Source organism: Streptomyces sp. NPDC023527 (genome assembly GCF_055560115.1).
In genome coordinates, this window is record NZ_JBVHJJ010000001.1 from 113,627 (window position 1) to 228,969 (window position 115,343).

At 72.2% G+C, this 115,343-nt stretch carries 107 protein-coding genes and 1 riboswitch (2 of these 108 running past the window's edge); of the genes, 70 read left to right on the top strand and 37 right to left on the bottom strand.

Going from position 1 to position 115,343, the window contains the following annotated elements:
- The 3 genes in view from macS to ACZ303_RS00525 are tightly spaced (at most 55 nt apart) and all read left to right on the top strand, a layout consistent with a single transcriptional unit that may run on beyond the window.
- Window positions 1–368 carry the 3' end of a MacS family sensor histidine kinase gene (gene macS, locus ACZ303_RS00515; RefSeq protein WP_467333524.1) on the top strand. It extends 871 nt beyond the left edge of the window, so only the last 368 of its 1,239 coding nucleotides appear in the window; the start codon falls outside the window, past its left edge; it ends in the stop codon at window positions 366–368.
- Complete coding sequence (locus ACZ303_RS00520; RefSeq protein WP_467333526.1) at window positions 365–1,036, top strand: response regulator; 672 nt, start codon at window positions 365–367, stop codon at window positions 1,034–1,036. Before macS ends, ACZ303_RS00520 begins: the two co-directional genes overlap by 4 nt.
- Window positions 1,037–1,091: 55 nt before the next feature.
- The gene (locus ACZ303_RS00525; RefSeq protein ID WP_467333528.1) at window positions 1,092–2,123 is read left to right on the top strand and encodes a 6-phosphofructokinase; all 1,032 of its coding nucleotides are present in this window, start codon (window positions 1,092–1,094) and stop codon (window positions 2,121–2,123) included.
- 124 nt (window positions 2,124–2,247) lie between these two features.
- Here ACZ303_RS00525 and ACZ303_RS00530 read toward each other — a convergent pair whose 3' ends face one another.
- Both ACZ303_RS00530 and ACZ303_RS00535 read right to left on the bottom strand, forming a co-directional pair.
- Window positions 2,248–4,161, bottom strand: a complete 1,914-nt coding sequence (locus tag ACZ303_RS00530) for an anthranilate synthase family protein (protein WP_467333530.1) — start codon at window positions 4,159–4,161, stop codon at window positions 2,248–2,250.
- Window positions 4,162–4,258: 97 nt separating this feature from the next.
- The gene (locus ACZ303_RS00535) at window positions 4,259–4,315 is read right to left on the bottom strand and encodes a trp operon leader peptide (RefSeq protein ID WP_467334580.1); all 57 of its coding nucleotides are present in this window, start codon (window positions 4,313–4,315) and stop codon (window positions 4,259–4,261) included.
- A 177-nt stretch (window positions 4,316–4,492) separates the two neighbouring features.
- Between ACZ303_RS00535 and ACZ303_RS00540 the strand changes: the two genes are divergently transcribed.
- Together ACZ303_RS00540 and ACZ303_RS00545 are read left to right on the top strand one after the other, a co-directional pair.
- A complete protein-coding gene (locus ACZ303_RS00540) occupies window positions 4,493–5,842 on the top strand; it encodes a class II 3-deoxy-7-phosphoheptulonate synthase (protein ID WP_467333532.1) in 1,350 nt (449 codons plus the stop codon).
- A gap of 122 nt (window positions 5,843–5,964) precedes the next feature.
- Window positions 5,965–6,219 (top strand): (2Fe-2S)-binding protein, encoded by a 255-nt coding sequence (locus ACZ303_RS00545; RefSeq protein WP_467333534.1) that lies wholly within the window; start codon window positions 5,965–5,967, stop codon window positions 6,217–6,219.
- Window positions 6,220–6,251: 32 nt separating this feature from the next.
- On the opposite strand, the gene bfr is transcribed toward ACZ303_RS00545, so the two are convergent.
- Window positions 6,252–6,740 (bottom strand): bacterioferritin, encoded by a 489-nt coding sequence (gene bfr, locus ACZ303_RS00550; RefSeq protein ID WP_467333536.1) that lies wholly within the window; start codon window positions 6,738–6,740, stop codon window positions 6,252–6,254.
- Between the two features lie 188 nt (window positions 6,741–6,928).
- Here bfr and ACZ303_RS00555 point away from each other — a divergent pair, with 188 nt between their 5' ends.
- On the top strand, window positions 6,929–7,552 hold the full coding sequence (locus ACZ303_RS00555) for a sulfite oxidase-like oxidoreductase (RefSeq protein ID WP_467333538.1): 624 nt from the start codon (window positions 6,929–6,931) through the stop codon (window positions 7,550–7,552).
- An 18-nt stretch (window positions 7,553–7,570) separates the two neighbouring features.
- Here ACZ303_RS00555 and ACZ303_RS00560 read toward each other — a convergent pair whose 3' ends face one another.
- The 5 genes from ACZ303_RS00560 to thiO form a co-directional block, all read right to left on the bottom strand.
- The gene (locus tag ACZ303_RS00560) at window positions 7,571–8,458 is read right to left on the bottom strand and encodes a deoxyribonuclease IV (protein ID WP_467333540.1); all 888 of its coding nucleotides are present in this window, start codon (window positions 8,456–8,458) and stop codon (window positions 7,571–7,573) included.
- 3 nt (window positions 8,459–8,461) lie between these two features.
- A complete protein-coding gene (gene pknB / locus ACZ303_RS00565) occupies window positions 8,462–10,417 on the bottom strand; it encodes a Stk1 family PASTA domain-containing Ser/Thr kinase (protein WP_467333542.1) in 1,956 nt (651 codons plus the stop codon).
- Window positions 10,418–10,537: 120 nt separating this feature from the next.
- Window positions 10,538–11,338, bottom strand: coding sequence for a thiazole synthase (locus ACZ303_RS00570; protein ID WP_467333545.1), 801 nt, complete (start codon window positions 11,336–11,338; stop codon window positions 10,538–10,540).
- A gap of 9 nt (window positions 11,339–11,347) precedes the next feature.
- A complete protein-coding gene (gene thiS / locus ACZ303_RS00575; RefSeq protein ID WP_467333546.1) occupies window positions 11,348–11,587 on the bottom strand; it encodes a sulfur carrier protein ThiS in 240 nt (79 codons plus the stop codon).
- On the bottom strand, window positions 11,584–12,774 hold the full coding sequence (thiO, locus tag ACZ303_RS00580) for a glycine oxidase ThiO (RefSeq protein WP_467333548.1): 1,191 nt from the start codon (window positions 12,772–12,774) through the stop codon (window positions 11,584–11,586). The genes thiS and thiO overlap by 4 nt, the downstream gene beginning before the upstream one ends.
- Window positions 12,772–12,884, bottom strand: a riboswitch (TPP riboswitch). It overlaps the preceding gene by 3 nt.
- A gap of 252 nt (window positions 12,885–13,136) precedes the next feature.
- Here thiO and ACZ303_RS00585 point away from each other — a divergent pair.
- From ACZ303_RS00585 to ACZ303_RS00605, 5 genes are all read left to right on the top strand, one after another.
- A complete protein-coding gene (locus ACZ303_RS00585; RefSeq protein WP_467334582.1) occupies window positions 13,137–14,306 on the top strand; it encodes an NAD(P)/FAD-dependent oxidoreductase in 1,170 nt (389 codons plus the stop codon).
- A 90-nt stretch (window positions 14,307–14,396) separates the two neighbouring features.
- The gene (locus ACZ303_RS00590; RefSeq protein WP_467333550.1) at window positions 14,397–14,762 is read left to right on the top strand and encodes an Rv2175c family DNA-binding protein; all 366 of its coding nucleotides are present in this window, start codon (window positions 14,397–14,399) and stop codon (window positions 14,760–14,762) included.
- A 138-nt stretch (window positions 14,763–14,900) separates the two neighbouring features.
- Window positions 14,901–15,554 carry a thiamine phosphate synthase gene (gene thiE / locus ACZ303_RS00595; protein WP_467333552.1) on the top strand — a complete coding sequence of 218 codons (654 nt, stop codon included), beginning with the start codon at window positions 14,901–14,903 and terminating at the stop codon, window positions 15,552–15,554.
- Between the two features lie 187 nt (window positions 15,555–15,741).
- Complete coding sequence (metF, locus tag ACZ303_RS00600) at window positions 15,742–16,659, top strand: methylenetetrahydrofolate reductase [NAD(P)H] (RefSeq protein WP_467333554.1); 918 nt, start codon at window positions 15,742–15,744, stop codon at window positions 16,657–16,659.
- 40 nt (window positions 16,660–16,699) lie between these two features.
- Window positions 16,700–17,620 (top strand): hypothetical protein, encoded by a 921-nt coding sequence (locus ACZ303_RS00605; protein ID WP_467333556.1) that lies wholly within the window; start codon window positions 16,700–16,702, stop codon window positions 17,618–17,620.
- Between the two features lie 30 nt (window positions 17,621–17,650).
- Here the strand turns inward: ACZ303_RS00605 and ACZ303_RS00610 are convergent, their stop codons facing one another.
- Together ACZ303_RS00610 and ACZ303_RS00615 are read right to left on the bottom strand one after the other, a co-directional pair.
- On the bottom strand, window positions 17,651–19,159 hold the full coding sequence (locus ACZ303_RS00610) for a phytoene desaturase family protein (RefSeq protein ID WP_467333558.1): 1,509 nt from the start codon (window positions 19,157–19,159) through the stop codon (window positions 17,651–17,653).
- Between the two features lie 359 nt (window positions 19,160–19,518).
- Window positions 19,519–20,154 (bottom strand): TetR/AcrR family transcriptional regulator, encoded by a 636-nt coding sequence (locus ACZ303_RS00615; protein WP_467333560.1) that lies wholly within the window; start codon window positions 20,152–20,154, stop codon window positions 19,519–19,521.
- A gap of 169 nt (window positions 20,155–20,323) precedes the next feature.
- Between ACZ303_RS00615 and ACZ303_RS00620 the strand changes: the two genes are divergently transcribed.
- From ACZ303_RS00620 to ACZ303_RS00630, 3 genes are all read left to right on the top strand, one after another.
- Window positions 20,324–20,800 (top strand): SAV_6107 family HEPN domain-containing protein, encoded by a 477-nt coding sequence (locus ACZ303_RS00620; RefSeq protein ID WP_467333562.1) that lies wholly within the window; start codon window positions 20,324–20,326, stop codon window positions 20,798–20,800.
- A gap of 471 nt (window positions 20,801–21,271) precedes the next feature.
- Window positions 21,272–22,036 carry a methyltransferase gene (locus ACZ303_RS00625; protein ID WP_467333564.1) on the top strand — a complete coding sequence of 255 codons (765 nt, stop codon included), beginning with the start codon at window positions 21,272–21,274 and terminating at the stop codon, window positions 22,034–22,036.
- 237 nt (window positions 22,037–22,273) lie between these two features.
- Window positions 22,274–22,678, top strand: a complete 405-nt coding sequence (locus ACZ303_RS00630) for a DUF3040 domain-containing protein (RefSeq protein ID WP_467333566.1) — start codon at window positions 22,274–22,276, stop codon at window positions 22,676–22,678.
- Between the two features lie 80 nt (window positions 22,679–22,758).
- Here the strand turns inward: ACZ303_RS00630 and ACZ303_RS00635 are convergent, their stop codons facing one another.
- The 4 genes from ACZ303_RS00635 to ACZ303_RS00650 form a co-directional block, all read right to left on the bottom strand.
- Window positions 22,759–25,230: a transglutaminase TgpA family protein gene (locus ACZ303_RS00635; protein ID WP_467334584.1), complete on the bottom strand. Its 2,472-nt coding sequence runs from the start codon at window positions 25,228–25,230 to the stop codon at window positions 22,759–22,761.
- 160 nt (window positions 25,231–25,390) lie between these two features.
- Window positions 25,391–26,776 (bottom strand): DUF58 domain-containing protein, encoded by a 1,386-nt coding sequence (locus ACZ303_RS00640; RefSeq protein ID WP_467333569.1) that lies wholly within the window; start codon window positions 26,774–26,776, stop codon window positions 25,391–25,393.
- Entirely contained in the window at window positions 26,776–27,801 is a 1,026-nt protein-coding gene (locus ACZ303_RS00645) for an AAA family ATPase (protein WP_467333571.1), read from the bottom strand. Before ACZ303_RS00645 ends, ACZ303_RS00640 begins: the two co-directional genes overlap by 1 nt.
- A gap of 160 nt (window positions 27,802–27,961) precedes the next feature.
- Window positions 27,962–28,522 (bottom strand): beta-class carbonic anhydrase, encoded by a 561-nt coding sequence (locus ACZ303_RS00650; RefSeq protein WP_467333572.1) that lies wholly within the window; start codon window positions 28,520–28,522, stop codon window positions 27,962–27,964.
- A gap of 464 nt (window positions 28,523–28,986) precedes the next feature.
- On the opposite strand from ACZ303_RS00650, the gene rsmH reads away from it, so the two are divergent.
- From rsmH to ACZ303_RS00730, 16 genes are all read left to right on the top strand, one after another.
- A complete protein-coding gene (gene rsmH / locus ACZ303_RS00655; protein WP_467333573.1) occupies window positions 28,987–29,946 on the top strand; it encodes a 16S rRNA (cytosine(1402)-N(4))-methyltransferase RsmH in 960 nt (319 codons plus the stop codon).
- Window positions 29,943–30,452 carry a cell division protein FtsL gene (gene ftsL / locus ACZ303_RS00660; RefSeq protein ID WP_467333574.1) on the top strand — a complete coding sequence of 170 codons (510 nt, stop codon included), beginning with the start codon at window positions 29,943–29,945 and terminating at the stop codon, window positions 30,450–30,452. The genes rsmH and ftsL overlap by 4 nt, the downstream gene beginning before the upstream one ends.
- Before the next feature lie 4 nt (window positions 30,453–30,456).
- On the top strand, window positions 30,457–32,421 hold the full coding sequence (locus ACZ303_RS00665; protein WP_467333576.1) for a peptidoglycan D,D-transpeptidase FtsI family protein: 1,965 nt from the start codon (window positions 30,457–30,459) through the stop codon (window positions 32,419–32,421).
- 13 nt (window positions 32,422–32,434) lie between these two features.
- A complete protein-coding gene (locus ACZ303_RS00670; protein ID WP_467333578.1) occupies window positions 32,435–34,129 on the top strand; it encodes a UDP-N-acetylmuramoyl-L-alanyl-D-glutamate--2,6-diaminopimelate ligase in 1,695 nt (564 codons plus the stop codon).
- Window positions 34,130–34,194: 65 nt separating this feature from the next.
- Entirely contained in the window at window positions 34,195–35,616 is a 1,422-nt protein-coding gene (locus ACZ303_RS00675; protein ID WP_467333580.1) for a UDP-N-acetylmuramoyl-tripeptide--D-alanyl-D-alanine ligase, read from the top strand.
- Complete coding sequence (gene mraY / locus ACZ303_RS00680; protein ID WP_467333582.1) at window positions 35,616–36,680, top strand: phospho-N-acetylmuramoyl-pentapeptide-transferase; 1,065 nt, start codon at window positions 35,616–35,618, stop codon at window positions 36,678–36,680. The genes ACZ303_RS00675 and mraY overlap by 1 nt, the downstream gene beginning before the upstream one ends.
- The gene (gene murD / locus ACZ303_RS00685; RefSeq protein ID WP_467333584.1) at window positions 36,662–38,083 is read left to right on the top strand and encodes a UDP-N-acetylmuramoyl-L-alanine--D-glutamate ligase; all 1,422 of its coding nucleotides are present in this window, start codon (window positions 36,662–36,664) and stop codon (window positions 38,081–38,083) included. Before mraY ends, murD begins: the two co-directional genes overlap by 19 nt.
- A gap of 58 nt (window positions 38,084–38,141) precedes the next feature.
- A complete protein-coding gene (ftsW, locus tag ACZ303_RS00690) occupies window positions 38,142–39,533 on the top strand; it encodes a putative lipid II flippase FtsW (protein WP_467333586.1) in 1,392 nt (463 codons plus the stop codon).
- 6 nt (window positions 39,534–39,539) lie between these two features.
- Window positions 39,540–40,634, top strand: a complete 1,095-nt coding sequence (gene murG, locus ACZ303_RS00695) for an undecaprenyldiphospho-muramoylpentapeptide beta-N-acetylglucosaminyltransferase (RefSeq protein WP_467333588.1) — start codon at window positions 39,540–39,542, stop codon at window positions 40,632–40,634.
- Window positions 40,635–40,665: 31 nt separating this feature from the next.
- Complete coding sequence (locus ACZ303_RS00700) at window positions 40,666–41,502, top strand: cell division protein FtsQ/DivIB (protein ID WP_467333590.1); 837 nt, start codon at window positions 40,666–40,668, stop codon at window positions 41,500–41,502.
- A gap of 239 nt (window positions 41,503–41,741) precedes the next feature.
- Window positions 41,742–42,980: a cell division protein FtsZ gene (gene ftsZ, locus ACZ303_RS00705; RefSeq protein ID WP_467333592.1), complete on the top strand. Its 1,239-nt coding sequence runs from the start codon at window positions 41,742–41,744 to the stop codon at window positions 42,978–42,980.
- Between the two features lie 27 nt (window positions 42,981–43,007).
- On the top strand, window positions 43,008–43,778 hold the full coding sequence (pgeF, locus tag ACZ303_RS00710) for a peptidoglycan editing factor PgeF (RefSeq protein WP_467333594.1): 771 nt from the start codon (window positions 43,008–43,010) through the stop codon (window positions 43,776–43,778).
- Window positions 43,775–44,494, top strand: coding sequence for a YggS family pyridoxal phosphate-dependent enzyme (locus ACZ303_RS00715; RefSeq protein ID WP_467333596.1), 720 nt, complete (start codon window positions 43,775–43,777; stop codon window positions 44,492–44,494). The genes pgeF and ACZ303_RS00715 overlap by 4 nt, the downstream gene beginning before the upstream one ends.
- A 122-nt stretch (window positions 44,495–44,616) precedes the next feature.
- Window positions 44,617–45,219 carry a cell division protein SepF gene (locus ACZ303_RS00720; RefSeq protein ID WP_087928499.1) on the top strand — a complete coding sequence of 201 codons (603 nt, stop codon included), beginning with the start codon at window positions 44,617–44,619 and terminating at the stop codon, window positions 45,217–45,219.
- Window positions 45,220–45,295: 76 nt separating this feature from the next.
- The gene (locus ACZ303_RS00725) at window positions 45,296–45,580 is read left to right on the top strand and encodes a YggT family protein (protein ID WP_087928500.1); all 285 of its coding nucleotides are present in this window, start codon (window positions 45,296–45,298) and stop codon (window positions 45,578–45,580) included.
- A gap of 61 nt (window positions 45,581–45,641) precedes the next feature.
- Window positions 45,642–46,829 (top strand): DivIVA domain-containing protein, encoded by a 1,188-nt coding sequence (locus tag ACZ303_RS00730; RefSeq protein ID WP_467333600.1) that lies wholly within the window; start codon window positions 45,642–45,644, stop codon window positions 46,827–46,829.
- Between the two features lie 170 nt (window positions 46,830–46,999).
- Here ACZ303_RS00730 and ileS read toward each other — a convergent pair whose 3' ends face one another.
- Both ileS and ACZ303_RS00740 read right to left on the bottom strand, forming a co-directional pair.
- Window positions 47,000–50,143 carry an isoleucine--tRNA ligase gene (gene ileS / locus ACZ303_RS00735; protein ID WP_467333602.1) on the bottom strand — a complete coding sequence of 1,048 codons (3,144 nt, stop codon included), beginning with the start codon at window positions 50,141–50,143 and terminating at the stop codon, window positions 47,000–47,002.
- A 284-nt stretch (window positions 50,144–50,427) separates the two neighbouring features.
- Window positions 50,428–51,174, bottom strand: coding sequence for a hypothetical protein (locus ACZ303_RS00740; RefSeq protein ID WP_467333604.1), 747 nt, complete (start codon window positions 51,172–51,174; stop codon window positions 50,428–50,430).
- Window positions 51,175–51,220: 46 nt separating this feature from the next.
- On the opposite strand from ACZ303_RS00740, the gene ACZ303_RS00745 reads away from it, so the two are divergent.
- The 4 genes from ACZ303_RS00745 (at window position 51,221) to ACZ303_RS00760 (ending at window position 55,810) form a co-directional block, all read left to right on the top strand.
- Entirely contained in the window at window positions 51,221–52,507 is a 1,287-nt protein-coding gene (locus ACZ303_RS00745; protein ID WP_467333606.1) for a TraR/DksA family transcriptional regulator, read from the top strand.
- A gap of 64 nt (window positions 52,508–52,571) precedes the next feature.
- Window positions 52,572–53,144, top strand: coding sequence for a signal peptidase II (gene lspA / locus ACZ303_RS00750; protein WP_467333608.1), 573 nt, complete (start codon window positions 52,572–52,574; stop codon window positions 53,142–53,144).
- A gap of 38 nt (window positions 53,145–53,182) precedes the next feature.
- On the top strand, window positions 53,183–54,124 hold the full coding sequence (locus ACZ303_RS00755; protein WP_467333610.1) for an RluA family pseudouridine synthase: 942 nt from the start codon (window positions 53,183–53,185) through the stop codon (window positions 54,122–54,124).
- 93 nt (window positions 54,125–54,217) lie between these two features.
- Window positions 54,218–55,810 carry a Na+/H+ antiporter gene (locus ACZ303_RS00760; RefSeq protein WP_467333612.1) on the top strand — a complete coding sequence of 531 codons (1,593 nt, stop codon included), beginning with the start codon at window positions 54,218–54,220 and terminating at the stop codon, window positions 55,808–55,810.
- Window positions 55,811–55,838: 28 nt separating this feature from the next.
- Here the strand turns inward: ACZ303_RS00760 and ACZ303_RS00765 are convergent, their stop codons facing one another.
- Entirely contained in the window at window positions 55,839–56,942 is a 1,104-nt protein-coding gene (locus ACZ303_RS00765; RefSeq protein WP_467333614.1) for a mechanosensitive ion channel family protein, read from the bottom strand.
- Window positions 56,943–57,055: 113 nt separating this feature from the next.
- On the opposite strand from ACZ303_RS00765, the gene ACZ303_RS00770 reads away from it, so the two are divergent.
- The gene (locus ACZ303_RS00770) at window positions 57,056–57,646 is read left to right on the top strand and encodes a dienelactone hydrolase family protein (protein WP_467333616.1); all 591 of its coding nucleotides are present in this window, start codon (window positions 57,056–57,058) and stop codon (window positions 57,644–57,646) included.
- A 9-nt stretch (window positions 57,647–57,655) separates the two neighbouring features.
- Here the strand turns inward: ACZ303_RS00770 and ACZ303_RS00775 are convergent, their stop codons facing one another.
- The 6 genes from ACZ303_RS00775 to ACZ303_RS00800 all read right to left on the bottom strand — a co-directional run bounded on the left by ACZ303_RS00775 (window position 57,656) and on the right by ACZ303_RS00800 (window position 63,924).
- The gene (locus tag ACZ303_RS00775) at window positions 57,656–59,287 is read right to left on the bottom strand and encodes an alkaline phosphatase D family protein (protein ID WP_467333618.1); all 1,632 of its coding nucleotides are present in this window, start codon (window positions 59,285–59,287) and stop codon (window positions 57,656–57,658) included.
- Between the two features lie 88 nt (window positions 59,288–59,375).
- Window positions 59,376–60,221 carry a thioredoxin domain-containing protein gene (locus ACZ303_RS00780; RefSeq protein WP_467333620.1) on the bottom strand — a complete coding sequence of 282 codons (846 nt, stop codon included), beginning with the start codon at window positions 60,219–60,221 and terminating at the stop codon, window positions 59,376–59,378.
- A 38-nt stretch (window positions 60,222–60,259) separates the two neighbouring features.
- Window positions 60,260–60,934: a hypothetical protein gene (locus ACZ303_RS00785; RefSeq protein WP_467334586.1), complete on the bottom strand. Its 675-nt coding sequence runs from the start codon at window positions 60,932–60,934 to the stop codon at window positions 60,260–60,262.
- Between the two features lie 86 nt (window positions 60,935–61,020).
- Window positions 61,021–61,842: a thioredoxin domain-containing protein gene (locus ACZ303_RS00790; RefSeq protein WP_467333622.1), complete on the bottom strand. Its 822-nt coding sequence runs from the start codon at window positions 61,840–61,842 to the stop codon at window positions 61,021–61,023.
- A 56-nt stretch (window positions 61,843–61,898) separates the two neighbouring features.
- Complete coding sequence (locus ACZ303_RS00795) at window positions 61,899–62,531, bottom strand: hypothetical protein (protein ID WP_467333624.1); 633 nt, start codon at window positions 62,529–62,531, stop codon at window positions 61,899–61,901.
- 67 nt (window positions 62,532–62,598) lie between these two features.
- The gene (locus tag ACZ303_RS00800) at window positions 62,599–63,924 is read right to left on the bottom strand and encodes a DUF2252 domain-containing protein (protein ID WP_467333626.1); all 1,326 of its coding nucleotides are present in this window, start codon (window positions 63,922–63,924) and stop codon (window positions 62,599–62,601) included.
- A gap of 169 nt (window positions 63,925–64,093) precedes the next feature.
- Here ACZ303_RS00800 and dnaE point away from each other — a divergent pair, with 169 nt between their 5' ends.
- Window positions 64,094–67,645, top strand: a complete 3,552-nt coding sequence (dnaE, locus tag ACZ303_RS00805; RefSeq protein WP_467333628.1) for a DNA polymerase III subunit alpha — start codon at window positions 64,094–64,096, stop codon at window positions 67,643–67,645.
- Window positions 67,646–67,768: 123 nt separating this feature from the next.
- On the opposite strand, the gene ACZ303_RS00810 is transcribed toward dnaE, so the two are convergent.
- The gene (locus ACZ303_RS00810) at window positions 67,769–67,939 is read right to left on the bottom strand and encodes a hypothetical protein (RefSeq protein ID WP_467333630.1); all 171 of its coding nucleotides are present in this window, start codon (window positions 67,937–67,939) and stop codon (window positions 67,769–67,771) included.
- Window positions 67,940–68,193: 254 nt separating this feature from the next.
- On the opposite strand from ACZ303_RS00810, the gene ACZ303_RS00815 reads away from it, so the two are divergent.
- The 4 genes from ACZ303_RS00815 to ACZ303_RS00830 all read left to right on the top strand — a co-directional run bounded on the left by ACZ303_RS00815 (window position 68,194) and on the right by ACZ303_RS00830 (window position 72,226).
- Complete coding sequence (locus ACZ303_RS00815; RefSeq protein WP_467333632.1) at window positions 68,194–69,516, top strand: NYN domain-containing protein; 1,323 nt, start codon at window positions 68,194–68,196, stop codon at window positions 69,514–69,516.
- Window positions 69,517–69,688: 172 nt separating this feature from the next.
- Window positions 69,689–70,660, top strand: a complete 972-nt coding sequence (locus tag ACZ303_RS00820; RefSeq protein WP_467334588.1) for an ABC transporter ATP-binding protein — start codon at window positions 69,689–69,691, stop codon at window positions 70,658–70,660.
- 58 nt (window positions 70,661–70,718) lie between these two features.
- Window positions 70,719–71,549 carry an ABC transporter permease gene (locus ACZ303_RS00825; protein WP_467333634.1) on the top strand — a complete coding sequence of 277 codons (831 nt, stop codon included), beginning with the start codon at window positions 70,719–70,721 and terminating at the stop codon, window positions 71,547–71,549.
- Window positions 71,550–71,608: 59 nt separating this feature from the next.
- Complete coding sequence (locus tag ACZ303_RS00830) at window positions 71,609–72,226, top strand: ABC transporter permease (RefSeq protein WP_467333636.1); 618 nt, start codon at window positions 71,609–71,611, stop codon at window positions 72,224–72,226.
- Between the two features lie 3 nt (window positions 72,227–72,229).
- Here ACZ303_RS00830 and ACZ303_RS00835 read toward each other — a convergent pair whose 3' ends face one another.
- The 4 genes from ACZ303_RS00835 to ACZ303_RS00850 form a co-directional block, all read right to left on the bottom strand.
- On the bottom strand, window positions 72,230–72,304 hold the full coding sequence (locus ACZ303_RS00835; RefSeq protein WP_374223834.1) for a 50S ribosomal protein bL37: 75 nt from the start codon (window positions 72,302–72,304) through the stop codon (window positions 72,230–72,232).
- 90 nt (window positions 72,305–72,394) lie between these two features.
- Window positions 72,395–72,892: a Cys-tRNA(Pro) deacylase gene (gene ybaK, locus ACZ303_RS00840; protein ID WP_467333638.1), complete on the bottom strand. Its 498-nt coding sequence runs from the start codon at window positions 72,890–72,892 to the stop codon at window positions 72,395–72,397.
- 22 nt (window positions 72,893–72,914) lie between these two features.
- The gene (locus tag ACZ303_RS00845) at window positions 72,915–73,652 is read right to left on the bottom strand and encodes an LON peptidase substrate-binding domain-containing protein (RefSeq protein ID WP_467333640.1); all 738 of its coding nucleotides are present in this window, start codon (window positions 73,650–73,652) and stop codon (window positions 72,915–72,917) included.
- A gap of 192 nt (window positions 73,653–73,844) precedes the next feature.
- Entirely contained in the window at window positions 73,845–75,446 is a 1,602-nt protein-coding gene (locus ACZ303_RS00850; protein WP_467333642.1) for an oxidoreductase, read from the bottom strand.
- A 163-nt stretch (window positions 75,447–75,609) separates the two neighbouring features.
- On the opposite strand from ACZ303_RS00850, the gene hisD reads away from it, so the two are divergent.
- The 8 genes from hisD (at window position 75,610) to hisF (ending at window position 81,389) form a co-directional block, all read left to right on the top strand.
- A complete protein-coding gene (gene hisD, locus ACZ303_RS00855) occupies window positions 75,610–76,920 on the top strand; it encodes a histidinol dehydrogenase (protein WP_467333643.1) in 1,311 nt (436 codons plus the stop codon).
- On the top strand, window positions 76,921–78,039 hold the full coding sequence (locus ACZ303_RS00860) for a histidinol-phosphate transaminase (protein WP_467333645.1): 1,119 nt from the start codon (window positions 76,921–76,923) through the stop codon (window positions 78,037–78,039). It begins immediately after the preceding gene.
- Window positions 78,036–78,632: an imidazoleglycerol-phosphate dehydratase HisB gene (hisB, locus tag ACZ303_RS00865; RefSeq protein WP_467333647.1), complete on the top strand. Its 597-nt coding sequence runs from the start codon at window positions 78,036–78,038 to the stop codon at window positions 78,630–78,632. Before ACZ303_RS00860 ends, hisB begins: the two co-directional genes overlap by 4 nt.
- Window positions 78,629–78,796 (top strand): hypothetical protein, encoded by a 168-nt coding sequence (locus tag ACZ303_RS00870; RefSeq protein ID WP_467333649.1) that lies wholly within the window; start codon window positions 78,629–78,631, stop codon window positions 78,794–78,796. The genes hisB and ACZ303_RS00870 overlap by 4 nt, the downstream gene beginning before the upstream one ends.
- Entirely contained in the window at window positions 78,793–79,434 is a 642-nt protein-coding gene (gene hisH, locus ACZ303_RS00875; protein ID WP_467333651.1) for an imidazole glycerol phosphate synthase subunit HisH, read from the top strand. The genes ACZ303_RS00870 and hisH overlap by 4 nt, the downstream gene beginning before the upstream one ends.
- A gap of 76 nt (window positions 79,435–79,510) precedes the next feature.
- Complete coding sequence (priA, locus tag ACZ303_RS00880) at window positions 79,511–80,239, top strand: bifunctional 1-(5-phosphoribosyl)-5-((5-phosphoribosylamino)methylideneamino)imidazole-4-carboxamide isomerase/phosphoribosylanthranilate isomerase PriA (RefSeq protein WP_467333653.1); 729 nt, start codon at window positions 79,511–79,513, stop codon at window positions 80,237–80,239.
- Entirely contained in the window at window positions 80,236–80,637 is a 402-nt protein-coding gene (locus ACZ303_RS00885) for a Rid family hydrolase (protein WP_467333655.1), read from the top strand. The genes priA and ACZ303_RS00885 overlap by 4 nt, the downstream gene beginning before the upstream one ends.
- On the top strand, window positions 80,634–81,389 hold the full coding sequence (hisF, locus tag ACZ303_RS00890; RefSeq protein ID WP_467333657.1) for an imidazole glycerol phosphate synthase subunit HisF: 756 nt from the start codon (window positions 80,634–80,636) through the stop codon (window positions 81,387–81,389). The genes ACZ303_RS00885 and hisF overlap by 4 nt, the downstream gene beginning before the upstream one ends.
- Before the next feature lie 98 nt (window positions 81,390–81,487).
- Here the strand turns inward: hisF and ACZ303_RS00895 are convergent, their stop codons facing one another.
- From ACZ303_RS00895 to ACZ303_RS00905, 3 genes are all read right to left on the bottom strand, one after another.
- Window positions 81,488–82,036 (bottom strand): DoxX family protein, encoded by a 549-nt coding sequence (locus tag ACZ303_RS00895; protein WP_467333659.1) that lies wholly within the window; start codon window positions 82,034–82,036, stop codon window positions 81,488–81,490.
- A gap of 56 nt (window positions 82,037–82,092) precedes the next feature.
- Complete coding sequence (locus ACZ303_RS00900) at window positions 82,093–82,725, bottom strand: TIGR03085 family metal-binding protein (protein WP_467333661.1); 633 nt, start codon at window positions 82,723–82,725, stop codon at window positions 82,093–82,095.
- A gap of 61 nt (window positions 82,726–82,786) precedes the next feature.
- The gene (locus ACZ303_RS00905; RefSeq protein WP_467333663.1) at window positions 82,787–83,665 is read right to left on the bottom strand and encodes a hypothetical protein; all 879 of its coding nucleotides are present in this window, start codon (window positions 83,663–83,665) and stop codon (window positions 82,787–82,789) included.
- 98 nt (window positions 83,666–83,763) lie between these two features.
- Between ACZ303_RS00905 and hisI the strand changes: the two genes are divergently transcribed.
- From hisI to ACZ303_RS00975, 14 genes are all read left to right on the top strand, one after another.
- Entirely contained in the window at window positions 83,764–84,147 is a 384-nt protein-coding gene (gene hisI / locus ACZ303_RS00910) for a phosphoribosyl-AMP cyclohydrolase (RefSeq protein ID WP_467333665.1), read from the top strand.
- Window positions 84,148–84,158: 11 nt separating this feature from the next.
- Window positions 84,159–85,685 carry an anthranilate synthase component I gene (locus ACZ303_RS00915; protein WP_467333666.1) on the top strand — a complete coding sequence of 509 codons (1,527 nt, stop codon included), beginning with the start codon at window positions 84,159–84,161 and terminating at the stop codon, window positions 85,683–85,685.
- Window positions 85,686–85,761: 76 nt separating this feature from the next.
- Window positions 85,762–86,415, top strand: coding sequence for a TIGR02234 family membrane protein (locus ACZ303_RS00920; protein WP_467333669.1), 654 nt, complete (start codon window positions 85,762–85,764; stop codon window positions 86,413–86,415).
- 112 nt (window positions 86,416–86,527) lie between these two features.
- Window positions 86,528–86,770: an HGxxPAAW family protein gene (locus ACZ303_RS00925; protein ID WP_467333671.1), complete on the top strand. Its 243-nt coding sequence runs from the start codon at window positions 86,528–86,530 to the stop codon at window positions 86,768–86,770.
- A 102-nt stretch (window positions 86,771–86,872) separates the two neighbouring features.
- On the top strand, window positions 86,873–87,349 hold the full coding sequence (locus ACZ303_RS00930) for a DUF2752 domain-containing protein (RefSeq protein WP_467333673.1): 477 nt from the start codon (window positions 86,873–86,875) through the stop codon (window positions 87,347–87,349).
- Window positions 87,350–87,549: 200 nt separating this feature from the next.
- Window positions 87,550–88,359 (top strand): indole-3-glycerol phosphate synthase TrpC, encoded by an 810-nt coding sequence (gene trpC / locus ACZ303_RS00935; RefSeq protein WP_467333675.1) that lies wholly within the window; start codon window positions 87,550–87,552, stop codon window positions 88,357–88,359.
- A gap of 6 nt (window positions 88,360–88,365) precedes the next feature.
- Window positions 88,366–88,518: a tryptophan biosynthesis modulator TrpM gene (gene trpM, locus ACZ303_RS00940; protein ID WP_467333677.1), complete on the top strand. Its 153-nt coding sequence runs from the start codon at window positions 88,366–88,368 to the stop codon at window positions 88,516–88,518.
- 101 nt (window positions 88,519–88,619) lie between these two features.
- Window positions 88,620–89,861: a tryptophan synthase subunit beta gene (gene trpB / locus ACZ303_RS00945; protein ID WP_467333679.1), complete on the top strand. Its 1,242-nt coding sequence runs from the start codon at window positions 88,620–88,622 to the stop codon at window positions 89,859–89,861.
- A complete protein-coding gene (gene trpA, locus ACZ303_RS00950; protein WP_467333681.1) occupies window positions 89,858–90,673 on the top strand; it encodes a tryptophan synthase subunit alpha in 816 nt (271 codons plus the stop codon). Before trpB ends, trpA begins: the two co-directional genes overlap by 4 nt.
- A gap of 64 nt (window positions 90,674–90,737) precedes the next feature.
- On the top strand, window positions 90,738–91,592 hold the full coding sequence (locus tag ACZ303_RS00955) for a DsbA family protein (protein ID WP_467333683.1): 855 nt from the start codon (window positions 90,738–90,740) through the stop codon (window positions 91,590–91,592).
- Window positions 91,593–91,663: 71 nt separating this feature from the next.
- Window positions 91,664–92,581, top strand: a complete 918-nt coding sequence (lgt, locus tag ACZ303_RS00960) for a prolipoprotein diacylglyceryl transferase (protein WP_467333686.1) — start codon at window positions 91,664–91,666, stop codon at window positions 92,579–92,581.
- 325 nt (window positions 92,582–92,906) lie between these two features.
- Window positions 92,907–93,638 carry a VIT1/CCC1 transporter family protein gene (locus ACZ303_RS00965; protein ID WP_467333688.1) on the top strand — a complete coding sequence of 244 codons (732 nt, stop codon included), beginning with the start codon at window positions 92,907–92,909 and terminating at the stop codon, window positions 93,636–93,638.
- 318 nt (window positions 93,639–93,956) lie between these two features.
- The gene (gene gltB, locus ACZ303_RS00970; protein ID WP_467333690.1) at window positions 93,957–98,507 is read left to right on the top strand and encodes a glutamate synthase large subunit; all 4,551 of its coding nucleotides are present in this window, start codon (window positions 93,957–93,959) and stop codon (window positions 98,505–98,507) included.
- A complete protein-coding gene (locus tag ACZ303_RS00975; RefSeq protein WP_467333692.1) occupies window positions 98,500–99,960 on the top strand; it encodes a glutamate synthase subunit beta in 1,461 nt (486 codons plus the stop codon). The genes gltB and ACZ303_RS00975 overlap by 8 nt, the downstream gene beginning before the upstream one ends.
- Window positions 99,961–100,146: 186 nt before the next feature.
- Here the strand turns inward: ACZ303_RS00975 and ACZ303_RS00980 are convergent, their stop codons facing one another.
- From ACZ303_RS00980 to ACZ303_RS00995, 4 genes are read right to left on the bottom strand one after another with little or no spacing between them, the layout of a single operon-like run.
- Window positions 100,147–100,815, bottom strand: coding sequence for a 3-keto-alpha-glucoside-1,2-lyase-like domain-containing protein (locus tag ACZ303_RS00980; RefSeq protein WP_467333694.1), 669 nt, complete (start codon window positions 100,813–100,815; stop codon window positions 100,147–100,149).
- A complete protein-coding gene (gene wecB, locus ACZ303_RS00985; RefSeq protein ID WP_467333696.1) occupies window positions 100,812–102,005 on the bottom strand; it encodes a non-hydrolyzing UDP-N-acetylglucosamine 2-epimerase in 1,194 nt (397 codons plus the stop codon). The genes ACZ303_RS00980 and wecB overlap by 4 nt, the downstream gene beginning before the upstream one ends.
- 46 nt (window positions 102,006–102,051) lie before the next feature.
- Entirely contained in the window at window positions 102,052–103,314 is a 1,263-nt protein-coding gene (locus ACZ303_RS00990) for a glycosyltransferase (RefSeq protein WP_467333698.1), read from the bottom strand.
- On the bottom strand, window positions 103,311–103,475 hold the full coding sequence (locus ACZ303_RS00995; protein WP_467333699.1) for a hypothetical protein: 165 nt from the start codon (window positions 103,473–103,475) through the stop codon (window positions 103,311–103,313). Before ACZ303_RS00995 ends, ACZ303_RS00990 begins: the two co-directional genes overlap by 4 nt.
- Window positions 103,476–103,880: 405 nt before the next feature.
- Here ACZ303_RS00995 and ACZ303_RS01000 point away from each other — a divergent pair, with 405 nt between their 5' ends.
- Complete coding sequence (locus ACZ303_RS01000) at window positions 103,881–105,653, top strand: DUF2334 domain-containing protein (protein ID WP_467333700.1); 1,773 nt, start codon at window positions 103,881–103,883, stop codon at window positions 105,651–105,653.
- On the top strand, window positions 105,653–106,696 hold the full coding sequence (locus ACZ303_RS01005; RefSeq protein WP_467333702.1) for a glycoside hydrolase family 113: 1,044 nt from the start codon (window positions 105,653–105,655) through the stop codon (window positions 106,694–106,696). The genes ACZ303_RS01000 and ACZ303_RS01005 overlap by 1 nt, the downstream gene beginning before the upstream one ends.
- Window positions 106,697–106,724: 28 nt before the next feature.
- Here ACZ303_RS01005 and ACZ303_RS01010 read toward each other — a convergent pair whose 3' ends face one another.
- Window positions 106,725–107,606, bottom strand: a complete 882-nt coding sequence (locus ACZ303_RS01010; RefSeq protein ID WP_467333704.1) for a hypothetical protein — start codon at window positions 107,604–107,606, stop codon at window positions 106,725–106,727.
- A gap of 251 nt (window positions 107,607–107,857) precedes the next feature.
- Between ACZ303_RS01010 and ACZ303_RS01015 the strand changes: the two genes are divergently transcribed.
- From ACZ303_RS01015 to ACZ303_RS01035, 5 genes are all read left to right on the top strand, one after another.
- Entirely contained in the window at window positions 107,858–108,658 is an 801-nt protein-coding gene (locus tag ACZ303_RS01015) for a S1 family peptidase (RefSeq protein WP_467333706.1), read from the top strand.
- A 297-nt stretch (window positions 108,659–108,955) separates the two neighbouring features.
- The gene (locus tag ACZ303_RS01020) at window positions 108,956–109,657 is read left to right on the top strand and encodes a hypothetical protein (RefSeq protein ID WP_467333708.1); all 702 of its coding nucleotides are present in this window, start codon (window positions 108,956–108,958) and stop codon (window positions 109,655–109,657) included.
- Between the two features lie 166 nt (window positions 109,658–109,823).
- Complete coding sequence (locus ACZ303_RS01025; RefSeq protein ID WP_467333710.1) at window positions 109,824–110,504, top strand: response regulator; 681 nt, start codon at window positions 109,824–109,826, stop codon at window positions 110,502–110,504.
- Window positions 110,505–110,509: 5 nt separating this feature from the next.
- Complete coding sequence (locus ACZ303_RS01030) at window positions 110,510–111,664, top strand: sensor histidine kinase (RefSeq protein WP_467333712.1); 1,155 nt, start codon at window positions 110,510–110,512, stop codon at window positions 111,662–111,664.
- Between the two features lie 103 nt (window positions 111,665–111,767).
- A complete protein-coding gene (locus ACZ303_RS01035) occupies window positions 111,768–112,469 on the top strand; it encodes an MBL fold metallo-hydrolase (RefSeq protein WP_467333714.1) in 702 nt (233 codons plus the stop codon).
- A gap of 19 nt (window positions 112,470–112,488) precedes the next feature.
- Here ACZ303_RS01035 and ACZ303_RS01040 read toward each other — a convergent pair whose 3' ends face one another.
- Window positions 112,489–112,875 (bottom strand): VOC family protein, encoded by a 387-nt coding sequence (locus ACZ303_RS01040; protein WP_467333716.1) that lies wholly within the window; start codon window positions 112,873–112,875, stop codon window positions 112,489–112,491.
- Window positions 112,876–113,103: 228 nt separating this feature from the next.
- Between ACZ303_RS01040 and ACZ303_RS01045 the strand changes: the two genes are divergently transcribed.
- A protein-coding gene (locus ACZ303_RS01045) for an endo-alpha-N-acetylgalactosaminidase family protein (protein WP_467333718.1) crosses the window boundary here: on the top strand, window positions 113,104–115,343 show its 5' portion. Its footprint extends 865 nt past the window's final position; only the first 2,240 of its 3,105 coding nucleotides appear in the window; the start codon lies at window positions 113,104–113,106; its stop codon lies off the right edge, out of view.

Below are 115,343 nucleotides of genomic sequence, written 5' to 3' on the forward strand. Positions count from 1 at the left end.
ACGTCTCCTTCGCCGGGCCGGGCACGCCGGTCCTGCTGGAGGCGGCCGCGGCGGCGGAGCTGGCGGCCGCTGTCGGTGCCGCGCTGGACAATGTCCACCAGCACGCCGGCGACGGCGCGCGGGCCTGGATCCTGCTGGAGGACGAACCGGACGAGGTGATCGTCACCGTGCGGGACGACGGCCCGGGCATCCCGGACGGGCGGCTGGCCGACGCGGAGCGGGAGGGGCGCATGGGCGTCGCCCTGTCGATCCGCGGCCGGCTGCGGGACCTGGGCGGCAGCGCGGAGCTGCTGTCCGTCCCGGGGCAGGGCACAGAAGTCGAATTGAGGGTTCCGAAGGTTTGCCGGGGGAGTGGGGTCGAGCGATGAGTGACGAGCGGACCGTGAAGGTCATGGTGGTCGACGACCACCCCATGTGGCGCGACGCCGTCGCCCGCGACCTGGCGGCGGCCGGGTTCGACGTGGTGGCGACCGCCGGCGACGGCCCCCAGGCGGTGCGCCGCGCCCGGGCCGCCGGGCCCGACGTGCTGGTCCTCGACCTCAACCTGCCGGGCCTGCCCGGCGTCGCCGTCTGCAAGGAGCTGGTGGGCGAGAACCCCGCCCTGCGCGTCCTGGTGCTCTCCGCCAGCGGTGAGCACGCCGACGTCCTGGAGGCGGTGAAGTCCGGCGCGACCGGCTATCTGCTGAAGTCGGCCAGTACGGACGAGCTCGTCGACGCCGTGCGCCGGACCGCCGCCGGCGACCCGGTCTTCACCCCCGGCCTCGCCGGGCTCGTCCTCGGTGAGTACCGCCGACTGGCCGCCGACCCCGCCCCGGCCGCCCCCGACGAGCCGAAGGCGCCGCAGCTGACCGACCGCGAGACGGAGGTCCTGCGGCTCGTCGCCAAGGGTTTGTCGTACAAGCAGATCGCCGAACGGCTGGTTATTTCCCACCGCACGGTGCAGAACCATGTTCAGAACACCTTGGGCAAGCTCCAGTTGCACAACCGCGTGGAGCTCGTGCGCTACGCGATAGAGCGAGGTCTCGACGACGCCTGACCCTTCGCCGGCCGGGCGCCGTTCCCGGCTGTTTCCCGGCTGAAGGGAGAAGGTCATGCGGGTCGGAGTACTGACCGGCGGTGGTGACTGCCCCGGGCTCAACGCGGTCATCCGCGCCGTCGTCCGCAAGGGCGTCCAGGACTACCGCTACGAATTCGTCGGCTACCGCGACGGCTGGCGCGGACTGCTCGACGGCACGACCGTACGGCTCGGCATTCCCGCCGTACGGGGCATCCTGCCGCGCGGCGGCACGGTGCTCGGCTCCTCGCGCACCAACCCGTTCAAGGAGCGCGACGGCGTCCACCGGATCAGGGAACACCTCGCCAAGGACGAGGTCGACGCCCTGATCGCCATCGGCGGCGAGGACACGCTCGGCGTCGCCGCCCGGCTCCACGCCGAGTACGGCATCCGCTGCGTCGGCGTCCCCAAGACCATCGACAACGACCTGTCCGCCACGGACTACACCTTCGGCTTCGACACCGCGGTCAACATCGCCACCGAGGCCATCGACCGCCTGCACACCACGGCCGAGTCCCACATGCGGGTCCTCGTCGTGGAGGTCATGGGCCGCCACGCGGGCTGGATCGCCCTGCACTCGGGCCTCGCCGGCGGCGCCAACGTCATCCTCATCCCCGAGCAGCGCTTCGACCTCGACGAGGTCTGCGGCTGGGTCACGTCCCGCTTCCGCGCCAGCTACGCGCCGATCGTGGTGGTCGCCGAGGGCGCCATGCCGAAGGACGGCGACCTCGTGCTCAAGGACGCCTCCGCGCAGGACTCCTTCGGACACGTACGGCTGTCCGGGGTGGGGGAGTGGCTGGCGAACGAGATCGAACGCCGTACGGGCGAGGAGGCGCGCACGACGGTGCTGGGGCATGTGCAGCGGGGCGGGACGCCGAGCGCGTTCGACCGGTGGCTGGCCACGCGATTCGGGTTGCACGCGATTTCCGCTGTGCGGGACGGGGATTTCGGGCGGATGGTGGCGTTGCGGGGGACGGAGATCGTGCGGGTGCCTCTGGCAGATGCGACGGCTCGTTTGAAGACGGTGCCGGCTGAGCGGTATGAGGAGGTCAAGGTCTTCTTCGGCTGACGGTCGTTCCGGCTGCGGGCCGGCGAGCCCCGGCTACCGCCGGGGTGTCCTCAATCGCCGGACGGGCTCAACTGAGCCCGTCCGGCGATTGAGGACAAAGGGCGGGCGGGCGGGAGTGACCCCCTCAGACCAGCACCGACGCCAGCAGCTCAGCCACAAGCCGCGCCCCGTCCAGCGTCAGCACCGACTCCGGGTGGAACTGCACGCCCGCGAACCCGGGCCCCCGCACCGCATGCACCTCGCCGGAGGCGCCCCGGCTCAGTTCGACGCGGTGCATCGCCAGCTCCGCCTCCGTCACGTCACCGCACACAGCGGTGAACGTGTTGTAGAAGCCCACCGTCTCCTGGCGCCCGAAGAAGGCGATCCGCTCCTGCGCGCCCTGGAACGGCACCCGCTTGCGGACGATCTCCAGGCCCAGTTCCGCCGCGATCAGCTCATGGCCCAGGCAGACGCCCAGCAGCCCGTGCCGGTGCCCCTTCAGCAGGTCCGCCGCCAGGCCGCGCAGCAGCCGCATCTTCGGGTCGGCGGTGTCGGAGGGGTTGCCCGGGCCGGGGCCCAGCACCACCGGGCCCTCGTGGGCCAGCGCCGCGTCCCGCAGGCCCGGCTCGTCGTAGCGGCGCACCGTGACCGCCAGGCCCGACGTGCGCAGCAGGTGCGCCAGCATCGCCGTGAACGTGTCCTCGCCGTCGACGACCAGCGCGTGGCCGCTCAGCCGCGCCGTCGACGTCGTCGACTGCATCCGCAGCCAGAAGGGGGCCAGGTCGGCGCGGCGGGCGTCGAGCGCGGCCCGTACGTCGGGGTCGTCCGCGAACCGCGTCACCGGGGCGGCGGCCGCGTCCCGCCGCGCCGTGCGGGGGACACCGAGCGCCGCGAGGACGCCCGCCGCCTTGGCGTGGGTCTCGGCGACCTCGCCGTACGGGTCGGAGTGGCGCACCAGCGTCGCGCCGACCGGCAGCCGCAGCCGGCCGCGCCGGTCGATGTCGGCGGTGCGGATCAGGATCGGCGAGTCGAGGGTCCGGTCGCCGCCGGCGTCCCGGCCGATGAGGGCCAGCGCCCCGGCGTAGTAGCCGCGCCCACCCGGTTCGTGCCGCTCGATGACCCGGCAGGCGTTCTGCACCGGGGAGCCGGTCACCGTCGCCGCGAACATCGTCTCCCGCAGCACGTCCCGTACGTCCAGCGAGGAGCGGCCCCGCAGCTCGTACTCCGTGTGGGCCAGGTGCGCCATCTCCTTGAGCCGCGGCCCGACGACCACGCCGCCCATGTCGCCGACGGTGCACATCATCTTCAGCTCCTCGTCCACGACCATGGACAGCTCCTCCACCTCCTTGCGGTCGTGCAGGAAGGCCAGCAGCCCGTCCTTGGTGGGGCCCTCGGCGGGGTAGCGGTAGGTGCCGCTGATCGGGTTCATCACGACCGTGCCGCCGGACATCCGCACGTGCGCCTCCGGGCTGGCGCCCACGAGGGTCCGGTCGCCGGTGTGCACGACGTACGTCCAGTACGCGCCGCGCTCGCCGGCCAGCAGCCGGCGGAACAGCGCCAGGGCGTCGGCCGCGCCGAAGCCGTGGATCTCGCCCTCGAAGGTGCGCCGGATGACGAAATTGGCGCCCTCGCCCGAGCCGATCTCGTCCTCGATGACGCGCTCGACGATCCGCGCGTACTCCTCGTCGCCCACGTCGAAGGCGCCGCCCTCCACCCGGACCTCGTGCGCGGGAAGGGCGGCGAGGACGTCGGCGAGCGGCAGCTCGTGGCACTCCCGCGGGCGCAGCACCGCCAGCGGCGTGCCGTCGTCGCGGGCGTCGAAGCCGCGCTCGCGGATCTGCCGGAACGGGATGAGGGCGAGGGCGTCGACCACCGGCCGGCCGTCGGTGGGACCGCAGGCGGGGAGGGGGATGTCGGTGAGCCGCGCGCACTCCTCCACGGGGCCCAGGAGCAGCTCGACGCCGTCACCGTCCCGGCCGGGGGTGCGGCGGTGGAGCAGGGCGAAGGGCGGGCAGGCGGCGTCGGTCAGCCGTGCCAAAAGGGCGATGGTGTCGGGCATGCGGGGAGTTCCTTCCGGTGAGGGAGGAACGGCCCGGGAAACACCGAAGGCCGCCCCTCGGGCGGCCTTCGCGGTGCGTCAGTCGATGTACGCGCGATCAGTGGGCCGCCGGATGAGCGGTCCACCACCAGTTCTGAATCGTCGGCGCGAACATGCTCCGCACCCTACCGGACGTCCGATGGAGGCGAGCCGGTCCTGGGAGGGAGCGCCGGGGGCGTAAGGGGCGTGCGCCGCGCCTCAGGGGGGCGTGCGCCGTCTCACTGTGCGCCCGATGTGTCTCACAGTGCGGTCCGGGCGATGGACAGCCGCCCCGACCCCGTAGGGTTGGAGCGTGACCGTGAACGCTGAACTCCCCGCCGGTGGCAACACCTGGCGCTCCCTTCCCGCGGCGCAGCAGCCCGACTGGCCGGACCAAGAGGCTCTGCGCGATGTGATCGCCGAGCTCGAGTCCTATCCGCCTCTCGTCTTCGCGGGCGAGTGCGACCAGCTGCGCCAGCGCCTGGGAGCCGTCGCCCGCGGTGAGGCGTTCCTGCTCCAGGGCGGCGACTGCGCCGAGGCGTTCGACGCCGTCGGTGCCGACCAGATCCGCAACAAGCTCAAGACGCTCCTGCAGATGGGCGCCGTCCTGACCTACGCGGGCTCCGTGCCCGTGGTGAAGGTCGGCCGGATCGCCGGTCAGTACAGCAAGCCGCGCTCGAAGCCGACCGAGACCCGCGACGGCGTGACCCTGCCGACCTACCGCGGTGACTCCGTCAACGGCTTCGCCTTCACGCCCGAGGCCCGTACGCCGGACCCGCAGCGCCTGAAGCGGATGTACCACGCCTCCGCCGCGACGCTGAACCTGGTGCGCGCGTTCACCACCGGTGGCTACGCGGACCTGCGCCAGGTGCACGCCTGGAACCAGGACTTCGTGAAGTCCTCGCCCTCCGGTCAGCGCTACGAGGCGCTCGCCCGCGAGATCGACCGGGCGATGAACTTCATGAACGCCTGCGGGGTCGACCCGGAGGAGTTCAAGACCGTCGAGTTCTACGCATCCCACGAGGCGCTCGTCCTCGACTACGAGTCCTCGCTGACCCGCGTCGACTCGCGCACCGGCGACCTCTACGACGTCTCGGGCCACATGGTCTGGATCGGTGAGCGCACCCGGCAGCTGGACGGGGCGCACATCGAGTTCGCGTCGAAGATCCGTAACCCGATCGGCGTGAAGCTGGGCCCGACCACGACGCCCGAGGACGCGCTGACCCTCATCGAGCGGCTCGACCCCGAGCGCGAGCCCGGCCGGCTGACCTTCATCAGCCGCATGGGCGCCGACAAGGTCCGGGACAAGCTCCCGACGCTGGTCGAGAAGGTCACCGCCTCCGGCGCGCAGGTCGCCTGGATCTGCGACCCGATGCACGGCAACACCTTCGAGGCGGCCTCCGGTCACAAGACCCGGCGCTTCGACGACGTGCTGGACGAGGTCAAGGGCTTCTTCGAGGTCCACAAGGGCCTCGGCACCCACCCGGGCGGCATCCACGTCGAGCTGACCGGCGACGACGTCACGGAGTGCGTGGGCGGCGGCGACGAGATCTTCGTCGACGACCTGCACCAGCGCTACGAGACGGCCTGCGACCCGCGGCTCAACCGCAGCCAGTCGCTGGACCTGGCGTTCCTGGTGGCGGAGATGTACCGCGACCAGTAGGAGAACGGGCTGATCAAATGGCGTGGGGCGCGGATCCGGGTGATCCGCGCCCCACGCCGTTGTTATTCGGCCACCCGTCCGGGTAAGGTAAGGGTAACCTTATTGATCAACCCGGTAGGGCGGTGAACCGCGTGTACGTCTGCTCGTGCTTCGGCATCACGGAGCAGCAGGTGCGTGAGCACGCGGACAAGGGGGCGTGCACGCCCCGCCAGATAGCCTCCGCCAGCAAGGCCGGCACCGACTGCGGCAGCTGCGTGCGCCGCATCCAGTCCCTGCTCGGCCGTGGCGCGTGCCCGCGCCGCGAGCTGGCCGACCAGGGGGGCTCCGGGGTGCTCGAGGCCGACATACCCGCGGTGGAGCGGGCGCGGGCGGCCTAGCGTCCGCCGGAGCCGTCGATCCGCTCCGCCGTTCAGTCCGATCCGCCGTTCGACTGCTCGATGAACTGTGCGAGGTAGAGCGGTTCGCCGAGCTTCTCGATCAGGTCCAGCTGGGTGTCGAGATAGTCGATGTGGTCCTCCTCGTCCGCGAGGATCGACTCGAAGATGTTCGCCGAGGTGATGTCGCCCTTGGCCCGCATGACCTCCACCCCGCGCTTGAGCCGGTCGATGGCCTCGACCTCCACCTGCCGGTCGGCCTGGAACATCTCCACGATCGACTGCCCGATCCGCACATGGAAGAGCCGCTGGTAGTTCGGCAGCCCTTCCAGGAACAGGATCCGGTCGGTCAGCACCTCCGCGTGCCGCATCTCGTCGAACGACTCGGCGCGGGTGTGTGCGGCGATCTTCGTCCAGCCGAGGTGCTCCTGCATTTTCGCGTGCAGGAAGTACTGATTGATCGCGGTGAGCTCGGCAGTCAGCTGTTCATTGAGGAATTCGATGACCTCGGGGTCGCCCTGCATTGCAGAGTGCTCCTTCCTGGGGGCACCTCCCACGGCCGTTCAGGGCTGTGGGGGCGGGTGACTGGCAGGTTGCGGGAATCCTCGCACCGCCCCTCGAAACCGTCCAGTAAGTGCACACTTAGTGGGAGTTGCCCCAATAGCGGAACCCCTGGTCATCAGCACCGTCAAAGGTCTGACACCATGGAGTCATGGGTCAGTCGGAAAGCCGCAAAGGGGAACATCTTCAGCTTCCCCCGGGGCAGCGCCTCCAGCGCGGATGGCCGGTGACGCACTACGGACCGGTCCCGAAGTTCAAACCGGAGCGCTGGGAGTTCCGGGTCTTCGGTTCGACCGCCGACGGCGACAAGCACTGCTGGACGCACGACGAATTCTCCGCCCTCCCGTATTCGACGGTGGTCGCGGATCTGCACTGCGTCACGAAGTACAGCATGCTCGACGCCGAGTGGGGAGGTGTCTCGGCCCGTACGATCCTCGAACTCGCCCCGCCCGCGCCCGAGGTCACCCATGTCATGGTGTGGGCGGAATACGGCTTCAGCTCGAATCTGCGGCTGGCGGACTTCACCGCCGAGAAGACCATCTTCGCCACGCACAAGGACGGCGAGCTCCTGACCGCCGAGCACGGCTTCCCGGTCCGGCTGGTCGTCCCGCACCTGTACGCCTGGAAGGGCCCCAAGTGGGTGCGCGGCGTGGAGTACATGACCGCCGACCGCCGCGGCTTCTGGGAGGAGCGCGGCTACCACAACGTGGGCGACCCCTGGCGCGAGCAGCGCTACACCTACCAGGAACAGCCGGGCGACGGCCCCGAGGTCTGAGGACCCGCGGCGGATCCGCTAGAGGGCGACGCCCCCGCGCAGCGCCTTCAACCGCGCCACGTCCGCGGCGTGCCCCTCCTTGCCGCCCGGCGTCTCGATCGTCAGCGGCACGCCCTCCGTCGCGGGGTGCGTGAACAGCTCCGCGAACGGGTCGGCGCCGATGTGGCCGGAGCCGATGTTCTCGTGCCGGTCCCGGTGCGCGCCCACGCCCTCCTTGGAGTCATTGGCGTGGATCAGCTTCAGCCGCCCCTCGCCCACGACCGAGACCAGGTCGTCCAGGGTCTGCTTCATCCCGCCGATCCCCGCCAGGTCGTGACCCGCCGCGAAGACATGGCAGGTGTCCAGGCAGACCCCGAGCCGCGGGTGGCTCTCCAGCGCCTCGAAGTACGGGCCCAGGTCCCACACCTGTGAGCACAGCGAGGCGCCCTGACCGGCCGTCGGCTCCAGCAGCACCCAGGGATCGTCCTCGGTCAGCTCGTCCAGCAGCGGCAGCAGCCGCTCGTGGACCTGCGCCAGCGCCTCGCGGCGGTGCCGACCGCCGGTCGCCGAGCCCGTGTGCACGACGACACCGCGCGCGCCGATCGCCCGGCCCCGGCGCAGCGAGTGCCGCATCGACTCCACGGACAGCTCCGCGGTCGCCTCGGTGTGCGAGCCGAAATTGATCAGATACGGGGCATGGACGTACACCGGCAGCGACTCGTCCGCGCAGGCGGCGCGGAACTCCTCGTCCTGCCGGGGGTTGCCCGCCGGGGTCGCCCAGCCGCGCGGGTTGGCGACGAAGACCTGCACGGCCTCGGAGCCCATCTCCCGGGCGTAGGGCAGGCCGACCTTGGCGAGGCCGCCGGCGACGGGGATGTGCCCGCCGATGGGGTTGCGCGCGCGTGCGCGGTCGATGGCCGGGCCCATGGTCTACAGACCGCCCTTGAGCTTGATGGTGATCTCGCCGCCCTTGGGCGCCTGGTCGCCGCCCTTGACCGACTGGCTCTCGACCGAGTCGCGGGGGAAGAAGAACGGCCGCTCCACCTTGACCTTGAAGCCCACCGCCGTGAGGGCCGCCTTGGCCTCGGCCTCGCTCTTGCCGGTGACGTCGGGGACGGTGACCATCTCCTGGCCCTTGGAGACCGTGAGGGTCACGGTGTCGCCCTTGGCCGCCTGCGCGCCCTTGCCGGGGGACTGCTCCGCCACCGTGTCCTTGGGCTTGTCGGAGAAGACCCGGTTCTGCGAGACCTCCGCCCGCAGGCCCTTCTGGCCCAGGGCGGCGGTGGCGTCCGCGACGGACAGGCCGCTCACGTCCGGCACGTCCAGCACCTGGCCCTTGCTGACGGTCAGCGCCACGGGGGTGTCCGGCCGGCGCTCCACGCCGGGCGCCGGATCGGTGGCCAGTACCGAGCCCTGCGGGGTCTCGCCGCTGAACTGCTGACCGATCTCACCGACTGCCAGACCCGCGCCCTTGATCTTCTCCTTCGCCTTGTCGAGCGGCATGCCGACGACATTGGGCACCTCGGAACGCGCCGGTCCGCGCGAGACGGTGATGGTCACCTTGCCGGTGTTGCGGATGCGCTCACCGGTGCCGGGGTCCGTCGTCATCACCCGGCCGCGCTCGACGGTGTCGCTGAAGTCCTGCTTGACCTTCACCCCGAGCCCGGCCTTGCCCAGCTCCTTCTCGGCCTTCTCCTGCGGCATGTCCAGGACGGCCGGGACGGTGGTGAACTGGCCGGAGTTGATGTACCAGATGCCGGAGCCCACCAGCACCACCAGCACCGCGGCGAGCACCGCGAGCAGGCCGCGCCGGGGCAGCGGACGGCCCCGCGCGGGCCGCGGGGCGTCGGGGGCCGGCGGGGCGGGGGGAATCGGCTCCAGACGCGTGGTGCGGTTCAGCTCGTCCTCGGCCGCCTGCGGTGGCAGGGGCCGGGCCACGGCCGGCCGGGGCAGCACGCTCGTACGCTCCTCGGCACCGGCCGGCGCGGCGGACCGGCCGCCGGCCGTCGCCTGCGGCGGCACCGCGTCCAGCTCCTCGTCGGTCAGCCCCTCGCGCGCCGCGCGCACCAGCGCGAGCAGTCCCGCCGCGTCGGCGGGGCGCAGCCCCGGCTCGCGGGCGGTGGCGCCGGCCACCAGCTCGTCCAGCGCGGGCGCGAGACCCGGCACGGCGGCCGACGGCGGCGGAACGTCCTCGTGCAGGTGCTGGTAGAGCACCTGGGCGGCGGTGCTGCCGCCGTGCGGCTTGGCGCCGGTGAGCATCTCGTAGAGCACGACACCACAGGCGTAGACGTCCACGCGGGTGTCGGCCGTGCCGTGCTCGATCTGCTCGGGGGCCAGATACGACACCGTCCCGAGGACCGAGCCGGTGGAGGCGGTGGTGTTGGTGTCCACCGCCCGTACGAGCCCGAAGTCGGCGACCTTCACCCGGCCGTCGTCGCCGATCAGCACGTTCTCCGGCTTCATGTCGCGGTGCACCAGCCCCGCGAGGTGGGCCGCGCCCAGCGCCGCCAGGACCGGCTCCGCGATGTCGAGGGCGGCGCGCGGCTGCAGGGCGCCGCGCTCGCGCAGTACGTCGCGCAGGGTGCAGCCGGCCACGTACTCCATCGCGAGATAGACGTACGTGCCGTCCGTGCCCTGGTCGAAGACGCTCACCACATTGGGGTGGTCGAGCCGCGCCACGGACTTCGCCTCACGGATGAACCGCTCCACGAAGGCGTCGTCGGCGGCGAGGCCGGGATGCATCACCTTCAGCGCGAGCACCCGGTCGAGCCGGGTGTCGAGGGCGCGGTAGACCGTGGCCATGCCACCGACGGCGATGCGCGCCTCGACTCGGTAGCGGCCGTCGAGCGTATGCCCGACGAGCGGGTCCCCTAGCGTCGTATCCACGGGACGAGTCTAAGAGGCGCCGAGCCGGCCGGGCCCCCGCCCTTGTCGACCCCGCCCGGCCGGCTCATCCAGCCCGTCCGGCGTTTGATGACAAAGGGGGGCCCGGGGGCTCGCCCCCGGTTACGGGCCGAACGCCGGTCGCTCAGGATCCAACCGGGCCAAGCCCTCCGCAGGAGAAGACGCCTCGGCGAAGTGGCGGCGCGGAATCCGGCCCGCCCGGTGCGCCAGGCGGCCCGCCTCCACCGCGTGCCGCATCGCCTCCGCCATGAGGGCCGGCTCCTGGGCACGGGTGACCGCCGAGGCGAGCATCACCGCGGCGCAGCCCAGCTCCATGGCCAGAGCCACGTCGGAGGCCGTGCCCGCGCCCGCGTCGAGGATCACCGGCACCCCCGCGCGCTCGGTGATCAGCTGGAAGTTGTGCGGGTTGCGGATGCCGAGCCCGGAGCCGATGGGCGAGCCCAGCGGCATGATCGCCGCACAGCCCACGTCCTCCAGCTTGCGGGCGAGGACGGGGTCGTCGTTGGTGTACGGCAGCACCGTGAAGCCGTCGTCCACCAGGATCTCCGCGGCGTCCAGCAGCTCGATCGGGTCCGGCAGCAGGGTGCGCTCGTCGGCGATCACTTCGAGCTTGACCCAGTCCGTGCCGAGCGCCTCCCGGGCCAGCCGGGCGGTGAGGACGGCCTCGCCGGCGGTGAAGCAGCCCGCGGTGTTCGGCAGCACCCGGATGCCGTGCCGGGTGAGGACCGACAGGACCGAGCCCCGCACGCTCGCGTCGAGCCGGCGCATCGCGACGGTGGTCAGCTCGGTGCCGGAGGCCAGCAGCGCGCGCTCCAGGACGTCGAGGCTGGGCGCGCCGCCCGTACCCATGATCAGGCGCGAGGTGAACGTGGTGTCGGCGATGGTGAGCAGGTCGTCTGCCATCGGAGCTGATCAGCCTCCCTGTACCGCGGTGAGGACCTCGACGCGGTCGCCGTCGCCGAGTGTGGTGGCGGGCCACTGGCCGCGCGGTACGACCGCCTCGTTGACGGCGGCCGCGACACCGGTGGGGGCCGTGGTGAGCGAGGCCACCAGGGTGTCGAGCGTCAGGCCCGTGGGAATCGCGCGGCTCTCGCCGTTGACGCTGATGCCGACGTGGGCCTCGGGGCTGTCGGTGGGGTCGGTGGGGTTCATACGGGCAGCTCCTGGCTGGCGTTCGAGAAGCGTCGGGGGGAGAAGGGACGGGCCTCCTCGGGCAGCCGTCCGGTGGTCAGCACCTCGGCCATGACGTCACCCGTCACCGGCGTGAGCAGCACGCCGTTGCGGTGGTGGCCGGTGGCGGTGTGCAGCCCCGGCAGGTCCGTCGGGCCGAGCAGGGGCGCGTTGTCGGGGGAGCCGGGGCGCAGCCCGGCGCGGGTCTCCACCAGGGGCAGCTCGGTGATGCCGGGCACCAGCTCGTGGGCGTCGCGCAGCAGCTCGTAGACGCCGCCCGCGGTGACGGTGGTGTCCCAGCCGAGCTCCTCGGTGGTCGCGCCGACGACCAGCTCACCGTTCTCGCGCGGCACCAGGTACACATGGCCGCCGCGCACCACCGCCCGTACGGTCCGGGAGAGGAAGGGCCGGTGCGCGGAGGCGTACACGGGGGGCACGCGCAGCCGCAGGACCTGGCCCTTGACCGGGCGGACCGGCGGCAGGACCGCGTCGGGCACGCCCGCGAGGGTGCCGCTGCGGCTGCCCGCGGCGAGCACCGTCTGGCCGGCGGACAGGCGGGTGCCGTCGGAGAGCTCGGCGCCCACGGCGCGGTCCCGGGCGACGAGGAGCCGTACCGCCGGCGCGCGGTGGAAGGCCACCCCGGCCCGCTCGCACGCGGTGAGCAGGGCCGCGGCGAGCCGCCGCGGATCGGTCTGGTGGTCGCCGTCCACCCGCACACCCCCGCGCACGCCCGGCGCGAGCATCGGCTCCAGGCGGCGGCACTCGCGCCCCGAGAGCCACTGCGACTCCAGACCGGACCGCAGCTGGAGTTCGTGCAGCTCCCGCAGGTGCTCCCGGTCGTCGGCGTCCAGGGCCACGGCGAGCGTGCCGCACGCGCGGTAGCCGGTGTCCTGGCCGCTCGCCTCCTCCAGCTCGGCCGTGAACCGCGGATAGCGCCGCGCGGAGGCGAGGTTGAGCGCGAGCAGCCGCTCCTCGCCGTAGTGCAGTTCGGTCACCGCGGCCAGCATCCCGGCCGCGACCTGTGCCGCCCCGCCGCCGGGCGACGGGTCCGCGACGGCGGTGCGCAGGCCGCGCTGGGCCGCCCGCCACGCCGTGACCAGGCCGATGACACCGCCGCCGATGACGAGGACGTCGCACGTCCCCGGTGACGCGGTGGACAACGCGTACATGAGTGTCCAGCCCCTCCCTTCGCCGGCATGACCCGGATCAGGTTCGTACGGTCGGAGGCCGTCCAGCCTCCCTCTCAGCCCGGTGCGTCCGGGCTCCCGCGAGTGCTTTGCAGCGGCCACCCTAGTACGGGCCCCGAAGCGACCGGAAGGCCGGATGGGGGCGCCCGGAGGCGCCCGGGAGCCCGTCCCGCGCGCCGCGCCGGGCGCCGGAGCACGCCAAACACCGTGACGCTGTGTCAGAGGTCTCGTCACACGGTGCTCCGGTCCGGCCCGGCCCCCGCCCTACAGTTGATCGGGTGAGCGAGCACCGGGAAGAAACCCATACCTCCAGTGACCGTCGCGTCGTCATCGTGGGCGCCGGGATGGCCGGCGTGCAGACCGCCGTGGCCCTGCGCGAACAGGGCTGGTCCGGCACCGTCACGCTGCTGGGCGCCGAGCCCCACCCGCCGTACGACAGGCCGCCGCTCTCCAAGGCCGTGCTGCTGGGCAAGGCGGAGGGGTCCGCGTTCGAGGTGGACTTCGCGTCCCTCGGCATAGACCTGCGCCTCGGCGTCGACGTCACCGGCCTGCGCGCCGATGAGCGGCTGCTGGACACCACCGCCGGCCCGGTCCCATACGACGTGCTGGTCATCGCCACCGGCGCGCGGCCCCTGGAGCTCCCCGGCAGCGAGGACGTCCCCGGCGTGCACCTGCTGCGCACCCTGGACGACGCGCAGCGGCTGCGGCCGGTGCTGGCCGAGCAGCACGACGTGGTGGCCGTCGGCGCGGGCTGGATCGGCGCGGAGTTCGCGACCGCCGCCCGCGAGGCCGGCTGCCGGGTGACCGTCGTGGAGGCCGCCGACCGGCCGCTGGCGGGCGCCCTGCCCGCCGAGGTCGCCGCCCACATGGCCACCTGGTACGCCGACAGCGGCGCCCGGCTGCTCACCGGCGCCCGCGTGGCCGCGGTGGAGCCGGGCGCGGTGGTGCTGGCCGACGGCACCCGGCTGGCGGCCGGCGCGGTGGTCGTGGGCATCGGGGCGCGGCCGGCGACCGACTGGCTGGCCGGCTCGGGCGTCGAGCTCGCGGCGGACGGTTCGGTGGCCGCCGACGAGCGGCTGCGCACGACCCTGCCCGACGTCCACGCGGTCGGCGACTGCGCCTCCTTCCCCTCCGCCCGCTACGGCGAGCGGCTGCTGGTCCACCACTGGGACAACGCCCTCCAGGGCCCGCGGACCGTCGCCCAGAACATCGTGCTCGCCCCGGCCCCGGGCCCGGTCTACGACCCGGTGCCCTACTTCTGGTCCGAGCAGTTCGGCCGTTTCGTGCAGTACGCCGGCCACCACCTCGACAGCGACGAATTGGTGTGGCGCGGCGATCCCACGAGCGCCGCCTGGAGCGTGTGCTGGCTGCGTGACGACGTCCTCGTCGCGCTGCTGGCCGTCGGCCGGCCCCGGGACCTGGCCCAGGGGCGCAAGCTCATCGAGCGCGGCGCGACCCTGGACCGTACGAGGACCGCGAACGCGTCGCTGCCGCTCAAGGCGGCCGCCGTGTGACGGCCGGGCGGGGGTTCGTGGGCGACTCGCTGGGCCCGTGTCGGGTCAACCCGGCTACCGACTGTCAGTCCCAGATGGCAGGCTTGTCCCGTGACCGAGATTGACGCAAAGATCGATGCTCTCGTCCCCGCCTGGCTCAACCTCCCCGACGTAGCCGAAAACCTCGGCGTCGAGGTGACGCGCGTCCGGCAGCTGGTCAAGGAAGGCCAGCTGATCGCGGTGCGCCGTGGCGAGAACCGAGTGCTCATGGTGCCCGCCGACTTCATCGGCGACGGCAAGGTGATCAAGGGCCTGGCCGGCACCTTGACCCTGCTGCGGGACGACGGCTTCAGCGACGAGGAGATGCTGGAGTGGCTGTTCACGGCCGACCCGACCCTGCCGGGCACCCCTGCGCAGGCCCTGCGCGAGAATCGCGGCACGGAGGTGAAGCGCCGCGCCCAGGCGCTGGCCGTCTGAGCCGCCCGACCCGCGCACAGGCGCGGTAGCCGCGCGGGTAAGCGCGCGGGACGCGGAGAACCGCGTGGAGAACACCGTCCGGCGTACGGGCAGGGGCGCGCCCCTGCCCGTACGCCGCCGACCCGGGGGGAGACACCCATGTCCGTCACCGCACGCGAGCGGCTCGCCGATGCCCGGCTGTATCTGTGCACCGACGCCCGCAAGCGCCAGGGCGACCTGCCCGAGTTCCTGGACGCGGTGCTCGCCGCCGGCGTGGACATCGTCCAGCTGCGCGACAAGGGCATGGAGGCGGGCGAGGAGCTGGAGCACCTCGCCGTCCTCGCCGACGCCGCCCGCCGCCACGGCCGGCTCGTCGCGGTCAACGACCGCGCGGACGTCGCGCACGCCATCGGCTCCGACGTGCTGCACCTGGGCCAGGGCGACCTGCCCGTGCCGGCCGCCCGCGCGATCCTCGGCGAGGACGTGCTCATCGGCCGCTCCACCCACGCCGAGACCGAGGTCGACGCCGCCGTCGCCGAGCCCGGCGTGGACTATTTCTGCACCGGCCCCTGCTGGCCCACCCCCACCAAGCCCGGGCGGTACGCCCCGGGGCTGTCCCTGGTCCGCTACGCCGCCGCGCTGGAGCCCGTACGCCCCTGGTTCGCGATCGGCGGGATCGACGCGGGCAATCTGGACGAGGTGCTGGACGCCGGTGCCCGGCGGGTCGTCGTGGTCCGCGCGATCACCGAGGCCGACGACCCGGGCGACGCCGCGGCGACGCTCGCCAAGCGTGTCCGCGCCTACGGAGCGTAGCCACCGGAACGCCGGCCCGCCGCGGCCGTCCGCAGGGCTCCGACGGTCGGCGGACCGCAGGGAGACCGCCAAGGGAACGTCAACGGAACATGAACAGACCGTCCGGAACGCGGACGGAAGCCCGGCGTATCGGGCATATCGAAGTGAAGGGTTGGGGCTCCGGTCGAGCGCTGGTTAACTTGCCGGTATGGCCCTTGGTACAGCCTCCACCAGGACAGACCACGCGCGCACAGTGCGTGACCTGCTCGCTTCCGGCGAGCGCTCGTATTCGTTCGAGTTCGCGGCACCGAGGTCCGAGAAGGGCGAACGGACCCTGTGGAACGCCATCCGCCGCATCGAGGCGGTCGGCCCCACCTTCGTCTCCGTGACCTACGGCGCCGGAGGCTCCTCCCGTGAGGGCACCGTGCGGGTGACGGAGCGGATGGCGACCGACACCACCCTCACACCCGTCGCCCACCTCACGGCGGTCAACCACTCGACGGCCGAACTGCGCAACATCATCGGCCAGTACGCCGATGTCGGCATCCGCAACATGCTCGCGCTGCGCGGCGATCCGCCCGGCGACCCCATGGGCGAGTGGGTGCACCACCCCGACGGCGTCCGCTACGCCGCCGACCTCGTCAGGCTCATCAAGGAATCGGGCGACTTCTGCGTCGGCGTCGCCGCGTTCCCCGAGATGCACCCGCGCTCGGACAACTGGGAAACCGACATCCGGCACTTCGTGGACAAGTGCCGGGCCGGTGCCGACTTCGCCATCACCCAGATGTTCTTCTACCCGGAGGACTATCTGCGGCTGCGCGACCGGGTCGCGGCGGCCGGCTGCGACACCCCGATCATTCCCGAGATCATGCCGGTCACCAACGTCCGCCAGATCGAACGATTCGCACAGCTCAGCAACGCCGCCTTCCCGCCCGAGCTGGCCGAGCGGATCCTCGCGGTCAAGAACGATCCGGCCGCTGTACGCTCGATCGGGATCGAGTACGCCACGCAGCTGTGCGCTCGGTTGATGGCCGAGGAAATTCCCGGGTTGCACTTCATTACCCTGAACCACTCCACGGCGACGCTGGAAATCTACGAGAATCTGGGACTGCACCAGCGGTCCTGACGGCCGTCCCGTGGGAGACGGCCGCATGAGAGGGGCGTAAATGGGCTGGACGGTCCTCTATATCGCGTTCGGCGTCGTCGCGCTCTGGCTGCTGGGCGAGGTCCTGCTCCAGTACAAGGCGCGACTGCGCTGGCGGCTCCTCGCCTTCGTGGGCTTCCTCGGTGTGGTCGTGGGCGTCGTCATCCCGTCCGTCGTGGTCATCGCGGTGGGCGCCATCGCCTTCGCGATCGGCCAGACCTACGTGACGCTCTCCTTCCGGCGGGGCTTCTCCACCGGCTGGGCGCTCCGCCGCGACAAGGGCGGCGCGCCCTCCGCCGACGCGGCAAAGCCCCGGTCCGGGCGGCGCCGCAAGGGCGGCGACCGGCCCTCCGCCCCGCTCCCCGAGCCCACCCGGCAGCACGACGACACCGCCGTCTTCGAACCGATCCCCGAGCCGGGCGACGAGCCGGAGCTGGTGCCCGACGCCCCGCTGCGCACCGCCGCGCAGCCGATGCCGGACGTCACCCAGGCCAACCCCGCGGGCCCGTACGGGAACTACGCCGACGACACCGGCTACGGCACCACCGCGACCGGCCAGGACGCCAACGGCTTCGGCCCCTACGACACCTACGGCGGCCAGGCGCCCGACCCCGCCACTGCGCCCGGACCCGCCCCCGGCGGCCAATTCGACTACGGTCAGGGGCAGTACGCCGCGTACTCCGACCCGTACATCGGCAGCCGCCAGCAGCAGACCTACGAGCAGTACGACGCGTTCGGCCAGCCGGTGTCCTACCCGCAGCAGCAGTACGGCCAGGGCGCCTACCCCGCCGACGCCTACGGGCAGCAGCCCTACGACACCCCGCCCGGCGGCGTCTGGGTCCCCCAGCAGCGCGACGGCGAGAACCCGCCCCCGCCCAACCCCCAGCAGCAGCCCTACCCCCAGCAACTGCCGGGCTACGACGAGCAGCAGTACCGCTACTGACCCGCCCCCGGGACGGGGTTCACCGCGGGCTCACTGCGAGCCGCGCCAGTCGGCCCCGTCCACGATCAGGCCGGCGACCATCGCCCCGGACATCCCGGCGTGGGCGAGCCCGCCGCCGGGGTGGGCGAAACCACCCGCGAGGTACAGACCGGACACGTCCGTGGCGTTCCCCGGTCGCAGGAACGCGCCGCCGGCACCGGCCAGTACGGGCGCGGGCACACCCCCGCCCTCGGCGCCGGTCGTCACCTCCGTGTCGGCCGGAGTGCGGAACTCCCGCCACAGCAGCCGCTCCCGCAGCCCCGGAATCGCCTTCGCGGCGGCGTCGGTCATCCGCTCCGCGAAGGCGGCGGCGGCCGTCTCGTCGGCCCAGTCGGCCTTTCCGTGCGGCGCGACCGTCGCGGTGAGCGTGACGGCCTCATGGCCGTCGTCCGGGCGGGTGGCCGGGTCGTCGGGGCGCAGCACCGTCACCGTCGGCCGGTAGGCGAGCCCACCGGACGCTTCGCCGAAGACCGCCGCCAACTCCGCCGCGCGGTCCGGGGCGTGGACCACCGTGCGGTGCGCGATGTCCTCGGGGCGGGCCCCGCGCAGGGCCAGGAAGACGGTGAACCTGCCGGGCGGCACCGCGGCGGCGGGACCGCCGGCCGCGCCCGGCGCGATCGCGGCCAGCCGCCCGGGTGACACCCCGGCGACCACCATGTCCGCCTCGGCCACCTCCCCGCCGGCCAGCTCGACACCGGCGGCACGGCCGTCCTTCTCCACCAGGCCCACCACCTCCACGCCGAAGCGGAACTCCACCCGGCGTGCCACGCACCGCGCGTGCAGCGCGTCCGCCAGCCCCCGCATCCCACCGCGCACGTACCAACTGCCGAAGGTCTGCTCCATGTACGGCAGCACCGTCGCGCTCGCTGGCACCTGCCGCGGATCGAGCCCGTACGCCAGGGCGTGGCTCTCCAGGAGCGCGATCAGCCGGGGATCCCGCAACTCCCGCTCGGCGACGGACGCGAGCGTGGGCGCGGCGCTCCGCCGGAACAGGCCGCGTCGGCGCACCGCCGGATACGGGTCGCGCCCCAGCGCCTCGCGGACGGCCGGTTCGCCGTGCAGCGGCTCCTCCAGCAGCGGCCGCCGGGTCGCGTCCCAGACCTCGCGCGCCCGGTTGACCAGCTCGCTCCAGCGCTCCCCGGCACCCGGGCCGATCGCGCCGTCCAGCGCCTCGACGACACCGGCCCGGGAGGCGTTGGGCAGGGACACCGCGGTGCCGTCCGCGAAGAGATGGCCGCTCGCGGGGTCGACCTGGACGAGCTCGACGCTCCGCTCCAGCGACTCCTTGCCGGTCTTGACGAACAGATCGCGGTAGACCGCCGGCAGGTGCAACAGCCCCGGCCCCGTGTCGAAGACGAAACCGTCCCGGGCCAGCCGCCCGACGCCACCGCCGTGCGTCGCCGCCCGCTCGTACACCGCCACCCGGTGGCCCGCGACGGCCAGCCTGGCGGCGGCTGCCATCGCGCCCATCCCGGCGCCGATCACCGCAATTCGTGCCATGGGAGCGACTGTATCCGCACGTGCGCACTGAGGCTGAACGCTCAGGCGTGAGTACGCGTACTCAGAGGACGAGATGAGTAGTCGCGCGGATGGGCCGCGCGCCGGAGCAGGGAAGAGTAGTGCTCACGGAAGGGGCGCGGGCCCGGCACCGCCGACACGGGGCGGCGGAACGGCCCGCGGCCCCGACCGTGACCGGGGGAGCACGGGAGCTCCGAGGGAACGGGGGCTCGGGGGAGCACGGGGGAACGCCGTTCCGGCGTCGGCCGAGGGGGATCGGTCGGCGCCGGAACAGCGCGTGCGAGGCAGCGGTACGGACCGGCGAGCGCTATGGACCGGCGAGCGCTACGAACCTGAGAGTGCTACGGACCCGTGGGGCCCCGCTGGTGGATGCCGCCGCCGAACCGCCCCCGGAGCAGTCGTGAGAGGGCCGCGTGCACCTCGTCGACCGACCGTTCCGGCTGGAACGACTGCCAGTCCAGGGCCGCCACCAGCACCATCCCGCACAGCGCGGACGCCGTCAGCGGGACGTCGACGTCCTCGCTCAGCTCACCCGCCGCGACCGCCTCCCGCAGGACGGACTCGATCGCCTCGATGGCCTTTTGCCGCACCTGCGTCAGCGTCGGCTGCCAGGCCCGGCCGGTCCGCCACAACTCCGCCACGTAGAGCCGGGTCAGCGACGGGTGGTGCGCGACGAAGTCCAGCCCGGCGCGGATCATGGCGTCCAGGGCGTCGATCCGGCCGCCGCCGTGCTCGGCCGTCTCGTCGGCGGCCCGTCGCAGGGAGTCGGTCAGCCGCTCTATGCCGTGCCGCAGCAGCTCCTCGAAGAGAACGGTCTTGCTCGCGAAGTTGTAGTAGACCGTGCCCTTGGCGACTCCGGCCCGTTCGGCGATCTCGTCCACGGTGGTGGAGGAGAAGCCCTGTTCGGCGATGAGGGTGACCGCGGCTTCGAAGAGCTTCCGCCGGGTGTTGAGGCGGCGCGTACTGCAGCTGTCCATGAGGTGATTCTCCCTGCCGCAGCCCGCCTGTCGGCGGCTACGCCGAACTCCCCGCCGGGCTGGGGCATTCGCGCAGGTCGGAGCCGATTGTCAGTGGTGTGCCCCACGATGGGTGCAGACGGCGGCCATGCCCGCACGCGGCAGGCCGCCCCGACGAAGGAGGTTCGTCATGGCCGCCAGCGCGAGCGACGTTCACCCTGTTCACCCTGTGCCGCGCCGGGCCGCGGCCCCGCCCGCGGCTCTCGATCTGCTGACCCAGGCCGAGCGGGGCCTGGCGGAAGCGGCCGCCCTCGAAGCCCCCCACGAGCGGTACGCCACCGCGCATCTCGCCGCCCTGCGCACCGCGGCGGCCGTCCTCGCCGTCCACGGCCGCCCGGAGACCACGGAGCGGCGCCGCCGCCGGATCCGCAGCGCCTGGGAGGTGCTCCCGGAGGTCGCACCCGAACTGACCGAGTGGAGCGCGCTCTTCGCCTCCGGCGCGGCCCGGCGCGCCCGCGCGGAAGCGGGCATCCCCACCGCCGCGAACCCCCGCGAAGCGGACGACCTCCTCCGCGACGCGGCCATGTTCCTCCGCCTCGTCGAACACATGCTGACCCTCCAGCCCCGCCTGCCCCGACAGTCGATGGGGGAGCGGGAGGCGGGCTGAGGGGGGTGGGCGCGGGCCGGGGGTGCCCGGCGAGCGTCCGGGGCCCGCCCCCTTGTTCCCGCCGCGACGGCGAACGCCCCCCCCCCGCGGCGCGGCCCGGCGGTGCCCGCTGAGCGGATGGGGGTCCGGCCGCTGGGGGGCGCGGGAGCTTCCCTGCGGCTAGGTGTGCCCGGTGGCCCCGCCGGACACAGTTCCCGCCGCCGCGGCGAACGCACCCGCGGCGCGGCCCGGCGGTGCCCGCCGAGCGGACGTGGTTCGGCCCCCGCCGGTCGCGTGGAGGCTTCCGCCTCCGCGATGCGGTCGACCGCAGCCGACGTCCCGCGTGCCGCCGCCCACGTGGCACCGTCGTCCGGCCGTGGGCTCGTCGGAAGCGCGGGCGCAGCCCATTAGGCTGGGGCAGCTCAGGGCAGTCGGTCCGCGTCGACTGTCCGGTCGTCCGTCATCGTCGCCACCGCCGAGGAGCCACCCGCCGTGTCAGACCCGCTGCGCCCCCGGGCGTCCCTCCGTACCGCCGTGGTCTGGGAGGTCCTGCGGGACGCCCTGGATCGCCGGGTCAAGGCCGCCGGGAGCGAGACCGGAGGCGCGCTGGAGGTCCTCGACACCGGTGGCGGCTCCGGCTACTTCGCGGTGCCGGTCGCCCGCCTCGGGCACCGCGTCACCGTCGTCGACCCCAGCCCCAACGCCCTGTTCGCGCTGGAGCGCCGGGCCGCCGAGGCCGGTGTCGCCGACCGGGTGCGCGGTGTCCAGGGCGACGCCCACGGCCTGTTCGACGTCGTCGAGCGCGGTTCCTACGACGCGGTCCTGTGCCACGGCGTGCTGGAGTACGTGGACGACCCCGCCGAGGGCGTCCGCAACGTCGTCGAGGCGCTCCGCCCCGCCGGCACCCTCAGCCTGCTCGCCGCCGGCCAGGGCGGCGCCGTCCTCGCCCGCGCCCTCGCCGGTCACTTCTCCGAGGCCCGCCAGGCGCTCACCGACCCCGCCGGTCACTGGGGCGCCGGCGACCCGGTCCCGCGCCGGTTCACGGCCGACCAGCTCTCCGAGCTGGTCGGCGCCGCCGGCCTGGAGGTCGGAGCCGTGCACGGGGTGCGCGTCTTCGCCGATCTGGTGCCCGGCGTGCTGCTGGACGCCGAGCCCGGAGCCATGGAGGCGCTGCTCCAGCTGGAGGCCGCCGCGGCCGAGCTGCCCGCCTTCCACTCGGTGGCCACTCAACTGCACGTACTGGCCGAGCGTGGCTGAGCGCGCGCAGTAGGTCACAGGCCACCCGATCAGCCGCTTCGCCCCGTATGATCGGGGGACACCGTCCGGCATGGCGTATCGACGGAGCGGGAATGTACGTCTCGACACCACGATCGCCACGTTGACATCGGTGGGTGGATTGGCGCAGAGGGGCGGGTTTCACGGGGGCGATTCCCTGCCTATCCTGAAAGGGTCGCACCCCGGTCGCCCCCCGCGACCGACGAGTAGGAGGACTCCGTGCCGCTCTCGGAGCACGAGCAGCGCATGCTCGAGCAGATGGAGCGAGCGCTGTACGCCGAAGATCCCAAGTTCGCGACAGCGCTCGAGGGCAGCGGCCTGCGCACGTACACCCGGCGACGGGTCTACCAGGCGGTCGCCGGATTTCTGGTGGGCATCGCGCTCCTCATGACCGGCGTGATGATTCCGGGACAGTACTGGATCAGCGTCGTGGGCTTCCTGATCATGCTGGGCTGCGCGGCTCTCGCCGTCACCGGCTGGCGCAAGGCCCCCAGGGCCGGGGCGCAGCCCGGAGCGGTCGGCCCGGCGGGGGCGATGGGCCGGGGCCAGATCCGGCAGCGCCGCAGCGTGATGAACCGCATCGAGCAGCGGTGGCAGCGCCGCCGTGACGAGCAGGGCCACTGAGTCCGCACCGCATTCTTTGATGATGCCTTCGGCGTGGGCCGGGACGGATGTCCCGGCCCACGCCGTTTCCTGACGATGCCTCAGCCGCGCTGCCGGGCGGTGGGCCGCAGCGCGGCGCTCGCCCGGCGCCAGGCCGCCGCCGGCCGCCCGGCCCGCAGCCGCCGGGCCGCCGCCGACCGGCGCCGCGAGAACTCCCACAGCACCCGCACCGCCGAGCGCGGCGCCAGCACCGCCCGTAGCCGTGCGCCCCGCCCCACGCCGGCCCGCAACCCGGCGCGTACGCGCTCGACATCGCCCACCAGTCCGTCGGCCGGCCGGGGCCGGGGCGCGTACAGCACCTGCTCCACGGCCGTGGCCACCCGGTGGGCGGACTCCGCGGCAGCCGCGTCCAGCCGTCCCAGCGCCACGATCCGCGCCGCCGCGTTGCGCGGGGTGCGGGACTCGTCGGGCGGAATGCCGTAATCCCAGGCGGAGTCGGTCAGCTCGCGCCAGACCGCCAGGGTGCGTTCGGTCACTTCGCCGTCCGGGGCCGCGTCCTGCGGTGGCTCGCCGGGCGGAGCCGGATCCGCCGCCGGGGCCGGGTCCGCGTGCCGCCGCGAGGGGCCGAGCCGCCGGGCCCGTACCCGCCGGCGCCACAGCATCGGCGACAAGGGAAGCGCCAGGGCGGCCAGCGCGGCCACCGCCACGCCCGCCACCGTGCCCACCGGAGTGCCGCCGTGCCCCGTGGAGCCGTCGTCGGCTCGCGGGGCGGCCGGCGAGCACCCCTCCAGCTTCTTCATCCGCGGGGTGCAACGGTCCCCCGCCGAGGGGGGCGCCGCCCGCTCCGCGGACCGGTCGGGCAGCGGGGTCGGCGCCCCGGGGTCCTCCGCGGACGGCTCCTGCGCGACCGTGTACTCCGGCGCGGCGCCCCGGCTCGGCGTCGGCTCGAAGCGGGTCCAGCCGGCGCCCTCGAAATACAGCTCCGGCCAGGCGTGCGCGTCCTTGGATCCGACCGACACCGAACCGTCCGACTGCGGCGTCCCCGGCATGAAGCCGACCGCCACCCGGGCGGGGATGCCCAGCGTCCGTGCCATCGCGGCCATCGAGAACGAGAAGTGGACGCAGAAGCCCCGCTTGGCTTCGAGGAACTTCGCCACGGCGCCGCTGCCGCTGCCCGAGTCGACCTCGGTGTCGTAGTGGAAGCCGCCGCTGACCGCGAACCAGTCCTGGAGCTTGACCGCTTGCTCGTACGCGTTCGCCGACCCGGCGGTCACCGTCCGGGCCGTGCGCGCCACCGACTTCGGCAGCGCGGCGGGCACCTTGGTGTACTCGCGCAGCATCTGCTCCGGGGGCGCCGGCGCCGCCGCGAGCTGCGCGGCCGTGGGCTCCACCAGCAGGCTCGACACCTGATAGCGCATGCCCCGGGTGGTCTGCCCCCGGTCGCCGACCAGGGTGCGGCCCTCCGGTTCGTACCGCCACTGCCCGCTGACGCGCACCCGCTCGGCGGGATAGGGGAGGGGCAGGTAGTTCTGCGCGTACGTACCGGCGGCCGCGATCGAGGTGTTGACCGGATCCGCGCGGACCCCCGGGGCGAGGCCGGCGGGGGTGGGCAGCGCGTCCGGCACATCGGTGAGCCGGCGCTCGGCGGACCGCCACGACGCGCCGTCGAACTCATCGAGGGCGACAATGCGCAGATACAGCTCGCGGGCGCTCTCCGTCGAGGTGCGGTAGCGCATGACCTCGCGGTTCTCCGGCTGGTTGAGGCTGTCCTGGAGGGAGACCAGCGGCTTGACCGCGTCGAGCGCGCCGCCGGGTCCGCCGCCGGGGCCGCTGCCCTGGCCGCGCGCCTCCAGCAGTCCGCTCTCCATCGTCGGCAGGACGGCCGGCACCGCCAGCGCGATGCCCAGCGCGAGCGCGCCGATCCGCCGGCCCGTGCGCACCGGGGCGGCGGCGGACGTGGCGGCGGCCGGGTCGGCGCCGCCGCCGAAGACCCGGCCCCACTGGGCGAGCCGGTCCCGGCCCTCGGCGAGGAGCAGCAGCAGATAGCCGGCCGCCGCCGCCAGGAACCACAGCCAGTCCGAGTCGCCCTGGGCCAGGCCCGCCGCCACGGAATACAGCGCGAGCAGGGGCAGCCCGGCGGGGGCGGCGGCGCGGTAGGTCACCGCCAGCGCGTCCACGACCAGGCCGACCACCAGCACGCCGCCGACCAGCATCAGCTTGATGCCCACGGTGGCGGGCGCGGGGATGGCGTACCGGCTGACGTCCTCCGCGCCCTCCTGCAACAGCTGACCGAACTCCCGGAAGACCTCGGGCCCCGGCAGCACCCCGCCGACCGCCTGGGCGCCGGCGAAGACCACGGTGAGCAGGACGAGCGCGACCAGCGCCTGCACGGCCACCGTCAGGGGCCTGGCCAACGCCACCCGGCGGCCGATCGCGCCCACGGCCGTCTGGACGGCCAGCAACAGCGCCGCCTGGAGCATCCACCCGGTGGCCTCGACCAGCGGCAGCATCGCGCACGCCGCCGCCAACGTCGCCACCGCCCCGCACACCGCGATCCGCGCCCGCCCGCTCACAGTGCCCTCTCGCCCGCGCCGGCCGCGCCCACGGGTGTACTGGCCGGGCGACAGGCCGTCGCCGCGCCCACCGCGTTCGAGGTCCACGCGCTCACCGCGACCCCGCCGCCCCCGGCCGTACCCGCCGTCACCGCGCACATCCCGATCGATACCAGCCCGCTCACAGCAACCCCCCGCCGTCCCCGGCCGCGCTCGGCGCGCCCGCGGGCGTGCCCGCCAGGCGCCACAGGTCGGGCAGTGCCGCGCCCGGTGCCACGGGCAGGGCCGTCCAGCCCGCCTCGCCCAGCACTCGCAGTCGTCGCTCGCCGTCCTGGCGGGCCCGTGGGTCCTGGGCGCGGGCGTCCTGGGCCCAGGCGGCCGGGTCCAGGACGAAGGCGACCGCCGTGCCGCTGCGCCGGCGCATCCGCGCGACCAGCGCCGTCTGCCGCTCGTCCAGCGCGCCGAGGAACGCCACCAGCAACCCCTCGCCGCCGCTCCGCAGCACGTCATAGGCGGCCGAGAGCCCCTCGCCGTCGGAGTGGTCCACCACCGCCAGGGTGTCCAGCAGCAGGCCCGCCGCGTCGGCGGAGTCATGGGAGGAGCCGGCATACCCACCCAGGCCGTCCGGGCCCGGCACCGAACTGCCCGTGTCGGTCAGCAGCCGCACCGAGAAGCCCCGCTCCAGCAGATGGACCGCGGCCGAGGCGGCACCGGAGACCGCCCACTCGAAGGGCGCGTCGGGTCCGGCGCCCTCATAGGCGATGCCCCGGGTGTCGAGCAGCACCGTGCAGTGGGCCCGCTGCGGCTGCTCCTCGCGGCGCACCATCAGCTCGCCGTACCGCGCCGTGGAGCGCCAGTGCACCCGGCGCAGGTCGTCGCCGTGGCGGTAGCCGCGGGGGATGACGTCGTCGTCGCCGGCCAGGGCGAGCGACCGCTGCCGCCCGTCGCCGTAACCGGCGGCCTCGCCGCCCAGGCGCGCCGCCGGCAGCGGGTCGACGCGCGGGACGACGGTCAGCGTGTCGTACGCACTGAAGCCACGCGTCAGCTCGCACATCCCGAAGGGGTCCGTCAGCCGCAGCTGCAACGGCCCCAGCGGATAGCGGCCGCGCAGCTCGGCGCGGACCCGGTAGGCCACCTCGCGCCGGCCGCCGGGCTCCACCCGGTCCAGGACGAAGCGGGGCCGGGGCCCCAGGACGTACGGCACCCGGTCCTGGAGCATCAGCAGGCCGGTGGGCAGCCGCGAGACATTGTCGATGCGCAGGTGCACCCGCGCCTCGGCCGCGGCGGACACCCGCGCGGGCGTCAGCCGCCTGCTGCCCGTGACGCGATGGCGCGTGCCGTGCAGCACGATCACGCACACCAGGGGCAGCACGGCCAGTAACAGCCCGACCCGCAGCAGGTCGGACTGGCCCAGGACGTACGAACAGGCGGCCGCGGCGATGCCCGCGGCGAGGAACGAGCGGCCACGGGTGGTCAGCCCGCCGAGCGCGGCCCACAGGCCGCTCCTGGCCTCCCGCTCCCGGCCGCCGCGCGCGGCGGCCGGCGGAGCGCTCTCCCCCTGAACCATCACAGCCTCCGCGGACCCGGTGGCGGCTGGTGGCCCGGCGGCTGCCGCCACTGCTGGGCGGACGGGTCGGGCACGGGGGTGCGCTGGAGGATCTCCAGGACGACCTGCTCGGCCGTGCGCCGGTTCAGCTGGGCCTGGGCGGTCGGCAGCAGTCGGTGCGCCAGCACCGCCACGGCCAGCGCCTGGATGTCGTCGGGGAGGGCGTACTCCCGGCCGGCCAGCGCCGCCGCTGCCTTCGCGGCCCGCACCAGGTGGAGCGTCGCGCGCGGCGACGCGCCGAGTCTGAGCTCGGGGTGGTGGCGGGTCGCGGAGACCAGGTCGACCGCGTACCGCCGGACGGCCTCGGCGACGTGCACCGTGCGGACCGCGTCGACGAGCTTGAGGATGTCGTGGGCGTGCGCGACCGGCTGGAGGTCGTCGAGCGGGGGGACGACGCCGTGCGCGTCGAGCATCCGCAGCTCGGCCTCCGGGCTGGGATAGCCCATCGAGACCCGGGCCATGAAGCGGTCCCGCTGCGCCTCCGGCAGGGGGTACGTGCCCTCCATCTCGACCGGGTTCTGCGTGGCCACCACCATGAACGGGCTGGGCAGCTCATAGGTGTGCCCGTCGACGGTGACCTGCCGCTCCTCCATCGACTCCAGCAGCGCCGACTGGGTCTTGGGCGAGGCGCGGTTGATCTCGTCGCCGATCACGATCTGCGCGAAGATCGCGCCCGGCTTGAACTCGAAGTCGCGCCGCTGCTGGTCGAAGACGCTCACCCCCGTGATGTCGGAGGGGAGCAGGTCCGGCGTGAACTGGATGCGCCGCACCGAGCAGTCGATCGACCGGGCCAGCGCCTTGGCGAGCATGGTCTTGCCCACCCCCGGCACGTCCTCGATCAAGAGGTGTCCCTCGGCGAGCAGCACGGTCAGCGAGAGCCGGACGACCTCGGGCTTGCCCTCGATCACGCCCTCCACCGCCCTGTGGACCCGCTCGGCCGTGGTGGTCAGATCGCTGAGGCTCGCTCGTTCGTCATAGGTCGTCACACGGCCCTCCTCGGCCCGTCCGTCCTGCGGGCCGGCGCCCGGAACCCGGACCGGCCCACCCCGAAATGCGGACACCGCGCCCCCTGAGGGAAAGGCGGCCGCTGCACCCACTCCCGCATTCTGGCCGCCTGCGCGGTGTTCCGTCACCGCCTGTGGACAATCAGTGGCGCGGGTCGATCTCGCGCAGCAGACCCGTCGTCACGTCGAAGACGAATCCGCGCACGTCGTCGGTGTGCGGCAGGAACGGCGAGGTCCGCACGCGCTGCATGGACTGGCGCACATCCTGGTCCAGGTCCTTGAACGCCTCCACCGCCCACGCCGGTCGCTGCCCGACCTCGGCCTCGATCTCGTGCCGGAAGTCCTCGGTCAGGGTCAGCAGACCGCAGCCGGTGTGGTGGATCAGCACCACGGAGCGGGTGCCCAGGGCCCGCTGGCTGATCGTCAGCGAGCGGATGATGTCGTCGGTGACGACCCCGCCGGCGTTGCGGATGGTGTGGCAGTCGCCGAGCTGCAGCCCGAGCGCGGCGTGCAGATCGAGGCGGGCGTCCATACAGGCGACGACGGCGACCTTGAGGACCGGACGAGCGTCCATCCCCGGGTCGGTGAACGCGGAAGCGTACTCGGCGTTGGCCTGAACAAGACGGTCGGTGACTGTGCCTTGTGCCTGGTCATGGGAGTGGCCGGGGCTCTGGGGCGCCGGCTGCGACGCGGATATCGACATAAGAACGAAGGTAGTCGGCCAACGCCGCCCCGGCCCGCCCCCCAGCCGAGAAATCACCCCTGACATGCGCGTCTGTGAGGTAAGCCACAAGGTCACCGACCATGCGGCCGTACGGGTGAGAGGGGTGCGCCCCATGATCACCACGCTCGCCCACCACGCGCTCGTGACCCATTCGCGGCTCGCTCCCCACCCGCCCCACACCCGGGCGGGGACGCGCTGGCCGGTTGGTTGACCGAGGGGACGAGTGGACTAAAGTGGCGCGAAGTGGGAGGCCTCACGCTCCCCTTGGAACCGAAAAACCGCACGTGCGCGACGCGAACGTACTCCTCGGCCTCCTCCCGCTCCCCGGTCGCCCGGCGCCACTTCCCCGGTGCCGGACCGGCCGCTTCCCCTTGGGGCGGGTGGGGACCCGGTGGTACGTACGCCCGCGCCCGATACGGACTCGCCGAATCTCAGAAGGGCGCATGAGCAGCAACGCGCGTCACGTCCCCGTCATGCTCCAGCGCTGTCTGGACATGCTCGCTCCCGCTCTCACCGAGCCCGGCGCCGTCGTCGTCGACTGCACCCTCGGCGCCGGCGGCCACAGCGAGGCGCTGCTCCAGAGGTTCCCGGAGGCCCGGCTCGTCGCGCTCGACCGCGACCCCACCGCCCTGAAGCTCGCCGGCGAGCGCCTCGCCCCCTTCGGCGACCGCGCCACCCTGGTGCGCGCCGTCTACCACGAGCTGCCCGACGTCCTGGAGCGGCTCGGCATCCCCAAGGTCCAGGGCATCCTCTTCGACCTCGGTGTCTCCTCCATGCAGCTGGACGAGGCCGACCGCGGCTTCGCCTACGCCCAGGACGCGCCGCTGGACATGCGCATGGACCAGACGGCGGGCATCAGCGCCGCCGACGTCCTCAACACCTACGCCCCCGGCGACCTGGTGCGCATCCTGCGCAGCTACGGCGAGGAGAAGCAGGCCAAGCGGATCGTCGAGGCCGTCGTCAAGGAACGCGCCAAGGAGCCGTTCACCAACAGCGCCCGCCTGGTGGAGCTCATCCGCGACGCGCTGCCGCAGGCCGCCAAGCGGCACGGCGGCAACCCCGCCAAGCGCACCTTCCAGGCCCTGCGCATCGAGGTCAACGCCGAGCTGGCCAGCGTCGAGGCGGCCATCCCCGCCGCCGTCGCCGCCCTCGCCGTCGGCGGCCGGATCGCCGTGCTGTCCTACCAGTCGCTGGAGGACCGCATCGTCAAGCAGGTCTTCGCCGCCGGCGCCACCAGCACCGCGCCCCCCGGGCTGCCGGTCGTCCCCGAGCAGTACCAGCCCCGCCTGAAGCTGCTCACCCGCGGCGCGGAGCTGCCCACCGAGGAAGAGGTCGCCGAGAACCGGCGGGCCGCCCCCGCCCGGCTGCGAGGTGCCGAACGCATCCGGGAGGACGCCCCATGACGGCCGCGGTCCGCGGCCGGGCCACCCGGCTCGGCCGACTACGGGCCGCGGGGGCCGGGGCGAAACGCACGCCCTTCGTCCTGCTGGTGGTGGTGCTGCTCGGCTCCGGGCTGATCTCACTGCTCCTCCTCAACTCCGCGCTCAACCAGGGCTCCTTCGAGCTCAGCAGGCTCCAGCGCAAGACCACCGAGCTCACCGACGAGCAGCAGGCACTCCAGCAGGAGGTCGACCGGCTCGCCGCCCCCGACGCCCTGGAGCGCCGCGCCCGTGAGCTGGGCATGATCCCCGGCGGCAACCCCGCCTTCCTCGGCCCCGACGGCACCGTCCGCGGCGCCCCCTCCCCGGCCGGCGTCGCCGAGAACGCCGCCTACGCACCCCCGGCCGCACCGCCGCCGCCCCCTCCGCCCCCGCCGCGCGCCCCCGCGCCCGTACCGGCCCCCGCCGCCGCGCCCGCCGCGCCCGTTCCGCCCGCCATGCCGCCGACCGCCCCGAACACCGGCAGGTGACGCTGTGCCGCAAACCCCCGGGGGCCGGCCCCCCAGGCAGTCCGGGCCCCGCCGGAACGTCCCCGGCTCCGGCCGCCCCGCGGGCCGCCCCGCCTCACGCCCGCCCGCCCGCCCGGTCCGCCCCAACCGCCCCCGCGCCGGATCCCGGCCGCTGCGCCTCGGCAGCCCCCGGCCCCGGCTGCGCATGGTCGGCCTCGCGCTCACGCTCGTCCTGCTGGTGTTCACCGTGCGGCTGCTCCAGGTGCAGGCCGTCGACGCCGAGGCGTACGCCGCCCGCGCCAACGTCAACCGCTACATCCCGGTCACCCTGGCCGCCGAGCGCGGCGCCATCACCGACCGGGCCGGCGTCGACCTGGCCACCACCGTGGACGCCTACGACGTCACGGCCGCGCCCGACCTGCTGACGCCCGAGCGGATCAAGACCCAGGGCGCCGCCCGGCAGGCCGCCGCGCTCCTCGCGCCCGTCCTCGCCGAGCGCCCGGAGGTCCTGGAGCGCAAGCTCACCGCCAACCCCAGGTCCCAGTACGTCGTGCTCGCCCGCCGCCAGACCCCCAAGGTCTGGAACCGCATCAAGGAGCTGAAGAAGCAGTCCGCCGAGAAGGCGGCGCACAAGCGGGGCGCCGACGTCCTCGCGGGCATCAACCGCGAACCCCACAGCAAGCGCGTCTACCCCAACGGCGGCCTCGCCGCCGGGATACTGGGCTTCGTGAACGCCGAGGGCCGCGGTGGCGGCGGCATCGAGGCCCAGCTGGACAAGGTGCTGGCCGGCCGGGACGGCAAGCTCGTCTACGCCCAGTCCGGCGGTCGGCAGGTGCCCACCGGGGACGTCAAGGAACAGCCCGCCGTGCCCGGCTCCGACATCGAGCTGACCATCGACCGGGACATCCAGTGGGCCGCCCAGAACGCCATCTCCCACCAGGTGCGGGAGTCGCAGGCCGACCGCGGTTACGTCGTCGTCCAGGACACCCGCACCGGCGAGATCCTCGCCATGGCCAACGCCCCCGGCTACGACCCCAACGACCTCGCCCACGCCGACGGCCGGGCCCTGGGCAACGCCGCCCTCCAGGACGCGTACGAGCCCGGCAGCGTCAGCAAGGTGATGACCATGGCGGCCGTGCTGGAGGAGGGCGCCGCGACCCCCTCGACCCACGTCGAGGTGCCCAACCGGCTGCCCCGCGCCGACCGCTCCTTCGCCGACGACATCGACCACGCCACCTGGCACCTCACCCTCAACGGCGTGCTCGCCAAGTCCAGCAACATCGGCACGATCCTCGCCGCCGAACAGCTCGGCAAGGACCAGGCGCAGGCCAACCGGGTCCTCCACTCCTACCTGCGGAAGTTCGGCATCGGCGAGCCCACCGGCCTCGGCTTCCCGGGCGAGACGCCCGGCATCCTCGCCAAGCCGCAGAAGTGGAGCGCCTCCCAGCAGTACACGATCCCCTTCGGCCAGGGCCTGTCGCTCAACGCCGTGCAGGCCGCGTCCGTCTACTCCACGATCGCCGGCGGCGGCGAGCGCGTGCAGCCCTCCCTGGTGCGCGGCACCAAGGGCCCCGACGGCCGCTTCACCCCCGCCCCCACCCCGCGGCGCACCCGCGTCGTCAGCGAGAAGACCGCCAAGGCCCTCTCCACGATGCTGGAGTCCGTCGTCGACGACCGGGACGGCACCGGCAACAAGGCGAAGATCCCCGGCTACCGCGTCGCGGGCAAGACCGGCACCTCCAACCGGGTGGACCCGCGGACCGGCCGCTACCACGGCTACACCGCCTCCTTCGCCGGATTCGCCCCCGCCGACCAGCCCCGGGTGACCGTCTACTGCGCCATCCAGAATCCGACCGCCGGGAGTTACTTCGGTGGCCAGATCTGCGGCCCGGTCTACAAGCAGGTGATGGAATTCGCGCTCAAGACCCTCCAGGTCCCGCCGTCCGGCACCCAGCCGCCGCGGCTGCCGGTCAGCTACGGCGACGAGTGAGCCGGGGCCCGGCGTGACGACCATCACTCCCGATCCCGGGAACCGGGGCCCGGCACGCCCCTCGCTTCGCGACGGGGCGGGTGCGCCCGGTACGCTCACCGCCGTGCCACACGCTGATCAGTCCCAGACCACCCAGGACGCCCCCGCCGTGCCGCAGGGAGCGCCCCGCCCCACCCGGGTCCGCCCCGCGCCCCTCGCGGAGCTGGCCGGTCAGCTGGGCATCGCCGCTCCAGGTGACGCCGCCGTCACCGGGATCACCCACGACTCACGGGCCGTGCGGCCGGGCGACCTCTACGCCGCGCTGCCCGGCGCCCGCTTCCACGGCGCCGACTTCGCCCCCCAGGCCGTCGGCCTCGGGGCCGTCGCCGTGCTGACCGACCCGTCGGGCGCCGACCGCGCCGCCGCGACCGGCCTGCCCGTTCTCACCGTCGACGACCCGCGCGGCCGGATGGGCGAGCTCGCGGCGACGATCTACGGACAGCCGGGCCGCGACCTGCTCCAGATCGGGATCACCGGCACGTCCGGCAAGACCACCACCGCGTACCTCATCGAGGGCGGCCTCAGGGCCGCCGGCGGGCTCACGGGCCTGATCGGCACCGTCGAGTCCCGCATCGGCGACGAGCGTCTGAAGTCCGAGCGCACCACGCCCGAGGCCACCGACCTCCAGGCGCTCTTCGCCGTCATGCGCGAACGCGGCGTCCGCTCGGTCGCCATGGAGGTCTCCAGCCACGCCCTGGTGCTCGGCCGCGTCGACGGCTGCGTCTTCGACGTCGCCGTCTTCAACAACCTCAGCCCGGAGCACATGGAGTTCCACACCGGCATGGAGGACTACTTCCAGGCCAAGGCGGAGCTCTTCACCAAGGCGCGCAGCCGCGTCGGCGTCGTCAACCTCGACGACGAGTACGGCCGCCGGCTCGCCGAGGGCGTCTCCGAGGTCCCGGTCACCACCTTCTCCGCCGAGGGCCACCCCGACGCCGACTGGCGCGCCGCCGACGTCGAGATCGGGCCGTTCGACTCGACCTTCACGGTCCTGGGCCCCCACGGCGAGTCCGTACGGGCCCGGTCGCCGCTGGCCGGCCCGTTCAACGTGGCCAACGCCCTCGCCGCCATCACCGCCCTGGTCGCCGCCGGGATCGACCCGCGGACCGCCGCCGACGGCGTCGCCGCCGTCCCCGGCGTCCCCGGCCGCCTGGAGCGCGTCGACGCCGGCCAGCCCTACCTCGCCGTCGTCGACTACGCCCACAAGACGGACGCCGTCGAATCGGTTCTCCGCGCCCTGCGCAAGGTCACCGACGGCCGCATCCACGCCGTCCTGGGCTGCGGCGGCGACCGCGACACGACCAAGCGCGCCCCGATGGGCGCCGCGCTGGCCCGGCTCGCCGACACCGCCGTGCTGACCTCCGACAACCCCCGCTCCGAGGACCCCCTCGCGATCCTCGCCACCATGCTCGCCGGCGCCGCCGAGGTCCCCGCCCACGAGCGCGGCACGGTCCTCCTCGCGGAGGAGCGGGCCGACGCCATCGCCGCCGCGGTCGCCCGCGCCGAACCCGGCGACACCGTCCTCGTCCTCGGCAAGGGCCACGAACAGGGCCAGGACATCGCCGGAGTCGTACGCCCATTCGACGACCGTCAGGTGCTGCGCGAGGCCATCGAAGCCGCGCGCAGCACGCCACGGTCGTCGACCACGAACCGGAACGACCAGGGATGACAGACCGCCATGCGCGCACAACCCTCCCCCCGGAAGCTCTCCCGAACGGCCGGAGGTAAATCTCAGTGATCGCTCTGTCCCTCGCCGAGATCGCCGCCATCGTCGGCGGGCAGCAGCACGACATACCGGACCCGGGCCGCACGGCCGACGGTCCGGTCGTGATCGACTCCCGTGACGTACGGCCCGGCAGCCTCTTCGCCGCGCTGCCCGGCGACAACGTCGACGGCCACGACTACGCCGCGCGCGCCGTCGCCGCCGGCGCGGCCGCCGTGCTGGCCACGCGGCCCGTCGGCGTCCCCGCCATCGTGGTCGACGACGTCGTCGCCGCCCTCGGCGCGCTGGCCCGCAACGTCGTGGAGAGGCTCGGCACCACCGTCGTCGCGCTCACCGGCTCCGCAGGCAAGACCAGCACCAAGGACCTGATCGCCCAGCTGCTGGAGCGCCTCGGTCCCACCGTGTGGACCCCCGGCTCGCTCAACAACGAGATCGGCCTGCCGCTCACCGCGCTCTCCGCCGACGCCGCCACCCGCACCCTCGTGCTCGAAATGGGAGCGCGCGGAATCGGCCACATCCGCTACCTCACCGAGATCACCCCGCCGCGCATCGGCGTCGTGCTCAACGTCGGCACCGCCCACGTCGGCGAGTTCGGCGGCCGCGAGCAGATCGCCGTCGCCAAGGGCGAGCTCGTCGAGGCGCTGCCGGCGGCCGCCGAGGGCGGCATCGCCGTCCTCAACGCCGACGACCCCCTCGTACGCGCCATGAGCAGCCGCACCAAGGCCCGCATCGTCCTCTTCGGCGAGGCCGCCGACGCCGACGTACGCGCCGAGAACGTCCACCTCACCGCCACCGGCCAGCCGTCCTTCACGCTTCACACACCCACCGGGTGCGGGGACGTGACCATGCGGCTGTACGGTGAGCACCACGTGTCGAACGCGCTCGCCGCCGCCGCCGTCGCCCATGAGCTGGGCATGCCCGCGTCCGAGATCGCCACCGCGCTCTCCGGGGCGGGCCAGCTCTCCCGCTGGCGGATGGAGGTCACCGAGCGCGCGGACGGCGTGACGATCGTCAACGACGCCTACAACGCGAACCCCGAATCCATGAGAGCCGCGCTGCGCGCGCTGGCCGCCATGGGCCGAGCCGCCACGGCGCGGGGGGGCCGCACGTGGGCCGTGCTCGGTCAGATGGCCGAACTCGGCGAAGAATCACTCGCCGAGCACGACGCGGTCGGACGGCTCGCCGTCCGGCTCAACGTCAGCAAGCTCGTGGCAGTCGGGGGCAGGGAAGCGGCCTGGTTGCAGATGGGCGCTTACAACGAGGGTTCGTGGGGTGAGGAGTCGGTGCACGTGTCCGACGCGCAGGCGGCGGTCGACCTGTTGCGCAGCGAGCTGCGCACGGGTGACGTCGTGCTGGTGAAGGCGTCCAGGTCGGTCGGCCTGGAGCGGGTCGCGCAGCAGCTGCTCAGCGGCGAGGGCGAGGTCCGGGGCTGATGAACCAGATCCTCTTCGCGGGTGTCATCGGTCTTCTGCTGACCCTGATCGGCACCCCGCTGCTGATCAAGTTCCTCGCCCGCAAGGGCTACGGCCAGTTCATCCGTGACGACGGCCCGCGCGAGCACCACAGCAAGCGCGGCACCCCCACCATGGGTGGCATCGCCTTCATCCTGGCGACCCTCATCGCCTACGCGCTGACGAAGGTCATCACCAGCCACCAGCCGACCATCTCCGGCGTGCTGGTGCTGTTCCTGATGGCGGGCATGGGCCTGGTCGGCTTCCTCGACGACTACATCAAGATCGTCAAGCAGCGTTCGCTGGGCCTGCGCGCCAAGGCGAAGATGGCCGGCCAGCTGATCGTCGGCATCGCCTTCGCCGTGCTCGCGCTCCAGTTCTCCGACACCCGCGGCCAGACCCCGGCCTCCACCAAGCTGTCCTTCACCCAGGACTTCGGCTGGTCCGTCGGCCCGGTCATCTTCGTGGTCTGGGCGCTGTTCATGATCCTCGCGATGTCGAACGGCGTGAACCTCACCGACGGCCTCGACGGCCTGGCCACCGGCGCGTCCGTGATGGTCTTCGGCGCCTACGTCTTCATCGGCACCTGGCAGCACGGCCAGTCCTGCGGCAACTCCCTGACCGCCGGCGCCGCCTGCTACGAGGTCCGGGACCCGCTCGACCTCGCGGTCGTCGCCTCGGCGCTGATGGGCTCCTGCTTCGGCTTCCTGTGGTGGAACACCTCGCCCGCCAAGATCTTCATGGGTGACACCGGATCGCTCGCCCTCGGCGGCGCCCTCGCGGGACTGGCCATCTGCTCCCGCACCGAGCTGCTCCTCGCCCTCCTCGGCGGCCTGTTCGTCCTGATCACCATGTCCGTCGTGATCCAGGTCGGCTCCTTCCGCCTCACCGGGAAGCGTGTCTTCCGGATGGCGCCGCTCCAGCACCACTTCGAACTCAAGGGGTGGAGCGAAGTCCTTGTGGTGGTCCGGTTCTGGATCATCCAGGGCCTGTGCGTGGCCGTCGGACTGGGAATCTTCTACGCGGGATGGCTGGCCATCAAGTGAGTTTCAGCGGCAAGAACATCACCGTCGCCGGCCTCGGCGTGAGCGGCATCAGCGCCGCCCGCGCCCTGGCCGGCCTCGGCGCCCGGGTGACCGTGGTCGACGGCGGCGACGGCGAGGCGCTGCGCGAGCGCGCCGCGTCCCTCACGGACCAGGGCATCGCCGTCCGCCTCGCCGACGCCGAGACCCTCCCCGAGGGGACGGACCTCGTCGTCACCTCGCCGGGCTGGAAGCCCGACAGCCCGCTCTTCGCGGCCGCCGCGGAGGCGGGCGTCGACGTGGTCGGCGACGTCGAGATCGCCTGGCGCCTGCGCGGTGAGCACGCCGCACCCTGGCTCGCGGTCACCGGCACCAACGGCAAGACCACCACCGTGCAGATGCTCGCCTCCATCCTGGAGGCCGCCGGGCTGCGCACGGCCGCCGTCGGCAACATCGGCACCCCGATCATCGACGTCGTCCTGGGCGACGAGCCGTACGACGTCCTCGCCGTCGAGCTCTCCAGCTACCAGCTGCACTGGGCGCCGTCGGTCCGCCCGCACTCCGCGGCCGTCCTCAACCTCGCCCCGGACCACCTCGACTGGCACGGCTCGATGCGCGCGTACGCCGTCGACAAGGGCCGGATCTTCCACGGCAACCAGGTCGCCTGCGTCTACAACGCCGACGACCCGGCCACCGAGCGGCTCGTCGAGCAGGCCGACGTCGAGGAGGGCTGCCGCGCCATCGGCTTCACCCTCGGCGCCCCCGGTCTCTCCGAGCTCGGTGTGGTCGAGGGCCTCCTCGTCGACCGCGCCTTCGTGGCCGACCGGCGGACGCACGCCCAGGAGCTCGCCGAGGTCTCCGACGTGACCCCGGCCGCCCCGCACAACATCGCCAACGCCCTCGCCGCCGCCGCCCTCGCCCGCGCCTTCGGCGTCCAGCCCGCGGCCGTACGCGACGGCCTGCGCGCCTTCACCCCCGACGCCCACCGCATCGCCCACGTCGCCGACGTCGACGGCGTCGCCTACGTGGACGACTCCAAGGCCACCAACACCCACGCCGCCGAGGCGTCCCTGGCGGCGTACGGGTCGATCGTGTGGATCGCGGGCGGCCTCGCCAAGGGCGCCACCTTCGACGAGCTCGTCACCAGGTCGGCGAAGCGGCTGCGCGGCGTCGTCCTGATCGGCGCCGACCGGGCCCTGATCGGTGAAGCGCTGGCGCGACACGCCCCGGATGTGCCGGTGGTCGACCTCGACCGGACCGACACTGGGGCGATGGCCGCGGCGGTACGCGAAGCGGCCCGGCTCGCCGGACCGGGGGACACCGTGCTCATGGCCCCGGCGTGCGCCTCGATGGACATGTTCGTCAACTACAACAAGCGCGGCGAGGCCTTCGCCGAGGCCGTCCGGGCCCTCGCCGCGGACGAGTAGCCGCACGGTCCCCGCGGCGCGGGCGGGCGGCACGGGAGACCAGCGGAGGGACACCCGGATGCACGCCGACGACATCGCGGGACCGCGGGGCGGCCGACCCGCCCTGCGCGGGTCCGCCGCACGCCCCCGCACCACGCAAGGCCCCCGTGCGCCCCGCCCGGCCCGCGCGGGCGGCGGGGGACCCCGCCGGCCCGGACCGCCGCGCGGCACCGTGCTGGGCGGCCTCAGGGGCCTGCACACCCGTGCCAGGCGGGCCTGGGACCGGCCGCTGACCGCCTACTACCTGGTGCTCGGCGGATCCCTGCTGATCATCGTGCTCGGTCTGGTGATGGTCTACTCCGCCTCCCAGATCAAGGCCATGCAGAACGGCCTGCCGCCCAGCTTCTTCTTCCGCAAGCAGCTGCTGGCCGCCGCCATCGGCGCCGTGCTGCTGCTGGCGGCCGCCCGCATGCCCGTGAAGCTGCTGCGGGCCTTCGCCTACCCCGCGCTCGCCGGCTCGCTCTTCCTGCTCTGCCTGGTCCAGGTGCCCGGCATCGGCGAGACCATCAACGGCAACACCAACTGGATCTCCCTGGGCGGCCCCTTCCAGCTCCAGCCCAGCGAGTTCGCCAAGCTCGCCCTCGTCCTGTGGGGCGCCGACCTGCTGGCACGTAAACAGGTCAAGAAGCTCCTCACCCAGTGGAAACACCTGCTGGTCCCGCTGGTGCCCGTCACCTTCGTGCTGCTCGGCCTGATCATGCTGGGCGGCGACATGGGCACCACCGTCGTCCTCACCACCGTGCTGCTGGGGCTTTTGTGGGTGGCCGGGGCGCCGACCCGGCTCTTCTCCGGGGTGTTCGGCGTCACCGCCGTGCTCGCGTTCCTGTTCATCAAGACCAGCGCCAACCGCATGTCCCGGCTCGCCTGCATCGGCGCCACCGAGCCCGGCACCCACGACCAGTGCTGGCAGGCCGTGCACGGAATCTACGCGCTGGCCAACGGAGGCTGGTTCGGTGCCGGACTCGGCGCCAGTGTGGAGAAATGGGGCGAACTCCCCGAACCCCACACCGACTTCATCTTCGCCATCACCGGCGAGGAACTGGGCCTGGCGGGGACGCTGTCGGTACTCGCCCTCTTCGCGGCTCTAGGCTATGCGGGTATCCGCGTGGCCGGACGCACGGAGGACCCCTTCGTGAGGTACGCCGCGGGAGGTGTGACCACCTGGATCACGGCCCAGGCCGTGGTCAACATCGGTGCGGTGCTCGGCCTGCTGCCGATCGCCGGTGTCCCGCTCCCGCTGTTCTCCTACGGAGGGTCCGCCCTGCTGCCGACCATGTTCGCCATCGGACTGCTGATCGCCTTCGCGCGCGACGAACCCGGTGCGCGAGCGGCACTGGCCATGCGGCAGCCTGGGGTGAGATGGAAGACGATGAGACGGCGCGTCAAGAAGCGACCGTCCGGAGAGCGGTGAATTTCGGTGCATGTCGTACTCGCCGGTGGGGGGACCGCCGGCCACATCGAGCCCGCGCTCGCCCTCGCGGACGCCCTGCGCAGGCAGGACCCGACCGTGGGGATCACGGCGCTCGGCACGGAGCGGGGTCTGGAGACCCGGCTCGTGCCCGAGCGGGGCTATGAACTGGGACTGATCCCCGCCGTACCCCTGCCTCGCAAGCCCACACCCGAGCTGATCACCGTCCCCGGACGGCTGCGCGGCACCATCAAGGCCGCCGAGCAGATCCTGGAGCGGACCAAGGCGGACTGCGTGGTCGGCTTCGGCGGCTATGTGGCCCTGCCCGGTTACCTGGCCGCCAAGCGGCTCGGAGTGCCGATCGTGGTGCACGAGGCCAACGCCCGGCCCGGCCTCGCCAACAAGATCGGCTCGCGCTACGCCTCGGCCGTCGCGGTGTCGACGCCGGACAGCAAGCTGCGCAACGCCCGCTATGTCGGCATCCCGCTGCGCCGCACCATCGCCACGCTCGACCGGGCCGCGGCGCGTCCCGAGGCGCGGGCGTACTTCGGGCTCGACCCCAACATCCCGACGCTGCTGGTCTCCGGCGGTTCGCAGGGCGCCCGCCGGCTGAACGAGGTCGTCCAGGCGGTCGCCCCGGCGCTCCAGCGCTCCGGCATCCAGATCCTGCACGCGGTCGGTCCGAAGAACGACCTGCCGCATGTGGACAACATGCCCGGTATGCCGCCCTATGTCCCGGTACCGTACGTGGACCGCATGGATCTCGCGTACGCCGCCGCCGACATGATGCTCTGCCGCGCGGGCGCCATGACCGTCGCCGAGCTGTCCGCCGTCGGGCTGCCGGCCGCCTACGTCCCGCTGCCCATCGGCAACGGCGAACAGCGGCTCAACGCCCAGCCGGTGGTCAAGGCGGGCGGTGGCCTGCTGGTCGACGACGCCGACCTGACCCCCGAATGGGTGCAGAGCCAGGTGCTCCCGGTGCTCGCCGACCCGCACCGGCTGTACGAGATGTCCCGCGCCGCCTCCGAGTTCGGGCGCCGCGACGCCGACGAGCTGCTCGTCGGCATGGTGTACGAGGCGATTGCCGCACGCAGAGCGGGCTGAGGTGCCCGTAGGAGCAGGAGGCTAGGGGAGCGTGGCCGGACCGACGACCGCCCAGCGCGGTGGCTCGAAGAGCAAGAACTCCAAGAGCAGGGGATCGGTGCGGTCCGGCCCCTCCCGGCCCGGCAAGCGCACCCCGCGCGGCGGTGGGAGCCGGTTCCGGCTCCGGCCGCCGCGTCGGCGGCTGCTGACCTGGGCGGCCGCCGTCGCCCTCCTCGGCGGGGCCGCCGGCTGGGCGCTCTACGGATCCGGCTGGCTGCGCGCCACTCATGTGGATGTCGGTGGCGTCCGCGTGCTGACGGCCGATGAGGTGCGCGAGGCGGCCGACGTCCCGCTCGGTGAACCACTCGTCTCCGTGGACACCGACGCCATCGCCGACCGGCTGCGGGAACGGTTGCCGAGGATCGACTCCGTGGCCGTGGAGCGGTCCTGGCCGCAGGGGATCGACCTCCGGGTGGTCGAACGTCAGCCACGGGCGATCGTCGAAAAGAGCGGGAAATTTATCGAAATCGACGGTAGTGGCGTGCGGTTCGCCACAGTCGATCACGCCCCCCAGGGCGTCCCCCGCCTGCTGGTGGAGCCCGAGGACTCCCCCAGCCTGCGCCGCTTCGGGCCGCCCCGCCTGGAGCGCGAGGGGGTCCGGGTCGCCGAGGCGCTGCCCCCGGCGGTGCGTACGGACACCCGTGCCATCCGCGTACGCTCGTACGACTCCATCACCGTGGAACTGACGGGCGGTCGGACGGTGGTCTGGGGAAGCGGTGAACGGAGTGACGCGAAAGCCCGTACGCTCACCGCACTGCTGAAGGCTGCGCGAGGGGCGGATCACTTCGATGTGAGCGCTCCCAGCGCTCCGGCGGCTTCCGGGAGTTGACGCCCCGGGCGGTCGGCCGGGACCCTGGCTGGCTACGGCTATGGGTGATCACATAGGGTGAAAAGAAAAACGGGAGGTTCGGCGTGTTCGTTGAACGCGCGCGGCCTGTCGACTTAGTGTCCTGTTCGGAGAACCCACAGAACAGCGGCACCGGTAACCCTAAACTTCACGTTGAGGGTTCGGGTCGGCTTGAGAACCGTCCCCCAGGCATACGTAACTCGAGGCGAGAGGCCTTCGACGTGGCAGCACCGCAGAACTACCTCGCAGTCATCAAGGTCGTCGGTATCGGCGGCGGTGGCGTGAACGCCATCAACCGGATGATCGAGGTCGGTCTCAAGGGCGTCGAGTTCATCGCGATCAACACCGATGCACAGGCCCTGCTGATGAGCGACGCCGACGTCAAGCTCGACGTCGGCCGAGAGCTCACCCGCGGCCTCGGCGCCGGCGCCAACCCCGATGTCGGCCGCAAGGCGGCCGAGGACCACCGCGAGGAGATCGAGGAGGTCCTCAAGGGGGCCGACATGGTCTTCGTGACCGCGGGCGAGGGCGGCGGCACCGGCACCGGTGGCGCCCCCGTCGTCGCCAACATCGCCCGCTCGCTGGGCGCCCTGACGATCGGTGTGGTCACCCGGCCGTTCACCTTCGAGGGCCGGCGCCGCGCGAACCAGGCGGAGGACGGCATCGCCGGCCTGCGGGAGAACGTCGACACCCTCATCGTGATCCCGAACGACCGCCTGCTGTCCATCTCGGACCGTCAGGTCAGCGTGCTCGACGCGTTCAAGTCCGCGGACCAGGTGCTGCTCTCGGGCGTTCAGGGCATCACCGATCTGATCACCACCCCGGGTCTGATCAACCTCGACTTCGCCGACGTCAAGTCCGTGATGTCCGAGGCCGGCTCGGCGCTCATGGGCATCGGCTCGGCGCGCGGCGACGACCGCGCGGTGGCCGCCGCGGAGATGGCGATCTCCTCGCCGCTCCTGGAGGCGTCCATCGACGGCGCCCGCGGTGTGCTGCTCTCCATCTCGGGCGGCTCCGACCTCGGTCTCTTCGAGATCAACGAGGCCGCGCAGCTGGTCAGCGAGGCCGCGCACCCCGAGGCCAACATCATCTTCGGCGCCGTCATCGACGACGCCCTGGGCGACGAGGTCCGGGTCACCGTCATCGCGGCGGGCTTCGACGGCGGCCAGCCGCCGCCCAAGGGCAGCCGCGACAAGGTGCTCGGCTCCTCCTACGGCTCCGGCCGCGAAGAGGGCGCGCCGGCCGTGGCCGCCCAGAGCCGTCCGGCGGCGCCCGAGTCGCCCCGCTCCTCCTACGGCGGGCTCGGCAGCGTGACCCCGCGCACCGAGGAGCCCGCCTCGGACCCGGCCCCGGTCAACGAGATCCCGGCCCCGCCGGTCTCCTCCCCGCAGGTCCCGCCGGCCCGTCCCTACCAGGACTCGACCGCCGAGGAACTGGACGTTCCGGACTTCCTCAAGTAACACCTCCGAGCGAGTGAGCGGCCCCCAGTGATAGGGCAACAGCACGCAGTGACACCGGAAGCTGTGACATCCGAACAGCATGCGAGCGGCGCGCACTTCGCCTTCACCGACAGGTGGGGCGGGGTGAGCGCCGCTCCGTATGACGAGCTCAATCTCGGCGGCGCCGTCGGCGACGACCCCGCGGCCGTACGGGCCAACCGCGAGCGGGCCGCGGCGTCGCTGGGCATCGACCCGGCCGCGGTCGTCTGGATGCACCAGGTGCACGGCCGCGATGTGGCCGTGGTCGACGGACCGTGGGACACCACGGACATTCCGTGCGTGGACGGTGTGGTGACGGCCCGTCGCGGACTCGCCCTCGCGGTGCTCACCGCGGACTGCACACCGGTCCTGCTCGCCGACCCGGTCGCCGGAGTGGCGGGCGCGGCCCACGCGGGCCGGCCGGGTCTGCTCGCCGGGGTCGTCCCCGCGACCGTCGAGGCGATGACCCGCCTCGGCGCCGACCCGGCCCGGATCATCGCGCACATCGGCCCCTCCGTCTGCGGCCTGTGCTATGAGGTGCCCGAGGCGATGCGCGCCGAGGTCGCCGAGGCGGTGCCCGAGTCCTGGGCCACCACCCGGCAGGGCACCCCGGCCGTGGATGTCGCGGCGGGGGTACGGGCGCAACTCGCTCGACTCGGCGTGAATATCAGCGGACAATCTCACATTTGCACGCTGGAATCCGCGGACCATTTCTCGTATCGGCGCGAGCGCATCACCGGGCGGCTCGCGAGTTATGTCTGGTTGGACACTGAGCTGTGACGGACCGTAGAACGGAATTGGCGGACAATCTGGCCCGCGTGGAGGAACGTATCTCCACCGCATGCGCCGCGGCCGGCCGGAAGCGGGAGGACGTGACCCTCATCGTGGTCACGAAAACCTATCCCGCGAGTGATGTGCGGCTCCTCGCCGAACTCGGCGTCCGGCACGTCGCCGAGAACCGCGACCAGGACGCCGCCCCGAAAGCCGCCGAATGCGCGGATCTGCCCCTGACCTGGCACTTCGTCGGACAATTGCAGACGAACAAGGTCCGTTCCGTGGCGAGTTATGCCGATGTGGTGCACTCTGTCGACCGCATTCGACTGGTCACCGCCCTTTCCGCCGCCGCCGTCCGCGCCGGACGCGAGCTCGACTGCCTGGTCCAGGTGGCACTTGACGCCGAGTCGGGTGAGCGCGGTGACCGCGGCGGGGTCGCGCCCGACGGGGTGGCGCCGGTCGCCGACGCGCTGGCGGGGGCCGAAGGGCTGCGTGCCGCCGGGCTGATGACGGTCGCTCCGCTCGCCGGCCCGTTCGCCGGCCGCTCCCGGGCGGCCTTCGACCGGCTCATGGAAATCTCAACGGGCCTGCGCGCGGCCCATCCTGCTGCGAACATGGTGTCAGCAGGGATGAGCGCGGACCTGGATGACGCCGTGGCCGCCGGGGCGACACATGTACGTGTCGGATCGGCGGTGCTCGGAGTCCGACCCAGGCTCGGGTAACGTCGCCAAGAAGTCGGACCACAGCAGAAAATATGGTCATTACCGTCAAAAGACGGGCAGACCAAGTGGATCCAAGGCGCCGTTGACGGAGCCGATCCACCACAGAGCGGAGGACGCAGAGAATGGCCGGCGCGATGCGCAAGATGGCGGTCTACCTCGGCCTCGTGGAGGACGATGGGTACGACGGCCCGGGTTTCGACCCCGATGACGAGTTCGAGCCCGAGCCTGAGCCCGACCGACGCAGGCAGCAGCATCAGTCCCAACAGACGCAACCGGACGAACCGGTTCGAGTCGCCCAGCCGCCTGCACAGCGCGAACCCGCTCCGCTCGTAGCGGAAACGGGACGACCCGCCCGAATCGCCCCCGTGGCGTCCATCACACCCGAACGCCACTCTCTGGAGAAGAACGCACCGGTGATCATGCCCAAGGTTGTGTCCGAGCGGGAGCCCTACCGCATCACGACATTGCACCCCCGGACCTACAACGAGGCCCGTACCATCGGGGAACACTTCCGGGAAGGCACCCCGGTGATCATGAATCTGACGGAGATGGACGACACGGACGCGAAGCGTCTTGTCGACTTCGCCGCCGGTCTGGTCTTCGGTCTCCACGGGAGCATCGAGCGGGTGACGCAGAAGGTGTTCCTGCTGTCTCCTGCTAACGTCGATGTCACGGCGGAGGACAAGGCCCGCATCGCAGAGGGCGGGTTCTTCAATCAGAGCTGAGACGCAATACCGGGCAATACTGGATGAATGACGGCCTAACAGGCCGGGTACGAGCAAGGGGAGAGGGAAGCGCGAGATGGACATCGCACTGCAGGTGATCTACATCGCGCTGTACTGCTTCCTGTTCGTTCTGATCTTCCGGCTGGTGATGGATTACGTCTTCCAGTTCGCTCGCTCATGGCAACCCGGCAAGGCGATGGTGGTCGTCCTGGAGGCGACCTACACTGTCACCGATCCGCCACTCAAGCTTCTGCGGCGGTTCATTCCGCCGCTGCGTCTCGGGGGCGTGGCGCTCGACCTGTCCTTCTTCGTACTGATGATCATCGTCTACATCCTGATCACCGTCGTGAGCCGGCTGTGAACGCGGCTGTGAACGATACGGTCTTGCCGATTGCCGACGACTACGTTGAGGTGAAGAAGAGATGCCGTTGACCCCCGAGGACGTGCGGAACAAGCAGTTCACGACCGTCCGTCTCCGAGAAGGCTATGACGAGGACGAGGTCGATGCCTTTCTGGACGAGGTCGAGGCCGAACTGACCCGTCTGCTCCGGGAGAACGAGGACCTGCGCGCCAAGCTGGCCGCCGCCACGCGTGCCGCCGCGCAGAACCAGCAGCAGGGAATGCGCAAGCCCGAGCCGCAGGACCAGCGACCCGGTGCTCCGGTGCCCGCCGCCATATCCGGACCGCAGCCGGTGCCGCAGCAGCAGCAGATGGGCGGCCCGCCGCAGTTGCCGGGCGGTGCCCCGCAGCTGCCGGCCGGCCCCGGCGGTCACGGCCACGGCCCGCAGGGCCCGCACGGTCCCGGCCCCATGGGGCAGAACGGACCGATGGGTGGCCCGATGGGCGGCCCCATGGGACAGAACGGTCCGATGGGTCAGAACGGAATGGGTCAGGGCCAGATGGGACAGAACGGTCCCATGGGTCAGAACGGCATGGGCCAGAACGGTCCGATGGGTGGCCCCGGCCCCCAGCTGCCGCAGCCGGGCCAGGGTCCGGGTGGCGACAGCGCCGCTCGTGTCCTCTCGCTCGCCCAGCAGACCGCCGACCAGGCGATCGCGGAGGCCCGTTCCGAGGCCAACAAGATCGTCGGCGAGGCGCGCAGCCGGGCCGAGGGTCTGGAGCGGGACGCCCGTGCCAAGGCCGACGCCCTGGAGCGGGACGCGCAGGAGAAGCACCGTGTCGCGATGGGCTCGCTGGAGTCCGCCCGCGCCACGCTGGAGCGCAAGGTCGAGGACCTGCGCGGCTTCGAGCGCGAGTACCGCACCCGCCTGAAGTCCTACCTGGAGAGCCAGCTGCGCCAGCTGGAGAACCAGGCGGACGACTCGCTGGCCCCGCCGCGCAACCCCAACACCCCGTCGCTGCCCGCGGCCCCCTCGATGAGCGGGTCCATGGCGTCGGCCGGTGCGGGCATGGGCGGCCACAGCATGGGCGGCAACCCGTCCATGGGCGGTCACGGCGGCGCCACCGGTGGCCCGTCGTACGGCGGTCAGCAGCAGATGTCCCCGGCGATGACGCAGCCGATGGCACCGGTGCGGCCGCAGGGCCAGCAGCCGATGCAGCAGGCGCCGTCCCCCATGCGGGGCTTCCTGATCGACGAGGACGACAACTGATCGCTCGGCGCGAGCCGTAGGCAATCATCGGGCCGGACCCGGGACTTTGTCCCGGGTCCGGCCCGTTTCGTGTCCAAAGCGTATTGTCACGGCAATAAAGCGGCAGCAATGAACCGGCCGCCCGGAGGCTTCAAGCCTCCGGGCGGCCGGTTCAGGTGGTGCGGGGGGTGTTACGCCTTGCGGAGGCGGAACGTCAGGCCGAGGCCCTCGTCCTCGAACGGCTCGCCGTAGGAGTCGTCGGCGTCACCGGTCGCGAAGTCGGTGGCCAGCACCTCGTCGGCGATGAGGCCGGCGTGCTCGCCCAGCGCGGTCAGCGTCTCCTCGTCGGACGACCGCCAGCGCAGCGCGATCCGGTCGGCGACGTCCAGGCCGCTGTTCTTGCGCGCCTCCTGGATCAGCCGGATCGCGTCACGGGCGAGGCCCGCGCGGCGCAGCTCCGGCGTGATCTCCAGATCGAGGGCGACCGTGGCACCCGAGTCGGAGGCCACCGACCAGCCCTCGCGCGGGGTCTCGGTGATGATGACCTCGTCGGGGGTGAGCGCGACGCTCTCGCCGTCGACGACGACCGAGGCGGTGCCCTGACGCAGGGCCAGGGACAGCGCGGCGGCGTCGGCCTCGGCGACGGCCTTGGCGACCGCCTGGACGCCCTTGCCGAACCGCTTGCCCAGGGCGCGGAAGTTCGCCTTGGCGGTGGTGTCGACCAGGGACCCGCCGACCTCGGACAGGGAGGCCAGCGACGAGACGTTCAGCTCTTCCGTGATCTGGGCGCGCAGCTCGGCGCCCAGGTCCTCGAAGCCGGCCGCGGCCACCAGGGCGCGGGACAGCGGCTGACGCGTCTTGACGCCGGACTCGGCGCGGGTGGCGCGGCCCAGCTCGACCAGGCGCCGTACGAGCAGCATCTGCCGGGACAGCTCCGGGTCGATCAGCGCGGTGTCCGCCGTCGGCCAGGTGGCCAGGTGCACCGACTCCGGGGCCTCCGGGTCCACCGGGACGACGAGGTCCTGCCACACCCGCTCGGTGATGAACGGCACCAGAGGGGCCATCAGGCGGGTGACCGTCTCGATGACCTCGTGCAGCGTGCGCAGCGCGGCCGCGTCGCCCTGCCAGAACCGGCGGCGCGAGCGCCGCACGTACCAGTTGGACAGGTCGTCCACGAAGGACGAGAGCAGCTTGCCGGCGCGCTGGGTGTCGTACGCCTCCAGCGCCTGGGTGACCTGGTCGGTGAGGGTGTTCAGCTCGCCGAGCAGCCAGCGGTCGATCAGCGGGCGGTCCGCCGGGGCCGGGTCGGACGCGGAGGGCGCCCAGCCGGACGTACGGGCGTACAGGGCCTGGAAGGCGACGGTGTTCCAGTAGGTGAGGAGCGTCTTGCGGACGACCTCCTGGATGGTGCCGTGACCGACGCGGCGCGCGGCCCACGGGGAGCCGCCGGCGGCCATGAACCAGCGGACGGCGTCGGCGCCGTGCTGGTCCATCAGCGGGATCGGCTGGAGGATGTTGCCCAGGTGCTTGGACATCTTCCGGCCGTCCTCGGCGAGGATGTGGCCCAGGCAGACGACGTTCTCGTACGACGACTTGTCGAAGACGAGGGTGCCGACGGCCATCAGGGTGTAGAACCAGCCGCGGGTCTGGTCGATGGCCTCCGAGATGAACTGCGCCGGGTAGCGCTTCTCGAAGAGCTCCTTGTTCTTGTACGGGTAGCCCCACTGCGCGAAGGGCATCGAGCCGGAGTCGTACCAGGCGTCGATGACCTCCGGCACGCGCACGGCGGTGTGCGAGCAGCCGTCGGTGGTGCAGGTGAAGGTGACGTCGTCGATGTACGGGCGGTGCGGGTCCAGCGCGCTCTGGTCGGTGCCGGTCAGCTCGGAGAGCTCGGCCAGCGAGCCGACGCAGGTGAGGTGGTTCTCCTCACAGCGCCAGATGGGCAGCGGGGTGCCCCAGTAGCGGTTGCGGGAGAGCGCCCAGTCGATGTTGTTGGTCAGCCAGTCGCCGAAGCGGCCGTGCTTGACCGATTCGGGGAACCAGTTGGTCTTCTCGTTCTCCTCGAGAAGCCGGTCCTTCACGGCGGTGGTGCGGATGTACCAGGACGGCTGCGCGTAGTAGAGCAGCGCGGTGTGGCAGCGCCAGCAGTGCGGGTAGCTGTGCTCGTAGGCGATGTGCCTGAACAGCAGGCCGCGCTCGGAGAGGTCCGCGACGAGCTTCTCGTCGGCCTTCTTGAAGAACTCGCCGCCGACGAGGCCGACGCCCTCCTCGAAGGTGCCGTCCGGGCGGACCGGGTTGATGACCGGCAGGCCGTAGGCGCGGCAGGTCTTGAGGTCGTCCTCACCGAAGGCCGGGGCCTGGTGGACCAGACCCGTGCCGTCCTCGGTCGTGACGTACTCGGCGTTGACGACGTAGTTGGCGCCCTCCAGCTCGACCAGGTCGAACGGGCGGCGGTAGGCCCAGCGCTCCATCTCCCGGCCGGTGAAGGACTGCCCGGTGGCGGTCCAGCCCTCGCCGAGGGCCTTCTCCAGCAGCGGCTCGGCGACGACGAGCTTCTCGTCGCCGTCGGTGGCCACGACGTAGGTGACGTCGGGGTGCGCGGCGGCGGCGACGTTGGAGACCAGGGTCCAGGGGGTGGTCGTCCACACCAGCAGGGACGCCTCGCCGGCGAGCGGCCCGGAGGTCAGCGGGAAGCGGACGAAGACCGACGGGTCGACGACCGTCTCGTAGCCCTGCGCCAGCTCGTGGTCGGAGAGGCCGGTGCCGCAGCGGGGGCACCAGGGGGCGACGCGGTGGTCCTGGACGAGGAGGCCCTTGTTGAAGATCTCCTTCAGCGACCACCAGACGGACTGGACGTATTCCGGGTCCATCGTGCGGTAGGCGTCGTCCAGGTCCACCCAATAGCCCATGCGGGTGGTGAGCTCGGCGAACGCGTCCGTGTGGCGGGTCACGGACTCACGGCACTTCGCGTTGAAGGCCGCGATGCCGTACTCCTCGATGTCCTGCTTGCCGGAGAAGCCGAGCTCCTTCTCGACGGCGAGCTCGACCGGCAGACCGTGGCAGTCCCAGCCGGCCTTGCGGCCCACGTGGAAGCCCTGCATGGTGCGGAAGCGCGGGAAGACGTCCTTGAAGACGCGGGCCTCGATGTGGTGGGCGCCGGGCATGCCGTTGGCGGTGGGCGGGCCCTCGTAGAACACCCACTCGGGGCGGCCCTCGGACTGTTCGAGGCTACGGGCGAAGACCTTGCTCTCGCGCCAGAAATCGAGCACGGCGTGCTCCAGGGCGGGCAGGTCCACCTGTGCGGGTACCTGGCGGTACTGCGGCTGGGGACTCATCTGAGGCTTCCTCCGGCGGAACGTCTTGGCGCTGTCCGTCGGAGGGACGAGAACGCGCGTGCGCTCCCGCGGTACCACCCTCCTTGGCCGCAGGCGCTTCGCCTCCGGCCCCCTCATTGGGTTCGCGACGCCGGTTCTACTGACCCCTGGAGTGACCCTCGGGGCGTTCTTCCGGCAGCTCAGGGCTGATCTTCACACCGCGCACGCCCCCGGGCTCCCACCGTCCCCGGGTCGCTCCTGGCTGCGTGCGGAGCTACTCGTCCCTTCCACGCCTTTCGCTCCGCTCAGTGTACGGGGCCGGGCCGGGGGCGGCCTACCGCTTTCGGCGGGGCCGTACGGGTCGGGGCGGGCCCGATTACAGGGCCGGGGGCGGGGCACAACCGATGAGACCGGCGTGCCCCGTTGCCGCGTGCCCGGTGGGGATCTATCGTTCCGGCACGATTCGCGCGCAAGATCATAAAATGTGAAGGGGCCGCGGTCATGGTGGCGAGGAAGTCCGCGGGGGCGGTTGCGGCCGGGGCCGCCCCGCCAGCTGCCGCTGCGCGGCGGGCGTCGGCGGCCGTGGCCTCGGCCACGGCGAAGAAGACGGCCGCTCCGGAGGCCGGTGCGGCGGCTGGCGCCGCGGGGAAGGCCGTGACCTCGAAGGCCGAGCGGTCGGGCCCCGGCAAGGCGGTGACACCCGTGGGGAAGGCCGCGTCGGCAGCCAGGAAGTCCGCGGCGGGGAAGAGGGCGGCCCCGGCCGAGACGGCACGGAAGGCGGGGCCGGGCCCCGCGAAGAAGGCGCCCGCGAAGAAGGCGCCCGCGAAGAAGGCGCCCGCGTCGAAGGTGGCACCGGCGAAGCGGGCCGCCACCGGGAAGAAGTCCGGTTCGGCGGGAACTCCCGCCGAGGGGACCGCCTCGGCCGAGACCGTGGCCAGGAAGGTGTCGGTGGCGGCGGGAGAGGCGGCCTCCGCGAGGAAGGCGCGGACCCCCGCCGGGAAGACGGCCCCCGCCAAGAAGGACGCGCCGGCCAAGAGATCCGCTTCAGCCAAGGCCGCTTCCGAGAAGGACGCGCCGCCTCCCAGGAAGACCAGAGCAGTGAAGAAGGCAACCGCGGCCAAGGCCGCTCCGGCTGAAGCCGCTCCCGAGGAGCGTGCCACTTCCGCCAAGAGGGTGACCCCCACCAAGGAGACCGCTCCGGCCGAAGCCGTTCCCGAGAAGCGGGCCACGTCCGGCAGGAGGCCTGCCCCGGCCAAGAAGCATGTCCCGGCCAAGGCCGAGCCCAGGACGACCGCGGCCGCCTCCGCGGCTCCCGCTGCGGCGAGGCCGACGAAGGCCGCCCCGGTCGCCTCGTCCGCGACCGGGGCGGCCACCCCGGCTGCGGCCGCGCCCAAGAGGCGAGCTGCGTCGGCCAAGAAGGCGGCGCCCGCCGAGGTGGTGGCTTCCGCCGAGGAGGCGGCTCTCACCGGGATGGCGGCTTCCGCGAAGAAGCCCGCCCCGGCCAACGCCGAGCCCGCGAAGAAGCTCGCCCCGACCAAGACCGAGCCCACCAAAAAGGCGGCTTCTGCCAAGAAGGCTGTCTCCGAGGCCGTCGCTCCGGCGAAGGCCAAGAAGGCCGCCCCGCCCAAAAGGGCCGAGGCCGCCCCCGCGCCTGGGGCTGCCGCCTCGGCCGGGGTCGCCGCCTCGGCGGCGACAGACGCGCCCGCCGGGCCCTCCGCGGCGGCGGAACCCGAGCGCCCCGCGCCAGCGGCACCGGCGGAGCCCACCGAGCCCGCCGCGCCAGCGGCACCGGCACCGGCGGAACCCGCCAAGCGCTCCGCGCAAGCGGAACCCGCGGAACCAGTCCAACCCGCCGCGTCAGCGGCAAGCGCACCGGTCAAAAGAGCGGTGCCCCCGAAGAAGACGGGAGCCAGGACCGTGGCTGCGAAGAAGACCATGGACGAGGCACAGGCCGGCGCCGGCAAGGTGCCGGGGGCGCGTGCGGCGGTGCCCGGGGAGCTCGCCGTGCGGCCGGGGGAGGAGCCCTGGTCGCCGGGGGAGGTGGCGGAGGCCCGTACGGAGCTGCAGAGCGAGGTCCTGCGGCTGCGGGCGGAGATCGCCGCGTCGCAGGAGGCGATCAGCGGTCTGATGCGCGATTCGGGCGACGGCGCCGGTGACGACCAGGCGGACACCGGCACCAAGAACATCACCCGGGAGCACGAGCTGGCCCTGGCCGCCAACGCCGGCGAGATGCTGCTCCAGACGGAGCGGGCCCTGGAGCGGCTCGACGCCGGTACGTACGGGCTCTGCGAGAACTGCGGCAAGCCCATCGGTAAGGCCCGTATGCAGGCATTTCCACGGGCCACCTTGTGCGTGGAGTGCAAACAGCGGCAGGAACGCCGCTGACCCGTTCGCGCGTGTGTGCCGTACTCTCGTCCTCAGTCAGGCAGGACGACGTCGAAGGACTCACGTGACAGAGGCGGAACAGACCACCGGCACGCCTGAGGGCGCCGACGAGGCCGGCGGCGCGACGGTGGACTCCCAGGGCGCGGCCAAGGGCAGGCGGCGCATCGGCGTGCTCCTCGGCATCGCCCTCTTCGCGTATCTCCTCGACCTGTCCAGCAAGCTGCTCGTGGTGGCCAAGCTGGAGCACCACGACCCCATCGAGATCTTCGGCACCTGGCTCCAGCTCGAGGTGGTCCGCAACCGCGGCGCCGCCTTCGGCATCGGCGAGGCGATGACGATCGTCTTCACGATCATCGCCTCCGCCGTGATCGTGGTGATCGCCCGCATCGCCCGCAAGCTCTACAGCCTGCCGTGGGCGATCGCGCTCGGCCTGCTGCTCGGCGGCGCCTTCGGCAATCTCACCGACCGGCTCTTCCGGGCGCCGGGCGGCTTCGAGGGCGGTGTGGTCGACTTCATCGCCCCCGCGCACTTCGCCGTCTTCAACCTCGCCGACTCCGCGATCGTCTGCGGCGGCTTCCTGATCGTGATCCTCTCCTTCCGCGGTCTGGACCCGGACGGCACGGTTCACAAGGACTGACGTACGGGCGGGTCGGCGCCGTCCGTCATACTCGACGGGTGAGCACCATTCCCGAGATCCGCGCCCTGCCCGTTCCCGATGGCCTCGAAGGCGAGCGCGTCGACGCCGCGATCGCCCGTATGTTCGGCTTTTCCCGCACCAAGGCGGCCGAGCTGGCGGCGGCGGGCAAGGTCCAGCTCGACGGTGCCGAGGCCGGGAAGTCCGACCGGGTGACCGGCGGCGCCTGGCTGGAGGTCGAGATGCCGGCCGCGCCCGCGCCCGTGCAGATCGTCGCCGAGCCCGTCGAGGGCATGGAGATCGTCCATGACGACGACGACATCGTCGTGATCGTCAAGCCGGTCGGGGTGGCCGCCCACCCCAGCCCCGGCTGGACCGGCCCCACCGTCATCGGCGGCCTCGCCGCCGCCGGCTACCGCATCTCCACCTCCGGCGCCTCCGAGCGCCAGGGCATCGTGCACCGCCTGGACGTCGGCACCTCCGGCCTGATGGTCGTCGCCAAGTCCGAGCGCGCCTACACCCTGCTCAAGCAGCAGTTCCGCGAGCGCACGGTCGACAAGCGCTACCACACCCTCGTCCAGGGCCACCCGGACCCGATGAGCGGCACGATCGACGCCCCCATCGGCCGCCACCCCAACCACGACTACAAGTGGGCCGTCACCGCCGAGGGCAAGCCGTCGGTGACCCACTACGACCTCATCGAGGCGTTCCGGGCCGCCAGTCTCCTCGACGTCAAGCTGGAGACCGGCCGCACGCACCAGATCCGCGTGCACATGGCCGCCCACCGCCACCCCTGCGTCGGTGACCTCACCTACGGCGCCGACCCCACCCTCGCCAAGCGGCTCAAGCTCACCCGCCAGTGGCTGCACGCCGTGCGCCTCGGCTTCGAGCACCCCGAGGACGGCCGCTGGGTGGAGTACGCGAGCGAGTACCCCGAGGACCTCCGCCGCGCCCTGGACATCGTGCGCGCCGAGAGCGCCTGACCCCTCCGGCGGAGGGGGGACCGAGCCGACCCGCGGCGTCCGTGGCAGGCTGAGGGGTGAACGACTGTTCCCCACCCGCCTCGGAGGGCCTCCGTGGACCAGCTGGCCCTGCTGTTCCTGCTGCTCCTCGGAGCGCTCGTCACGGTGCCGCTGGGTGACCGGCTGGGGCTGCCGTCGCCGGTCCTGATGACGCTGGGCGGGATCGTCCTCGCGCTGCTGCCGTTCGTACCGAACGTCGACATCTCGCCCGAGTTCATCCTGCCGCTGGTGCTGCCGCCCCTGCTCTACGCCTCCGCGCAGCGCACCTCCTGGCGGCAGTTCGCGGCCAACCGGCGGCCGATCTTCCTGCTGGCGGTCGCGCTCGTCTTCGTGACGACCGCGGCCGTCGCCGCCGTGGCCGACGCGATCGTACCCGGGATCTCCCTCGGCGCCGCCGTGGCGCTGGGCGCGCTCGTGGCCCCGCCCGACCCCGTCGCCGCCACCGCCGTCGCGGGCTCCCTGGGGCTGCCGCGCCGCCTGGTCTCCATCCTGGAGGGCGAGGGGCTCTTCAACGACGTCACCGCCATCGTGCTCTACCACGTGGCCGTCGCCGCCGCCGTCAGCGGCACCTTCTCGCTGCCCCGGGCGATCGGCGAGCTGGTCCTGTCCGCCGTGGTGGCGGTCGCGGTCGGCCTCGGGCTCGGCTGGATGACCAAGAAGCTGATGGACGTCCTGGGCGACGCGACCCTCCAGATCGGGCTCACGCTCCTGGTCCCGTTCGTCTCCTACGTCCTCGCCGAGGAGTTCAAGGGCTCCGGCGTGCTCGCGGTACTGACCACCGCGCTCTTCCTCGCCGAGTACGCGACCGACCCCGACGACGTCCTGGGGCGGCTGGCCGGGCACACCTTCTGGGAGGTCGTCGACACCCTCGTCACCGGCGCGGCCTTCGGCCTGGTCGGCCTGGAGCTCCACAACGCCGTCGGCACGGCCGCCGGCCGCTGGGGCGAGATGCTGGGCATCGGCGGCGCCGTCGTCGCGGTGGTGGTGGGCGTACGGCTGCTGTGGCTGCTGCCCGCCGCGTGGCTGGCCAGGAAGCTGCACAAGCGCCGGGACGTCGACGAGGAAATCCTGCTGAGCTGGCGCGAGACGGTGGTGACGTGGTGGTCGGGGATGCGCGGCGTGGCCACCGTGGCACTCGCCCTGGCCCTCCCCCTGACCATGGACGACAAGTCCCCCTTCCCCGCCCGCGACGAGATCGTCTTCATCGCCTTCGCCGTCATCATCGCCACCCTCGTCGTCCAGGGCCTGACCCTGCCCTGGCTGGTCAAGGTGCTGGGGGTGCGCGCCGACTCCGACGTGAGGAAGGAGCTGGAGCGGCAGCTGGCCGCCCGGGCGGCGAAGGCGGCCAAGCAGCGCCTGTGGGAGATCGTGGAGGAGGAGGACCTTCCCGAGGACATGATGGAGATGCTCGGCCGGCGCGCCTACGACATGGGCGCCCGGATCAGCCCCGAGATGGTCGACGAGGAGCGCCGCGAGGCACAGGCCCAGCGTGTGGAGCGGTTGCGGACGCTCCACCGGGTGCAGGGGGAGCTGCTGTCGGCGGCGCGGCGCGAGGTGCTGGCCGCGCGCAGCGAGCCGGGGGTGGACCCGGAGGTCGTGGACCGGGTCCTGCGGCATCTGGACGAACCCACCCTGCGCGGGCTCTGAGCGGTGGGGCTGCTCCGGCCACCGCCCCTTACGTCGTCCCCGGCCCCGGCCCTATGTCCTCGCCCGTCGGCGGGGTCTGCCGGCGGTCGGGGGCGCTCTCCAGGCCGGGCGCCGGCGCGGTGTTCAGCCGGGGCAGCGCGTACGGGTGCTCCCGCCGCAGCCACTCGATCAGCTGTTCGCGCACCACGCAGCGCAGCGCCCAGATGTCGTCCGAGTCCTTCGCCGTCACCAGCGCCCGCACCTGGATCGTGGACGGCGTGGTGTCGGTGACCACCAGGCTCCACGCCCGCTGGTCCCACTCCAGGGTGGACTTGAGCACCTCGTGCAGATGCTCGCGCATCAGGTCGACGGGCGTCGAGTGGTCGAGGTGGAAGAAGACGGTGCCGGTCATCCGGGGGTTGTTGCGCGACCAGTTCTCGAACGGCCGGCTGGTGAAGTACGACACCGGCATGGTGATCCGCCGCTCGTCCCAGGTGGTCACCACCAGGTAGGTGAGCGTGATCTCCTCCACCCGGCCCCACTCGCCCTCCACGACGACCGTGTCCCCGATGCGCACCACGTCACCGAAGGCGATCTGCAGCCCCGCGAAGAGATTGCCGAGCGTCGACTGGGCCGCCACACCGGCGACGATGCCGATCAGACCGGCCGAGGCCAGCATCGACGTGCCGACCGTCTTCATGGCGGGGAAGGTCAGCAGCATCGCGGCCACCGCCACCACGCCCACGATCGCGGTCACGACCCGCTGGATCAGTGTGATCTGGGTCCGTACCCGGCGCACCCGGGCGGGGTCGTGGGCGCTGGCGGCGTAGCGCGCGTAACTGGACTCCACTATGGCCACGGCCACCCGCACCACCAGCCAGGCGCAGGCACCGATCAGCACCAGGGTGAGGACCTGGCCGATCGCCTCCTCGTGTCCCTCGGTGAGGTCGGCCGAGCGGTAGCTGCCCCGCAGCAGTGCCGCGCACAGCACCACCTGGAGGGGCCACCGACAGCGCCGCAGCAGATCCCACAACGGGGTCTCGGGGTGCCGGACGTCGATCCGGCGCAGCATCTGGTCGGCGACCCACCCCACGATCACGGTGACGACCAGTGCGCCACCGATGACGGACAGCGGACGCAGTACGCCCTCCATGGACACCTCAGCTCCTTCCGGGCCGGCCACGTACTCACCGGTGGGGCGCTTCCCCCCGACGGTAGCTGGCACGATGGGGGACACGCGATTCACCCTGTAAGGAAGTGACCCCAGTGGCGTCCTCTACCACGATTGTGCTTTTTCATTCGGCGTACGGCCTGCGGCCCGCCGTCCACGCCGCCGCCGAGCGCCTGCGCGCCGCGGGTCACGAGGTGCACGTACCGGACCTCTACGGCGGCCGGACGGCCGACACCGTCGAGGAGGGCATGGCGATCAAGGAGGAGATCGGCGCGGAGGAGCTGCTGAAGCGCGCCATCACGGCCGCCGCGCCGCTGTCCGACCGGGGCCTGGTCTACGCCGGCTTCTCGCTGGGCGGCTCCGTCGCGCAGAACCTGGCGCTGGGCGACGAGAAGGCGCGCGGTCTGCTGCTCCTGCACGGCACCTCCGACCTGGCCGAGGACGCGTCCGTGGACGAGCTGCCCGTACAGCTGCACGTCGCGGACCCCGACCCCTTCGAGCCGCACGACTGGCTCAACGCCTGGTACCTGCGGATGGGGCGGGCGGGCGCGGACGTGGAGGTCCACCGCTACCCCGGGGCCGGGCACCTGTACACCGACCCCGAGCTGGCGGACTACGACGAGGAAGCGGCCGAGGCCACGTGGCGGGTGGCGCTGGGCTTCCTGGAGGAGCTGGCCGCTCGCTAGCGGCCGGGTTCAGCGGACGGGCGCCTCGACCCGCTCGACGCGCTGCGTGCCGGAGAGCGTCCGGTAGGAGCGGTACCAGGAGGACGTGGCCTTCGGGTTCCGCTTGTCGGACAGGACGTAGTAGTCCATCTGGGCCCGCTCGGCGGTGACGTCGAGGACGCCGTAGCCGTGCGAGTCCATGTCGACCCACTGCACATGCCGGTTGGCGGCCTTGATCGCGGTGGCGGCGGCCAGGGACACGGTGTGCGGCAGGACGTGCAGCATCTCGTCGAGGTTGTCGGAGGTCACCGAGGTCACCACGAACTCGGTGGCGGCCGACTCCGACAGCGGATACGTCGCCGCCTGCACGGGCACGTCGTTGGCCCATGCCATGTGGATGTCACCGGTCAGGAAGACGGTGTTGCGGACACCGCGGCCGGTGAGGTGGTCGAGCAGCTCGCGCCGGTCGTGGGTGTAGCCGTCCCACTGGTCGGTGTTGACGGCTATGCCGCCCGTGGGCATGCCCAGCAGCTTGGCGAGCGGCTCCAGCAGATGGGCGGGCAGCGCCCCGAAGGCGACCGGCGACATCATCACGGAGTTGCCGACGAGCCGCCAGGTGGCGTCGGAGGACGCCAGCCCCGTCTTGAGCCAGTCGAGTTGGGCACGCCCGGTGAGCGTACGTCCCGGGTCGTCCACCCCGCCGCTGCCGGACTTGACCTGCTGCGAGCGGAACGAGCGCAGGTCCAGCAGGTGCAGATCGGCGAGCTTGCCGAAGCGCAGTTGTCTGTAGGTGGTGCCCTCGATGGAGGGTCTGACGGGCATCCACTCGAAGTACGCTTGCTTCGCGGCGGCCATCCGCGCCGACCAGTCGCCCTCGGCGCCCGGGGTGTGGTTGCCGGCCCCGCCCGACCAGGTGTTGTCGGCGAACTCGTGGTCGTCCCAGATGGCGATCGTGGGATGCGCGGCGTGCACCGCCTGGAGATCGGGGTCGGTCTTGTAGTAGCCGTGGCGGGTGCGGTAGTCGGCCAGGGTGACGATCTCGTGGGCCGGCTTGTGCGGGCGGACGACGTACTTGGCGGCCGGGTACTCGCCCGACCCGTACTCGTAGATGTAGTCGCCGAGATGGATGACGGCGTCCAGATCGCGGCGGGCGGCGAGATGGCGGTAGGCGGCGAAGTAGCCCGACTCCCAGTTGGCGCAGGAGACCACACCGAAGCGGACGCTCGGGACGGCCGCGTCCCGGGCCGGGGCGGTACGGGTGCGGCCGGCGGGGGAGCGCACGCCGTCCGCGGTGAAGCGGAACCAGTAGGCGGTGGCCGGGCGCAGACCGCGCACATCGGCCTTGACGGTGTGGTCGCCCGCCGCCGTGGCCTTGGCCGCGCCGCGCGCGACGACCCTGGCGAACGCCTCGTCCTCGGCCACCTCCCAGGCCACGTCGACGGCCGGCCCGCGCCCGGAGCCGGGAACGGCCTCCGGGACGGGGGTGACACGGGTCCACAGCAGGACGCCGTCGGGCAGTGGGTCACCGGAGGCGACGCCGTGCAGGAAGGCGAGGGCGCTGTCCGCGGCATGGGCCTGGGGAACGGCGAACGGCAGGAGCGCGGCGGTGGCGGCGGCGGCCGTGACGGCGGTGCGCCGCGATATCGGTGAGTGATGAGTCACGGACCATCACCCTACTGTCGGGTAAGCCGATGAGCGGACGAACCGTCAGAGTTCGTCCGCCCATGGCTGTTCCGTTACTTGATCTTCGCTACTTCTTCGGCCCGAATTCCTTGTCGATGGCCGCGACGAACTCGTCCTTGTCCATCGGCGGCCGCTTCCCGGTCCCGTCCTTCAGCTGCTTGCCGTTGTGGACCAGGGTCGGCGTGCCGTTGACGCCGTCCTTGCCGAAGAGCTTGCCCATCTCCAGGGCCCACTTGTCGTAGGTGCCCTCGGTGACGTTCTTCTCGAAGTCCTTGTTGCCCTTCAGCGCCGGGACCTGCTGAGCGACCTCGATCAGCCTCTTGTCGTCGGCGTAGGCGTCGTTCGACTCCTCGGGGTGGTTCTTCTCCGAGTAGAGGGCTTCCTTGTAGTCGACGAACGCCTGGGGGCTGACGTTCAGGGCGGCGCCGAGCGCGCTGACGGCGTTCTTCGAACCGGTCCCGGAGCCCTTCATCGGCAGGTCGTCGATGAAGTTCACCATGACGAAACGAACCTTGTAGCGGCCGTCCTTGACGTCCTGGCGGAGCTGGCCCCCCGACCGCTGCTCGAAGGCGGCGCACGACGGGCACCGCGGGTCCTCGAAGACCGTGAGGGTCTCCTTGGCCTTGGCGTCGCCGATGACGATCTCGTTGCCGTTCTCACCGGTGGTGTTGGCCGGCTTGACGAGGTCCTTCTTCGCCGCGGCCGCCCAGTCGCCGTTCTTGCCGGAGCTGTCGCCGTCGTTCATCTGGCTGACCGCGAAGCCGACGCCGCCCGCGATCGCGAGGACGACGACGATCGAGCCCGCGACGACGAGCTGACGGCGGGTCTTGTCCCGCTTCGCCTGCCGCTCGCGCTCGGCGCGCAGCCGCTCGCGGGCCGCCTGCTTGTTCTGTGCGTTGTTCCGGTTGCTCATGGTGTTCTCCGTGTGGAAGAGGATGGGGACCGCTGTGCTCAGGCGAAGGCCGGGCGGGCAGGCGGTCCGCGGCGCACCACGGAGTGGACGAGCAGCGGGAGGTCGCGGCGGCGGAGGGCACGGCGTACGGGCCGTACGAGCGCACCGCGCGGGTGTGCCGCCAGGGTGGCGGCGGCCAGCAGCAGGGGACGGAAGGCGGAGGCGGCGACGGCGCGCAGCAGGCGGGCCAGGGCCACCTCGCCGCGGCGCAGCCAGGCCGCGGCCAGCAGACCCACGGCGACATGGCAGGCGAGCAGCAGCCAGGGCAGGGCGGAACCGGACGGACCGACCGGGTCGGTGTCGCCCCGGGCGGCCATCCGGGCCAGCGGCGTGCCGAAGTCGCCGCCGCGGCAGACCAGGTCGACGCCGATCGAGCGCAGCGGGCCCGCTATCGGCCCGCCGGCCCGCCCGTAACAGGCGTGCTGCCCGGTGGTGAAGACGGTGTCCGCCGCCAGCTCCAGCGGGACGAGCAGGGTGGCTATCCGGCCGTAGCCGCGCTCACGGTCGGCCAGCGCGTAGGCGATCGCGAAGAACGCCGCCGACAGCACGGCGACCGTGGTCAGCGGCAGCGGCGCCCGGGACAGCAGGACGTGGGAGGCGGCGGACAGGGTGACGCAAAGGGCGGTGAAGAACGACGCCCGCAGCGCCCTCAGTCGAACTCCCGTCCCCTCCATGAGGACGAAGTGTGCCACGACCACCCTTAAGTGTCCGGTCAAGATTCGGCATCAGTGGAGGGGCGGGAGACCCGGGGCGCGAGGGGTCAGGACTTGAGCCGCTCGTCGACGGCCTTGGTGAACTGCTCGGGGGTGATCGGGGCGTTCTTGCCGTCCGCGGTCACCTTCTTGCCGTCGAGCTTGACGGTGGGGGTGCCGGTGACGTCCTTGGCCTTCTCGAAGTCGCCGGACACCTCCAGGGCCCACTTGTCGAAGGTGCCGTCCTTGACGTTCTTCTGGAAGGCCGCGTTGCCCTTGAGCGCCGGGACGCTGTCCGCGATCTTCAGCAGGGTGTCGTCGTCGGCGTAGCTGTCCTTGGTCTCCTGCGGGTGGTTGGCCTTGGAGTAGAGGGCCTTGTTGTACGCGCTGAACGCCTCGGGGCCGACGTCGAGGGCCGCGCCCAGCGCGCTGAGGGCGTTGCGCGATCCGGCGCCGCCGAAGTTGCCGTCGATGAACGTACCGATGTGGTACGAGATCTTGTACGTGCCATCCTTGACGCCCTTGTCGAGCGTGTCCCCGACGTTCTGCTCGAAGACCGAGCAGATCGGGCAGCGCATGTCCTGGTACAGATCCAGGGTGTGGCCGGCCTTCTTGTCACCGATGACGATCTCGGTGCCCTTGTCACCGGCGGCGTTGGCGGGCTTGACGAGGTCCTTCTTCGCCGCGGCCGACCAGGCCGAGTCCGTGGCCTTGCCGCCCAGTTGCGTCACCGCCACGGCGATGCCCGCCGCGACCGCGAGGACCGCGACGACCGAACCGCCGACGACGAGCTGGCGGCGCGCCTTGTCCTTCTTCTCCTGCCGCTCCCGCTCGGCGCGCAGCCGCTCGCGGGCGGACTGCTTGTTCTCCCAGTTGTTGCGCTTGCTCATGATGCCGACTTCTCCGTGCTTCTCCGTGATATTGCTGCGGTCCGTACCGCTCGGGCTCAGGCGAAGGCCGGGCCGGGCGGTGGACCGCGACGGACCACGGAGTGGAGAAGGGACCGGACGGCGGGCACGCGCGCGTGCCGCACGGGACGGACGGGCACCCGGCCGGGCCCCGCGGCCGCCGTGACGGAGGCGATGGCCAGCAGCAGCGGGCGGAAGGCCACGGCGGCGAGCGCGCCCAGCAGCCGGCCGAGCGCCGCCTCGCCGCGGCGCAGCCAGGCGGCGGCCAGCAGCCCGACCGCGAGATGCGCGGCGAGCAGCAGCCAGGAGGCGGCGTCGGGATCGGCGGCGGGCGCGAAGGGCCCGCCGATGCTGCCGCCGCCGCACAGGGCGGTGAGCGCCCCCGGGACGGGGTGGCCCTCCGGCCCGAGGCAGGTCCGCTGGCCCGTGGTGAAGAGCGCGTCGGCGGCCAGCTCCACGGGGATCAGCAGGGCGGCGATCTGCCCGAAGCCGCGCTCGCGGCCGGCCAGCGCGTAGGCCAGGGCGAAGACGGCCGCCGCCGTCGCGGCGACGGTCGGCACGGGCAGCGCCATGCCGGACAGCAGTACGTGGGAGGCGGCGGACAGCAGCACGCACAGCGCTGTGAACAGCGCCGCGCGTGCCGTCCGCAACCATGCCGCCGAAATGTCCATGAGAGACGAGTCTGTCATGGGGTGCGGTAAGAGCCGATTAAAGGCCCGGACGCTCGACCTACGGGCCTCAGAGGCCGGGGATGCGGCCGTTGCGGAAGAGGTCGACGAAGATCTGGTGGTCCGCCCGGGCCCGCGCCCCGTAGGAGTGCGCGAAGTCGACGAGCAGCCCGGCGAAGCCGTCCTCGTCGGCGGCGATGACCGCGTCGATGGCCCGCTCGGTGGAGAAGGGGACCAGCGAGTGACCGCTCTGGTCGTCGGCCGCGGCGTGCATCGTGGCGGTGGCCCGGCCCAGGTCCGCGACGACGGCCGCGATCTCCGCCGGGTCGTCCAGGTCGGACCAGTCGAGGTCGACGGCGTACGGCGAGACCTCGGCGACCAGCTGGCCGATGCCGTCCAGCTCGGTCCAGCCCAGCCACGGGTCGGCGTGCGCCTGGAGCGCGCGCTGGGAGATCACCGTGCGGTGGCCCTCGTGCCGGAAGTAGTCCCGGACGGCGGCGTCGGTGATGTGCCGGGAGACCGCGGGGGTCTGCCCCTGCTTCATGTAGATGACGACGTCGTTCTCCAGGGCGTCGCTGTTGCCCTCCAGGAGGATGTTGTACGAGGGCAGGCCCGCGCTGCCGATCCCGATGCCGCGGCGGCCGACGACGTCCTTGACGCGGTAGGAGTCGGGACGGGCCAGGCTGGTGTCGGGGAGCGTCTCCAGATAGCCGTCGAAGGCGGCGAGGATCTTGTAGCGGGTGGCGGCGTCCAGCTCGATCGCGCCGTCGTCGGGCAGGAAGCGGCGCTCGAAGTCCCGGATCTCGGTCATGGAGGCCAGCAGCCCGAAGCGGGTCAGCGAGCGCGCCTCACGGAGCGCGCCCAGGAGGGGGCCCTCGGCGGTGTCCAGGGTGAAGGGCGGCACCTCGTCGTTCCTGGCGCCGGTGGCCAGGGCGTGGATGCGCTCGCGGTAGGCGGCGGCGTAGATCCGTACCAGCTCGGTGATCTTCTCGTCGCTGAGCGCCTTGGTGTAACCGATCAGCGCGACGGAGGCGGCGAAGCGCTTGAGGTCCCAGGTGAAGGGGCCCACATAGGCCTCGTCGAAATCGTTGACGTTGAAGACCAGCCGGCCGTTGGCGTCCATGTACGTGCCGAAGTTCTCGGCGTGCAGATCGCCGTGGATCCACACCCGGCTCGTCCGCTCGTCCAGATACGGACCGGTCTCCTTGCCGTGCTCCAGATCGGCGTAGAACAGGCACGCCGTGCCCCGGTAGAAAGCGAAGGCGGAGGCCGCCATCTTCCGGAACTTGACCCGGAAGGCGGCGGGGTCGGCCGCGAGCAGCTCACCGAAAGCGGTGTCGAAAACGGCGAGAATCTCCTCGCCGCGCTGCGCGGCCCGGTCGTGCTCGAGCGCCATCGCTGGGTCCTCCTGGTTGATCGACGAGCGGGTGTTGCGAAACGGACAGTCGTCCCGAGGCCCCCAACGTGTGGGACCTCCCTCGCGTGCCCGCGATTGTCAGTGGGGGCCGGTAACCTTCAAAGCTGTCTCCCCGCTGTCGCCGACCCTTCGCCGGAGGTCTTCCACCGTGACCGCCTCGTCCAAGCCGCCCTTCACGCACCTGCACGTCCACACGCAGTACTCCCTGCTGGACGGCGCGGCGCGGCTCAAGGACATGTTCAATGCCTGCAATGAGATGGGCATGACGCATATTGCCATGAGCGACCATGGCAACCTGCACGGTGCGTACGACTTCTTCCACCAGGCCAAGAAGGCGAACGTCACGCCGATCATCGGCATCGAGGCGTATGTCGCCCCCGAGTCCCGGCGCAACAAGCGGCGCATCCAGTGGGGCCAGCCGCACCAGAAGCGCGACGACGTGTCCGGTTCGGGTGGTTATACCCACAAGACGATCTGGGCGGCGAACAAGACCGGTCTGCACAACCTCTTCCGGCTGTCCTCCGACGCCTATGCCGAGGGCTGGCTGACCAAGTGGCCCCGCATGGACAAGGAGACCATCTCCCAGTGGTCCGAGGGCCTGATCGCCTCCACCGGCTGCCCCTCGGGCGAGGTGCAGACCCGGCTGCGCCTCGGCCAGTTCGACGAGGCCATGCAGGCCGCCAGCGACTACAAGGACATCTTCGGCGAGGGCCGGTATTTCCTGGAGCTGATGGACCACGGCATCGAGATCGAGCGCCGGGTCCGCGACGGCCTGCTGGAGATCGGCAAGAAGGTCGGCATCCCCCCGCTGGTCACCAATGACTCGCACTACACCTACGCCCACGAGGCGACCGCGCACGACGCGCTGCTGTGCATCCAGACCGGCAAGAACCTCTCGGACCCGGACCGCTTCCGCTTCGACGGCACCGGCTATTACCTGAAGTCGACGGACGAGATGTACGCCATCGACTCCTCCGACGCCTGGCAGGAGGGGTGCGCCAACACCCTCCTGGTCGCCCAGCAGGTCGACACCACCGGCTGGTTCGAGAAGCGCGACCTGATGCCGAAGTTCGACGTCCCCGAGGGCCACACCGAGACCAGCTGGTTCCGCGAGGAGACCATGCGCGGCATGGCCCGCCGCTACCCCGGCGGCATCCCGGAGGACCGGCTCAAGCAGGTCGAGTACGAGATGGACATCATCATCTCGATGGGCTTCCCGGCCTACTTCCTCGTGGTCGCCGACTTCATCATGTGGGCCAAGAACAACGGCATCGCCGTCGGCCCCGGCCGAGGCTCCGCGGCCGGCTCGATCGTCGCCTACGCCATGGGCATCACCGACCTCGACCCCATCGAGCACGGCCTGATCTTCGAGCGGTTCCTCAACCCCGAGCGCATCTCCATGCCCGATGTCGACATCGACTTCGACGAGCGCAGGCGCGCCGAGGTGATCCGCTATGTGACCGAGAAGTACGGCGCCGACAAGGTCGCCATGATCGGCACCTACGGCACCATCAAGGCCAAGAACGCCATCAAGGACTCCGCCCGCGTCCTCGGCTATCCGTACGCGATGGGCGACCGCCTCACCAAGGCCATGCCCGCCGACGTCCTCGGCAAGGGCATCCCGCTCTCCGGCATCCTCGACCCCTCCCACCCCCGCTACAGCGAGGCCGGCGAGATCCGCGGGATGTACGAGAACGAGCCCGACGTGAAGAAGGTGATCGACACCGCCCGCGGCGTCGAGGGCCTCGTCCGGCAGATGGGCGTGCACGCCGCCGGCGTGATCATGTCCAGCGAGACGATCACCGACCACGTCCCGGTCTGGGTCCGGGCCTCCGACGGCGTCACCATCACCCAGTGGGACTACCCGAGCTGTGAGTCGCTCGGCCTGCTGAAGATGGACTTCCTGGGCCTGCGCAACCTCACCATCATGGACGACGCCGTCAAGATGGTGAAGGCGAACAAGGGCGTCGAGCTGGACCTCCTGAAGATCCCGCTGGACGACCCCACCACGTACGAACTGCTCTGCCGCGGTGACACCCTCGGCGTCTTCCAGTTCGACGGCGGCCCCATGCGCTCGCTGCTGCGCCTGATGAAGCCCGACAACTTCGAGGACATTTCCGCCGTCTCGGCCCTCTACCGGCCGGGCCCGATGGGCATGAACTCGCACACCAACTACGCCCTGCGCAAGAACGGCCAGCAGGAGATCACGCCGATCCACCCGGAGCTGGAGGAGCCCCTCAAGGAGGTCCTCGGCGTCACCTACGGCCTGATCGTCTACCAGGAGCAGGTCCAGAAGGCCGCCCAGATCATCGCCGGGTACTCCCTCGGCGAGGCCGACATCCTCCGCCGCGTCATGGGCAAGAAGAAGCCCGACGAGCTGGCGAAGAACTTCGTCTTCTTCAAGGACGGCGCGAAGAAGAAGGGCTTCTCCGACGAGGCCATCCAGGCGCTGTGGGACGTCCTGGTCCCCTTCGCCGGCTACGCCTTCAACAAGGCCCACTCCTCCGCGTACGGCCTGGTCACCTACTGGACCGCCTACCTCAAGGCCAATTACCCGGCCGAGTACATGTCCGCGCTGCTCACCTCCGTGCGCGACGACAAGGACAAGTCGGCGATCTATCTGAACGAGTGCCGGCGCATGGGCATCAAGGTGCTCCCGCCGAACGTCAACGAATCCGAGGCCAACTTCGCCGCCCAGGGCGACGACGTGATCCTCTTCGGCCTCACCGCCGTCCGCAACGTCGGACAGAACGTGGTCGACTCGATCATCCGCTGCCGCAAGTCCAAGGGGAAGTACAGCTCCTTCCCCGACTTCCTCGACAAGGTCGAGGCCGTCGTCTGCAACAAGCGCACCGTCGAATCGCTGATCAAGGCCGGCGCCTTCGACGAGATGGGCCACACCCGCAAGGGCCTCACCGCGCACTACGAACCGATGATCGACAACGTGGTGCAGGTCAAGCGCAAGGAGGCCGAGGGACAGTTCGACCTCTTCGGCGGCATGGGCGACGAGACCGCCGACGACGGCCCCGGCTTCGGGCTCGACGTGGAGTTCTCCGACGTCGAGTGGGAGAAGGCCTACCTCCTCGCGCAGGAGCGCGAGATGCTCGGTCTCTATGTCTCCGACCACCCGCTCTTCGGCATCGAGCACGTCCTCAACGACAAGGCCGACGCCGCGATCTCCCAGCTCACCGGCGGCGAGCACGCCGACGGCGCGATCGTGACCATCGGCGGCATCATCTCCGGCCTCCAGCGCAAGATGACCAAGCAGGGCAACGCCTGGGCCATCGCCACTGTCGAGGACCTCGCCGGCTCCATCGACTGCATGTTCTTCCCCGCCACCTACCAGCTGGTCTCCACCCAGCTCGTCGAGGACGCCGTCGTCTTCGTCAAGGGGCGGCTCGACAAGCGCGAGGACATCCCGCGCCTGGTCGCCATGGAGCTGATGGTCCCCGACCTCTCCAACGCCGGCACCAACGCCCCCGTGATCATCACCATCCCCACCGTGAAGGTCACCCCGCCCATGGTGGAGAAGCTCGGCCAGGTGCTCACCCACCACCGGGGCTCCACCGAGGTCCGCATCAAGCTCCAGGGGCCGCGCAAGACCACCGTGCTGCGCCTGGACCGCCACCGGGTCACCCCCGACCCGGCCCTCTTCGGCGACCTCAAGGTACTCCTCGGCCCCTCCTGCCTGGCGGGCTGACCCGCCCGGCACCATCGGCGTCACGCGCGTGGGGCGCGCCCGATCCACCGGGCGCGCCCCACGCGCGCATCAAGGCGCCGGTCGGCGGCGGACAGTTGGCCGCCCGCGGACCGGCGCCGCGCCTCAGTTGTGGCCGAAACGCTTCTGGCGGCCCTTGCGCGCCATGTCCCCCGGGGTCACCTGGGACTGCCGCTGCTCGGTCCGGTCCTCCATGGAAGAGCTCTTCGCCTGCTGTGCGCCGCGCTCGGCCGCACTGGTCTTGGGCTCCCGGTTCTGCTTCTTGTTCTTGGCCATGCTGGTGTGCCTCCAGTCGGGGTGACCCCCTGCCGAACACCCTGGCACGGCCCGGCGAAGCGTGCATTTCGGGTAATTACCGTGCGTGATAGGTGCACTTATCGCCGTGAGCCCGTATCCGCCACGCCGATGATCCAGTTCGGACTGATAACCCCCGCACGGTCGGGCAGACTCCAAGGAAAGCCAAGGAAAACCAGGGCACGACCGTGCCGGGGGGCGACCGCACTTCTGGACTGACAGAAAGAGGGTGGAACGTGGACCGCTGCGTCGTCCTGGTGGACGCCGGCTATCTGCTGGGCGCCGCCGCGAGCCTGCTGGCCGGGGAGCCCGCCCGGTCCCGCATCACCGTGGACCACGCGACCCTCATCCAGGGGCTGCGCGAACGCGCCGAGGCCGAGACCGAACAGCCCCTGCTGCGGATCTACTGGTTCGACGGCGCCCCCGACCGGGTGCCCCAGCCCGAACACCGCCGGCTGCGCGTCATGCCCCGGGTCACCGTCCGGCTCGGCGCCCTGACCCGCAGCGACGGCCGCTGGGCCCAGAAGGGCGTCGACGCCGCCATGCACGCCGAGCTCACCGAGCTCGCCCGCAACCGCGCCTGTTCGGACATCGTCCTCGTCACCGGCGACGGCGACCTCCTGCCCGGCCTGATGTCCGCCAAGGAACACGGCGTCGCCGTCCACCTGTGGGCCGTGCAGGCCGCCGACGGCGACTACAACCAGTCCGAGGACCTCGTCGCCGAGGCCGACGAGCGCCGCGTCCTGGACCGCACCTGGATCACCCGCGCCGTCCGCGCCAAGGAACTCACCGGCATCTGCGCCCCGTCACCCGCGCCCCGCCCCGAGATCGCCGCGATCCTCTCCGCCCCGCTCCCGGAGACCGCCGCGGCAGCGGCGGCCGCCGCCGCGAGCCGCGCCGCCGACGCCCGCCCGCCCGAGCGCAACGGCAACGGGCCCATCACACCCGCCGCCTGCCCCGACGGCGAGCGCGACCAGGACACCGCCGACACGCCCACCACCCGGGGCGTCCCCACCCCCAAGGACCTCGCGGTCCTCGGCCGCGGCCCCGCCGCCCAGCAGCCCACCGCCGCCCAGGCGGGACAGGCCGGGCAGACCGGCGCGGGCCAGAGCTCCTCCGGCCTCGCCCCCAACGCCACCCTGCGCTGGTCCTCCGACAAGGGCTGGGTCGAGCGCGGCACCGGCACGGGCCTCGGCGAACCCCCCGAAACGGCCTCCCTGCCGATGCTCGCCCAGCTCACCAGCGCGGAACAGCGCTGGGCCGACCGCGAGGAGGACATCACCACGGTCGGCGGCGACCCCTTCGAGGTCGGCCAGGTCTTCGCCCGCCGCTGGACCGAGCGCCTCACCGACTCCATCCACCTCCAGACCCTGTCGACGGAGTACCCCCGCATCCCGCACCGCATCGACGGCGAGCTGCTGCGGTACGCCGCCCGCTTCGGGCTCCTCGCCCACAAGGACGACCAGATCGACGAACACGACCGCTATGCGATCCGCGCCGGGTTCTGGCGCGAGATCGACGCGCGGACGGCCGCGGAACACGCGCCGGTGGGCGACTGAATCAAGCCCGTCCGGCGATCGAGGACAAGGGGTGGGCACGGTTCCGGGCGATGTTCCACGCCATGGCCCGCCCCGGAGCGAGGCCGCACGGCCGAAGCGCGTACCCTCGTAGCTCGTGAGGACGGGCGCGAAACAGGCGGAACGGGGCTCCCCCCGGGGGACGGACGACACGGTGTGCACCGTGCGCGGTCTGGTCAAGACCTACCCCGCCGCGCGCGGCCGCCGCGGCACGCCCGGCACGTCCGCCGTCCGGGCCAGCGACGGCATCGACCTCGACGTCCGGCGCGGCGAGATCTTCGGGCTGCTCGGCCCCAACGGCGCCGGCAAGTCCACGCTCGTACGCCAGCTCACCGGCCTGCTCCGCCCCGACGAGGGCAGCGTCGACCTGCTCGGCCACGACCTCGTACGCCACCCCGAGCGCGCCTCCCGGCTCCTCGGTTACCTCGGCCAGGAATCGACCGCGCTCGACGAGCTGACCGTCTCCCTCGCCGCCGAGACCACCGGGCGCCTGCGCGGCCTGGACCTGCGCACCGCCCGCGCCGAGCGCGACGCCGTCATCGACGAACTCGGCCTCGCCGCGATCGCCGGCCGGCCCCTGCGCAAGCTCTCCGGCGGGCAGCGCCGGCTGGCCTGCTTCGCCGCCACGCTCGTCGGCGACCGGCCCGTGCTCGTCCTGGACGAGCCGACCACCGGCATGGACCCCGTCGCCCGCCGCGCCGTCTGGGCCGCCGTCGACCGCCGGCGCGCCGAGCGCGGCGTGACGGTCGTACTGGTCACCCACAACGTCATCGAGGCCGAGACCGTCCTCGACCGGGTCGCGGTCCTCGAACGCGGCCGGATCATCGCCTGCGACACCCCCGCCGGGCTCAAGGAGCTCGTCGGCGACGAGGTGCGCGTCGAGCTGGTCTGGCGCGACGAGCCGCCCCTGCACGTCCCCGAGGTCGCCGCGCTGCGCTCGACGGCCCACGCCTCCGGCCGCCGCTGGTCGCTGCGGCTGGGCCCGGCCGAGGCGCGCGCCGCCGTCGCCGCCGTGACCGGCGGGCCCGCCTTCGCCGCACTGGACGACTTCACCCTCGCCACGCCGAGCCTGGAGGACGTCTATCTGGCGCTGGGCGGCCGCGCGCAGGGACTGGTGAAGGGGTGAGCGCCCGCACCGCCCGTACCGCCGGGCGACAGTCCGTACCGAAGAGGAGCATCGCGGCGTGACTGCTGTATCCGCAGAAGCGGCACCCGGGCAGACCAGGACCGAGGGCGTGGTGCGCCCCCGGTCCGACGGCGCCGCCCCGCTCGCGCCCAGGGCACGGCTGCTGCCGGCGCTGGCCGCCGTGTACCGGGCCCAGCTCTCGCGGGCCAGGGTCGCGCGGATACCGCTGCTGTTCGTCGCGACCTTCCAGTCCGTCGGCATCATGATCCTCATGCGCGGGGTCGTGGACGGCGGCGACGAGGCGCGGGCCGTGGTGGCCGGCTCCAGCGTGCTGGTCGTGGCGTTCGTCGCGCTGAACCTCCTCGCCCAGTACTTCGGACAGCTGCGCGCGAGCGGCGGCCTGGACCACTACGCGACGCTGCCGGTGCCGCCCGCGGCCGTGGTGCTGGGCGCGGCGGGCGCGTACGCCTCCTTCACCGTGCCCGGCACCGCCGTCACGGCGGTCGTGGGCAGCGTGCTGTTCGACCTGCCGATGGCGCACCTGTGGGTGCTGGCCGCGGTGATCCCGCTGGCCGGCGCCGCCCTCGCCGGGCTCGGCGCGGCCCTCGGGCTGCTCGCGCCCCGGCAGGAACTGGCGACGCTGTGCGGCCAACTGGGCATGTCGGCGGCGCTGCTGCTCGGCGTGCTGCCGGCCGCGCACATGCCCGCCCCGATCGCCTACGCACGTGATCTGCTGCCCTCCACCTACGGCGTGGAGGCCCTCGCGCGCAGCTTCGACGCGCGGCCGGACTGGCTGATGGTGGCGGCCGACCTGGGGGTGTGCGCGGGCGTCGGTGTGGTGTCACTGGCCGTCGCCACCTGGGCCTACCGGCGGGCGGCCGTGCGGTGACGCGCCGCACCGGCCGTCCTGCCGCCGATGCCACGCCGTCCACCTGGCACGATGGCGGGGTGACCGCATCGCTGACACCGCACGACGAGACCCCGTCCGAGCCGCACGGCGACCCCGACGGGCACGCCGCCGAGCGGAACGAGGAGCTGCGCGCCGAGCTGCGGCAGGCAGCGGTCGTCGCCGGGGCGGTCGCGGTGTCCGGGGTGCTGCTGGGACTGCTGTGGCTGTGGCTGGCGCCGCACGTCCCGCTGATCTCGGACGGCAAGGCCGTCTACCTCAAGAACACCGAGGGCGAGCAGGCGATCGGCGCGGACGGCACGTTCGCGCTGCTGGCGCTGGCCTTCGGCGCGGTGAGCGCCGCCGTGGTCTTCTGCTTCCGCCGCCGGGGCGGCATCCCGCTGGTCGGCGGGCTCGCCGCCGGCTCCCTGCTCGCCTCGGTCATCGGCTGGCGGCTCGGCGTCTGGCTCGGCCCGGACTCCGACGTCGTCGCGGCCGCCAAGGCCGTCGGCAAGGGAGTCGTCTTCGACGCGCCCCTGAAGCTGGCGGCCAAGGGCGTCCTGCTGGCCTGGCCGCTGGCGGCCATGGCCGTCCACCTCGTCCTCACCGCCGCCTTCGGCCCCCGCGACCCGGAGCCCGAACCGCACTGGCCCGGGCCCGGGACTCCGCCGCGGCCCTGACCGCTAGGCCGGCCGCCTGCCGTGGTTGGCCTTGTTCTTCTTCAGGCGCCAGCGGCGCTTGCGGGTGCGCTTCGACATGGGCGTCCCTCCCTGCGGGCGCCGGACGGCGACCCGTACCCCTGGTCGTAGCGGAGGCTTCCGCAAGAGTCCAGAGGTCCGGACGGGCGCTCAGGCGCGGGCGATGGGCGCGACGACCGCCCCCGTGAGGGCGGCGAGGTCGGTGGGGGAGAGCTCGACCTCCAGGCCGCGGCGGCCCGCTGAGACACAGATGGTCGGGTGGGAGCCCGCCGAGGCGTCCAGCGCGGTGGGCAGCCGCTTGCGCTGCCCCAGCGGCGAGATGCCGCCCCGCACATAGCCCGTCGCCCGCTCGGCGGCCGCCGGGTCGGCCATCGCCGCCCGCTTCCCGCCGACCGCCGCCGCGAGGGCCTTGAGGTCGAGGGAGCCGGAGACGGGCACGACGGCCACGGTCAGCGCGCCGTCCACCTCCGCCACCAGCGTCTTGAAGACCTGCCCAGGGTCGAGGCCCAGCGCCCGCGCGGCCTCCTCGCCGTAGGAGGCGACGGCCGGGTCGTGCTCGTAGGCGTGCGTGGCGAAGACCGTGCCCGCCCGCTCCAGGGCGACGATCGCCGGGGTGGCACCGGACTGCTGCTTCCTGGACTTCTTCACCGCGGGCCGCCTCCGCCGGGGCTCAGTTGGGGCTGGTCGGCCGCCGGATGAGGTCGGTGGCCGGCAGCGACGGGAGCTTACCGATCACCGCGGTCTCCGCGCGCAGCAATTTCAGCTCCTCCGCCAGCCGGCTCGCCGTGTCCGGCGCCTGGAGCAGCCGCTGCTTGGCCGGGGTGTCCAGCATCGCCGCGGCCGCGACCAGGTACGACAGCACGGACGGCTCCCCGGGCAGGTCCGTCTGCCCGGCCAGCGACCGCTCCGTCGCCCCGGCCAGCCGCTTCTGATACGCGCGGAACGCCCGTACGACCCCGGAGGCCAGCGCGCCCGCCTCGTCGCCCTGCCGCTCCTCGACGGTCTCCACCTCACCCGTCAGATACGGCCCCGAGGTGTCGAGCGACAGCAGCCGGAAGCGGGTGGTGCCGGTGGCGAGGACCTCGTACGTGCCGTTCTCGCGCTCGCGGATGGTGGCGGCGTCGGCGGTGCAGCCGACGGTGTAGAACGCCTTCATCGGATCGGCGCCGAAGCCGGACGCCGGGCCGGGCTCCGGACGGGCGCCCTCGGGCAGGCCGGGCGCGGTGGGCGCGACCTCGTGGCCGTCGCGGATCGCGACGACGCCGAAGCGGCGGGGCTCCTCCTCGGGCAGCGCGGCGAGGTCGCGCATCAGCGCGCGGTACCGCTGCTCGAAGACGTTCAGGGGCAGGACGAGGCCCGGGAACAGCACGGAGTTCAGCGGGAAGAGGGGGAGTCGGGCGGTGGTCACAGTCGGTAAGCGTAATGGCCTGGGCGGCCGGCAGGTTCGGTCAGGGGCGCCTGACGGCGCTGTCCCCAAGCGCCGGACGGGCTTGGTGGGGCGGGCGTTGGTTTTGCGGCTCGGCTTCGGGTGTCCTCAAGCGCCGGACGGGCTGACGGGGTTGGCCAAGCGCCGGACCGGCTCGATGTGACCGGCGTCGCGCTACTGCCGCCGCAGCAGTCGGGACGCCCCCGCCGCCACCGTCGTCGCCAGTACCCAGCCCAGCAGGATCAGGGCCGTCACCACCCACTGGGCGGCGCCCGTGGGGCGCCAGGACGTGCCCTGGCCCAGGTCGATGACCGGGACCAGCAGATCCAGGGCGTACAGCTCGGGGCTCCACTCCGGGCCCTCGCCCTGCTTCAGGGGCGGCACCGGGTGGTAGGTGAAGTACACCGTCGCGGCCGCCCACAGGACCGCCATCCACACCGCCGCCCGGCCCGGGCGGTAGCCGTAGGCCACCGTCCAGTCCTGGAGGTAGCCCCACGCCTTGCCGGCCAGCGGCAGCGTCTCGCGGCGGCGCCGCTGCTTGGCGAGCAGCACCCGCCGAGCGTCGGCGTCCTCGCCGCAGTCGCGCAGGGCACCGGCCAGCCGCTCGTACGGCTCCGGGGCGTACTCCGGGGTCGCGGCGGCCACCCACTCCAGCCGCAGGGCCAGCGGGAAGTGGCCGAGCGGTATGAGGTTCTCGTAGAAGAAGCCGGCCATGACCAGGCCGCCCGGTCCCGGCCAGCTCTCCGCCCGGTCGACCAGATTGACCACCCGCGCCCCCGACAGCACGACCCGCCCCCGGGCCAGCCACTCCCCGAGGAACCGCAGCTCGGGCGTCTGGACGCGGCGCAGCGACAGCTCCTGCTCCGCCTCCATCGCGAACCGCGCCTGGCTGAGGTCCACCGCGTCGCCGAACCGCCCGTCGTCCAGCCGCACCCCGCCCTGGCACTGGAAGTGCTGCACGCGGGTGCCGCGCTCGGGGGTGTTGGTGATGCCGTACGGGGGAGTGGTGCCCCCGGCGAAGGCGGCGCCGCTGATCCAGGCGGCCGTCATATAGAGGGTGCGCTCCACGGTCAGCTGCGGTGCGTTGAGGGCCCGCCGCCCGTAGGGGTTGCTGAGCGTGGAGCCGCGCAGGCTGAGCGAGACCCCTATCTGCGCGCCACGCATGCTCACCTCGCCGTACGAGCGCATCATCTCGGCCTGGAGGTCCTGCCCGACCGTCATCCCGTCGGCGGCGATCGACATCCCGCGCCGGTCCCGGCGCACCACCACCTGGTTGAGCAGCAGGTCCGTGCCTATCTGCGCGTCGGTGAGCCGGATGCCGTTCTGCACGACGCACCGCGGCAGGTGCAGATCGCCCTCCGTGCGCAGCCGCGCTGCCTCCAGCCGGGGGATGACGCAGCCGATCAGGCGCAGGGTGGTGAAGTGGCTCTCCGGCAGCAGCAGCTGGTGGTCGAAGCGGCAGTTGTGCATCTCGACATACGGGACGACCGTCCCGCCGGACAGATCGAGCGTGCCGGTGATCCGTACGCCGTTGAGCTTGAGCGCGGAGACCCGGCCGGGCAGCGCGGGCGGCCCGTCGAGCAGCAGCAGGGCGACGATCCGGGCCCGCACGCTGCGCTCGGGGCCCCAGGGGTGCGGGCCGCCGGGGTCGTTCCGATCGGGGAGCGGGGTGCGCAGATCATGGGTGCTGCCGGTGCGGAACGCGCGCCACATCCCCCACTCGGAGGTGGTGAGGTCCAGTCCGGCGGGCGGCTCCCCGTCGTGCGGTTCGGTCACGGACCGTACCCCCTCCCGCCACGCATACCACTCGCTACCGTTGCCATTCCCCCTGTGTGACCGGTCGAACACTGATAGTGAGAGTTTCGTATTACTTCTCGACGCGTATCACTGAGTGGTACAGGAAGCCGTGGGGCGGGACGGGTCTGAGACAATTGACCCTGTGATCTCCCGAATCGATCTGCGCGGTGCCGCCTCGGGCGTCGACCGCGACCTGCTGCCCCGAGCCGAACTCGACGTCGAGGCCGCCCTGGAAAAGGTGCGGCCCATCTGCGAGGACGTGCATCATCGTGGCACCGCGGCCCTGATCGACTACGCGGAACGGTTCGACGGCGTCACGATCGACCGGGTGCGGGTCGCGCCCGAGGTGATCACCGACGCCCTGGAGCGGCTGGATCCGGCCGTGCGCGCCGCGCTGGAGGAGTCCATCCGCCGCGCCCGCCTCGTCCACCGCGAACAGCGCCGCACCGACAAGACCGTCAAGGTCGTGCCCGGCGGCACGGTCACCGAGCGCTGGGTGCCGGTCGAGCGCGTCGGGCTGTACGTCCCGGGCGGCCGCTCGGTCTACCCCTCGTCCGTGATCATGAACGTGGTGCCCGCGCAGGAGGCGGGCGTGGAATCCATGGCCGTCGCCTCCCCGCCCCAGGCCGACTTCGACGGCCTGCCCCACCCCACGATCCTGGCGGCCTGCGCGCTGCTCGGCATCGACGAGGTCTACGCGGCGGGCGGCGCCCAGGCCATCGCCATGTTCGCCTACGGCACCGAGGACTGCCGCCCGGTCAACATGGTCACCGGCCCCGGCAACATCTGGGTCGCCGCCGCCAAGCGGCTCCTCAAGGGCCGCATCGGCATCGACGCCGAGGCCGGCCCCACCGAGATCGCCATCCTCGCGGACCGCACCGCCGACCCGGTGCACGTCGCCGCCGACCTCATCAGCCAGGCCGAGCACGACCCGCTGGCCGCCGCCGTGCTCGTCACCGACTGCGAGGAACTGGCCAAGGCCGTCGAGAAGGAGCTGGAGACCCAGGTCGCCGCCACCAAGCACATCGAGGACCGGATCGTCCCCGCCCTCGCGGGCCGCCAGTCCGGCATCGTGCTCGTCGACGACATCGAGCACGGACTCGCCGTCGTGGACGCCTACGGCGCCGAGCACCTGGAGATCCAGACCGAGAACGCCGCCGAGGTCGCCGCCCGCGTCCGCAACGCCGGGGCGATCTTCGTCGGCCCGTACGCGCCGGTCTCCCTCGGCGACTACTGCGCCGGCTCCAACCACGTCCTGCCCACCGGCGGCTGCGCCTGCCACTCCTCCGGCCTGTCCGTGCAGTCCTTCCTGCGCGGCATCCACGTCGTGGACTACACCCGCGACGCCCTCGCCGAGGTCACCCACCACGTGGTCACCCTCGCCGAGGCCGAGGACCTGCCCGCGCATGGCGCCGCGCTCAAGGCGAGGTTCGACTGGAAGGTCCCGAAGTAAGTGACCGGCATCGACGACCTGCCCATCCGGGACGAACTGCGCGGCAAGTCCCCCTACGGGGCGCCGCAGCTCGACGTGCCCGTACGGCTGAACACCAACGAGAACCCCTACCCGCTGCCCGAGGCCCTCGTCGCCCGGATCGCCGAGCGCGTCACCGAGGCCGCCCGGCACCTCAACCGCTACCCCGACCGGGACGCGGTCGAGCTCCGCACCGAGCTGGCCGCGTACCTCTCCCGCACCGCGGGCCACGACGTCACCATGGCCCAGGTGTGGGCGGCCAACGGCTCCAACGAGGTCATCCAGCAGCTGCTGCAGACCTTCGGCGGCCCCGGCCGCACCGCGATCGGCTTCGAGCCCTCGTACTCGATGCACGCCCTGATCTCCCGCGGCACCGGCACCGGCTGGCTCTCCGGCCCGCGCCGTGACGACTTCACCATCGACGTCGACGCGGCCGTCACCGCCATCGGCGAGCACCGGCCCGACGTGGTCTTCATCTGCTCCCCGAACAACCCCACCGGCACCGCCGTCGGGGCCGACACCGTCCTGCGGCTGTACGAGGCGGCGCAGGCGGCCAAGGCGGGCACCGCCGGCGCGCTGGTGGTCCTCGACGAGGCGTACGGCGAATTCAGCCACCACCCCTCGCTGCTGCCGCTCATCGAGGGCCGGCCCAACCTCGTCGTCTCCCGCACCATGTCCAAGGCGTTCGGCGCGGCCGGACTCCGGCTGGGCTACCTGGCCGCGCACCCCGCGGTCGTCGACGCCGTCCAGCTCGTCCGCCTGCCCTACCACCTGTCGTCCGTCACCCAGGCCACCGCGCTCGCGGCCCTGGAGCACACGGATACGCTGCTCACCTACGTCGAGCAGCTCAAGGCCGAGCGCGACCGCATCGTCGCCGAACTGCGCGCGATGGGCCTCGACGTGACGGAGTCCGACGCCAACTTCGTACAGTTCGGACGCTTCGAGGACAGCCACTCCGCGTGGCAGGCGATCCTCGACCGGGGCGTCCTGGTCCGGGACAACGGCGTACCGGGCTGGCTGCGGGTCACCGCGGGCACCCCGGCGGAGAACGACGCGTTCCTCGACGCGGTGCGCGCATTGACCAAGGAGATCAACCCATGAACCACCGCGTGGGCCGCGTAGAGCGCACCACCAAGGAGACGTCCGTCCTCGTCGAGATCGATCTCGACGGCACCGGACAGGTCGACGTGTCGACCGGCGTCGGCTTCTACGACCACATGCTCGACCAGCTCGGCCGCCACGGTCTCTTCGACCTCACCGTCAAGACCGACGGCGACCTGCACATCGACACCCACCACACCATCGAGGACACCGCCCTCGCGCTCGGCGCCGCCTTCCGGCAGGCCCTCGGCGACAAGGTGGGCATCTACCGCTTCGGCAACTGCACGGTCCCCCTGGACGAATCCCTCGCCCAGGTCACCGTCGACCTCTCCGGCCGCCCCTACCTCGTGCACACCGAGCCCGAGAACATGGCGCCCATGATCGGCACTTACGACACCACGATGACCCGGCACATCCTGGAGTCGTTCGTCGCGCAGGCGCAGATCGCCCTGCACGTCCACGTCCCCTACGGGCGCAACGCCCACCACATCGTCGAGTGCCAGTTCAAGGCCCTCGCCCGTGCGCTGCGCTACGCGTCCGAGCGTGACCCGCGCGCCGCCGGAATCCTTCCCTCCACGAAGGGCGCCCTGTGAACGGCCTCTCCACCACCCTCATCGTCGTCGGCCTCTTCCTGGTCGGCGGCATCATCTCCTTCGCCAAGCAGGGCATGCCCAAGAGCCTCATCGTGCTGCTCGGCATAGGCGCCGCCATGTGCCTGGGCGCCGGCGTCCTGCGCGTCGAGGGGCTGTGGGCATGAGCGAGCGCAAGAAGGTCGTCGTCTTCGACTACGGCTTCGGCAACGTCCGCTCCGCCGAGCGGGCCCTGGCCCACGTCGGCGCGGACGTCGAGATCACCCGCGACTACGACAAGGCCATGACCGCCGACGGACTGCTCGTCCCCGGCGTCGGCGCGTTCGAGGCGTGCATGAAGGGCCTGCGCGACGCCCGCGGCGACTGGATCATCGGCCGCCGCCTCTCCGGCGGCCGCCCGGTGATGGGCATCTGCGTCGGCATGCAGATCCTCTTCGAGCGCGGCATCGAGCACGGCGTCGAGACCGAGGGCCTCGACGAGTGGCCGGGCACGGTCGAGCCGCTCAAGGCCCCCGTCGTCCCCCACATGGGCTGGAACACCGTCGCCCCCGCCGAGAACTCCCGGCTCTTCGCCGGCCTCGACGCCGACACCCGCTACTACTTCGTGCACTCCTACGCCGTGCGCGAGTGGGGCTTCGAGATCACCGCCGACCACATCCGGCCGCCCCAGGTCACCTGGGCCACGCACGGCGAGCCGTTCATCGCCGCCGTCGAGAACGGGCCGCTCAGCGCCACCCAGTTCCACCCCGAGAAGTCCGGCGACGCCGGCGCCGTCCTGCTCCGCAACTGGCTCGACACCCTGTGACCGGCCGCGGTGCCGTCCCCGCTCCGCCGGGGCACGGCACCCGGCCGGCCCGTACCCACACCGTAAGGTCCCTCTCATGACTCACCGCCTTGAACTCCTCCCCGCCGTGGACGTCCGTGACGGGCAGGCCGTGCGACTGGTCCATGGCGAGTCCGGTTCGGAGACGTCCTACGGCGACCCGATGGCCGCCGCCCAGACGTGGCAGCGCGCGGGCGCCGAGTGGCTGCACCTGGTGGACCTCGACGCGGCCTTCGGCACCGGCGACAACCGGGCGCAGATCGCCGAGGTCGCCCGCTCCATGGACATCAAGGTCGAGCTCTCCGGCGGCATCCGCGACGACGACTCGCTCGCCGCCGCCCTCGCCACCGGCTGCACCCGCGTCAACCTCGGCACCGCCGCCCTGGAGACCCCCGAATGGGTCGCCAAGGTCATCGCCCGGCACGGCGACCGCATCGCCGTCGGCCTCGACGTCCGCGGTACCACCCTGCGCGGCCGCGGCTGGACCCGCGACGGCGGCGACCTCTACGAGACCCTCGCCCGCCTCGACGCCGAGGGCTGCGCCCGCTACGTCGTCACCGACATCGCCAAGGACGGCACCCTCGAAGGCCCCAACCTGGAGCTGCTGAGGAACGTCTGCGCCGTCACCGACAGGCCGGTCGTCGCCTCCGGCGGGGTCTCCTCCCTTGACGATCTGCGGGCGATCGCGACCCTGGTACCGGAGGGCGTCGAAGGCGCCATCGTGGGCAAGGCCCTCTACGCCAAGGCGTTCACCTTGGAAGAGGCCCTGGAGGCTGTTTCCGTATGACCGAAGCCGTGCAGCGGATGCAGAGCGACAGTTCCTGGGAAGAGACCCTCGGCTCCGCGCGTGCCGTCGCGGCGGGGGACCGGGTGCTGGTGGCCGGAACCCTGCCGTTCAACGGCTCCGTGCTGCACGGCGAGGGCGACCCCTACGAACAGGCCAGGGCCGCCTTCGGCAACGCCCTCGCCGAGCTGGACCGGTTCGGCCTCGGGGTCGACGCCGTCATCCGCACCCGGATTTACCTGACCCACGCGCGCGATGTGGAAGCGGTCGCCCGCGCCCACAAGGAGCTCTTCGACGCCGTACGGCCCGTGGCGACCCTGGCCGTCGTCTCCGGCTTCGTCGACTCCCGCGTGCTGGTCGAAGTAGAAGTAGAAGCTTACCGAGGAGCGACGAACACATGACCCTGGCGGTCCGAGTCATCCCCTGCCTGGACGTGGACAACGGCCGGGTCGTCAAGGGCGTCAACTTCCAGAACCTCCGCGACGCGGGCGACCCCGTCGAGATGGCCAAGATCTACGGCCAGGAGGGCGCCGACGAGCTGACGTTCCTCGACATCACCGCCTCCTCCGGCAACCGCGAGACCACCTACGACGTGGTGCGCCGCACCGCCGAACAGGTCTTCATCCCGCTGACCGTGGGCGGCGGCGTCCGCACCGCCGGCGACGTCGACAAGCTGCTGCGCGCCGGCGCCGACAAGGTCGGCGTCAACACCGCGGCCATCGAGCGGCCCGAGCTGATCCAGGAGATCGCGGAGCGCTTCGGCCGCCAGGTGCTGGTGCTGTCCGTGGACGCCCGGCGGACCGAGGCCGGCACCTTCGAGGTCACCACGCACGGCGGGCGGCGCGGCACGGGCATCGACGCGGTGGAGTGGGCGCACCGCGCGGCCGAGCTGGGCGCGGGGGAGATCCTGCTGAACTCCATGGACGCCGACGGCACGAAGGACGGCTACGACACGGAGATGATCGAGGCCGTGCGCAAGCACGTGTCCGTACCGGTCATCGCCAGCGGCGGCGCGGGCCGGCTGGAGCACTTCGCCCCGGCGGTGGCTGCGGGCGCGGACGCCGTGCTGGCGGCGTCGGTCTTCCACTTCGGTGATCTGCGGATCGCGGAGGTCAAGGAAGCGCTGCGCGGAGCGGGTCACCCGGTCCGCTGAGCGAGCCGGATCAGCCCGGCCGCCGGCATGTGAGCCGAAGAGGGGCTGTCCGGTCACGGGAAGGGGCGGGCCAGGGAGAAGAACCCCCGACACCCGCCCTAGTCCCGGAGCAGCAGGACAACCACCCCGGCCGCCAGCGCCAGCGCCACCGCGCCCACCCCGTAGGACAGCCGGTGCACCCGCAGCCCCGGCAGGAAACGGTCGGCCGCGTAGCGCCCCGGCCCGGTCAGGGCGAGACTCGCCGCCGCGACGGCGACCAAAAGGGTGAATTCGACGCCCTTGGGGAGGAAGAATCCACCGTCCCACGTCAGGTTGAGCGCGTTGATCATCGTGCCCAGCACCGCGGCGGCCGCGAGCGGCGTGAGCAGCCCGAGGGCGAGCCCCGCACCGCCCAGGCCCTCGCTGAGCCCGGCGATGACGGCCATGGTCCTGGGCACCGGGTACCCGGAGTCGGCGAAGCCCTTGGCGGTCCCGTCGATCCCGGGCCCGCCGAACCACCCGAAGAGCTTCTGCGTGCCGTGCCCCACCATGATGATGCCGAGCATCAGCCGCAGCAGCAGGAGTCCCAGGGAGAGACCTGTCGGCGACGCCGCGTGCGCGGACGAGGGCGGCGGCACGTTCTGAAGGTTTCTGCTGCGGAACGCCACGATGGGTGCCTTCTTCCTTGTCGGTGTCCGACCCCCCCGCGGCCCTTTCGAGGCCCTCAGATTCCCAGTGTGGCCCCGCCCAGCTTCGCGATCGCGTTGTCGTCGCCGTCCAGCTCCACCCGCGCCGCGCCCTGACGGCCGAACGCGAACAGCGTCAGCTCGCCCGGCTCACCGGTGACCGTGACCACCGGCGCCCCGCGGTGCGCCACCGCCGTCCGCCCGTCGGGGCGGCGCAGCACCACACCCACCGGCGACCGGCGGCCCAGCAGCCGGGCCGCCCGCTCCAGCCGCGCCCACAGGGCGTCCGAGAAGACCGGGTCCAGCTCGCGGGGTGTCCAGTCCGGCTGGGCGCGGCGGACGTCCTCGGTGTGCACGAAGAACTCCACCGTGTTGGCGGCCTCGTCCACCTGCTTGAGTGCGTACGGCGACAGGCGCGGCGGGCCGGTGCGGATGAGCTGGAGCAGCTCCTCGTACGGCTTCGCGGCGAACTCGGCCTGCACCCGCTCCAGCCGGGACGCGAGCACCTTGATCACGAGTCCGGCGGCGGCGTCGCTCCGCCGCTCGCGCACTACGACATGCGCGGCCAGGTCACGGGCGCGCCAGCCGTCGCAGAGCGTCGGGGCGTTCGGGCCCACCGTCTCCAACAGGTCGGCGAGGAGCAGGCGTTCGCGCTGCGCGTGGGTCGACATGGGCGCCACCCTACGACCCGTGCGCCGTCCGTGCCACGGCGCCGCGCCCCGGAGCCGCCCCCTACCCCGGCAGCGCCTCGGTCAGCTTCGCGCCACCGGGCGAGGTGCTCCGCGTGATCGTGCAGGTGACCTGGTTCTGACCGCGGTCGTAGGTCGACTTGGCCGGATACAGGGTGTACGAGTAATACGTGCGGCCGTCGGTTATGGAGCTCACGCGCTTCTGCGCCTTCTTCTCGCACAGGTCCTTGGCCTTGGCCTGGATCGCCAGCTCCGTCTCGTACGTGCCCGTCAGGGTCTCGTTGGCTATCACCTCGCCGTCGTGGCTGCCGTCGCACGACCGCTTGGTCACCCGGGTCACACCACTGCTCAGATGCGGGTGGTCGAAGCACTCGCCGGGCTTGAGCACCACATACGGCACCCGGGAGACCGACGGCGAGGAGGCGTCCGAGGACGGCGACGGGTTGAAGCCCGACGGCTCGTCACCGGGCGCGGCGGGATCCGCGGACGGGGCGGTGGACGGCGCGGTGGGGCTCGCCGAGGGCTTCGGCTTCGCGGACACCTTCTTGTCCCCGCCACCGGCGGTCAGGATGATGCCGCCCACCACGAGACCCGCCACCAGGACGACGGCCACCACGATCGCGGCGACCTTCGCGCCATTGCCGCCCGACGGCGGCGGAGGCATCGGCGGCGCGAACTGCTGCCCGTACGGCTGCTGACCGTAAGGCCGGCCGGGCTGACCGGGCTGGCCGAAACCCTGCTGCTGCCCGTAACCCTGCTGCCCATAGCCCTGCGGGCCGTTCGGCTGGCTGTTCGGCTGCCCATAGGACTGCCCGTACGGCTGGGCGGGTGGCTGGCCGGGCGGGCCGTAGCTCTGCGGCGGACCGAACCCACCGCTGTCACCAGGAGGTTGCGGGGAGTGCGGCGGAGGCGGAGACGTCATGGTCGAAGCATGCCGTACGCCACTGACAATCCGACCGGCGGGCCCCGCTCACGAGATCGGCACCCGGACACCCCGCCCGTAGCGGCACAATGGACCCCATGACCGGCACCACCAGCCCCAGCGCCCCCCTCCCCGGCCCCGGCCTCGACCCCGCCATCGCCGCCCGCCTCAAGCGCGACGCCGACGGCCTGGTCCCCGCCATCGCCCAGCAGTACGACACCGGCGAGGTGCTCATGCTCGGCTGGATGGACGACGAGGCGCTGCGCCGCACCCTCACCACCGGCCGCTGCACCTACTGGAGCCGAAGCCGCCAGGAGTACTGGGTCAAGGGCGACACTTCCGGCCACGCCCAGCACGTGAAGTCCGTGGCCCTGGACTGCGACGGGGACACCCTCCTCGTCAAGGTCGACCAGGTCGGCGCCGCCTGCCACACCGGCGACCGCACGTGCTTCGATGCCGACGTCCTCCCGCTGGGCAAGTAGCATCCGCTGCCATGGCTGCCACGACCCCGGTTGAGACCACCCCCGACGCCGAAACGTTCCGCACGCTCGCGAAGGACCGCCGGGTCATCCCGGTCACCCGCCGGTTCCTGGCCGACGGCGACACGCCCGTCGGCCTCTACCGCAAGCTCGCCGCCGAACGGCCCGGCACCTTCCTGCTGGAGTCCGCCGAGAACGGCCGCACCTGGTCCCGCTACTCCTTCATCGGCGTCCGCAGCGCCGCCACCCTCACCGTCCGCGACGGGCGGACGCACTGGCTGGGCACCCCGCCCGTCGGCGTCCCCACCGACGGCGACCCGCTGGAGGCCCTGCGCGCCACCGTGGCGGCCCTGCACACCCCCCGCGACCTCATGGAGGGCACCGGACTGCCGCCCTTCACCGGCGGCATGGTGGGCTACCTCGGCTACGACATCGTGCGCCGCCTGGAGAAGATCGGCGAACACGGCGCCGACACCCTCGGCCTGCCCGAGCTGACCATGCTGCTCACCTCGGACCTCGCCGTCCTCGACCACTGGAACGGCACCGTCCTGCTGATCGCCAACGCGATCAACCACAACGACCTCGCCACCGGCGTCGACGAGGCCTACGCCGACGCCGTCGCCCGCCTCGACGCCATGGCCGCCGACCTGCGCCGGCCCGCGCCCACCGACCCCACCACGCTGCCGCCCTCGGAGCTGCCGGAGTACACCGCCCGCTGGGGCGGCCCCGACTACATGACGGCCGTCGAGGACATCAAGGAGCGCATCCGCGCGGGCGAGGCCTTCCAGGTCGTGCCCTCCCAGCGCTTCGAGACCCCCTGCGCCGCCTCCGCGCTCGACGTCTACCGCGTCCTGCGGGCCACCAACCCCAGCCCGTACATGTACCTGCTGCGCTTCGACGGCTTCGACGTCGTCGGCTCCAGCCCCGAGGCGCTGGTCAAGGTCGAGGACGGGCACGCCATGGTGCACCCCATCGCCGGCACCCGCCCGCGCGGCGCCACCCCGCAGGCCGACGCCGCCCTCGCCGACGAGCTCATGGCCGACCCCAAGGAACGCGCCGAGCACCTCATGCTCGTCGACCTCGGCCGCAACGACCTCGGCCGCGTCTGCGAACCCGGCAGCGTCGAGGTCGTCGACTTCATGTCGATCGAGCGCTACAGCCACGTCATGCACATCGTCTCCACCGTCACCGGCCGCCTCGCCTCCGGGCGCACCGCCTTCGACGTCCTCACCGCCTGCTTCCCCGCCGGCACCCTCTCCGGCGCGCCCAAGCCCCGCGCCATGCAGATCATCGAGGAGCTCGAGCCCGCCCGCCGCGGCCTGTACGGCGGCTGCGTCGGCTACCTCGACTTCGCCGGGGACTCCGACACCGCCATCGCCATCCGCACCGCCGTGCTGCGCGACGGCACCGCCTACGTCCAGGCCGGCGCCGGCGTCGTCGCCGACTCCGACCCGGCGGCCGAGGACGCCGAGTGCCGCAACAAGGCCGCCGCCGTGCTGCGCGCCGTGCACTCCGCCAACCGGCTCCCGCACCGCGCGTGACCCCCGGCCGGACCCCGGGCACCCCTCGGGGGACCCCCGGGCGTCCGGCCGCACCGGACGAGGGATAGTGGTAACCGTGAGCGCAGCCGTACCCCACCCCCGCCCCCACGCCGAGCCCGCCGCCCGCGCAGGCGCGGCCAAGCGGCGCAGCGTCGCCGTCGCCCTGCTGTCCGGCGCCGCCGGCGCCGCGCTCGTCCTGCTGTCCGGCGGCCGCACCTGGACCGAGGGCCGGGCCGCCGGCATCCGCGACGCCGTCACCGAGCACGCCAGCGGCCAGGACATCAACGGCCTGCCCGGCGCCCTGGCCATCGTCGCCCTGGCCGCGCTCGTCGCCGTCTTCGCCGTCCGCGGCGCCTGGCGCACCGTCGTCGCCGCGCTGCTCGCCCTCAGCGGCGCCGGCGTCGTCGCGGGCGCCGTCACCGGCGCCTTCGACACCGCCGCCCTGGAGGAGAAGGCCGCCAGGACCAGCGGCCTCACCGGCACCGCCGTCACCGGCGTCACCCACACCGCCTGGCCCTGGGTCGCCCTCGCCGGCGGCGTCCTGCTGCTCCTCGCCGGCTTCCTCGCCCTGCGCCACGGCCGCCACTGGCCCACCATGTCCAGCCGCTACGAGCGCGACGGCACCCCCCGCCCGCGCGCCCGCCGCACGGCCCCCGACCCCGACCGCCCCGAGGAGCTGTGGAAGGCACTCGACCGCGGCGAGGACCCCACCGGGGACGCCCGGCCGTGACTCGGCCGTGACACGCCCCACCCCAGATCGAGGCGGCCCCCGCCGTCGGGGACAATGACCATGAGCGTTCTCCGCGCCCGCGGGCGCGCCACAGCAACGAGGAGTCATAGTCATGGCGGGTACCAGCCACGGACACACCCCGGCCGCCTGGACCGGTGTCACGATCGCCTTCATCGGCTTTTGCGTCGCCGGCGCGTTCATGGTGGCGGCCAAGCCCGTCGGGTTCTGGGCGGGCATCGGCGTGATCGCCCTCGGCGGCATCGTCGGCGGCATCATGCGCATGATGGGCCTGGGCATGGTCCCCAAGGGCGGCAGCACGGCGAAGTCGGAGCCGCAGGCCCAGCCCCAGGGCTGACCCCCCGCGAGCACTCACCGAAGGCGCGGCCCCGGGCCCGTACGGCCGAACGTACGGAGCTCTGAGCTGCGCCTTCGCGCTGTCCGGCGGAGACTGCCAGATGTGACGGACTGCGCCGACGGCCCCCCGGAAGGCCGCGTACGAGACCGCGCGCCCGCCCCTCGCCGGGCCGCCGCGCCCAGGCACCCGGCGCGCCGCCTGGCCGCCCCGCTCGGCGTCGCCGCCGTCCTCGCCGCCGCCACCGCCTATGTCGGCGCCGTCGACCCCAACCGGCCCGGCCACTACCCCGCCTGCCCCCTGCTGCGCCACACCGGCCTGTACTGCCCCGGCTGCGGCGGCCTGCGCGGCCTCCACGCCCTGTGCCACGGCGACCTCGCCGCCGCCCTGAGCGCGAACGTCCTCGCCGTCGCCGGCTACGCCGCCTTCGCCGGCCTATGGGTCCTGTGGCTCACCCGGGCGCTCAAGGGCGGCGGCGTGTCACCGCTGCCGCGCGCCGGCCACTGGTGGGCGCTGGGCGCGCTCGTCCTGGTCTTCACCGCCGTACGGAACCTGCCCTTCGGCTCCGCGCTCGTCCCGTAGCCGCCCCGCGGGGCCGCACGGCGGTCTGTCCCCAGGGCGTCCGGGTGGTGTCCACTGGGCATCCACGTTGTGGGACGTGCGTCAACCGGATGCGAAACCTTCGCCCTCCGGCAAGTACCATCGCAGTGCCTGGTGAGGAAGATTCGACATTTCCCGCCGCACCAGCCCAGACCATCCGAGTCCGGAAGGGGGCCGCTCGCGTGAGTGTGCTCGACGAGATCATCGACGGAGTCCGTGCCGACCTCGCGGAGCGGCAGGCGCGCGTCACCCTCGACGAGCTCAAGGAGCGGGCTGCCAAGGCCCCGCAGGCCAAGGACGGCGTCGCCGCCCTGCGCGGCGAGAACGTCAGCGTGATCTGCGAGGTCAAGCGCTCCAGCCCCTCCAAGGGCGCGCTGGCGGCGATCGCCGACCCCGCGGGCCTCGCCGCGGACTACGAGGCGGGCGGCGCGGCCGTCATCAGCGTCCTCACCGAGCAGCGGCGCTTCGGCGGCTCGCTCGCCGACCTGGAGGCCGTCCGCGCCAAGGTCGACATCCCGATCCTGCGCAAGGACTTCATCGTCACGGCCTACCAGCTCTGGGAGGCCCGCGCCTACGGCGCCGACCTGGTCCTGCTGATCGTCGCCGCGCTGGAGCAGGAAGCCCTCGTCTCCCTCATCGAGCGGGCCGAGTCCATCGGACTCACCCCCCTGGTCGAGGTGCACGACGAGGAGGAGGTCCAGCGCGCGGTGGACGCCGGCGCCCGGATCATCGGCGTCAACGCCCGCAACCTCAAGACCCTCGAGGTCGACCGCGGCACCTTCGCCCGCGTCGCCCCCGAGATCCCGGACCACATCATCAAGATCGCCGAGTCCGGCGTCCGCGGCCCCCACGACCTGATCGCCTACGCCAATGACGGCGCCGACGCGGTCCTGGTGGGCGAGTCCCTGGTGACCGGCCGCGACCCCAAGGGCGCCGTCGCCGACCTGGTCGCCGCCGGCGCGCACCCGGCGCTGCGGCACGGCAGGAGCTGACCGGGGATGACGGCGTACGCACGGCTCGCTCGCGGCTGCCGGCCGCGTGGCTGCCGTGCGCCCGCGCGGCGCGTTCTGGGACGGCGCGTGCGGTACCACATCGGCTGTGAGCCTGGGCAGATCAACGGGATGCGATGGTGCGGCAGCGCGCCGCTCTAGCCCATCGCGTTGCCGGGTGCGGCGCCCTCGCGCCTGCGGCGGGTGTTTCCCGCCCGCCCACCCGTTGCCCAGAACCTCATACCCGTTCGAGGAGTACGTACGTGTCCTCTGAATTTTTCGTGCCCGACCCTGAGGGGCTCTCGCCCAGCGCCGACGGTTACTTCGGCGCCTTCGGCGGCAAGTTCATCCCCGAGGCCCTCGTCGCCGCCGTCGACGAGGTCGCCGCGGAGTACGAGAAGGCCAAGGCGGACCCCGCCTTCGCGGCCGAGCTCAATGACCTGATGGTCAACTACACCGGGCGCCCCAGCGCGCTCACCGAGGTGCCGCGCTTCGCCGGCCACGCGGGCGGCGCCCGTGTCTTCCTCAAGCGCGAGGACCTCAACCACACCGGCTCGCACAAGATCAACAACGTGCTGGGCCAGGCGCTGCTCACCAAGCGCATGGGCAAGACCCGCGTCATCGCCGAGACCGGCGCCGGCCAGCACGGCGTCGCCACCGCCACCGCCTGCGCGCTCTTCGGCCTGGAGTGCACCATCTACATGGGCGAGGTCGACACCGAGCGCCAGGCGCTCAACGTCGCCCGGATGCGGATGCTCGGAGCCGAGGTCATCGCCGTGAAGTCCGGCAGCCGCACCCTGAAGGACGCCATCAACGAGGCGTTCCGCGACTGGGTCGCCAACGTCGACCGCACCCACTACCTCTTCGGCACCGTCGCCGGCCCGCACCCCTTCCCGGCGCTGGTCCGCGACTTCCACCGGGTGATCGGCGTCGAGGCCCGCCGCCAGATCCTGGAGCGCACCGGCCGCCTGCCGGACGCCGCCGTGGCCTGCGTCGGCGGCGGCTCCAACGCCATCGGCCTCTTCCACGCCTTCCTGCCCGACACCGGTGTCCGCCTGATCGGCTGCGAGCCCGGCGGGCACGGCCTGGCCACCGGCGAGCACGCCGCCACCCTCACCGCGGGCACCCCCGGCATCCTGCACGGCTCCCGCAGCTACGTCCTCCAGGACGAGGACGGCCAGATCACCGAGCCGTACTCCATCTCGGCCGGACTCGACTACCCCGGCATCGGCCCCGAGCACTCCTATCTGAAGGACATCGGCCGCGCCGAGTACCGGGCCGTCACCGACGACGACGCCATGCAGGCGCTGCGGCTGCTCTCGCGCACCGAGGGCATCATCCCGGCGATCGAGAGCGCGCACGCGCTCGCCGGCGCGCTGGAGATCGGCCGGGAGCTCGGCGAGGACGGACTGATCCTGGTCAACCTCTCCGGCCGGGGCGACAAGGACATGGACACCGCCGCCCGCTACTTCGGGCTGTACGACACCGAGGGGGACGCGAAGTGAGCGGCAGCATCGACCTGTTGAGCGGGGCCCTGGCCAAGGCCAAGGCCGAGAACCGCGCCGCCCTCGTCGGCTATCTCCCCGCCGGCTTCCCGACCGTCGACGGCGGCGTACGGGCCGTCACGGCGATGCTGGAGGGCGGCTGCGACATCGTCGAGATCGGACTCCCGCACAGCGACCCGGTCCTGGACGGCCCGGTCATCCAGACCGCCGACGACATCGCCCTGCGCGGCGGCGTCAAGATCGTCGACGTGATCCGTACGGTCCGCGAGGCGCACGCCGCGACGGGCGCGCCCGTGCTGTGCATGACGTACTGGAACCCCGTCGACGCCTACGGCGTCGAGCGGTTCGCCGCCGACCTCGCCGAGGCCGGGGGAGCGGGCTGCATCCTGCCCGACCTGCCGGTCGAGGAGTCCGAGGTGTGGCGCAAGGCCGCCGAACAGCACGGCCTGGCCACGGTGTTCGTGGTCGCGCCCAGCAGCCGCGACGAGCGGCTCGCCAAGATCACGGCGGCGGGCAGCGGCTTCGTCTACGCGGCCTCGCTGATGGGCGTCACCGGCACCCGCGAGTCCGTCGGCCAGGAGGCACAGGACCTGGTGCGCCGCACCCGGGCCGTGACCGACCTGCCCGTCTGCGTCGGCCTCGGCGTCTCCAACGCCGGGCAGGCCCAGGAGGTCGCGCAGTTCGCCGACGGTGTCATCGTCGGCTCGGCCTTCGTCAAGCGGCTGCTGGACGCCCCCGATCTGGAGTCGGGCCTGGCCGCCGTCCGCACTCTCGCGGGTGAACTCGCCGAGGGCGTACGCAAGCGCGCGTAACTCTTTTGAAGGAACCGGCGACCGGGGGCGCGCATGCCGCGCCCCCGGTTCGTTGTACCGGGACGTGAGCCAGAAGAACCCTGAGGGGAAGCGCACCGCCCGTGAGCGGCTGCAGGAACAGCGCCAGAAGGAAGAGTCCCGGGCCAAGCGCAAGCGGGCCCTGATCGCGGGCGCGGTCGTGGTCGCGGTCCTGGGCGTGGGCGCCGGCATCGGGGCCCTGGTGGCCAATGCGGGCAAGGACAAGAAGAAGGAGACGGCCGGCCCGCTGGTCGCCCCCCAGGGCGCCACCGGCAAGGACACCGTGACCGTCCCGGTCGGCAAGTCCGCGGCCAAGTCCACCCTGACCGTCTACGAGGACTTCCGCTGCCCCGGCTGCGGCCAGTTCGAGATCCAGTTCCGCGACACCATCCGTGACCTGGAGAAGAAGGGGCAGCTCAAGACCGAGTACCACCTGGTCACGCTGATCGACAACAACCTCCGCGGCCAGGGCTCCCTCAACGCCGCCAACGCCGCGGCCTGCGCCCAGGACGTCGGGAAGTTCGCCGATTACCACGACGTGCTCTACAAGAACCAGCCCGCCGAGACGGACGACGCCTTCGGCAGGAAGTCGCGCCTGATCGAGCTGGCCGGGCAGGTCCAGGGGCTGGACACCCCGGCCTTCCGCAAGTGCGTCGAGGACGGCACCCACAACAGCTGGGTGAAGAAGTCCCACGACGCGTTCAGCAAGTCCTCGTACCACGCGACCCCGACCATCCTCCTCGACGGCAAGGACGTCTACAACGACCAGAGCAACCCGCTGACCCCGGACAAGCTGCGGCAGATGGTCACGTCCAAGACGTCGTCGAAGTCGTCCTCCGGGACCACCGCCAAGACCACGGCCGGGACCACCGCGAAGCCCACTTCCGGGGCCAAGGGCTGAGGGCGTTACCCAGCTGTTGCACCGGGCGGGTTGCCGTTCCGTCGGCCCGGCAGGGTAGCGTCGGTGCTGCCATGGACATCGCTTACATTCCCAGCCCGTCGACCGGGGTGGTCCATCTCGGACCGGTCCCGCTGCGCGGCTATGCCTTCTGCATCATCATCGGCGTCTTCGTCGCCGTCTGGCTCGGCAACCGACGCTGGATCGCGCGCGGCGGCCGGGCGGGCACGGTCGCCGACATCGCCGTGTGGGCGGTGCCCTTCGGGCTCGTCGGCGGGCGTCTCTACCACGTGATAACCGACTACGAGCTGTACTTCGGTGAGGGCCGCGACTGGGTCAACGCCTTCAAGATCTGGGAGGGCGGGCTCGGCATCTGGGGCGCGGTCGCGCTCGGCGCGGTCGGCGCGTGGATCGGCTGCCGCCGCCGCGGCATCCCCCTCCCGGCCTGGGCGGACGCCCTCGCCCCCGGCCTCGCCGTGGCCCAGGCGATCGGCCGCTGGGGCAACTGGTTCAACCAGGAGCTGTACGGCCGGGCGACGGACCTGCCATGGGCGCTGAAGATCGACGCGGACCCGGCGATCGGACGGGTCGCCGGTACGTACCACCCGACGTTCCTGTACGAGTCGCTGTGGTGCCTGGCCATCGCGGGCCTGGTCATCTGGGCGGACCGCCGCTTCACCCTCGGCCACGGCCGGGCCTTCGCGCTGTACGTGGCGGCGTACACCGTAGGGCGCTTCTGGTTCGAATACCTCCGCGTCGACGACGCGCACCATGTGCTGGGCCTGCGGCTCAACGGCTGGACGTCGATCGTGGTCTTCATCGCGGCGGTCGTCTACATGGTGATCTCCGCGAAGCGGTGCCCTGGCCGGGAGCTGGTGGTGGAGCCGGCGGTGGAATCGGATGATGTCGCCGATTCCACCGAGCCCGCCGAAGGCGGCGAGGGCACGGGCAAGGGCCCCAAGAGGGGCCCGGCCGAGCCGAAGAAACTCTGACGCGCACGCCAAGGTCCCCACGGTCAGCCCGGCACCGCCGGTCCGGCCGTGGGGGCCTTTCGCCGTCGCGGGGGGAAAACCGGACCCCGCCGCCCCCGGCGCCAACTCCCCGCCGCGGCGGCGCCCCCCCCCCGCGACGAAGCCCGGCGGTGCCCAACCGACCCCGGCCCGAACGGAATTTCCCCCAGCCCACAGCAAAGCCGCAGGTCACAGAGGTAAGTTCGGCCTTCCTTGCTAGCGCGGCAAGCGCAATCGTGCGTACCTTCGACTCGTGGGGGCGAGGCGGCAGAGCCTGTTCCCCGTGGGAGAGGGAGTACCCGGAGAGATGTCTGTCCTGGAAGCCGTCGCGGCACCGCACATCGCGCATCGCGACAACCACACGCACCGCGATGTGAACGGTGGTTGGCTGCGCCCCGCCGTCTTCGGTGCCATGGACGGGCTGGTCTCCAACGTCGCCCTGATGACGGGCGTCGCCGGGGGTTCCACCTCCTCCCAGACGATCGTGATCGCCGGGATGGCCGGGCTCGCGGCGGGCGCGTTCTCCATGGCCGCCGGTGAGTACACCTCCGTCGCCTCGCAGCGCGAGCTCGTCCTCGCCGAGCTGGAGATCGAGCGGCGCGAGCTGCGCAAGCACCCCGCCGACGAGCAGGCCGAGCTCGCCGCGCTGTACGAGTCCCGCGGCGTCGAGCCGCTGCTGGCGCGCGAGGTCGCCCGGCAGCTGTCCAGCGACCCCGAGCAGGCGCTGGAGATCCACGCGCGCGAAGAGCTCGGTATCGACCCCTCCGACCTTCCGTCCCCGACGGTCGCCGCCGTGTCCTCCTTCGGCTCGTTCGCGCTGGGCGCCCTGCTGCCCGTACTGCCGTATCTGCTGGGCGCCACCCAGCTGTGGCCGGCCGTGCTGCTGGCCCTGCTCGGGCTCTTCGCCTGCGGCGCCGTCGTGGCCCGGGTGACGGCGCGCAGCTGGTGGTACAGCGGACTGCGCCAGCTGCTGCTGGGCGGCGCGGCCGCGGGTGTGACTTACGTCCTCGGTCTTGCCTTCGGCACCGCCCTGGGGTGATGCTTTATGCGGGCATCCGCATAACGTACGCGTTACCTCGCGGTTTCAAGCCCTCGACGACCGGGCACAATCCGGAAGCGCAGCGGGCAACGCCGCCCGCTCTGCGCTATGCCCGGCAGAGCCGGGCCTGGTGATCCCGGGCTTCCGGAGTTCGCCACCTCGTCAGCAGCGTCCACATGCTGGAACGAAGTATCCGCTTTTTGAGAAGCGGTCCATCATGTAACCTGCACCAAATTTCTTCGCAGAGGGCCAACGTCGTCCCTCGGCACATGCACATGCCATGACTGCCAGACGACGACGGGAGAGCCGATGCGCCCCATGTTTGCCGCATCCCACCCCGCCCAGCAGGGGATGTACGACCCGCGCAATGAGCACGACGCCTGTGGCGTGGGCTTTGTCGCGACCCTCACCGGCGAGGCGAGCCACGCGCTCGTGGAGCAGGCACTCACCGTCCTGCGCAACCTCGAACACCGCGGTGCCACCGGCTCCGAGCCCGACTCGGGCGACGGCGCGGGCATCCTCCTGCAGGTCCCCGACGCCTTCCTCCGCGAGAGCGTCACCTTCCCGCTCCCCGAGGCCGGCGCGTACGCCGTCGGGATCGCCTTCCTCCCCGCCGAGGACGCCGCCGCGGACGCGGCCGTCTCGCGGATCGAGACGATCGCCGCCGAGGAGGGCCTCACCGTCCTCGGCTGGCGCGAGGTCCCCGTCGCACCGGACCTGCTCGGCAACGGCGCCCGCGCCACGATGCCCGCCTTCCGCCAGCTGTTCGTGTCCCACCCCACGGACACCGGCCTCGCCCTGGACCGCAGGGCCTTCGTCCTGCGCAAGCGCGCCGAGCGCGACGCGGGCGTCTACTTCCCCTCGCTGTCCGCGCGGACCATCGTCTACAAGGGCATGCTCACCACCGGCCAGCTGGAGCCGTTCTTCCCGGACCTCTCCGACCGCCGCTGCGCCACCGCGATCGCACTGGTCCACTCCCGCTTCTCCACCAACACCTTCCCCAGCTGGCCGCTGGCCCACCCGTACCGGTTCGTCGCCCACAACGGTGAGATCAACACCGTCAAGGGCAACCGCAACTGGATGCGGGCCCGCGAGTCCCAGCTGGCCTCCGGCCTGTTCGGCTCCGCCGAGAGCCTGGAGCGGACGTTCCCCGTCTGCACCCCCGACGCCTCCGACTCCGCCTCCTTCGACGAGGTCCTGGAGCTCCTCCACCTCGGCGGGCGGTCGCTGCCGCACAGCGTGCTGATGATGATCCCCGAGGCCTGGGAGAACCACGCCTCCATGGACCCGGCCCGCCGCGCCTTCTACCAGTACCACTCCACCCTCATGGAGCCCTGGGACGGACCGGCCTGCGTCACCTTCACCGACGGCACCCTCGTCGGCGCCGTCCTCGACCGCAACGGCCTGCGCCCGGGCCGCTACTGGGTCACCGACGACGGCCTCGTCGTCCTCTCCTCCGAGGTCGGCGTCCTCGACATCGACCCCGCCAAGGTCGTCCGCAAGGGCCGCCTCCAGCCCGGCCGGATGTTCCTTGTCGACACCGCCGAGCGCCGCATCATCGAGGACGACGAGATCAAGGCCGGACTGGCCGCCGAGAAGCCCTACGGCGACTGGCTGGAAGCCGGCCTGATCGACCTCGCCGACCTCCCCGAGCGCGAGCACATCGTGCACACCCATGCCTCGGTCACCCGCCGCCAGCAGACCTTCGGCTACACCGAGGAAGAGCTCCGCGTCATCCTCGCGCCCATGGCCAAGGCCGGCGCCGAGCCCATCGGCTCGATGGGCACCGACTCGCCGATCGCGGCCCTCTCCGAGCGGCCCCGGCTCCTCTTCGACTACTTCACCCAGCTGTTCGCGCAGGTCACCAACCCGCCGCTGGACGCCATCCGCGAGGAGCTCGTCACCTCGCTGGTCTCCTCCCTCGGCCCTCAGCGCAACCTCCTGGACCCCACCGCGGCCTCCTGCCGCAGCGTGACCCTGCCCTTCCCGGTCATCGACAACGACGAGCTCGCCAAGCTCATCCACATCAACGCCGACGGCGACCTGCCGGGCCTGAAGGCCGCCACCCTCTCCGGCCTCTACCGCGTCGGCGGCGGCGCCGAGGCGCTCGCCGCCCGGCTGGCGGCCATCCGCACCGAGGTGGACGCGGCCATCGAGGACGGCGCCCGCCTGATCGTCCTCTCCGACCGGCACTCCGACGCCGAGCACGCCCCGATCCCCTCGCTGCTGCTCACCTCGGCCGTCCACCACCACCTCATCCGCACCAAGCAGCGCACCCAGGTGGGCCTGCTGGTCGAGGCCGGTGACGTCCGCGAGGTCCACCACGTCGCCCTGCTCATCGGCTACGGCGCCGCCGCCGTCAACCCGTACCTGGCCATGGAGTCCGTGGAGGACCTCGTCCGCGCCGGCACGTTCCTGACGGACATCGAGCCCGAGGACGCCATCCGCAACCTCATCAAGGCGCTCGGCAAGGGCGTCCTGAAGGTCATGTCCAAGATGGGCATCTCCACCGTCGCCTCCTACCGCGGCGCCCAGGTCTTCGAGGCCGTCGGCCTCGACGAGACCTTCGTCGACACCTACTTCCACGGCACCGCCAGCAAGATAGGCGGCGCCGGCCTGGACGTCATCGCCCAGGAGGTCGCCGCCCGGCACGCCAAGGCCTACCCGGCCACCGGCATCGCCGCCACCCACCGCCGGCTGGAGATCGGCGGCGAGTACCAGTGGCGCCGCGAGGGCGAGCCGCACCTCTTCGACCCCGACACCGTCTTCCGGCTCCAGCACTCCACCCGCACCCGCCGCTACGACATCTTCAAGCAGTACACCCAGCGCGTGAACGAGCAGTCCGAGCGGCTGATGACGCTGCGCGGCCTGTTCGGCCTCACCAGCGACCGGCAGCCCGTGCCGCTGGACGAGGTCGAGCCGGTCGGCGAGATCGTCAAGCGCTTCTCCACCGGCGCCATGTCGTACGGATCGATCTCCCGCGAGGCCCACGAGACCCTCGCCATCGCCATGAACCAGCTGGGCGGCAAGTCCAACACCGGTGAGGGCGGCGAGGACCCCGAGCGCCTCTACGACCCCGCCCGCCGCTCCAGCATCAAGCAGGTCGCCTCCGGCCGCTTCGGCGTCACCAGCGAATACCTGGTCAACTCCGACGACATCCAGATCAAGATGGCGCAGGGCGCCAAGCCCGGCGAGGGCGGCCAGCTGCCCGGCCACAAGGTCTACCCCTGGGTCGCGAAGACCCGGCACTCGACGCCCGGCGTCGGCCTGATCTCGCCGCCCCCGCACCACGACATCTACTCCATCGAGGACCTCGCCCAGCTGATCCACGACCTCAAGAACGCCAACCCCGCGGCCCGCATCCATGTGAAGCTGGTCTCCGAGGTCGGCGTCGGCACGGTCGCGGCGGGCGTCTCCAAGGCCCACGCCGACGTCGTCCTGATCTCCGGACACGACGGCGGCACCGGCGCCTCGCCGCTGACCAGCCTCAAGCACGCGGGCGGCCCCTGGGAGCTCGGCCTCGCCGAGACCCAGCAGACCCTGCTCCTCAACGGCCTGCGCGACCGCATCGTCGTGCAGACCGACGGCCAGCTCAAGACCGGCCGCGACGTGGTCATCGCCGCCCTCCTCGGCGCCGAGGAGTTCGGCTTCGCGACCGCGCCGCTCGTCGTCTCCGGCTGCGTCATGATGCGCGTCTGCCACCTCGACACCTGCCCGGTCGGCATCGCCACCCAGAACCCGGTGCTGCGCGAGCGCTTCTCCGGCAAGGCCGAATTCATCGTCAACTTCTTCGAGTTCATCGCCGAGGAGGTCCGCGAGCTCCTCGCCGAGCTGGGCTTCCGCACCCTCGAAGAGGCCGTCGGCCACGCCGAGGTCCTCGACACCAGCCAGGCCGTCACCCACTGGAAGGCCCAGGGCCTGGACCTGGCACCGCTGCTGCACGTGCCGGAGCTGCCCGCGGGCGCCGTCCGCCACCACGTCACCGAGCAGGACCACGGCCTGGCCAAGGCGCTCGACAACGAGCTCATCGAGCTCGCCGCCGACGCCCTCGCCGTGGCCTCCGCCGAGGACGCCCGGCCCGTACGCGCCCAGATCCCCATCCGCAACATCAACCGCACCGTCGGCACCATGCTCGGCCACGAGGTGACCAAGAAGTTCGGTGGCGCCGGCCTGCCCGACGACACCATCGACATCACCTTCACCGGCTCCGCCGGCCAGTCCTTCGGCGCCTTCCTCCCGCGCGGCATCACCCTGCGCCTGGAGGGCGACGCCAACGACTACGTCGGCAAGGGCCTCTCCGGCGGCCGCGTCGTCGTCCGCCCCGACCGCGGCGCCGACCACCTCGCGGAGTACTCCGTCATCGCCGGCAACACCCTCGCCTACGGCGCCACCAGCGGCGAGCTGTACCTCCGCGGCCGCGTCGGCGAACGGTTCTGCGTCCGCAACTCCGGTGCCACCGTCGTCTCCGAGGGCGTGGGCGACCACGGCTGCGAGTACATGACCGGCGGCCGCGCCGTCGTCCTCGGCGAGACCGGGCGCAACTTCGCGGCCGGCATGTCCGGCGGCGTCGCCTACGTCATCGACCTCGACCCCGACAACGTCAACAAGGAGCTGGCCGGCGCCGTCGACACCCTCGACGCCGACGACCGGCGGTGGCTGCACGACGTGGTGCGCCGCCACCACGAGGAGACCGCCTCCACCGTCGCGGCCAGGCTCCTCGCCGACTGGGACAGCGCGGCCGACCGCTTCAGCAAGGTCGTCCCCGCCACGTACAAGGCAGTGCTCGCCGCCAAGGACGCCGCCGAGCGAGCGGGGCTCTCGGAGACCGAGACCCACGAGAAGATGATGGAGGCGGCGAGCAATGGCTGACCCCAAGGGCTTCCTGACCACCGGCCGCGAGGTCGCCGAGACCCGCCCCGTCGGCGAGCGCGTCAAGGACTGGAACGAGGTCCACGTCCCCGGCTCCCTGCTGCCGATCATCAGCAAGCAGGCCGGCCGCTGCATGGACTGCGGCATCCCGTTCTGCCACAACGGCTGTCCGCTCGGGAACCTCATCCCCGAGTGGAACGACTACGCGTACCGCGAGGACTGGCGGGCCGCCAGCGAGCGCCTCCACGCGACCAACAACTTCCCCGAGTTCACCGGTCGTCTGTGCCCCGCGCCCTGCGAGTCCGCGTGCGTGCTGGGCATCAACCAGCCCGCCGTCACCATCAAGAACGTCGAGGTCACCATCGTCGACAAGGCGTGGGACAGCGGCGACGTCACCCCCCAGCCGCCCGAGCGGCTCTCCGGCAAGACCGTCGCCGTCATCGGCTCCGGCCCCGCCGGCCTCGCCGCCGCCCAGCAGCTGACCCGGGCCGGCCACACCGTCGCCGTCTACGAGCGCGCCGACCGCATCGGTGGCCTGCTGCGCTACGGCATCCCCGAGTTCAAGATGGAGAAGCGCCACATCAACCGCCGCATCGAGCAGATGCGCGCGGAGGGCACCAAGTTCCGTACGGAGGTGGAGATCGGCCGGGACATCGACGCCGCCAAGCTGCGCAAGCGCTACGACGCCGTCGTGATCGCCGCCGGTGCCACGACCTCGCGTGACCTGCCGGTGCCCGGTCGTGAGCTCAAGGGCGTCCACTTCGCCATGGAGTACCTGCCCGTCGCCAACAAGGTGCAGGAGGGCGACCTGACGGTCTCGCCGATCAGCGCCGAGGGCAAGCACGTCGTCGTCATCGGCGGCGGCGACACCGGCGCCGACTGCGTCGGCACCGCCCACCGCCAGGGCGCGGCCTCCGTCACCCAGCTGGAGATCATGCCCAGGCCGGGGGAGGAGCGGAACGCGAACCAGCCCTGGCCCACGTTCCCCATGCTCTACAAGGTCACCTCCGCGCACGAGGAGGGCGGCGAGCGGGTCTACTCCGTCTCCACCACCCACTTCGAGGGCGACGAGGACGGCAACGTCCAGTGGCTGCACCTGGTCGAGGTCGAGTTCGTCGACGGCAAGCTCACCCAGAAGCCCGGCACCGAGCGCCGCATCCCGGCCCAGCTGGTGACCCTCGCCATGGGCTTCACCGGTACGGACGTCAAGAACGGCCTGGTCGAGCAGTTCGGCCTGGAGCTGGACGCGCGCGGCAACATCGCCCGCGACGCGGACTACCTGACCAATGTGCCGGGTGTGTTCGTGGCCGGTGACGCGGGGCGCGGGCAGTCGCTGATCGTGTGGGCGATCGCCGAGGGGCGGTCCGCGGCGCGCGGCGTCGACCGCTTCCTCACGGGGGCCAGCGCGCTGCCGGCTCCGGTGCGGCCGACTGATCGGGCGCTGACGGTCTGAGCGGCCCTTAGAGCACGCGGCGCCCGCCTTTTCCCCGACCGGGGGCGGGCGCCGCGGTATTTCCCGGGGGCGGGAAAACAAGCCCGTCTGGGGGCACCTCCCAGCGTTAGCTGGGGGAGATTGAGGACAACGGGGGCCCGGGGGCTCAGCCCCCGGTCGCGGGGAGGGGCGGGTAGGGAAAACCCCTCACCCACCCAACCCCCGCGCCACCAGATCCCGGAACTCCACCTTCGCGTCCTCCGTGTACACCCCGACCCTCCCCCCGACGTACGGCCGCTCGTGGTCCTGGTACGACACCAACCCCCGCCCGTCCACGCTCACTTCCATCCGCGCGTCACGCTGGGCGATCCGCACATCCGACCACTCGCCCACCGGGAACTTCCCGGAACCCGTGGCCAGGAACCGCTGCCCACCCCCGTACGCGGGATCCCGCTTCCCCAGTTCCCACCCGTTCGGCTTCAGGGTGATGTAGTAGAAGTGCTCGGGATCGGTGTACGCCCACACCAGCCACGGCACCTCCCAGGGATTCGGCGCCGGCGTGCGCAGCTGCGCGACCGTCCGCATGCGCGCCCGGAAGCCCACCGCCCCGTACTCCTCCGTGGAGACGATCAGCCCGGCGTGGGTCTCCTCCGGCACACGGGCCGGCATGGGGGAGAGCTCCAGGCCGTCGTGGCGGCCGATGTTCTGGCCGTGACCGTCGAACACCGACCGCCACGGACCGTGCACCGAGCCCTCGGCCCACGGCCGTTCCGGCTCGCCGTCGCCGCCCCACAAGGCGCTCACCACCAGCGCGGCACCCGCCACCACCACGGCGGCGAGCACCGCGAGGCCGACCAGCCGGCGCACTCTCGTCATGCCGTCGAGTATGACCCCGGACCCTCGCCATGGGAGCCGACCAGCGGCACGACGGCTCCCTCGGGCCCCGCGTCCGCGCCGAAGTCCTCGGCGAGTTGCGCGACGATACGGTCGGTGGCGTGGCCGTCCCCGAAGGGATTGCCGGCCGTCGCCATCCGCTCGTACACGACGGGGTCATCCAAAAGGGTGATGGCCGCCTCCAGGATGGACTCCGGTTCCGTACCCACCAGCCGGGCCGCGCCCGCCTCCACCGCCTCCGGGCGTTCGGTGGTCGTCCGCAGGACCAGCGCCGGCTTGCCCAGCGTCGGGGCCTCCTCCTGGATGCCGCCCGAGTCGGTCAGCACCAGATCACAGTCGGCGAGCGTGGCGGAGAAGTCGACGTAGCCCAGCGGCTCCACCACCCGGATGTTCGGGTGATCGGTCAGCTCCGGCAGCAACGCCTCCCGGACGGCGGGGCTCTTGTGCAGCGGCAGCACCATCTCGACGTCGCCGCGGTCGGCCAGCCGCCGCAGAGCCCTGCCCATGCCCCGCATCGTGGCGCCCTGGTTCTCCCGGCGGTGCAGCGTGACCAGCACCCGCCGCAGATCGCTCTCGAAGAGGCTGCGCCCGGTGCCCTCGGCCAGCACCCACAGCAGGTTGTCGATGACGGTGTTGCCGGTGGTGAACACCTCGGCGTCCGGCACCCCTTCGGCCGTCAGATGCCCGGCGGCCCGGGGCGTGGGCGCGAAGTGCCAGCGGGCCATCCGGCCTATCAGGCGCCGGTTGACCTCCTCCGGGAAGGGATTGTCGAGCACCCCGGTGCGCAGGCCGGCCTCGACGTGGGCGATGGGGACGTGCTCGTAGAACGAGGCCAGCGCGCCGGTCAGCGCGGTCGTGGTGTCGCCCTGGACGATGACGAGGTCGGGGCGCTCCGCCCGGACGACCTCGCCGAGGCCGTCGATCAGCCGGGCGGTGAGCGTGGACAGCTGCTGGCGGTCGCGCATCACGTCGAGCCCGGTGTGCACCCGCACCCGCAGCAGGTCCAGCATCTGGTGGAGCATCTCGCGGTGCTGGCCGGTGGTGACCACGAGGGGCTCGAAGAGCGGGGACAGCGCCATGGCACGGGCCACGGGCGCCAGTTTGATCGCCTCCGGACGGGTGCCCAGCACGAGCATGGCGCGAACAGGCGCGGTGATGATGTTCGGGGACATGGATCTCCCTAGAAAGGGCGAGCGGTGGGCGCAGATGCGGTGGTTCTCAGGTGCGCGCGGTCTTCAGCCAGGTCCGTTTGCCGGTGACCATCCGCCACAGGCCCCACCACCCGGCGGCGAACCAGATGTAGCCGTAGAAGACGAAGACGTGCGAGAGGAGGACGGCGCGCGGCAGTCCGAGCCCCCGTTCCCGCCGGGAGTAGACGAAGGCGTACGCGTAGGCGGCGGTGAAGGACAGCACATACGGCCCGAGGATCCACATCGGGGAGATCAGCGGGCGCCCCACCTGCACGGACCCGACGACCGTGCCGCCCAGGGCGACCAGGAAGGACAGCGGCATCAGCGAGGTGAGCAGGATCAGCACCGGGCTGGAGAGGTGGTACAGCAGGTCCACGGCGGCCCGGGTGGGGACCTCGCGCAGGATCAGCGGCACCAGCCCCGCCGACTGGAGGTGGCCCTGGAACCAGCGCGAACGCTGGCGCACCAGGCGCCGTACGTCGAGCACGGCCTGCTGGGAGACCGCGGCGGTGGTGCAGTGCTGGTTGACCCAGCCCTTCGCGATCAGGCGGACCCCGAGGTCGAGGTCCTCGGTCAGCGAGTCGCTCCAGGGCCCCTGCCCGTCCTCGCCCATCAGCGAGTCCAGGGCGGCGAGCCGCATGAACTGGCCGTTGCCGCCCATCCCGACGCTGCCGATGTAGCGCCGGGCGCTCTGGAAGATGTCGCCGTAGATGACGAACTCCATGTCCTGGAGCCGGGCCAGCAGGCCCTTGTCGCGGTTGTACATCCGCACACCGATCTGGGTCCCGCCGGTGCGCGGGTCGTCGAAATAGGGGTCGACGGCCTGGACGACGTGCGGGTCGAGCCGCCCGTCGGCGTCCACGACGCAGACGATGACATCGCGCGGGTCGTGCGTGTCGAGCAGCCCGGACGAACGCAGGTGCGCGATACCGGCGTTGAGCGCCGCGCCCTTGCCCCGGCGGGCGTCGGGCAGCCGCCGCTGGAGCAGTTGGACCCGGCCGGGCGTGGCGCGGGCGGCGGCGCGGGCGATGTCGGCGGTGCCGTCGTCGGAGGCGTCGTCGATGACCAGGGCCATGAAATTGCCGGCGGGCAATCCGGTGATGCGGGCCAGGCTCTCGGCGAGGACCTTCTCCTCGTTCAGGCACGCGAGCAGGAAGACGTACAGGCGTTGCCGGCGCGGGTCGCGGGCGTGCCGGATCCGGCGCCGGGACAGCGTGAAGAGGGTGGTGTTGTAGCCGCCGGCCATCACGATGATGGCGATGGCGGACCAGAGCAGGAGTTCGGTGATCAAGACTGATCACCGGTGCTGCGCATATGAAGCCACAACTTGATCGAAAGCAGTGCTATCGCGGTCGCGACATAGAGCAGAAAGCCCGCGCCCGCCGCTTCCTGCAATCCCCTGGCAAAAGGAATGCCCGGTAGCACTTCTGGAGCAGCCGTCAGCCCTGCCATGGGCAGCACTGTCCCCAGAGCCGGTTTTCCGTACATGGGTTCCCCCCGATTTTCACCTCATGTGAGGCGTGCGCAGGAAAGGTATCAGTTGCAACGGGTACTACTGTCGGACTTGATTGGAGTTGTTTGATCGGAATCTCAAATTCGGTAAACCTACCGTTTGTTATGCCTGGTCAGCGGCGTATGTGGCGCGTGTGATCAATGGTCCGCACCAATAGGACTGTAGGGAACTGAGCGCTCCGGACCGAAATTGCCTGTTGACATGGGTTGTTGAGCGCAAGAAGAATCTGCCAACTGTCGGGCCCTCGAATCTGCGGGGGTGGCGGCATGGAGAAAATCCCAGGGGGAAAAGACGTGCGAAAGCTGCGAAGGAGACCCCGGATTTCCCGGCTCTCCGCCATTGTCATGCTCATCGTCACCCTGTTGGGTGGTGTCCTCCTCTCCTCGGCGCAGGCCGCCAGAAGCCCGATATCCGGGCCGGGCAGCAGGGACGCCGTCAACCCGACGTCGCTCTCACCGAAGACCGTGAAGGACCTCGGGTCCTGGGCCAAGTCCCGGCTGGCGCTGGACACCCTGCGCCGCGCGGGATCCCTCGTCGTCCAGCCGGCGCCCCAGCCGAAGACCACCGTCGCCGGGACATCGCTCGCCGCCCCGGCCGCCGGCACCTCGGCCCTCGTCCTCTACGACACCGCGGGCCCCTACGGGCACCTGGGCGAGCTCTACGCCATGGCGACGGCGAACCTCGCGGGCCACTTCGGCACCGTCACCGCCAAGCCCGTCTCCGCGTACACCGCGGGCCTCGTCGAGCAGTACACCGCCACGGTCTACCTCGGCTCGACCTACTACGGGGGCACCCTCCCCGACGCCGTTCCCGCCGCCTTCTACCAGGACGCGCTGGCCACCAGCCACCCCGTCGTCTGGATCGGCGACAACATCTGGAACATGGCCAACGCCGTCGGCGTCACCCGCTTCGGCCAGAAATACGGCTGGGACCCCACCAACTCGTACTACAGCACCGATGGCGGCGTCGGGAACCTCGACCAGGTCACGTACAAGACCCGGCAGCTGACCCGGAAGATCCCCGCCGGCCAGGACGGCGGCGTCCTGCACCCCGCCCTCCTCACCGGCCCCGGATACCCGCAGGTCACCCAGCTCGCCCAGGCCAAGGACGGCACCACCGGCGCCACCACCCCATGGGCGATCCGCTCGTCCAACCTCACCTATCTCGGTGAGATCCCGTTCAGCTACGTCTCCGAGAGCGACCGCGTCATCGTCTTCGAGGACCTCCTCTTCGACGCCCTCGCGCCCTCGACCGCCGAACGGCACCGGGCGTTCGTACGCCTGGAGGACATCAGCCCCGACGCCGACCCCGCCGAGCTGCGGGCCATGGCCGACTACCTCTACTCCCAGCGCGTCCCGTACGGGATCAACGTCATCCCGGTCCACACCGACCCCAAGGGCACCTACAACGGTGGTGTCGCCAGGACCGTCACGCTGGCCCAGGCCCCGGCCGTCGTCACCGAGCTGAAGTACATGCTCGCCCACGGCGCCGTCCTGATGAACCACGGCTACACCCACCAGTACAGCAACGTCGACAACCCCTACAGCGGCGTCACCGGCGACGACTTCGAGTTCTTCAGGGCGCACGTCGACAGCGCGAACAACGTCGTCTACGACGGCCCGCCCGCCGAGGACTCCACCGCCTGGGCCCAGAGCCGCGTCACCGCGGGCCTCGCCGGCTTCGCCGCGGCCGGCCTGCCCAAGCCCACGCTCTGGACGACTCCGCACTACGCGGCGTCCGCCACCGACTACCGTGTCTTCGGCCAGAACTTCTCCGCCCGACTGGAGAGATCGTTGTATTTCGCCGGCACGCTCAGCGGAACCACCGCGGACCCCAGCCGCTACATCGGTCAGTTCTTCCCGTACGCCGTGAAGGACGTCTACGGCACCAAGGTGCTGCCCGAGAACATCGGCAACTACGAGCCCGAGCCGTACAACAACCACCCGGCCCGGCTCCCCGCCGACCTCGTCTCCTCCGCCAAGGCCAACCTGGCCGTACGCGACGGCGTGGCGAGCTTCTTCTACCACCCCACCTACCCGGTGGCACCGCTCCAGCAGACGATCGAGGGCATCCGAGCCCTCGGGTACACCTTCGTCGGCCCCGCGGACCTCGGCTGATGAACGCGATGAGGAGGGCGGCCGCCGCGCTCACCGCCACAGCCGCCCTCTTCCTCGCGGCCTGCTCCTCCGGCGGCTCCGGCGAGCAGGACACCGAGCCGCCCGACCGCAGGGAGGTGAGCGCGATGCGCGGCATCACGCTGCCGTCGTGGAACACCGACGACTACAGCAGCCCGCAAGCGGCGACGTATCTGAAGCAGATCGCCGCCACCGGCGCCCGCTGGGTCACCTTCACCCCCACCTGGTACCAGGACCGCGTCACCGATTCCGCCATGCGCACCACCGGCGAGACGGCCGCCGACGACAGCCTGCGCCACGCCATCGGCCTCGCCCACGACGCGGACCTCAAGGTCATGGTCAAGCCCCACGTCGACCTGGTGAAGGGCGGCGACCGGGCCGAGATCCGCCCCGCCGACCCGGACGCCTGGTTCGGCGCGTACCAACGCCTCATCACCCACTACGCCCGCCTCGCCACCGACACCAAAGCCGAACAGCTCTCCGTCGGCACCGAACTGGCCGGCACCTCACAGGACGGCGCCCACTGGCGCCAGGTCATCGCCGCCGTCCGCGAGAGCTACCGGGGCCCGCTGACCTACGCCGCCAACTACGACGAGTACCAGAAGATCCCCTTCTGGGGAAACCTCGACGTCATCGGCATCGACGCCTACTGGCCGCTCGCCGACAGCGCCACCACCGACTCCGCGCGACTGCGCCGGGCATGGCGGCCCATCACCGAGGAACTGGCCGCCTTCTCCGCCCGCCACCACCGCAAGATCCTCTTCACCGAGGCGGGCTACGTCAGCCAGCGCGGCACCACCACCGCCCCGTACTCCTGGACCATCAGCAAGTCCGGCGGCGACGCCGAACAGGCCGCGGCCTACGAGGCGTTGCTCACCGCGCTCGACGGCAAGTCGTGGTGGGCGGGCGTGTGCTGGTGGATGTGGGACGACTGGCCCGACAGCGGCGAGACCGCGAAGCGGCTGGCCTACACACCTCACGGCAAACCGGCGGAGAAGGTGCTGCGCGAGTGGTGGGCGCCCTAGCGGCGGCCCAGGTGTCGTAGCGACCGCCTCAGGTGTCGCACTCCAGCACCGTCCGGCACAGCCCGCACCGCGCCCGCAACGGCCCCTGGACGGGCACCCGCAGCCGCTGGTGGCACGTCGGGCAGGGAAAGCTGACCCGCATCGGGCCCTGGCCCTCGAAGGCGTACCCCCCGGCCGGTGAGCTCTGCGCCGCCCGCCGGTCGCGTGCGTAGCGGTGCCGGCCCAGCCGCCCCGCCGCGGCCAGCGGCGCCCGCCGCTCGTCGGCGTGCGCCCGCGCCAGGCCCTTGGCGTACGCCTCGTACGCCTGCGGGCTGGTGAACCAGGGGGAGGGGTCCTCCCCGAAGGCCAGCGCCCGCTTGGCGAGGACGTAGCCGAACTCCTCCGGCGTGAGATAGCCGAGCTTCTGCGTCGAGACCGAGGACTCGCGGTAGGCGTCCAGCAGCAGCCACCCCGATCCGAGGTAGGCGGCCGCGGTGTCGGTGAGGATCTCGTTGTCCCGCGTGCCGGGGAATTCGAGGTCGAGGCGGTGCAGATAGACGTGCATCACCTCATGGGCGAGGGCGGCGCCGATGTCCCTGCGGTGGGTCTTGAAGCGGGAGTTGAGCTCGATGAAGTACTCCGGGCCCGCCGCGAGCTCGACGCTCCCGGCGTGCCGCATCTCCCGGAAGCTGACGATCATCCGCGCGTCCGGCAGCCGCAGGTGCCGCACCATGGCCCCCGCCACGCGCTGCACGCCCAGATACGGGTCCTCGTCGTCGGAGAAGGCCGCGTCGACCGGCAGCACGCTCGCCTCGAAGGAGTGCACCGTGTCATAGGAGAGCCGTTTGTACAGCGCGGTGATCGCGGTGCGGACGGTCTCCAGGTGCGGGAAACCGTGCGCGATCTCGATGTCGCTCTCGGCCGAGCCCACGCGGCCACCCCCTCTGTCCGTCCTGCCCCTGCCCCCACTGTACGGGTGGCCCATGGCCGGCGGGCAGGGCGCACGGGCCGGGCGCGGGCCCCCGGTGAGGCGCTCGGCGACTGGCCGAAAGCACAGCTTGTCGCACCTTTCACCCGGTCCTCATAATCGCACCGCGCTCCGACGGCCGAATTCCGGATATCGGACCGGAATGATTGTCATGAGCCTGACGAGTGCGCCAACCTCCCACGGAAGGAAGCACCTTGCGCAACTACCTCAAGGCGCTCAGGAGAACCCTGGCCGTCGGCGCCGTCGCGCTCGCCGCCTTCAGCCTCCAGCCCGGCACCGCCCAGGCGAACGACCCGGGAGCCCGCCCCAGCCCCGGAGTCGTCGGCGGCGTCCGCGCCCAGCAGGGCGAGTTCCCATGGATGGTGCGGCTGTCCATGGGCTGCGGCGGCGCCCTCTACACCAAGCAGATCGTCCTGACCGCCGCCCACTGCGTCGACGGCAGCGGAGCCAACACCTCCATCACCGCCACCGCCGGCGTCGTCGACCTCAACGCCGGCCAGGCGATCAAGGTCAAGTCCACCCGCGTCCTCCAGGCACCCGGCTACAACGGCACCGGCAAGGACTGGGCGCTGATCAAGCTCGCCAAACCCATCGACCTGCCCAACCTCAAGATCGCCGACACCACCGCGTACAACAGCGGCACCTTCACCGTCGCCGGCTGGGGCGCCGCCCGCGAAGGCGGCCCCCAGGAGCGCTACCTGCGCAAGGCCGACGTCCCCTTCGTCGACGACACCGCCTGCGGACAGGCGTACGGCGGCAGCCTCACCCCCGGCGAGGAGATATGCGCCGGCAAGCTCCAAGAGGGCGGCGTCGACACCTGCCAGGGCGACTCCGGCGGCCCGATGTTCCGCAAGGACGACGCCGGCGCCTGGATCCAGGTCGGCATCACCAGCTGGGGCACCGGCTGCGCACGAGCCGGCTACCCCGGCGTCTACACCGAGGTCAGCACCTTCGCCACCGACATCAAGAGCGCGGCCGCGAGCCTGGGCGGCTGACCCACGGCCCGTACCCACGCCCCCACTGACGCCGCACCCCCTCCGAGCCGCCCCGCCACCGGCCCCTTCCGGTGGTCACCCGACCCGGACGGACCAGCGGCCCGGCGGCGTCCGGTACGGCCTTCCACGGCCCGCCCGCGCGACTCCGGTATGACGCGGGCGGGCCCCTGTCATCCTTTCGGCCGAGACGAGAATGGTCGGACAGTCGAGGTGTGGAGCCCATAAACCTCCGTAACGTGAAAGGACGCGGCCGGAGCACCGGCCGCGGTCCGCACCGCACGCAGGAAAGGGACCCCCGTGTCCGCCAAGCACCGCATCGTCGCCGCCACCGTCCTCACCGCCGCAGCCGGCGCGGTGATATGGCCGACGGCCGACGCACTCGCCGCGGACGCCGGACACCGCGACCCCCGCCCCGCCCGCCCGGCCGCCACCGTCCAGCAGGTCCGGCTCCCCGACGGCAGCCAGGCCCGCCTGACCTCCGGCGACGGCCGTACGAGCGCCACGGTCACCGGCCACGGCACCACGCGGCGCACCCTCGACAGCGCCCGCCCCGCCGCCGACCTCGACCGCCTCCACCTGCGCATCATCGGCGGCGACACCACCCGCCCCACCCTGCGCGCCACCCTTGACGGCACCAAGGGCGCCGCGACCACCACCTACTACGACTTCACCTCCGGCACCCCACGGCATAACCCCAACAGCCCCGCCGCCGCGCGCGACGACCACCGGCCGGCCGTCAAGAAGGCCGCGGCCCACCGGACCGCCCCCGCCGAGCAACACCCCGGCACCCCGGCCGCCCCCGCCGAACACGACCGGCGCCACAAGACCCACCCCGCCTCCAGCAACCCCGTCAAGCGGGTCGTCCAGGCGGGCGAGGCCATCAAGGGCCGGCACGACGTCGCCACCCCCGCGCTCGCCGGAGCCGCCCTCCTCGCCGCCGGCGGCAGCGCCTACGGCATCCGCTTCGCGCTGCGCCGCTCGGGGCGCGACACCACCTGATCGCTGCGGTTGCGGCGCCCGGTCACCCCCGGTGACATGGAGGGACGCGCCCCCGGCGCCCGGACCCCGCAGGGCCCGCACGCACCCAGCTCTCCCACAGCCGATTTCCCCCCAGCAGGTTCCCCAGCAGGTTTCCCCCAGCAGCGAGGACAGGGCGAGGCACAGCATGGCGATCACCGTGGTCATCGCGGACGACCAGGAGATGGTCCGCACCGGCTTCCGGATGATCCTGGAGAGCCAGCCCGACATCGAGGTCGTCGCCGACGTCGTCGACGGCGAGGCCGCCCTCGCGGCCGTCGAGGAACACCGGCCCGACGTGCTGCTCCTCGACATCCGCATGCCCAAGCTCGACGGCCTGGAGGTCACCCGCCGCCTCTCCGACCTCTCCGCCGCCGACCCCGGACGCGGCCAGCGCCCGCGCATCGTCATCGTCACCACCTTCGACCTCGACGAATACGTGCACACCGCACTCCGCAACGGCGCCTCCGGCTTCCTCCTCAAGGACGCCAGCCCCGCCATGCTCGTCGAGGCCGTCCACGCCGCCGCCGTCGGCGACTCCCTCATCTCACCCGCCATCACCGTCCGGCTGCTCCGCGACATGGCCCCCGCCGGCACCTCGGGCGGCCCCGCCCGCGCCCCCGCCGAGCCGCTCACCGACCGCGAGGCCGACGTCGTACGCTGCCTGGCGCGCGGCGCGACGAACGCCGAGATCGCCGCCGAACTGTTCGTCTCCCTGTCCACGGTCAAGACCCACCTGGCCAACGTGCAGATGAAGCTCGACGCCCGCAACCGCGTCGAGATCGCCGCCTGGGCCTGGGAGAGCGGACTGGCCACGGGCGGACCGTGAACAGAGTGGCCGGGTGGGCCGCCCGGCACCCCCGGTGGGCCGTGGCCGCGAAGGCCGTCCTCGCCCTCACCCTGCTGTGCCTCGTCGCCTTCGAGAGCCACGCCCTCGCCCACCGGCCCAGCCGCCCGCACGCCCTCGTCCTCGCCTCCGGCGTCGCCGTCTGCCTCTGCGCCGTCCCCTACAGCTGGATCCCCCTCGCCGTACGCGCGGGCGTCGCCGCCGCCGTCTCCCTGTCCACCTCCGCCGCCCTCATGGCCGGCGACCACCCCGACGTCGTCTGGGGCATGGGCGAGGACATCGCCCTCCTCTTCCTGCTGACCTCCGTCGTCCAGCGCGCCCCCACCCGCGTCGCCGCCACCCTCGCCCCCCTGCTCGGCGTCGCCTGCCTCGCCGCGCCCATGCGCGACCTCGACCCCGGCCGCTTCACCGCCGTCTTCGGCACCCTCACCGTCGTCGTCACCGCCTACTCACTGCTCCTGCGCGGCCAGTCCGGACAGCGCGTACGCGACATGGCGGCCGTACGCACCGCCGAACGCCTCGAACTCGCCCGCGAGCTGCACGACCTCATCGCCCACCACGTCACCGGGATCGTCGTCCAGGCCCAGGCCGCCCGCTTCACCGCCCTGGACGGACCCGCCGCCGCGAACGCCTTCGAACGCATCGAGCTCGCCGCGAGCGAATCCCTCAACGCCATGCGCCGCCTCGTCGGCGTCCTGCGCGAAGGCGACGCCGAGACCGAACCCGTCGCCGGCCTCCCCGAAGTCCGCGACCTGACCGAATCCTTCGCCCGCACCGGACCACCCGTCGTCCTCTACATCGAACACGGCATGGAGAACTGGATCCCCGCCGAGGTCGCCGCCGGCGTCCACCGCGTCGTCCGCGAAGCCCTCACCAACATCCGCAAGCACGCCGCCGACGCCACCGCCGTACGCGTCGGCGTACGGGGCGTACCCGCCGGCGTCGAACTGCGCATCGCCGACGACGGCAAGAACGCCGCCACCCTCTCCGACCAGGCCCGCGGCGGCGGCTTCGGCCTCGTCGGCCTCAGCGAACGCGCCAAGGCCATGGGCGGCCTGCTGCGCGCCGGACCGGCACCGGAGGGCGGCTGGGAGGTCACCGCGCTCTTTCCCGTCGACCGGATGCCGGCTCACCACACGTGACGGATCGCCCTTCAGAACCTCCGGAGCCGTTTCGCCCGGGGCTCAATCCGCCGAGGGCGCAAAGCCTCGGCGCAGCACTTCGTGATCCTTAATGTGGGACGGCATGGAGATCACCCAAGTCACCGACAGCATATGGATGTTCCGCTTCCCCGTCGGCCAGGCGTACGCGGTACGACTGCCGGACGGCTGGGCGCTCGTCGACACCGGGCTGCCCGGACACGGCCCGCACATCCTCGACGCCCTGCGCGGCCTCGGCGCCGCCCCCGACGACCTCCGCGAGATCGTCCTCACCCACTCCCACCTCGACCACACCGGCTCCGCCGCCCACCTCGCCGCGGCCACGGGAGCCCGCGTCCTGGCCGGAGCGGCCGACGCCGACGTCATCCGCGGCAGCGTTCCCGAGCCGCCGCCCGCCCTCCTGGACTGGGAAGTCCCGATCTTCACAGCCGTGCAGGACCAGCTCCGCGACACCCCGCCCGCCCCGCCCTGCCCCGTCGACCGCACGCTCGCCGACGGCGACACCCTCGACTGGGGCGAGCGGGCACACATCGTCCACGTGCCCGGCCACACCGCCGGAAGCATCGCCCTGCACCTGCCCGACTCCGGCGTCCTCTTCACCGGCGACACCATCGCCAACGTCCCCCACGTCATGCTCGGCGTCTTCAACACCGACCGGCGACAAGCCATCGCCTCCTTCCACCGACAGGCCGCCCTCGACATCGAAACGGCCTGTTTCGGCCACGGCGAACCACTGCTCAGCGGCGCCGGGGCCGCCCTGCGCGCCGCGGCGGCCGAGCTGGGGTGAGCCACCGCCGCAACCCGGGTCAGCCCTGCCCGTAACAGAGACAGAACGGATGCCCCGCGGGATCCGCGTACACCCGGAAACCCTTCTCCTCGCCCCCGCTGTCGTGCAGGAACGTCGCACCCAGCGCGAGCACCTCGCGCTGCGCCCGCTCCATGTCCGCGAGCGAGTCGACGTCGAAGTCCAGGTGCGACTGTTGCGGGTGGGCCGGGTCGGGCCAGCGCGGCGGGCGGTGGTCCGCCGCCTTCTGGAAGGCGAGCCGCGGACCACCGTCCGGCCCGCTCAGATACACCCAGGACGGGTCGCCGCCGTCGGCGTCGACCCGCCAGCCGAGAACGGCGCCGTAGAAGGCCGCCAGCGCGGCCGGGTCCGGGCAGTCGATGACGGTGCACTGCAGTTTGGCGATCACACGCCGATCATGCCGGGCCCACGTCAGAGAACCGCGAAGCCACCGCCCGGGCAATCACTACGGGGGAGCGCCACCGCGGTCCGTTCGACAAGCGCGTCGAAAACCCGCCGCCCCAGCCGCACCGCGCCCGCCGAGAGTCCAACACCCTCCCACCCTTTGTCCATGGGCACCCCAGCCCCCCGCGCCCCACAGTGACGCCGTGACCACTGGCGTGAGGAGCGCGAGCAGATGACCGAACACCTCCCCGGCACCCCGCCGTCGACCCGGCCCAGCCGGCGCACCGTCGTCGCCACCGCCGCCCTCGCCGGCCTCTCCACCGCACTCACCGCCACCGACACCGCCCACGCCGCCACCGGCCCCGCCCACGCCGCCACCACCGAAGCCGTGCTCCGCTCCACCGCACTCGACGTACGCGTCGACACCACCTTCCCCCGAGTCCTCTCCTACACCGACCGCACCACCGGCGCCGTACTCCACGCCCAGGAGGACCCCGTCACGACGCTCCTCGTCGACGGCACCGAACACACCCCCACCGTCACCACCTCCACCGCCACCGACCACGCCTCGTACACCCTCACCCTCCCCGGCGGCACCCGCGTCGACGTGGAGATCCGCGTCGACGGATGGCTCCTGCACTGGCGCGTCACCCGCATCACCGACACCCCCGCCCTGCGCATCGGCACCCTGGACATCCCCCACCTCGCCCTGCTCAGCGTCCGCAGCACCCAGCCGGGCGCCGCCCTCCTCGCCGCCCGCATCCAGCTCGACAAGGCCAAGAGCGGCGACACGCTCGTACGCCCCACCCCGGACACCCCCGCCGACACCACCCCCACCGGCTGCGCCTACGCCGTCGTCAGCACCGGACTCCTCGCCGCCGCCGTCGAGACCAACAGCATCCACGACCGGCCCGACGCCCACAGCGCATGGGAGAACGGCCGCCTGCGGCGCCAGACCCTCCGCCGCACCGGCTACACCAAGGCCCAGCTCACCTGCGGCCCCTGGACCCACCGCGCCGCCACCGCACCCACGCACGACACCGAACCCCTGCCGTACGCCACCGTCATCGTCACCCGCGACCGCAACGGCGACGGCGACGCGGACTGGCAGGACGCCGCCATCGCCCTCCGCGACATCATGACCAACCCGCTCGGCGCCGACGAACAGCACCTGAGGGTCGTCCCCCACATCCCGTTCAACTTCGCCAGCCAGGCCACCAATCCGTTCCTGGCCACCCTCGACACCGTCAAGCGCATCGCCCTGGCCACCGACGGACTACGGCAATTCACCCTCCTCAAGGGCTACCAGTCCGAAGGCCACGACTCCGCCCACCCCGACTACGGCGGCAACTACAACACCCGCGCCGGCGGACTCGCCGACCTCAACACGCTCCTGCGCGCCGGAAAGCGCTGGAACAGCGACTTCGCGGTCCACGTCAACACCACCGAGTCCTACCCCGTCGCCCACGCCTTCTCCGACACCCTCGTCGACCGGAACAACCCGCAATGGGACTGGCTCGACCAGTCCTACCGCATCGACGCCCGCCGCGACCTCGTCTCCGGCGACATCGCCCGCCGCTTCCAGCGACTGCGCGACGAGACCGACCCCGCCCTGAACACCCTCTACATCGACGTCTTCCGCGAATCCGGCTGGAACTCCGACCGGCTCCAGCGCATCCTGCGCGAACAGGGCTGGCAGATCACCACCGAATGGGGACACGGCCTCGAACGCTCCAGCCTCTGGGCACACTGGGCGACCGAGACCGACTACGGGCCCGACACCTCCCGCGGCATCAACTCCCGACTCATCCGCTTCATCCGCCACCACCAGAAGGACGTCTTCGCCGACAAATGGCCCCTCCTCGGCCACGCCAGGCTCGGCACCTTCGAAGGCTGGCAGGGCAAGACCGACTGGGCCCCTTTTTATCGCCAGCTGTGGACCGACAACCTCCCGGCCAAATACCTGCAAGCCTTCCCCATCCACACCTGGGAAGAACACCGCATCACCTTCGCCGGCCCCACCAGGACCACCGTCTCCGACACCGACGGCACCCGCCGCATCACCACCGACGGCCGCACCGTCTACGACGCCGGCACCTACCTCCTGCCCTGGGAACCCCGCCACGCCACCGACCCAGCCAAGCTCTACCACTACAACCCCACCGGCGGCCGCACCACCTGGACCCTGCCCCGCGGCTGGTCCACGCGCCGCACCGTCGCCCTGCACCGCCTCACCGACCAAGGCCGCACCGACACCCGCGAACTGCCCGTACGGCGCGGCCGCGTCACCATCGAGGCCACCGCCGGACAGCCCTACGTCCTCACCCGCGCACCCGAAACCGACCGCCCGGACCCCTCCTGGGGCGAAGGCACACCCCTGCACGACCCCGGCTTCCACTCCGGCACCCTCGACGGCCGACAGGTCACCGGCCCCGCCACCGTCGCCCTCAGCGACCTCGGCGACCACGAACT

Coding starts and splice junctions, on each gene's coding strand:
- ACZ303_RS00810 (WP_467333630.1), bottom strand. CDS start 67,939: ATGGCCAAGAACAAGAAGCAGAACCGGGAGCCCAAGACCAGTGCGGCC.
- ACZ303_RS00965 (WP_467333688.1), top strand. CDS start 92,907: ATGTCTGTCCTGGAAGCCGTCGCGGCACCGCACATCGCGCATCGCGAC.
- ACZ303_RS00900 (WP_467333661.1), bottom strand. CDS start 82,725: ATGTCGACCCACGCGCAGCGCGAACGCCTGCTCCTCGCCGACCTGTTG.
- murD (WP_467333584.1), top strand. CDS start 36,662: ATGGCTGGCCATCAAGTGAGTTTCAGCGGCAAGAACATCACCGTCGCC.
- hisB (WP_467333647.1), top strand. CDS start 78,036: ATGAACCACCGCGTGGGCCGCGTAGAGCGCACCACCAAGGAGACGTCC.
- ACZ303_RS01005 (WP_467333702.1), top strand. CDS start 105,653: ATGAACGCGATGAGGAGGGCGGCCGCCGCGCTCACCGCCACAGCCGCC.
- ACZ303_RS00610 (WP_467333558.1), bottom strand. CDS start 19,159: ATGGCACGAATTGCGGTGATCGGCGCCGGGATGGGCGCGATGGCAGCC.
- trpM (WP_467333677.1), top strand. CDS start 88,366: ATGACGGCGTACGCACGGCTCGCTCGCGGCTGCCGGCCGCGTGGCTGC.
- ileS (WP_467333602.1), bottom strand. CDS start 50,143: ATGAGTCCCCAGCCGCAGTACCGCCAGGTACCCGCACAGGTGGACCTG.
- ACZ303_RS00720 (WP_087928499.1), top strand. CDS start 44,617: ATGGCCGGCGCGATGCGCAAGATGGCGGTCTACCTCGGCCTCGTGGAG.
- ACZ303_RS01035 (WP_467333714.1), top strand. CDS start 111,768: ATGGAGATCACCCAAGTCACCGACAGCATATGGATGTTCCGCTTCCCC.
- ACZ303_RS00555 (WP_467333538.1), top strand. CDS start 6,929: ATGGGTCAGTCGGAAAGCCGCAAAGGGGAACATCTTCAGCTTCCCCCG.
- ACZ303_RS00530 (WP_467333530.1), bottom strand. CDS start 4,161: ATGCCCGACACCATCGCCCTTTTGGCACGGCTGACCGACGCCGCCTGC.
- thiS (WP_467333546.1), bottom strand. CDS start 11,587: ATGAACCCCACCGACCCCACCGACAGCCCCGAGGCCCACGTCGGCATC.
- ACZ303_RS00730 (WP_467333600.1), top strand. CDS start 45,642: ATGCCGTTGACCCCCGAGGACGTGCGGAACAAGCAGTTCACGACCGTC.
- ACZ303_RS00650 (WP_467333572.1), bottom strand. CDS start 28,522: ATGTCGATATCCGCGTCGCAGCCGGCGCCCCAGAGCCCCGGCCACTCC.
- wecB (WP_467333696.1), bottom strand. CDS start 102,005: ATGTCCCCGAACATCATCACCGCGCCTGTTCGCGCCATGCTCGTGCTG.
- ftsW (WP_467333586.1), top strand. CDS start 38,142: ATGCACGCCGACGACATCGCGGGACCGCGGGGCGGCCGACCCGCCCTG.
- rsmH (WP_467333573.1), top strand. CDS start 28,987: ATGAGCAGCAACGCGCGTCACGTCCCCGTCATGCTCCAGCGCTGTCTG.
- ACZ303_RS00520 (WP_467333526.1), top strand. CDS start 365: ATGAGTGACGAGCGGACCGTGAAGGTCATGGTGGTCGACGACCACCCC.
- hisF (WP_467333657.1), top strand. CDS start 80,634: ATGACCCTGGCGGTCCGAGTCATCCCCTGCCTGGACGTGGACAACGGC.
- ACZ303_RS00995 (WP_467333699.1), bottom strand. CDS start 103,475: ATGGCAGGGCTGACGGCTGCTCCAGAAGTGCTACCGGGCATTCCTTTT.
- ACZ303_RS00585 (WP_467334582.1), top strand. CDS start 13,137: ATGGCCGGCGTGCAGACCGCCGTGGCCCTGCGCGAACAGGGCTGGTCC.
- ftsL (WP_467333574.1), top strand. CDS start 29,943: ATGACGGCCGCGGTCCGCGGCCGGGCCACCCGGCTCGGCCGACTACGG.
- ACZ303_RS00905 (WP_467333663.1), bottom strand. CDS start 83,665: ATGACGTCTCCGCCTCCGCCGCACTCCCCGCAACCTCCTGGTGACAGC.
- ACZ303_RS00790 (WP_467333622.1), bottom strand. CDS start 61,842: ATGAGCAAGCGCAACAACTGGGAGAACAAGCAGTCCGCCCGCGAGCGG.
- ACZ303_RS00915 (WP_467333666.1), top strand. CDS start 84,159: ATGGCTGCCACGACCCCGGTTGAGACCACCCCCGACGCCGAAACGTTC.
- hisH (WP_467333651.1), top strand. CDS start 78,793: ATGAGCGAGCGCAAGAAGGTCGTCGTCTTCGACTACGGCTTCGGCAAC.
- ACZ303_RS00640 (WP_467333569.1), bottom strand. CDS start 26,776: ATGGTTCAGGGGGAGAGCGCTCCGCCGGCCGCCGCGCGCGGCGGCCGG.
- ACZ303_RS00785 (WP_467334586.1), bottom strand. CDS start 60,934: ATGGAGGGGACGGGAGTTCGACTGAGGGCGCTGCGGGCGTCGTTCTTC.
- priA (WP_467333653.1), top strand. CDS start 79,511: ATGACTCACCGCCTTGAACTCCTCCCCGCCGTGGACGTCCGTGACGGG.
- ACZ303_RS00925 (WP_467333671.1), top strand. CDS start 86,528: ATGGCGGGTACCAGCCACGGACACACCCCGGCCGCCTGGACCGGTGTC.
- ACZ303_RS00980 (WP_467333694.1), bottom strand. CDS start 100,815: ATGACGAGAGTGCGCCGGCTGGTCGGCCTCGCGGTGCTCGCCGCCGTG.
- ACZ303_RS01000 (WP_467333700.1), top strand. CDS start 103,881: ATGCTCATCGTCACCCTGTTGGGTGGTGTCCTCCTCTCCTCGGCGCAG.
- hisI (WP_467333665.1), top strand. CDS start 83,764: ATGACCGGCACCACCAGCCCCAGCGCCCCCCTCCCCGGCCCCGGCCTC.
- ACZ303_RS00975 (WP_467333692.1), top strand. CDS start 98,500: ATGGCTGACCCCAAGGGCTTCCTGACCACCGGCCGCGAGGTCGCCGAG.
- ACZ303_RS00615 (WP_467333560.1), bottom strand. CDS start 20,154: ATGGACAGCTGCAGTACGCGCCGCCTCAACACCCGGCGGAAGCTCTTC.
- ACZ303_RS00570 (WP_467333545.1), bottom strand. CDS start 11,338: ATGGCAGACGACCTGCTCACCATCGCCGACACCACGTTCACCTCGCGC.
- ACZ303_RS01025 (WP_467333710.1), top strand. CDS start 109,824: ATGGCGATCACCGTGGTCATCGCGGACGACCAGGAGATGGTCCGCACC.
- ACZ303_RS00620 (WP_467333562.1), top strand. CDS start 20,324: ATGGCCGCCAGCGCGAGCGACGTTCACCCTGTTCACCCTGTGCCGCGC.
- ACZ303_RS00765 (WP_467333614.1), bottom strand. CDS start 56,942: ATGGAGGGCGTACTGCGTCCGCTGTCCGTCATCGGTGGCGCACTGGTC.
- metF (WP_467333554.1), top strand. CDS start 15,742: ATGGCCCTTGGTACAGCCTCCACCAGGACAGACCACGCGCGCACAGTG.
- ACZ303_RS00795 (WP_467333624.1), bottom strand. CDS start 62,531: ATGGACATTTCGGCGGCATGGTTGCGGACGGCACGCGCGGCGCTGTTC.
- mraY (WP_467333582.1), top strand. CDS start 35,616: ATGAACCAGATCCTCTTCGCGGGTGTCATCGGTCTTCTGCTGACCCTG.
- thiE (WP_467333552.1), top strand. CDS start 14,901: ATGTCCGTCACCGCACGCGAGCGGCTCGCCGATGCCCGGCTGTATCTG.
- ACZ303_RS00560 (WP_467333540.1), bottom strand. CDS start 8,458: ATGGGCCCGGCCATCGACCGCGCACGCGCGCGCAACCCCATCGGCGGG.
- ACZ303_RS00800 (WP_467333626.1), bottom strand. CDS start 63,924: ATGGCGCTCGAGCACGACCGGGCCGCGCAGCGCGGCGAGGAGATTCTC.
- ACZ303_RS00525 (WP_467333528.1), top strand. CDS start 1,092: ATGCGGGTCGGAGTACTGACCGGCGGTGGTGACTGCCCCGGGCTCAAC.
- thiO (WP_467333548.1), bottom strand. CDS start 12,774: ATGTACGCGTTGTCCACCGCGTCACCGGGGACGTGCGACGTCCTCGTC.
- lgt (WP_467333686.1), top strand. CDS start 91,664: ATGGACATCGCTTACATTCCCAGCCCGTCGACCGGGGTGGTCCATCTC.
- gltB (WP_467333690.1), top strand. CDS start 93,957: ATGTTTGCCGCATCCCACCCCGCCCAGCAGGGGATGTACGACCCGCGC.
- ACZ303_RS00885 (WP_467333655.1), top strand. CDS start 80,236: ATGACCGAAGCCGTGCAGCGGATGCAGAGCGACAGTTCCTGGGAAGAG.
- ACZ303_RS00725 (WP_087928500.1), top strand. CDS start 45,296: ATGGACATCGCACTGCAGGTGATCTACATCGCGCTGTACTGCTTCCTG.
- bfr (WP_467333536.1), bottom strand. CDS start 6,740: ATGCAGGGCGACCCCGAGGTCATCGAATTCCTCAATGAACAGCTGACT.
- ACZ303_RS00605 (WP_467333556.1), top strand. CDS start 16,700: ATGGGCTGGACGGTCCTCTATATCGCGTTCGGCGTCGTCGCGCTCTGG.
- ACZ303_RS00780 (WP_467333620.1), bottom strand. CDS start 60,221: ATGAGCAACCGGAACAACGCACAGAACAAGCAGGCGGCCCGCGAGCGG.